This is a genomic window from Cellulomonas alba, assembly GCF_030362835.1.
Classification (GTDB): Bacteria; Actinomycetota; Actinomycetes; order Actinomycetales; family Cellulomonadaceae; genus Cellulomonas; species Cellulomonas alba.
Genome location: NZ_JAUCGQ010000001.1, coordinates 2,222,320 through 2,334,974, shown reverse-complemented (window position 1 = coordinate 2,334,974; position 112,655 = coordinate 2,222,320). Strand labels below are relative to the sequence as shown.

The window sequence follows — 112,655 nt, the reverse complement described above, 5'->3', positions numbered from 1 at the left end:
GATCGTCCCCCAGGCCTGCGTCGCGTTGTCGACCGCGAAGTAGGCGACGACCGCCACCGCGAGCACGAGCATCGGCCGCCACGGCAGCGCGACCTTCGCGCCGTCCGCGGCCACCTCCGGCCCGACGACCGCGCCGTGGTCGTTGCGGATGCCCATGCGCAGCGCGAGCACCGCGGCGGCCGCCGCGACCGGGGTCGCCGTCAGCAGCAGCACGTGCACCGGCTCGGTCTCGAGCCCGGCGAGCCGGGTGAACGACACCGCGAGCGTCGAGACGATCGCGCCGCAGGACCAGGCCGCGTAGAAGCCCGCGGTCAGCGGCCGCCCGGCGACCCGCTGCGTCGCGACGCCCTGCATGTTGGTCGAGGCGTCGACGGTGCCGAGCGCGACGCCGTAGACGACGAGCGCCGCGGCGGCGCCGAGGAAGGTCGGCGCGACGGCCACGACGGGCAGCACCACGGCGATCAGCGCGAGGCCCGCCGCGAGCGCGACGCGGCTGCCGCCCGGCCGGCGGCTCAGCCAGTCCGCCACGCCGCTGCCCACGGCCGCCGCGAGCAGCACGCCGAGCATCGCGGCGTCGATCGTGCCGTCGCCGACGTCGTACCGGTCCTTGAAGGCGTCGAGGTTGAGCAGCAGCAGCAGGAGCACGTAGCCCTGCGCGGCGAACCCTGCGCTCGTCGCGACGCGCGCCCGCGCGGCCTCACGCGGACCGGCCGCGGGCAGCAGCGTCACGCGGGCACGTCCGCCCCGACGGGCTCCTCGACGACCTCGCCGGGCACCGCCACGGAGGCGAGGTAGCGGCCGAACCCCTGGAGCGCGCTCAGCGCGGAGGCGTCGTCACCGTCGACCAGCCACGCGAGCGAGATGCCGTCCACCACCGCGATGACCGTGCGCGCGAGCGCCGCGCGTGGGACGGCCCACGTGATGCCAGACGCGTGCTCGACGAGCTGCAGCGCCTGCTCGGCCGCGGCCCACTGGCCCTCGTACTGCTCGATCGCGACCTGCGCGAGCTCCGGATGGCGCAGCGCGGTCGTCGTGAGCTCGTAGCTGAGCAGCTGCGCGCCGCGGTTGTCGCGGAGGCCGTGCCACAGCGCGTGGATCACGCCCTCGACCACCGCCTCGACCGGCGCGCCCTCGGGCAGCGCGCCGAGCGTGCTCGTCAGGTTCTGCTGCGTGATGGCGTGCGCCATGGCGCGCAGCAGCTCGTCCTTGTCCTGGAAGCAGTAGTGGACGACGCCGAGCGAGACCCCGGCCTCGGCGGCGACGGCGCGCACCGTGGCGGCCTCGATCCCGTCCCTGCTTGCCACCGTCAACGCGGCCTCGATGAGCTGCTCACGCCGCTCGGCCACGGGCAGTCGGTTCATGCCCTTCGTCCCTCCCTCAGACTCCGCGACACCTCGGATGCTGACGTCGCGTCGCCTCCCCTGGGCATATCCCACGTCGGGTCACGACGATAGTCAAGAATGTGACGCACTTGACTTGGACAAGTGACCAGGTGGACCCTTTCGCCTCATGGGACGACAGAGCACCGCCGCCCCGTGGCGCAACTGGGCGCGCACGGCAAGCGCCACCCCCGCACGCGTGGAACTGCCCCGTGACCAGGGAGAACTCGCCGAGGCCGTGCTCGGCGCGGCGCGCGACGGCCTGCGGGTCCGGGCGGTCGGCGGAGGCCACTCGTTCACCCCCGCGGCCGTCACGGACGGCGTCCAGCTGAGCCTCGACAGGATGAATGCCGTCGAGCGTGTCGTCCCCCAGACGGACGGCACGACCCACGTCACCGTCGGCGCCGGCATCCGGCTCGCGGCCCTCAACGCGACGCTCGCCGAGCGGGGCCTCGCGATGCGGAACCTCGGCGACATCGACAAGCAGTCGGTCGCCGGCGCGATCTCCACGGGAACCCACGGCACGGGCGCGCGGCTCGGCGGCCTCGCGACGCAGGTGGTCGGCGCGCGGCTCGTGACGGCGGCCGGCGAGGTCCGCGAGGTGTCCCCCACGCACGACCCCGAGCTGTTCGAGCTCGCGCGGCTCGGCCTCGGCAGCGTCGGCGTCCTCGCCGCCGTGACGCTCGAGGTGCTGCCGGCGTTCCGGCTCGAGGCGCGCGAGGAGCCCTGGCCGCTCGACGACGTGCTCGAGCAGCTCGACGGTCCCGACGGCCTCGTCGAGGCGAACGACCACTTCGAGTTCTACTGGTTCCCGCACACGCGCCGCGCCCTCACCAAGCGCAACAACCGGGTCCCGGACGCGGTCGACGTGCCGCTGCCGCGCATGCGCGCGTGGGTCGACGACGAGCTGCTCTCCAACGGCCTGTTCCAGGTCGTCAACGAGGTCGCGACGCTCGTGCCGCCCACGACGCGGCGCATCAACGCCATCAGCGCGCGCGCCCTCTCGTCCCGCCGCTACACCGCGCCGAGCGCGGAGGTGTTCATCTCGCCCCGCCGCGTGCGGTTCCGCGAGATGGAGTACGCCGTGCCCCGCGACGTGCTGCCCGCGGTCCTCGGCGAGATCGACCGCTGGATCGAGGCGTCCGGCGAGCACGTCCCGTTCCCCGTCGAGATCCGGTTCGCCGCGGCCGACGACCTGTGGCTCTCGACCGCGCACGGCCGCGAGAGCGCGTACGTCGCGGTGCACCAGTACCGGCGCCTGCCGTTCCGTCCGTACTTCGAGGCGGTCGAGCAGATCATGGCCGGGTTCGACGGCCGCCCCCACTGGGGCAAGATGCACTGGCTCGACGCCGACCGGTTCGGCAAGCTCTACCCGCGGTTCGCCGACGCCCAGCGCGTGCGCGCGGACGCCGACCCGAACCGCCTGTTCGCCAACTCCTACACTGACAGGGTGTTCGGGACGACGGCATGACCACCTCGGTGCTCGCCGCGGGCGCGCTGTGGTTCGCCGCGATCGCGGTGCTCGTCGTGGTCGCCGGAACGGTGGCGCGCCGCCGCGCGCGGGCGCGTCGCGAGGCGCTCGACGACGCGGCGCCGGTCGACCCCGAGGCCTGAGGCCCGGGCCCCGGCCCGAGCCTGCGCAGGGGCGCCGGGGGTCAGCGCTCGACGACCAGCGCCGTCGCGATCGCCGCGACACCCTCCCCGCGGCCCGTCAGCCCGAGCCCGTCCGTCGTCGTCGCCGTCACCGACACCGGCGCGCCGCACGCACCGGAGAGCGCCGCCTCGGCCTCCGCCCGCCGCGGCCCGAGCCGGGGCCGGTTGCCGATCACCTGCACCGCGACGTTCCCGATCTCGAACCCGGCCTCGCGCACGCGCCGCGCGGCCTCGCCGAGCAGCACGACCCCCGCGGCGCCGGCCCACCGCGGCTCGGCCGTGCCGAAGTGCTGGCCGAGGTCGCCGATGCCGGCCGCCGAGAGCAGCGCGTCCGCAGCCGCGTGCGCGGCGACGTCGGCGTCGCTGTGGCCGGCGAGCGGCCGCTCGCCGGGCCACGCGAGGCCGGCCAGGTGCAGCACGGCGCCGGGCGCGGGGTCCGGGTCGTAGGCGTGCACGTCGACGCCGACACCCGTGCGCGGCAGACCCGTCGTCATGCGTCCTCCTCGGCGAGAAGCGCCCTGCGGGACCGGCACGTCGTCATGCGTCCTCCTCGGCGAGCACCGCCCTGCGGGACCGGCGCGTCGTCATGCGTCCTCCTCGGCGAGCAGCAGCTCCGCGAGCGCGAGGTCGCGCGCGGTCGTGATCTTGGCGGCGCGGTCGTCGCCGCGCACCACCCACACCGGCCGGCCGAGCCGCTCGACCAGCCCGGCGTCGTCCGACACGGCCGTGCGCTCGTCCCGGCCGTGGTCGGCGCCCGCGGTGTGCGCCTCGACGAGCAGCGCGCGCTCGAAACCCTGCGGCGTCTGCACCGCGCGCAGGTCCGTGCGCGCGACCGTCTCGCGCACCCGTTCGGCCCCCGACCCGTCGGCGGGCCCGACGCGCTTGACCGTGTCGACCACCGGCAGGCCGGGCACGACCGCCGCATGGCCGGCGCGCACCGCCTCGACCACGCGGGCGGCGAGCGAGGGCGGCGCGAGGGGGCGGGCCGCGTCGTGCACGAGCACGACGTCGACGTCGTGCGGCAGCACGGCGATCGCCGCGGCGACCGACGCCTGCCGCGTGGCGCCGCCCAGCACCACCTCGACGCGCACGTCGGCCTCCCCGAGCACCCCGGCAAGCAGCGCCGCGACCTCGTCGACGCGGTCCGCGGGCGTCGTGACGACGAGGACCTCGACCCGCTCGCCCGCCGTGGTGCGGGCCGCCAGCAGGCCACGCGCCGCGTGCAGCAGAAGGCGCTCGCCCCGCAACGGGACGAGCGCCTTCGGGAGTGGATGGCCCAGCCGGGTGCCGCTGCCGGCGGCGGTCAGGATCGCGGCGACGGTCACCGGCGGGTCAGCAGGTTCGGCGGGGTCGATGCGTCAGGACGCGAGGACCTCGTCGAGGATCGCCTCGGCCTTGTCCTCCTCGGTGTGCTCCGCGAGCGCGAGCTCTGAGACGAGGATCTGGCGAGCCTTGGCGAGCATGCGCTTCTCGCCCGCGGACAGGCCGCGGTCGGCGTCGCGACGCGACAGGTCCCGCACCACCTCGGCGACCTTGATGACGTCACCCGACGCGAGCTTCTCGAGGTTCGCCTTGTAGCGGCGCGACCAGTTGGTGGGCTCCTCGGTGTACGGCGCGCGGAGCACCTCGAACACCCGGTCCAGCCCCTCCTGGCCGACGACGTCCCGAACGCCGACGAGGTCGACGTTCTCGGCGGGGACCTCGATCGTCAGATCGCCCTGCGCGACCTTGAGCTTGAGGTAGATCTTGTCCTCTCCGCGGATGGTCCGGGTCTTGATCTCTTCGATCTTCGCTGCACCGTGGTGCGGGTAGACAACGGTCTCCCCAACAGTGAAAGACATCTGCAGGTGTCCCCTTTCGCAGAGGTCCATCCTACCACGGCCACATCCGGCCCAATCCGGGCGCACGGCGACGTCGTCGCAGGTCAGAGGCCCAGGCTGTGCCGAACGGGTGGTGTGACCCCGGCCGGCCACCCGCGGCCGGCGGCGCGGCACGGGCACCCCTGTGGCCTGCGGGAACGCGCCCGACGGGCCAGTGGGGGCTGCACCCGCGCGGGCGTGACGCACGCCTCGCCCCGCGCGGCGCCCGGCAGGCGGCCACGCACCAGGTCCGCGGCCCGCGGACGGCTAGTCTTGCCCTGCGACCGAGCACCGCGCCCCGTGCGCCGCGCCCCGGTCGACGAGCACCCGTCGATCCACGCACGACCGCGGCGCCCAGGCGCCCGACGCCACGAGGAGTCACCGTGACCTCGCCCCGCCTCCGCACCCGCCGCAGCCCGCGCCGCGTCGTCGTCCTCGCCGCCGGCGCCGCCGTGGCCGCCGCGGCGCTCGCCGGGTGCTCGGCCACGAACCCCATGACCACCGAGAAGCCGTACAGCGCGTCCGACGGCGTGCGCGCGCAGATCGGCGACGTCCGGGCGTCGAACCTCATCCTCGTGTCCGAGGCGCACGGCAAGCCGGGCGTCCTCACGGGCGCGCTGACGAACGACGGCGACACGGACACCACGGTCTCGATCACCATCGGCGAGACGGCACCGACCAAGGTCGACGTGAAGTCCCACCAGACCGTGCTGCTGCTCGGCGAGGACGTCGAGGGCCAGGCGGACGTCCGGACGCCCGCCGCCGACACGCCTCCCGGCGGCATGACCACGGTGACGCTCGCGACGCCCGCCGACGGCAGCTACAGCCTCCGGGTGCCGGTGCTCGACGGGACGCTCGACGAGTACGCGGCGTTGCTGCCGACGGCGACGCCCTCGAGCTGACGAGCCGACGCACCCGCACGACTCACGAGAGGCCGGCCGCACGACGCGGCCGGCCTCTCGTCTGCAGCGAGTCCGGAAGAGGTCAGGGGCGCCCCTCCGCACCCCGCCGCCGCTCCCGGGCTCGGCTCACCCGAAGCGACCCGAGATGTAGTCCTCGGTCGCCTGCTCACGCGGCGAGGAGAAGATCGTCCCGGTGTCGTCGATCTCGACGAGCCGCCCCGGCTGCCCCACGCCCGCGAGGTTGAAGAAGGCCGTGCGGTCGGAGACGCGCGCCGCCTGCTGCATGTTGTGCGTGACGATCACGATCGTGTATGCGGACTTGAGCTCGCTGATGAGGTCCTCGATCGCGAGCGTCGAGATCGGGTCGAGCGCGGAGCACGGCTCGTCCATCAGCAGCACCTGAGGCTTCACGGCGATCGCGCGCGCGATGCACAGGCGCTGCTGCTGGCCGCCCGACAGGCCCGAGCCGGGCCGGTTGAGCCGGTCCTTGACCTCGGTCCACAGGTTCGCGCTGCGCAGCGACACCTCGACGAGGTCGGCGGCGTCCGACTTCGAGATGCGCTTGTTGTTGAGGCGCACGCCCGCCAGCACGTTCTCCTCGATCGACATCGTCGGGAACGGGTTGGGGCGCTGGAACACCATGCCGACCTGGCGGCGCACGGCCACCGGGTCGACGTCGGCGCCGTACAGGTCCACGCCGTCGACCGCGACGGTGCCCTCGACGTGCGCGCCGGGGATCACCTCGTGCATGCGGTTGAGCGTGCGGAGGAACGTCGACTTGCCACAGCCCGACGGCCCGATGAAGGCGGTGACCGAGCGGGGCTCGATCGCCATGCCGACGTCGGCGACGGCCTTGAAGTCGCCGTAGTAGATGTTCAGGTCCTTGACGTCGATGCGCTGTGCCATGGGTCGCAGTCCTTTTCCTCTTCAGTTCCGTCAGCCGAGGTTCTTCGGAGCGAAGAAGCGGGTGATCAGGCGGCCGATCAGGTTGAGCAGCATGACGAGGATGATCAGCGTCAGCGCCGCGGCCCAGGCCCGGTCGTAGTTGATGGTCGGGATGCAGTTCTGCTGTCCCGGCGTGCAGGGCACGAGGCCCTGCTGGTACTGCTGGTAGATGAAGACCGGCAGCGTCATCATGCGGCCGCTGAACAGGTTGGTGTTGATCGAGTCGATGGTGCCGACGGCGATCAGCAGCGGTGCGGTCTCGCCCATCACGCGCGCGACGGCGATCGTCACGCCCGTGCCGATGCCCGCGACGGCCGTGCGCAGCACCACCTTGATGACGACGAGCCACTTCGGGACGCCGAGTGCGAGCGCGGCCTCGCGCAGCTCGTTCGGCACGAGCCGCAGCATCTCCTCGCTCGAGCGGACGACCACGGGGATCATCAGCACGGACAGCGCCACCGAGCCGACCACGCCCATGCGGACCGCCGGCCCGAAGAACACCGCGAAGAGCGCGTAGGCGAACAGACCGGCGACGATCGACGGGATGCCCGTCATCACGTCGACGAAGAACGTGACGGCCCGCGCGAGCGACCCGCGCCCGTACTCGACGAGGTAGATCGCGGTGAGCAGGCCGATCGGCACCGAGATCAGCGTCGCGAACAGCGTGATCAGCAGCGTGCCGACGATCGCGTGGTAGATGCCGCCCGCGTCCGCGCCACCGAACACCCCGCGCATCGAGTGCGTGAGGAAGTCGAGGTCGAGCTTCTGCATGCCGTGCACGACGACGGTGAGCGAGACGGAGACGAGCGGGATCATCGCGAGCACGAACGCGCCCCAGATGAGCACGCGCATCGTGCGGTCCTTGCGGTGCCGACGCTTGTCGACCTGCGTGATCAGCGCGCGGAACTCGCTGCTCGTCGAGCTGAGGTCTGCGGTGGTCATCAGTTCGCCCCCGAGAAGTCCTTGCGGCGGGAGACGATCCAGCGCGCGGTCATGTTGACGAAGAGGGTGATGACGAACAGCGCGAGGCCGGTGGCGATCAGCGCCGAGACGCTCATCGGCGAGGCCTCGGCGAACTGCGCGGCGATGTTCGCCGCGATCGTCTGCTGCTGGCCCGCGACCAGGAGCTTGAACGAGTAGAGGAACCCGGGCGACAGGATCATCAGCACGGCCATCGTCTCGCCCAGCGCACGGCCGAGGCCGAGCATGGCGGCCGAGATGATGCCGGACCGTGCGAACGGGAGGACCGCGGTGCGGATCATCTCCCACCGGGTCGCGCCGAGCGCGAGCGCCGCCTCCTCGTGCAGCCGCGGCGTCTGGAGGAACACCTCGCGGCTCACGGCCGTGATGATCGGCAGGATCATGACGGCGAGCACGAGCCCCACCGTCAGCAGCACGCGGGCCGTCGGCGAGACGTCGCCGGAGAAGAACGGGATCCAGCCGAGCGTCTCGCCGAGCCAGGACCACACGGGCTGCACGAACGGTGCGAGCACCAGACCACCCCAGAGGCCGTAGACCACGGACGGGATCGCGGCGAGCAGGTCGACCACGTAGCCCAGACCCGCCGCGAGCCGGCGGGGAGCGTAGTGCGAGATGAAGAGCGCGATGCCCAGCGCGATCGGCGTCGCGATGAGCAGCGCGAGCGCCGCGGCGAGCACCGTGCCGAAGATCAGCGGCCCGACGAACGAGAGCAGCGAGCTCGCGCCGTGCAGCCACGGGACCTCGGCGACGAGCTGGTCGGTCGGCTCGGTGATGGCGGGCCACGCCTTGACGACGAGGAACACGGCGACCGCGGCGAGCACGACGAGGATCAGGGCGCCGGCCCCGGTGGCGAGCCAGCGGAACGCGCGGCTCATGCCGCGGTCGCGCACCCGGACCCGGCCGGGGCGACCGCGCCGCCGCGCGGGCGGGGCGAGAGGGGGAGGCCCGACCGGAGCGGCGTCCGGTGGGCTCTGCGTGCTGGTCACACGGGTCTCCTGCGGTGCTGCCTGGGGGGATGTGGGGGGAAGTCGCCCCGGTCACGTGGACCGGGGACGGGTGGCCGGCCCGTCTCCCCCCGGGGCCGGGCCGGCCACCCGCTGGCGATCGCAGCGGCTCGAGCGGCCGCGATCGCGTCTGGTCAGCCGGCGATCTTGTTGATCGCGGCCAGGGCCTTGGTGCGCAGGTCGTCCGTGATCGGCGCCGAGCCGGCGGCCGACGCGGCGGCCGTCTGCGCGTCAGCGCTGACGATGTAGGTGAGCAGCCCCTTGACGAGGTCCGCCTTCGCCGCCGAGTCGTACTTCTGGCAGGCGATCGCGTACGACACGAGGATGACCGGGTAGGCGCCGGCCGCCGTGGTGGTGCGGTTCACCTTGACGACCACGTCGTCCGCCGAGCGGCTGGTGTCGAGCGGCGAGTCGTCGAGCACCTTCGCGGCGCCGTCGGCCGAGGGGGCGACCCACGCGTCGCCGACCTTGATCTTCGCGGCCGACAGCGTCCCGACCGCCGACAGGTCGGCGTAGGCGATGGTGCCCTCACCGCTCTGCACGGTCTGCACGACACCGGACGTGCCCTGCGCCGACTCGCCGCCCTTGATCGGCCAGGTCTGGCTGGCCGGGTAGCTCCACGCACCGCCCGCGGCCTGCGAGAGGAAGTCCGTGAAGTTGTTCGTCGTGCCCGAGTCGTCGCTGCGGTGCACCGGCGTGATCGTGGTGGACGGCAGCGTCACGCCCGGGTTGTCGGCGGCGATCGCCGCGTCGTTCCAGGTGGTGATCTTGCCGTCGAAGATCTTCGCGACGGTGGCCGGCGCGAGGTTGAGGTCCTTGACGCCCTTGAGGTTGAACGTGACCGCGATGGGGCTCACGTACACCGGCACGTCGAACGCCTCGGTGTTCTGGCAGCGCGCCTGCGCCTGCGTGAGCTCCTCGGGCTTCATCGCCGAGTCGGACCCGGCCCAGTCGACCGCGCCGCTGATGAAGCTCGTGCGGCCCGCGCCCGAGCCGGTGCCGTCGTAGTTGACCGTCACGCCCGAGTTGGCCTGCTGGAAGGCGGCGCGCCAGGCGTCCATCGCCTTCTGCTGCGCGGTCGAGCCCGCGCCGTTGAGCTCGCCGCTCAGCGCCGAGCCGCCGCCCGAGCCGTCGGTCGAGGTCGAGCCGCTGGTCGAGCCGTTGCCGGAGCCGTTGTCGTCCGTCCCGCAAGCGGCCAGCGTGAGGGCCAGGACGCCGGTCAGGGCGAGCGCCGCGCCGGCACGGCCGTGGAGGGAGAGCTTCACTGTGTGTCCGTCCGTTCGATCCGGGGAGCGCGCACGGGGGGTGTGCGCGGCGGACCCGACGGTAGGAACCGTGGGTGACCGGTCGGGCGGCTTCGGGTGAACCTCGGGTGAACGGTGGCCGTCGAGTGCCGGACGCGAGCCTGTGACCAGGCAGTGCGCGTGACGGCCGTCACACGACGGCGGTCCGCGTGCGCGTCAGGCGGCCGTCACTCGCCGTCGTCGGCGAGCTTGTAGCCCAGGCCGCGCACCGTCAGGAGCAGCACGGGGTTGGCCGGGTCGGCCTCGATCTTGGCGCGGACGCGCTTGACGTGGACGTCGAGCGTCTTGGTGTCGCCGACGTAGTCCGAGCCCCAGATGCGGTCGATCAGCTGTCCGCGCGTGAGCACACGGCCCGCGTTGCGCAGCAGCAGCTCGAGCAGCTCGAACTCCTTGAGCGGGAAGCTGACGAGCTCGCCGCGGACCCGGACGGTGTGCCGCTCGACGTCCATCCGGACCGGGCCGGCCTGCAGCACGCCGTCCTCGTCGTCGAGAGGGTCGAACCCGTGCGTCGGCGCGGGCGCGCCCGCCGTGGCCGGCACCTTCTCGGCCCGGCGGAGCATGGCGCGCACGCGCGCGAGCAGCTCGCGCGACGAGTACGGCTTCGTCACGTAGTCGTCGGCGCCGAGCTCGAGGCCCACGACCTTGTCGATCTCGTCGTCCTTGGCGGTCAGCATGATGACCGGGACGTCGCTCGTCGCGCGCAGGCGGCGGCACACCTCGGTTCCGGGCATGCCGGGCAGCATGAGGTCGAGCAGCACGAGGTCGGCGCCGCCGTCCTCGAACCGCTCGATCGCCTCCGTGCCGGTCGCGGCGGTCACCACCTCGTAGCCCTCACGCTCGAGCTGGTACGTCAGGGGGTCGCGGTAGGACTCCTCGTCCTCGACCACGAGGATGCGGGTCATGACGCGCTCCGGTGCACAGGGGCTCCTTGGTCGGGCTCGAGGTGGTGGACGGGCTGGGCGGGGACGGCGAGGACCGCGCCGGACGGCGGCGTCGCGGTCGCTGCCGGGGCGGCCTGCTCGCGCGAGGCGGCGGGGAGGCGCAGGGTGAACGTCGAACCGCGGCCGGGCTCCGACCACACCGTGACGTCGCCGCCGTGGTCGGCCGCCACGTGCTTGACGATCGACAGGCCGAGGCCGGTGCCGCCGGTGTCGCGCGAGCGTGCCGGGTCGACGCGGTAGAACCGCTCGAAGACGCGCTCCTGGTCGGCGGCCGGGATGCCGATGCCCTCGTCGACGACCGCGATCTCGACGAGGCCCGCCTTGTCGCGGACGCCGATCCCGACGTGCGACGCCTCCGCGCTGTACGCCACGGCGTTGTCGACGAGGTTGCGCACCGCCGTGACGAGCAGGTCGTGGTTGCCGAACACGCGGGCGCCCTGCTGGCCGCCGACCTCGAGGCGCACGTGCTTGCCGTCCGCCGTGGTGCGGGCGCGGTCGACGGCCTCCGCCACCACGGCGTCGACGTCGACCAGGCTCGGCTCGCCCAGGGCACCCGCGACCTGGAGCCGCGAGAGCTCGATGATCTCCTGCACCAGTGCCGACAGGCGCGTGGCCTCGCTGCGCATGCGGCCCGCGAAGCGGCGCACCGCGGTCGGGTCGTCCGCGGCGTCCTCGACGGTCTCGGCAAGCAGCGTCAGCGCACCGACCGGGGTCTTGAGCTCGTGCGAGATGTTGACGACGAAGTCGCGGCGGATCGCCTCGAGCCGGCGCGCCTGCGTGAGGTCCTCCGCGAAGACCACCAGGTGCCGCGCGCTCACCTGCGCGACGCGGACCTGGACGAGCAGCACGCCGGGGCCGACCGGACCGCGCGGCACCTCGAGCTCCTCGTCGCGGATCACGCCGTCACGGCGGACGAGCGCGACGAGCTCGCGGATGGCGGCCGGCGCGATGCGGCCGTCGCGCACGATGCCGAGCGCATGGGCCGGCGCGCTCGCGCGGACCACCCGGTCGTCCTCGTCGAGCACGACCGCGGCGGAGCGCAGCACGGCGAGTGCCCGCACCAGCCCCTCGTCCAGCTCGGCGGGGGCCTGCTCGGGCACGGCGCGCTGCACGCGCTCGCTCCACCGGAACGCCAGCACGGAGGCGACACCCACCACCATGCCGACGATCCCGGCGGCGATGAGCGCGAAGCCGTCGAGTCCGTCCACGCCACCAGCGTAGGTCGAGCGCCGGGCCGTTCCGCGCGTGCGGCGCCGTCGGGCGCGTGCCCGACGTGCAGCATTCACGCGCGCGACGGCCGCCGTTCACGCACGGCGGCCGTCGCCGGCCAGGTCAGCCGCCGAACGTCTCCATCAGGAGCGACTTCTCGGCCGGCGTGAGGTTCGTCGCCACGAGCGTGCTGTGCAGCCCGTGGAGGCGCTCCCCGAGCCGGTCGAGGTCGCCCTCGTCGGTGACGGCGCAGAGCAGCGAGGTGCCGGGCGTGACCTGCTCGCGGATGGTGTCGAGCTGCGCCTCGTCGATGCCCAGCGCGGCGACCGCCTTGCTGATCGCACCGACCGCCGCGCCCGCCGCGACCCCGAGCACCGGCACGAAGAACAGCGCGCCGAAGAGCAGGCCCCAGAAGGCGCCCCAGCCCGTGCCGCGCCACTTGTCCTCGTGCGCGTGGTGCACGCTCGGCGTCTTGTCGCCCTGCGGCCACGAGACGACGGCGTGGTCGATGATCTTGACCAGCCGGTCGGTCTGCGCGTCGTGCAGGATGTCCGCCGCGCGGTCGGCGCCCTCGGCGGTGTCGAACTTCCAGGCCGTGAATGTCGTCATGTCGTCACCTCAGGCGAGCAGCTTGGCCTTGGCCGCAGCGAACTCCGCGTCGTCCAGGATGCCCTGGGCGTGCAGCTGGCCGAGCTGCTGGAGCTGGGCGATGAGCGGGTCGGGGTCCGCGGCGGCAGGCGCGGGCGCCGCGGCGGGGGCGGCCTGCTGCTGCGCGACGGCCTGCCGGGCCGCCTCCTCGAGCTGGCGCTGCTGCTCGGCGGCCGCGTACTGCTGCTGCTCGTAGCTCTCCTGCTGCTTGTTGTACTGGTGGCGGTTCACCGCGCCGACCGTGGCGCTCGCCGTGCCGGCGATGACCGCGGTGCGCGCGGCCGTGCCGATCAGGCCGGGCCTTCCCAGCCGTCGGATGGGGGGCATGTCTCCTCCTCGGATCAGTCGGTCAAGGGTGCGAGGTCGCCCGGCTCGTCGATCTCGGCGAGCGCGTTGACGACCTCGGCGGGGATGCGCTCGGCGGCGAGCACGATGCCGTCGGCGTCGCGGATCGCGCCGACGATGCCGCGCAGCCACACGTTCTCGATGACGAGCACGAGCGCCGAGCTCCCCGGCGGCAGGTCGGCGCTGATGGCGTCGATGTCCTCCTGGCCCGCGATGCCGGGAGCCGCGAGCCCGATGCCGACGAGCTCGAGCTGGTCCGCGACCTGCTCGATCTCGACCACCTCGACGCTCCCGTCGAGCGGCCTGCGGACCACGACGAGGTCGATGATTCGCACCTGCTCGGACTCGACGAGCTTGAGGAGCTCGGCCTTCACCGGGTCCGGGATGCGGTCGTCGGGGAACTCGAGCGCGTAGAGCTCGACCGGTCCGAACGACGTGGGCATGGGCGTCCTCCTTCGGATGGGCAGCGCCTCGGGCGAGGGTCGCTGCGGCGGCGCGCCGGGCTCAGCGCACGGCGTCCTCGACCTCGGCCCCGTGGACGATCAGCGCCCACAGCACGAACACGTCGAGCACGATCACGGCGATGGACCACCAGGGCGTGATCGGCAGCGACAGGAACTGCGTCATCAGGTTCAGCACCACGAGGATCGACGCGACGATCCGGGCCCACGGTCGCGCGGCGAACAGGAAGCACGCGACGATCACGAGCAGCGCGCCGAGCACGATGTGCACCCAGCCCCACGCCGACACGTCGACGAGCACGACCGAGTGCCCTGACCACGCGAGCACGTCCTTCGGCGAGAACGCCGCGACCAGGCCTCCGATGATGTTGAAGAGACCCACCGTGAGCAGCGTGAACGCCCCGAACCACACCCAGCCGACCCAGCCCGTCACCTGTCTCGCCATCGGTTCGCACCCTTCGCTCGAACGTCGCCGTCCCGGCCATCCTGGGGAGGCCGTCGCCCAAGGGGACCACCCGCGCCGGGTGACATCCGGACGAACCGGGCGGGGGCGGCCGGGGCGGCGGGTGGGCGGTCCGGCGGACGCCGCGGCCTCCATGCAACGGCCCCCGCGCGTTCACCCGCCAGGACCCGACCGTTCACCTGCCGATGCCAGCCTGACCCGAGCGCGGCGCCCCCGGCCGCACGGGCCGCGCGTGCCGCGGCAGGAGAGGAACCCATGCGCGAGATCTTCGAGGCCGAGCTCCACCAGCTCGGCGAGGACCTGGTCGCCCTGAGCGGCCGCGTCGAGCACGCAGTGACCCAGGCCGGCATCGCCCTGCTGACGGCCGACCTCGCCCTCGCGGAGTCGGTGATCGTCGAGGACCACGACATCGACGCCCTCGAGCGCGAGCTCGACGAGCGCTGCATCCTGCTGCTCGCCCAGCAGGCCCCGGTCGCGACCGACCTGCGGATCATCGTCACGACCCTGCGGATGATCGCCTCGCTCGAGCGGATGGGCGACCTCGCGCGGCACGTGGCGCAGATCGCGCGCGGCCGCTACCCGCGGCACGCCGTGCCGCACGCGCTGTCCGGGACGTTCGCCGAGATGCACGACGCGGCCGTCCGCGTCGCGCGCCGCACCACGACGCTCCTGACGAACCACGAGCTGCCGCTCGCCGAGAGCATCCAGCAGGACGACGACCTGCTCGACGAGCTGCACGAGGACGTGTTCACCGCGCTGCTCGGAGGTCAGTGGGCCGGCACCACGCAGGAGACCGTCGACGTGACGCTGCTCGGCCGCTTCTACGAGCGGTTCGGCGACCACGCGGTCTCGGTGTCGGAGCGCGTCGTGTACCTCGTCACCGGGGTGCTCGGCGAGCAGCTGGACCGGTCCGCCTGACGCGAGCGACGAGCTGCGCCTGAGCCGGGCCGACGGCGCACGACGCCGGCCCGGGAGGCGCGAGACGGCGGAGCGCCGGCCCTCGGGGGTCGGCGCTCCGCCGCGTCCGGGTGCGGCCGGCCGCGACGCTCGCGCGGCGTCGGGGCCTTCGGTTGCGCGCTCGGTCAGGTGTCGCGGGTCGTCAGGCGTCGCGGGTCGTCAGGCTTCGGGCTCCGTCAGGGCCGCCGCGTAGGCGCGCATCGAGCGCTGGTAGCGCGGGAGCGTGTCTGCGAGCGCCGTCAGTGCCTCGCGGAGCGCCGCGTCGGGCTCGCCGCGCGAGTGCAGCACGAGGGCGAGGACCGCCTGCCGGGCGCCGCCGAGCTCGGGGACGTCGGGCGCGGCACGCAGCAGGTCGACCGCCTCGTCGAGCTCGCCGACGTTGCGCAGCGTGCTCGCGAGCTGGATCGTCGCGCGGGCCGTGCGGTAGTCGTCGAGCCCGCCCGCGAGCGCGCGGCGGTAGAGCGGCACGGCCTGCTCCTCCAGGCCGAGCGAGTCGTGGATGCCGGCCCACTCGAACAGCGCGACCGGGTCGTCCGGGTCGCGCTCCTCGACGAGCGCGCGCATGCCGGCGAGTGCGGCCGCCTCGTCGTCGAGGTCGACCTCGGCCCAGAAGCGGTCGACACGGTCCTGCCAGGTATCGGTGTGCATGGGCCCAGGATCCCAGGCCGGGACAGCGAACGCGCCGGCCCCGTCGGGGGACCGGCGCGTTCGCGCGGCGTGCGGGGTCAGCGACCCTGGTTCGCGACCGCCTGGATCGCGGCGGCGGCAGCCTCGGGGTCGAGGTAGGTGCCGCCCTTCGTCACGGGCTTCAGCGTCTCCTCGTCGAGCTCGTACACCAGCGGGATGCCGGTCGGGATGTTGATGCCGGCGATGGTGTCGGCGTCGACGTCGTCGAGGAGCTTGACGAGAGCGCGGATCGAGTTGCCGTGCGCCGTGACGAGCACCGTCTTGCCCGCCTCGAGGTCGGGGACGATGTCGCTGTTCCAGTACGGGAGCGCGCGGTCGAGCACGTTGGCCAGGGCCTCGGTGCGCGGGATCGGCTCGCCGGCGTAGCGCGGGTCGGAGTCCTGCGAGAACTCGGAGCCGAGCTCGATCTCCGGCGGCGGGACGTCGTACGAGCGGCGCCAGAGCATGAACTGCTCCTCGCCGTACTCGTCGCGGATCTGCTTCTTGTCCTTGCCCTGGAGCGCGCCGTAGTGGCGCTCGTTGAGGCGCCAGCTGCGCTTGACGGGGATCCACAGGAGGTCCGCGACGTCGAGCGCGTAGTTCGCCGTGGTGATCGCGCGGCGCAGCAGCGAGGTGTGGAGCACGTCGGGCGTCACGCCCGCGTCCTTGAGCAGCTGACCGCCGCGCTTCGCCTCCTGGACGCCCTTCTCGGACAGGGCCACGTCGACCCAGCCGGTGAAGAGGTTCTTGGCATTCCACTCGCTCTCGCCGTGGCGGAGCAGCACCAGGGTGTAGGTCATGCGCCCATCCTGCCGCAGCCCCGAGCGCGCGTCGCCGGGACGTCCGTCCCCTGGTCGGCGGCGGCGTGCAGGGAGCGGGCGGCCCGTCAGCGGGGGTCGAGCGACTCGCGTGCGACCGCGTAGACCTTCAGCATCTGGTCGGCGGCCGCGTCCCAGCCGAAGCGCTCGGCGACGCCACGGGCGCCGGCCGCGAGGCGGGCGCGCTCGCCGTCGTCGGACAGCAGCGCGTCGACCACCTGCGCCCACCCCTCGGGCTGATGACCCGTGACGAGGTGCCCGGAGACGCCGTCCTCCACGACCGTGCGCAGGCCACCCACCGCCGCCGCGACCACCGGGACACCGCTCGCCTGCGCCTCGGCCGCGACCAGCCCGAACGACTCGCTGCGCGACGGCATCGCCACGAGGTCCGCCGCGTGGTACCAGCGCGCGAGCTCGTCGCGGTCCGCCGGCGGGCGGACCACCACGTCGGCGCGCACGCCGGCGAGCGTCGCGAGCGCCTCGAGCTCGCGGACCGCGGTCGGGCGGCCGCTCGGACCGCCCAGCACGACGAGCAGCGGGACCGGCCGGCCCGCGTCGCGCAGCACGCCGAGCGCGCGCACCAGCACGTCGGGTCCCTTGAGCGGCTGGACACGGCCCGCGAACAGGACGATCGGCCGGTCCGAGGGCAGGCCGAGCTCGCGTCGGGCGCGCGCCCGCGCCTCGGGGCCGCCCGGGCGGAACCGGTCGAGGTCGACCCCGGGCTCGACGACGTGCACGCGTGCGGGGTCGGCGTCGTAGAGCTCGACGAGCTCGCGGGCCTCGGCCGGGGTGCTCGCGACCAGCGCGTCCGCCTCCTGCACCACCTGCTCCTCGCCGAGCACGCGCGCGTGCGGCTCGGCGGCGTCGCCCGGCGCCAGGGACGCGTTCTTGACGCGCGCGAGCGTGTGGCTGGTGTGGACGAGCGGCACCTCCCAGCGGTCGGCCGCGATGCGGCCCACCTGCCCGGACAGCCAGTAGTGCGAGTGCACCACGTCGTACCAACCCGGCTCGCGGGCCGCCTCCCAGCGCAGGACGCCCGCCGCCATGCCGCACAGCACGCCCGGCAGGTCGTTCTTGTCGAGCCGCTCGAACGGGCCGGCAGGCACGTGGTGCACCAGGATCGCGGGCGTCACGCCCGGCTCGACGGCGTCGCCGCACAGCACGGCGCGGGACTCGTCGCGCGACATCGGCCGGCCGTCCGCGTCGGTGCCGGGGACCACCTGCGTCTCCGGCAGGTCCGAGGACGTCGCGCGCGTGAAGATCTCGACCCGGACGCCGCGCGCGGCCAGCGCGCGCGAGAGCTCGAGCACGTAGACGTTCATGCCGCCGGCGTCGCCCGTGCCGGGCTGGTCGAGCGGGGACGTGTGGACCGAGAGCATGGCGACGCGGGGGGCGCGCTCGGCGGTCACGGGGTCTCCTGTCAGGCGGGGCGGGTCTGCTCCCATTGTCGCCCAGCGTGGGCGGTGCCGCGGTGGGACCGACGGGCGCCGGCCCGCGAGGCGGTCCAGCGTGTCGCGACCGGGCGTCGGGCGGTGGCCGCCGGACCGGCGTCAGCGGACGGGCAGCACGCAGGCCGGGGACGGCAGGTCGAGGCGCGCCGCGACGCGACCGTCGCGGTCGACCGTGACGAGCTCGTGCCCGCGCTCGAGCGCGACCACCGTCCAGCCGCCCACGACCGCGAAGTGCCGCGGCCAGCCGCCGCCGAGCGGCGTCGACCGGCCGTCCGTCAGGCTGCCGTCCGGCGCGATGGCGTAGCGGGTCACGACGTCGGAGCCGCGGACCGTGACGACCACGTCGTCGCCGTCGACCGCGAGGTGCGACGGGAGGTCGTCGCCCTCGACGTCGACGCCGACGACCGCGGGCACCGCGCCGACCCACGCACCCGTGGCGGTCTGCTCGTCCCACGCGAGGACGTGCACGCGGACGTCGAGCTCGCCGGCGACGTACACGTGGCCCGCGGCGAAGTCCAGGTGGCGCGGGCCGGTGCCCGGCGGGAGCGTCGCGGCGACGCCGGCGGGCCGGAGGCCGTCGTCCGTGACGGCGTAGCGCCGGATCTCGTCCGTGCCGAGGTCGACGACGAGCACGTGGCGGCCGCCCGGCGCGACCGCGACGAAGTGCGCGTGCGGTCCCTCCTGCCGGTCCGCGCGCGGACCGTGGCCCGCGTGCCCGTGCACCTTGACGGGCTCCGCCGCGGAGCCGCCGTCGAGCGGGACGACCCCGAGGGCGCCCGAGCTGTAGTTCGCGACCGCGAGCGCCTCGCCGCCGGGCAGCGGCACGACGTGGCACGGGTGCACGCCGCCGGACGCGACGCGCGCGACCTCGTGGAGCCGCTCGCCGTCCGGTGCGAGCGTGGCGACGAGGCCGTCCTCCGCCTCGAGCACGGCGTGGACGCGGCCGTCCGTCGCGGCGAGGAAGCTCGGGGCGGGCAGCTCGGCGAGCAGGCGGGCGTCGCCCAGCGCGCCGGTCGCGTCGTCGAGCTCGACGCGCCAGACGCCCTCGCCGAGGCCCGCGGGGGTCCCGGCGCCGGCGGCGGGATAGGTGCCGATGAGGAGCGTGGTCACCCGGGGAGCCTAGGCGCCGCGCCCGGATCGCCGGGTGCTCGAGCCCGTGCGCCTCGTCCGCGTCAGTGAGTTGCACGCCGGACCGTGAGACGTGTCTCGCGGGCTCGACGTCGATCTCACGGTCTCGGCGCGGACTCGCCGACGCCCCGTGCGCGTCAGGCGTCGACCGGGTCCGGGAGCCAGGCGCTCGGGTCGGCGACGACGTCCGCGAGCACGGAGAGCGCGGCGCCCGTCATGGCGGGGATCTCGCCGGCGCGGGCCACGTCCACGCTCGGGGGCGCCCACGGCGCGGCGAGCACGTGACGCGCGAGGGAGGCGCGCACGGGCTCGGCGATCCACTCCGCGAGGCGCGCGTAGCTGCCGCCGAGCACAACGTCGCCGACGTCGACCAGGTTGACGAGGTTCGCGACCGCGCTGCCGAGCAGCGACCCGGCCTCGTGGAGCACGTCGCGAACGCGCTCGTCGCCCGCGCGCGCGGCCCGGACGAGCGAGTCGACGCCCGCGCGGGGGTCGAGGCCCGCGGCGCGCAGCAGCGCGTCCTGGCCGACGAGCCGCTCGAGCCGCTTGCCGTCGACGAGCGTCTGGCCGAGCTCGCCCGCCCAGCCGTGGCGGCCCGCGAAGATCTCGCCGTCGAGCACGAGCGCGCCACCGATGCCGATCTCGCCCGAGACGTAGACGAACGACGGGCGCGCTCGCTGGCCGTCTGCGGAGCCGTCCGTCGCGGAGGCGCGCGCCCCCTCCCGGCCGGGGGGCCCGTCCGACGCCGTGGCCGGCCGGCCGGGCCGCGCCCCACCGGTGCCGGCGGCGTGCGCGGCGGGTCGCAGCCGCGCCGCGGACTCGGCGCGCGCCGCGAGGTCCGCCTCGTTCGCGAGGCGAGGCGGGTGCGCGGCGAAGTTCCGCGAGGCGACGACGAGCGCCCCGACGACGTCGACGTCCTGCCACCCGAGGTTGGGCGCGACGCGCAGCGGGCCGGCGCCGCGGTCGACGATCCCCGGCAGCGCGAGCGCCGTCCCCGCGACGCGCAGCGGCGGCGGCTCGTCACCGGCCGCCGCGTCGCCGGTCTCGTCGAGGCCGTCGACCACGCCGTCCACCAGCGCGCCGAGGCGCGCCAGCACCGGCGCCGGGTCGCTGTCGCGGAAGTCCCCCGGCTCGACGCGCTCGGCGATCACGCCGCCCGTCAGGTCGAGCACGCGCACGCCGAGGTAGTCGACGTTCACCTCGGCGCCGACGGCGGCGAGGGTGCGCGCGGCGGGCCGCAGCGGGACCGCCGGGCGCCCGGCGCGGAGCGTCTGCGTCGGCGCGAGCTCGGCCACGAGACCGGCGCCGACCAACCGGTCGACCAGTGCCGAGACGGTCGCGCGCGCGAGTCCGGTCGCGGCGGCGACGTCGGCGCGGGACGGTGGTGCTGCGCCCGCCGCGGCTGCGTCGATCACCTCGGACAGCACGAGCCCGAGGTTGTGCTCGCGCAGGGTCGCCTGGCGGGCGGGGCTCGGCCTCATGGGCTTGACCCTAGCCCACTCGCGCAGATAAATTCAGTCGCACAACAAATCTCGACGAGGAGAGATCCATGGTTCGCAAGCCCACCCCCGAGGACAAGTTCTCCTTCGGTCTCTGGACCGTCGGCTGGAACGCGCAGGACACGTTCGGCAGCGCCACCCGTCCGTGGCTCGACCCGGTCCGCTCCGTGCACGAGCTCGCCGAGCTCGGCGCGTCGCACGTGACGTTCCACGACGACGACGTCGTGCCGTTCGGCTCGGACGACACCGAGCGCGAGCGCATCCTCGACGCCTTCCGCAAGGCGCTCTCCGACACGGGCGTGACGGTCGAGATGGTCACGACCAACACGTTCAGCCACCCGATCTTCAAGGACGGCGCGTTCACCTCGAACGACCGCCGCGTCCGCCGCTACGCGCTGCGCAAGATCCTGCGCAACGTCGACCTCGCCGCGTCGCTCGACGCGTCGACCTTCGTCATGTGGGGCGGCCGCGAGGGCTACGAGTACGACTCGGCCAAGGACCTCAAGGCCGCGCACGACCGCTACGCCGAGGGCATCGACACCGTCGCCGCGTACATCAAGGAGAAGGGCTACGGCCTGCGCATCGCGCTCGAGCCGAAGCCGAACGAGCCCCGCGGCGACATCCTCCTGCCGACGATCGGCCACGCGATCGCGCTCATCGACACGCTCGAGAACGGCGACATCGTCGGCCTCAACCCCGAGGTGGGCCACGAGCAGATGGCCGGCCTCAACTACACGTACGGCATCGCGCAGGCGCTGTGGGCGAACAAGCTGTTCCACATCGACCTGAACGGCCAGAAGTCGATCAAGTACGACCAGGACCTCGTGTTCGGCCACGGCGAGCTCTTCTCGGCGTTCGCCACGGTCGACCTCATCGAGAACGGCTTCCCGGGTGGCGGCCCGACGTACGACGGCCCGCGCCACTTCGACTACAAGCCGTCGCGCACCGAGGACGAGCAGGGCGTGTGGGACTCGGCCGCGGCCAACATGGCGACGTACATCCTGCTCAAGGAGCGTGCGGCCGCGTTCCGCGCGGACCCGGAGGTCCAGGCCGCGCTCGAGACGGCGGGCGTGCTGTCGCTCAGCCAGCCGACGCTGAACGAGGGCGAGTCGATCGCCGACTTCCTCGCCGACACCTCGGCCTACGAGGACGTCGACGTGGACGCGGTGGGCGCGCGCGGCTTCGGCTTCGTCAAGCTCAACCAGCTGGCGCTCGAGCACCTGCTCGGCGCGCGAGGCTGATCCATGGCGCTCGTCGCGGGGGTCGACTCGTCGACCCAGTCCTGCAAGGTCGTCATCCGCGACGCCGAGACGGGTGAGCTGGTCCGCGAAGGGCGGGCCAGCCACCCGGACGGCACCGAGGTCGCGCCCCGGCACTGGTGGGACGCGCTCCAGGTGGCGATCGAGACGGCAGGCGGTCTGGACGATGTCGACGCCGTCGCGGTCGGTGGTCAGCAGCACGGCATGGTCGCGCTCGACTCGTCGGGCGAGGTCGTGCGGGACGCGCTGCTGTGGAACGACACCCGCTCGGCGCAGGCGGCGCTCGACCTGATCGACGAGGCCGGCGGCCCCGCGGTGTGGGCCGAGGCCACCGGCTCGGTGCCGGTCGCGTCGTTCACCGCCACCAAGCTGCGCTGGCTGCGCGACGCGGAGCCGGAGAACGCGGCCAAGGTGGCGGCGGTCGCGCTGCCGCACGACTGGCTGACGTGGCGGCTCGCCGGGTACGACGCGGGCGACGGCGGTGCGGGTCTCGACGCACTCGTGACGGACCGCTCCGACGCGTCGGGCACGGGCTACTGGTCGCCGGTGACGAACGACTACCGGCCCGACCTGCTCGAGCTCGCGCTCGGCCACTCCGCGGAGCTTCCGCGCGTGCTCGGACCGTCGCAGGGCGGCCCGCAGTCCGCGGTCGGCGCGCGCCGTCCGGTGCTCGGCCCCGGTGCGGGGGACAACGCGGCCGCGGCGCTCGCGCTCGGGCTCCGGCCCGGCGACGTCGCGGTCTCGCTCGGCACGTCGGGCGTCGTCTCGGCCGTGTGCGCCGCTCCGACGGCGGACGCGTCCGGCCTCGTCACGGGCTTCGCGGACGCCACCGGCGCCTACCTGCCGCTCGCGTGCACGCTCAACGCGACGCGCGTGCTGGACGCGGCGACCCGGATGCTCGGCGTCGACTACACCGGCCTGTCGGCGCTCGCGCTGCAGGCGCCTGCCGGTGCGGACGGGCTCGTACTCGTGCCCTACCTCGAGGGCGAGCGGACGCCGAACAAGCCCGACGCCACGGGTGCGCTGCACGGGCTGCGGCTCGCCAACACCACGCCCGCGCACCTCGCGCGGGCCGCGGTCGAGGGGATGCTGTGCGCCCTCGCCGACGGCATCGACGCGCTGCGCGCGCAGGGCGTCGCGGTCGAGCGGCTGTTCCTGATCGGCGGCGGCGCCAAGTCCGAGGCCGTCCGGCGCATCGCGCCGAGCGTCTTCGGGGTCGACGTGCACGTGCCGCCGTCGGGCGAGTACGTCGCGGACGGCGCCGCGCGCCAGGCGGCGTGGGTGCTCTCGGGCGCCGAGCAGGCGCCCGACTGGACCGCGGCCGCGCAGGCCGAGGTCTTCCAGGCCGAGCCGGCTCCGCGCGTCCGCGAGCAGTACGCCGCGGTGCGCGAGCTGACGGCGACCCGGACGGCGCTCGGCGTGTCCTGACCACGCCACGCGCCGCCGACGTCGCGTCGGCCGGAACGACGAGAGGGCCGGACCCCGGGTGCATCGGGGTCCGGCCCTCTTGTCGTGCTCGCCGCGTGAGCCGCGGCGCGCTGCTCAGTGCGCGGCGTCGTACGCGGCCTTGACCTCGGCCGAGATGCGCCCGCGCTCGGAGACGTGGTAGCCGTTCTCCTTCGCCCACTCGCGGATGTCGCCCGCGGGGCCGGAACCGGCCGAGGAGCGGCGGCCGTTGGCCCGGCCCGCGCCTCGCCCACCCGCGGAGCGGCCGCCGACCTTGCGGGCGTGGCCGATCCACTGCGCGAGCGCCTCGCGCAGCTCGCCGGCGTGCGCCGACGTGAGATCGATCTCGTAGCTGACTCCGTCGAGGCCGAAAGACACCGTCTCGTCGGCGGTCCCGCCATCGAGGTCGTCGACCAGCAGGACCTGGACCTTCTGCGCCATTGCTTACTCCGGTGAGGGGGGGTCGGAATACCCTGACCGAATCACTATCGCATCGGCGGAATTGAGCCGTCAAACGTTTCGCTGCGCGTCTTTCGTCGAATCGGCGGCTCGCGCGGCGCGTTCTGCGGCGTCCATTCTCGCCAAAGCCTCTCGTTCCGTACGGTCCGCATTGACGACGGCGCGCATCGCGTACCAGAACAGCAGGCCCACTCCGATCGAAGGAATGAGCGCCGCAAGCGCCGTGAGCAGGCCGTTCATCGGGCCGACGGCTTCACGAGCGGGAAAAGGATCGTCTCGCGGATCCCGTATCCGGTCAGTGCCATGAGCAACCGGTCGACGCCCATGCCCATACCTCCTGCCGGCGGCAGCGCGTACTCGACCGCTGTGAGAAAGTCCTCATCCACGCGCATCGCCTCGTCGTCGCCCGCGGCGGCCAGCAACGCCTGCGCCTCGAAGCGCTTGCGCTGGATCACCGGGTCGACGAGCTCGGAATAAGCCGTCGCGAGCTCGAACCCGCGAACGTAGAGGTCCCACTTCTCGACGAGGCCGCGGATTTCCCGGTGGTCGCGGGTCAAAGGACTCGTCTCGACGGGGAAGTCGCGGACGAACGTCGGCGCGTGCAGGTGCTCGCCGACGCGGTCCTCCCACAGCTGCTCGACGAGCTTGCCGTGGCTGGCCCTCTTCGGGTCGACGGAGATCTCGAGGCGGTCGGCGATCTTCTCGAGCTCGTCGAGCGACGTCTCCGGCGTGATCTCCTCGCCGAGCGACTCGGACAGCGAGCCGTACATCGTGAGGGTCGCCCACTCGCCGCCGAGGTCGTACTCGGTGCCGTCCGGCAGCGTCACGACCGTCGTGCCGAAGACGTCGTCCGCCGCCGTCTGGACGAGGTCGCGCGTGAGGGTCGCCATCGTGTCGTAGTCGCCGTAGGCCTCGTACGCCTCGAGCATCGCGAACTCCGGCGAGTGCGAGCTGTCGGCGCCCTCGTTGCGGAAGTTGCGGTTGATCTCGAAGACGCGCTCGATGCCGCCGACCACCGCCTCCTTGAGGAACAGCTCGGGCGCGATGCGCAGGTAGAGGTCGATGTCGTACGCGTTCATGTGCGTGACGAACGGCCGGGCGGCCGCGCCACCCGGCTGCGTCTGGAGCATCGGCGTCTCGACCTCGAGGAAGTCGCGCCGGTGGAAGTTCTCGCGCAGCGAGCGGACCACGCCCGCGCGCCAGCGGACCATGTCGCGCGCCGCCGGGCGCACGATCAGGTCGATGTAGCGCTGGCGGACGCGCGCCTCCTCGGAGAGCTCGGTGCCGTCGTACAGGTTCGGCAGCGGGCGCAGCGCCTTCGCCGCGAGCTGCCACGCGTCGGCGAACACCGAGAGCTCGCCGCGCCTGCTCGCGATGACGCGGCCGTGCACGAACAGGTGGTCGCCGAGGTCGATGTCGGCCTTGAACGCGTCGAGGCGCTCCTCGCCGACCTCCGCGAGGCTGAGCATGGCCTGCAGGCGGTTGCCCTCGCCGTCCTGGAGCGTCGCGAAGCAGAGCTTGCCCGTGTTCCGCAGGAACACGACGCGGCCCGCGACGCCGACCACGTCGTCCGTCTCCTGGCCCGGCTCGAGGTCCGGGTGCGCCGCGCGCACCTGCGCGATCGTGTGGGTACGGGGGACGCCGACCGGGTACGCCTCGACACCCTGCTCGAGCAGGCGGTCGCGCTTCTCGCGGCGGATGCGCAGCTGCTCGGGGGTGTCGTCAGGCGTCGTCAGGGGCGTCTCGCTCACCGGGCGATCCTACCGGCGCGACCTGGACGCCCCGGTGGGCGGTTCGGCGCCGAGACCGTGAGATCGGACAGCGTCCGCGAGTCGCGACTCACGGATACTGGCGGAAGTCACGGGCTGCGGCGGAGGTCGCGGGCTGCTGCGGGAGTCGCGGGCTGCTGCGGAAGTCGCGGCCGGGCGTGGGAGTCGCGGTGCGCGTCAGGCGCGGAGGTCGAGGGCCAGGTCGAGGATCGGCGAGCTGTGCGTCAGCGCGCCCACCGAGAGGTAGTCGACCCCTGTCGCGGCGACCTCGCGCGCGCGGTCGAGGGTCAGGTTGCCGGTCGCCTCGAGCTCGACGCGGCCCGTCGTGGGCTCCCCCGCGCGCACCGCCGCGACGGTCGCGGACAGGACGTCCGTCGGCATGTTGTCGAGCAGCAGGAAGCGCGCGCCCGCGCCGACGGCCTCGAGCGCCTGCTCCGTGGTGTCGGCCTCGACCTGGATCGTCACGTCGGGGTACCGGGTGCGCACCGCCTCGATCGCCGCGGCGACCGAGCCCGCGGCCACCACGTGGTTGTCCTTGACCATCGCGACGTCGTACAGGCCCATGCGCTTGTTGGTGCCTCCGCCGCAGCGCACCGCGTACTTCTCGAGCGCGCGCAGGCCCGGCGTCGTCTTGCGGGTGTCGAGCACCTGGGCGCCCGTGCCCGCGAGCGCGTCGGCCCAGCGGCGGGTGTGCGTCGCGACGCCGGACGCGCGGCTCGTCAGGTTGAGCAGCGTGCGCTCCGCGACGAGGAGCACCTGCACCGGACCGGTCAGGGTCGCGAGCACGTCGCCGCGCGTGACCGCGGTGCCGTCGGCCACCCGCACCTCGACGCTCGGCGTCACGAGGGCGAGCCGGTCGGCGACCTGCCGCAGCACCTCGTCGACGACCACGAGGCCGGCCACGACGCCGTCGGCGCGCGCCACGAGGTCGGCGATGCCGGCCTCGTCGGCCGGGATGGTGGCCTGCGTGGTGACGTCGCGACCGGGGGCCGGGCCGAGGTCCTCGTCGAGCGCTGTGGCCACGATGCGGGCGAGGTCGGCGGGTGGCGGCGGGGTCGGCACGACGCCACGGTAGCCGGTCGCGCGGCTCGCTCGGGACCTCCGCCGGCTACCCCCTCGGGGTATCGCAGGGCGCCGACGTCAGACGATCGGCGCCCGGCGCGCGGTCAGCGCGCCGTCCGGGTCGACCGCGAGCTCGAGGCGCAGCCGCCATCGCTCGTCGTCCCGCTGCGGGAAGTCGGTCCGGACGTGGCCGCCGCGGCTCTCCTCGCGCGCGAGCGCCGCAGCCGTCAGCACGGTCGCGACCTGGTGGATGTTCGTCGTCTCCCACTCGGCGACCTGCGGCGCCGCGAGCCGGCGGCCGTCGTCGACCCGCAGGTGCGCGTCGGTCGGCACGGCGGCGAGCGCGGTGACGGCGCGCGACAACCCGTCGCCCGAGCGCAGCACGCCGGGCCCGTCGGTCGCGATCCGCTGCACGCGCGCGCGGGACGCCGCGGCCACGAGCGCCGCGTCGCCCGGCCGCTCCTCCGGATCGGTCGCGGGGAGCGCGCCCGACGCGACCGCGCCGGCGATGTGCCGCGCCGCGCGGTGCGCGAACACGAGGCCCTCGAGCAGCGAGTTCGACGCGAGCCGGTTGGCGCCGTGCACGCCGGTGCACGCCACCTCCCCCGCGGCGTAGAGGCCGGGGACGGTCGTGCGGCCGACGATGTCGGTCACCACGCCGCCCGAGTGGTAGTGCTGCGCGGGCGCGACCGGGATCAGCTCGGTCGTCATGTCGATGCCGTGGTCCGACAGGCGCTCGTGGATCGTCGGGAACCGGCGACGCAGGAAGTCGGCGCCGAGGTGCCGCGCGTCGAGCCAGACGTGGTCGGAGCCCGTCTCCGCCATGCGCTGCAGGATCGCCTTCGCCACGACGTCGCGCGGTGCGAGCTCGGCCATCGGGTGCACGTCGGGCATGAACCGCACGCCGTCGGTGTCGAGCAGCAGGGCGCCCTCGCCGCGCACGGCCTCGGACACCAGCGTGAGCTGACCCTTCACGCCCGAGCCGAGCCACAGCACGGTGGGGTGGAACTGCACGAACTCGACGTCGCCGAGCGTCGCCCCGGCCCGGAGCGCGGCCGCGATGCCGTCGCCGGTCGCCTGCACGGGGTTCGTCGACGACCGGTACACCTGGCCGATGCCGCCCGTCGCGAGCACGACCGCACGCCCGAGCGCCGCGCCGACGCCGTCGCGCGACCCCTCGCCGATCACGTGCAGGGTGACGCCGCACGCCCGGCCGGGTCTGCCGTCGGGCCCCGCGGGGCCGGTGAGGACGTCGAGCACCAGCGCGTGCTCGATCACCTCGATGCCCGGGTCGTCGCGCACCGCCTCGATCTGCGCGACGAGCGCGCGGCTGATCTCGGCGCCCGTCGCGTCGCCCCCCGCGTGCGCGATCCGGTCGGCGTGGTGGCCGCCCTCGCGCGTCAGCGACAGCTCGCCGTCCGAGCCGCGGTCGAACACCGCGCCCCGCGCGACGAGCTCGCGCACGCGCGCCGGCCCCTCGGTGACGAGCACCTCGACCGCCCGCGGGTCGCACAGGCCGACGCCCGCCACCAGCGTGTCCTGCAGGTGCGCCACCGGCGAGTCGGTCGGGTCGAGCGCCGCGGCGACGCCGCCCTGCGCCCACACCGTCGAGCCCGACGCCAGCGTGTCCTTGGTGACGAGCAGCACGCGCGGCACCCGGGTCCGGAGCTCGAGCGCGGCCGTCAGCCCCGCGATGCCCGAGCCGACGACGACCGCGTCGGCCTCGACGACCCAGCCCGGCTGAGGCGCCGCGAGCCGCGTCGCGAGCCGCGTCGGAGCGATCAGCGCGGGGTCCTCGGCGCGCGTGGAGCCGGCGGACCGGCGGAGGATGCGATCGCGTGCTCCGTCGGCCCGCGCGGGCTCCGTGGGCGCCACTGCCGGTGCGGCGGGCGCGGCGGCGCGGTGCGCGGTCACCGGTCGCCGACGTGCGGCGTCGAGTGCGCGACCAGGTCGCGGCCCCGCTCGAACGGCACCCCGCTCGACTCGAGCCCGGCCTGCGACGTCCACTCGGCGGGCACCTGGCCCGGGTCCTCGGACAGGTCGACGATCCGGTTCTGCGCGTCGACGAGCACCACGTGGGGCTCGTACGTGCGTGCCTCGGCGTCGGACATCAGGCCGTACGCGATGAGGATGACGACGTCGCCCGGGTGCACCAGGTGCGCCGCGGCGCCGTTGATGCACACCTGGCCCGAGCCGGCCTCGCCCGCGATCGCGTACGTCGTCAGCCGGTTGCCGTTCGTCACGTCGACGACGTCGACCTGCTGGCCGGGCAGCAGGTCCGCCGCCGCGAGCAGGTCGGCGTCCACCGTGATCGAGCCCACGTAGTGCAGGTCGGCCTGCGTGACGGTGGCGCGGTGGATCTTGCCGGTCATCATCGTGCGCTGGAGCGTCGTCATGCGTCCTCCCGAAGGCGCAGCGCGGTGTTGTCGATCAGGCGCGTCGTGCCGACGCGGGCCGCGAGGAGCAGGAGCGCGGCGCCGGTGGCGCCGTCCCCGACCTCGGTGAACGTCGTGGGGTCGACGAGCGCGACGTAGTCCACGTCGACGTCGCCGAGCTCGGCCGCGACCGCCGCGCGGACCGCTGCGGCTCCGTGCGGAGCGGCCGCGCGGCCCGCCTTGAGCGAGCGCGAGAGCGAGAGCGCCCGCGCGCGCTCGTCGGGCGAGAGGTAGGCGTTCCGGCTCGAGAGCGCGAGGCCGTCGGGGTCGCGCACGAGCGGTGCGCCCACCACCTCGACCGGCACGTCGAGGTCGCGCACCATGCGACGCACGGCCGCGAGCTGCTGCGCGTCCTTCTCGCCGAACAGCGCGACGTCGGGCTGCGTCAGGTGGATCAGCTTGAGCACGACCGTCAGGACGCCGTCGAGGTGCCCGGGCCGCGAGGCGCCCTCGAGCACGTCGCCGATCGCGCCCGCGCTCACGCGGACCACGGGGTCACCGTCGGGGTACATGACGTCGGGCGTCGGGGCGAACACCACGTCGCCGTCGCCCAGCAGGCCCGGGCCGGTGAGCTGCGCGAGGTCGCCCTCGAGATCGCGCGGGTAGCGCGACAGGTCCTCGGTCGGCGCGAACTGCAGCGGGTTGACGAAGATCGTGACGACCACCTGGTCCGCGAGCTCGCGCGCGCGGGCGACGAGCGACACGTGGCCCGCGTGCAGCGCGCCCATCGTCATGACGACGGCGCGCCGACCGCGACCCGCCGGCCCGCCGAGGGCCGTGGCCAGCTCCTCGCGCGTGCGTGCGAGCGTCGGGGTCACCGTGCTCGTCATGCGTCGCCCTCCTCGTCGTCGGTTCGACGACCTTCCGTGTCTCCCAACGCTGCCGGTCCCTCATCGATGCCCGCGACCGCATCCAGCAGCTGCTGGGCGGCGTCGGGGCCGATCAGGCCCGCGAGCAGGGCGCGTCGCGTCGCCGAGCGGGCCAGGGCACGGTATCCCGCGACGACGTCGACCGCCCCGCTGGCCGCCGCGAACGTGGTGAGCGCCACACCGTGCTCGCGGACCGTGCCCGCGTCCCCGCGCCGCACCGGACCCGTCAGGGCCGAGATCGCGCCGGGACCGCGCTGGCCCACCGTGTCGGGCGACTCGGCGCGCAGCGCGCCGTCGAGCGCCGCCTCGAGCAGCGGGCCGAGCATCCGCCCCGGGTCGGGCACGCCCGCCGCCGCGAGCGCCTGCGCCGCCTGCGCGACGAGCACGACGAGGTGGTTCGCGCCGTGCGCGAGGGCCGCGTGGTACAGCCCGCGCGCCTCCTCGCCGAGCACCACCGGCTCGCCGCCGATCTCGACGACGAGCGCCTGGCCGATCGGCAGCACCGGGTTCGGCGCGGTGACGGCGAACGAGCAGCCCTCGAGCCGCGCGAGGTCGAGCGACGTGCCCGTGAACGTCATCGCCGGGTGGATCGCGAGGGGGATCACGCCGGCCGCGCGCGCGGGTGCCAGCACGTCCGTGCCGAACCGGCCCGAGGTGTGCACCACGATCTGACCGACCTGCCACGCGCCGGTCTCCGCGAGGCCCGCCACGAGGTCCGCGAGCGCGTCGTCCGGCACCGTGAGCAGCACGAGCTCGGCGCGCCGCACCACCTCCGGCACGTCGACCACGGGGACGCCGGGCAGCAGCGCCTCCGCACGGTCGCGCGACTCCTGCGAGATGGCGCTGACGGCGACGACCGGGTGCCCCGCGGCGCGCAGCGCGTTGCCGAGCACCGCGCCGACCCGCCCCGCGCCCACCACGCCGACGCCGAGTCGGCCCGGCCGCTGCTCCGGGGCTGCGGCGCCGGCCGTCACGAGCCGCCGTCCGAGACGGCGCGCATCCACTGCTCGGGCGTCGCCACCGCGCGGGCCGTCCGGGCGCGCTCCGCCTGCTCGTCGAGGAGCGCCGCGGCGGCGTGCTCGTCGAGGTGCCAGACGCTGGGCCGCACCGGGCCGGGCGTCGAGTGCACGAGGAACGTCGCAAGGCGGAGCCGGCGCTGGATCGGGCCCTGCTGGAGGCCGAGCGACTGCGTGCGCTCGTGCGGCACGACCTCGACCTGCCGGCGCAGCCGCCCGGACCGCGTGAGCAGCGCGCGGTCCGTGACGAGCACGCCGCGGCGGCGCCAGCCGATCGGGTCGACCCAGCGCGCGCGGCGCGGCGCGGGCGTGAAGCCGCCGTCGCCGTCCCGGCCCGACAGCGCGGCGTCGACGACGGTCGCCGGGTCGCCGACGCCGAGGTCGGGCAGCACGAGCCAGAGCGCCGTCATGGCCTCGGCGCGCGTCGCGACGGGGTGCAGCACGGTCTCGCGCTGCACGTCGGCGCCCTGGCCGTAGCCCGCGACGTTCATCTCGACCCGCCACCAGTCCCGGCCGCGCCACCACAGGCCCTGCGTCAGCCGGATCGCCTGCACGCGGCCGGGCGGCACGGTCTGGGTGCGCGCCTCGGTGAGGCCGTGGCGCAGGCGGATGCCGTCGGGCGAGATGGCGGCGCGGAAGCTCGCACCCTGGTTGATGCGCGACCAGAACGCGCCGACGCCACCGAACAGCGCGGGCAGGAACGCGAACGCCGCGCCCACGTCGCGGCTCAGCACCGTCACGACGACCGCGACGACGAGGAACACGGCGATCATCACGGCGCCGGCCGAGCGCAGCGAGGCGCCGATGAGCCGCGGCATCGGCACCTCGTAGACCTCGCGCTCGGGCGCCTCCTCGAACGCGGGCCGGACGGGGTGGGCCGCTGCGGTGCCGGGCGTGGTCGAGCCGGAGACCGCTCCGCCGGGGACGACGGCGTGCGCCGGAGCCGGCGGGACGACCCCCGCGGGCTCGGGTGCGGCGGCCGGCGCGGCCGGGCGACGCAGACCCGCGGCGAGCGCGAGCAGCTCGGCCCGCAGCGCGAGCGCGTCGGACTCCCGCAGGTAGGACAGCGTGACGTTCGCGCCCGCGCCGCCGGCCACGTCGAGCTTGAGCTCCGCGAGGCCGACGAGCCGCGCGAGCAGCGGCTGCACCACGTCGACCGCCTGCAGCCGGTCGAGCCGCGCCTGCCGGTGCTGGCGGAACAGCACGCCCGTGTTGAGGTGCACCGCGTCGTCGGTCACCGCGAACCGCGTGACGCGCCACGCGAGCGTCGCGTACGCCGACGCCACGAGGACGATGGCGGCCACGGCTCCGACGGCGATCAGCCACCGGCCGCCCTGCACGAGCCCCTCGGCGTCGTGCAGGTGGTCGCCGAGCTGGTACCAGCCCACCGCCACCACGACCGCGAGCGTCTTCCACCCGCGCAGCGCGGGCGTGATCGGGTGCATGCGCCGCCAGTCGGCCGTCGCGAGGTCGACGTCCGTCGGCGCGGGGGCCGGACCCGGCGCGGTGTCGCGGCGCACGCCGGCGCCGTCACCCGCGCTCACAGGCCGGCCAGGCGCGCCTCGCCGCGCGACGCGAGCCGGTCGCGCAGGCGGGCCGCCTCCTCGGGGGGAAGGCCGTCGATCTCGGCCGTCGTCGCGGGCGAGGCCGTGTGCAGCTGGACCGACGCGATGCCGAACCGGCGCGCGAGCGGGCCGGCGTTCACGTCGACGTACTGCATCCGGCCGTACGGCACCACGACGAGGCGGCGGAACATGATGCCGCGCCGCACGAGCAGGTCGTCCGCCCGCTCGGCGTACGCCATCGCACGCACCTGGCGCGGCACGAGCCAGCAGAGCCACGCGGCGACGAGCGCGACGACCGCGGGCGCCGCCCACACGCCGGGCGCCGTGAGCGCAGCGACGACCACGAGCCCCACGAACAGCGGGCCGAGGACGCACGCGGCGACGGTCAGCCGCGCGCCGACGAGCCGGCGGGACACGGGCGTCCAGGTGACGTCGGTCGGGGTGAACGGTTCGGCCGTCATGCGGCCATCCTTCCATCGCGCGGCCGGGCGTTCCGCTGACGGATGTCAGCGGGTGCGGCTCAGCTCGCGCTCGGCGTGCCGTCGTGGGCGGCGGCGTGCTTCTCGTCCTCCGGCGGCGGGATGCGGCAGAACCACTCGACGACGAGGCCCGCGACCGCGAGCAGCAGCGCGCCGCCCGCCGCGATGGCCGCGGCACCCGCACGACCGCCGTTGCCGGGGCCGTCGAGGTTCGAGACGAACAGCAGCGCCTGGCCGCCGTACCAGCCGAGCAGCACCGCGCCGGTGTAGCAGGCGGCCTTGGCCAGCACGGCCGTGCGCGCGGCGCGGATCGGGTCGAGGGACGGCCGCTTGCCCTGCAGGTACTGGCGCACCGTCCAGCCCATCGTCAGCACCACGGCCGCGATGACGACCTCGACCGCCGCCACGGCCCACGACACCCGCGGCGGCAGCGTGCCGCGTCGGTAGAGCGAGTCGAGGACGATCCAGACGGCCGCCGCGAGCGCGGCGGCGATGACGAGGAGCGTCTGCCAGCGGGTCCGCGCCATCACACGTCCCGCGTGGGCGGGTGCTCACCCGCGGACGCCGGCGCGGACGGTCCCTGGGGCGCGGGCCCAGCGGGCGCGGGGGCCGCAGGGGCGGGCGCCGCGGGGACCGGGGACGGCGCCTCGAGCCAGTCGAGCGCCATCCAGCGCAGGCCCTCCCGGTCGGGCGCGGTCGCCGCGAGCTGCGCGACCGGGCCGCCGCCGAGACCCGGCAGCACCGCGTGCGGGTCGACCTCGGCCCAGGGCTGCAGGACGAACGCGCGCTCGTGCGCGCGCGGGTGCGGGAGCTCGAGGTCGTCCGTGACCGCCAGGACGCCGCCGTACACCACGAGGTCGACGTCGAGCGTGCGCGGCCCCCAGTGCTCGTGCCGCTCGCGCCCGTGGCCCTGCTCGATCCGCTGCGCGGCGTGGAGCAGCTCGCGCGGCGCGAGCGTCGTACGCGCGAGGACGACGGCATTGAGGAAGTCCGGCTGGTCCGGGCCGCCGACGGGCGCGGTCCGCGCGAGCGGCGACACCTGGACGATCTGCAGGCCGGGCGTCGCGGCGAGGTCGTGCACCGCCCGGCGCAGGGTCTCCTGCGCCGGGCCGAGGTTGGCGCCGAGCGCGATGACGACGTCGACGGGCACGGGTGGTGCCTCGTCGAGCGCGTCGGCGATGAGCTCGCCGTCGACCACGTCGACCGGGACGAGCTCACCGACCGGGGCGTGGTTCGCGGCGGAGGACGCCTCGGCCGTCGGGGTGGCGGTCCGGGTGGTGGTCGGGGTGGTGGTCGGCGCGGGTGGGACCGGGATCGTGGGCGGGACCAGGATCGCGGGCGGGGCGGGCATGGCCGGCCGGCCGGGCGTGGTCGGCGCGACGGGCGGGACCGGCACCGCCGCGGCGACGAGCGGTGCCGGTGGCACGAACGGTGCCGCCGGGGGGGCTGCGACGACCGGTGCGGCCGGCAAGACGGGCGGCAGGGGCGCGACCGGCGCCACGGTCTCCGAGCCGGCCGGCGCGACGGACGGGACCACGCCCGTCGGGAGCGCGTCGACCGGTGCGGGCGCGATGACGACCCGCTCGACGGGCTCCGGTGCGGTCGGCGCGCCCGAGACGCCGGGGATCGGCGCCCAGACCGGCGCGTCCGAGACGACCGGCTGCGCGTCGGCGCCCGCGGCGGGGGCGCCCGGCGCGGGCTGGTCCGGCGCGGTCTGGTCCGGCGCGGGCTGGTCCGGCGCAGGCAGGGCAGGCGCGTGCGGGTCCGGCGCGGTCTGGTCCGGCGGCTGCTGGTCCGGCGCGTGCTGGGCAGGCTCGCGCAGCGGGTGCGGCGTCCCGGACCCGACCGGTGCCGACGGCGCCGCACCGGCTCCCACGGCCGGCCCGCCCACCACCGGCATCGCCGCGGTCCGGACGGGCTCCGCGCGCGGCACGCGCTCGGCCGTCGTGCCGTCACCCAGCACCGGCTCGGCGGCGGGGAGCTTGTTGCGGTCGCGATGGATCTCGACGGTCACGTCGACGAACGGCACCGTGATGGGCGCCTGCGGCTTGTGCACCGTGACGTCGACCCCCTGCACCACGGCGTGCGAGAGCACCGTCGCGGCGATCCGCTCGGCGACGGTCTCGATGAGGTCGGCCGGATCTCCCGCCAGCACGGCCACGACCTGCTGCGCGAGCGTGCCGTAGTCGAGCGTGTGCGCGAGGTCGTCGCGCGCCGCGGCCCGGCGCGTGTCGACGTACGCCACGACGTCGGCCACGAACGTCTGGCCCTCGCGGCGCTCGTGCTCGAACACGCCGTGGTAGCCGGTCGCCGAGACGCCGGTCAGCCGGATGCGGTCCAGCGGCGCGGCCGATCGCTCGTCCTGGGTGCTCAACGGGTGCTCCCTCCGGTCCTCGCGTCCTCGTCGACCGCGAGCTCGTCGTCGTCCTGCGCGCCGCCGTCGCGCGTCGCTGCGGCCGTCCATGCGGCGGCCACCTTGACGGCGTCAACGGACGCGCTCACCTCGTGGACCCGCACGGCCCACGCACCCGCGACGGCGGCGAGCGCGGTGATCGCGGCGGTCGCGTCGTCGCGGCGCAGCGGCGGCGCGGGCTCGTGCGTCGGCCCGGCCAGCAGATGGCCCAGGAACCGCTTGCGGCTCGCGCCCACCAGCACCGGGAACCCGTCCGCGACCAGCTCGGGCAGCCGCGCGAGCAGCGGCCAGTTGCTCGCGCCCGGCTTGGCGAACCCTAGCCCCGGGTCGAGCACCACCTGGTCGTCCCGCACCCCGGCGGCCCGCAGATCCGCGACGCGCTCGGCGAGCTCGCGCCGGACGTCGGCGACGACGTCGTCGTAGCGGTCGAGGTCGTCCATGACGTCGGCGTGCCCGCGCCAGTGCATCGCGACGTACGCGGCCCCGGTCTGCGCGACGACGCCGTACATCGCGTCGTCGGCCAGGCCGCCGGAGACGTCGTTGACGAGCACCGCGCCCGCGTCGACGGCCTCGCGCGCGATCTGGGCACGCGTCGTGTCGACGCTCACGGCGAGGCCGCGCCGCGCGAGGTCCGCGATCACGGGGATCACACGCGCGCGCTCCTCCTCGACGGGCACGCGCCGAGCGCCGGGCCGCGTCGACTCGCCGCCGACGTCGAGCAGGTCGGCGCCGTCCTCGACCAGCGCGAGCGCGTGGGCCACCGCCGCGGACGGCGTGAACCAGCGGCCGCCGTCCGAGAAGGAGTCGGGCGTCACGTTCACGACACCCATGACGAGGCAGCGTCCGGCGCGGCGCAGCTCGGGCGGCAGCCCGGCGGGTCCCTCGACGCTCACGCCCCGAGCCTAGGGTGCGGCGCCTCGTGCTCCGAGCCCGCGGCGGGTGCAGGCTCGCGCGCCGGCGGGTCACGAGGCAGCGGGTACGTGACGCCGGGCCGGCGTCGCGCCGTCAGACGCCCGCGCCGCCGTCCTCCGCGCGCAGCCGCGGCTCTGTCCGGTTGCCAGGCCGGAAGCCCGCCTTGTCGGCGTAGAACGCGCGGATCACGTCCATGTCGGCGCGCACGTCGCCCGTGAGCTCGACGGTCGGCCCGAGGCCGGTCGTCATGGTCGTGCGGTCGACGTAGCCCAACGTCACGGGCCAGCCGGTCTCGCGCGCGACGCGGTAGAACCCCGACTTCCAGCCGGCGCCGCGCCGCGTGCCCTCGGGCGTCACCACCAGGTAGAACCGCTCTCCGCCGCGCACGCGGGCGACGAGCTCCTCGACGAGCCCCGCCGGGTCGCGCCGGTCGACGGGGATGCCGCCGAGCGCGCGCATCAGCGGCCCCGCCGGTCCCCGGAACAGCGTGTGCTTGCCGAGCCACCGGATCGGCAGGTCGAGCTCGCCCGCGAGCGCGAGCATCAGCACGAAGTCCCAGTTCGACGTGTGCGGGGCGCCGATCAGGATGCCGGCGCCGTCACGCGGCGGCCGCGTCGACACGAGGCGCCAGCGGCTGAGCCGCCAGAAGGTGCGGGCGATCGCCCGACCTGCCGTCATCGCGGTTCGGGGGCTCAGCGGCCGAGCACGAGGCTCATCGCCTCGGCGCGCGTGGCGACGTCGCGCATCTGGCCGCGCACGGCCGACGTCACGGTGCGCGAGCCCGGCTTGCGCACGCCGCGCATCGACATGCACAGGTGCTCGCACTCGACCACCACGAGCACACCCCGCGGCTTGAGGACGTTCACCATCGCGTCCGCGATCTGCGCCGTGAGCCGCTCCTGGACCTGAGGCCGCCGCGCGTAGACGTCGACGAGGCGCGCGAGCTTGGACAGGCCCGTGATGCGCCCGTCCGCGCCGGGGATGTACGCGACGTGCGCGACGCCGTGGAACGGCACGAGGTGGTGCTCGCAGGTCGAGTACACCTCGATGTCCTTGACCATCACCATCTCCTCGTGGCCGAGGTCGAAGGTCGTGGTCAGCACGTCCTCGGGGTCCTGCCGCAGGCCCGCGAAGATCTCGCGGTACGCGCGCGCCACGCGGTCCGGCGTGTCACGGAGTCCCTCGCGGTCCGGGTCCTCGCCGACGGCGACGAGGAGCTCGCGGATCGCCGCGCGCACGCGCGGCTCGTCGTACTCGCCGACCGCCCGGTCCTCGCTCGTCACCGGACCGATCGACGACACCACGCCGTCCGCGCTCATGCCGTCTCCGGCGCCGCGGCGGGCGGCACCTCGACGGCCTCGCTCGCGGGGTGCTCCTCGTGCGCTCCCGCGGCCTCGTCCTCGGGCACGATGGCGTGGCCGTTGTGCGACGCCTTCTCGGCGGCGGTCAGCACCGGCGGACGGTCGGAGACCGCGCGCTGGTCGGAGCTGAGCCACACCTGGCGCGGGGGTCGCTTGACGATCGGCTCGAAGACCTTGGCGAGCTGCTCGGCGTTCAGCGTCTCCTTCTCGAGCAGCTCGAGGACGAGGTGGTCGAGCACGTCGCGGTACTCGACGAGGATCTCCCACGCCTCGTCGTGCGCGCGCTCGATCAGCGCGCGGACCTCGAGGTCGATCGCGCCCGCGATGTCCTCGGAGTAGTCGCGCTGGTGGCCGACGTCGCGGCCGAGGAAGACCTCGCCCGAGTCCTGGCCCAGCCGGATCGCGCCCAGGCGGCTGCTCATGCCGAACTGGGTCACCATCTTGCGGGCCGTCGCGGTGGCCTTCTCGATGTCGTTGCTGGCGCCCGTCGTGGGGTCGTGGAACACGAGCTCCTCGGCGACGCGGCCGCCCATCGCGTACGCGAGCTGGTCGAGCAGCTCGTTGCGCGTCGTCGAGTACTTGTCCTCGAGCGGCATGACCATCGTGTAGCCGAGCGCGCGGCCGCGGGGCAGGATCGTCACCTTCGTCACCGGGTCGGTGTACCGGAGGGCCGCGGCCACCAGGGCGTGGCCGCCCTCGTGGTACGCGGTGATCTTCTGCTCCTTGGTGTTCATGACGCGCGTGCGCTTCTGCGGGCCGGCCACGACGCGGTCGATCGCCTCGTCGAGCGCGTGGTCGTCGATGACCTGGCCGTTCTGCCGCGCGGTGAGCAGCGCGGCCTCGTTCAGCACGTTCGCGAGGTCGGCACCCGTGAAGCCCGGCGTGCGCCGCGCGACCGCGGTGAGGTCGACGTGCGGCGCCATCGGCTTGCCCTTGGCGTGCACGGACAGGATGTGCTCGCGACCCTTGAGGTCCGGCGGCTCGACCGCGACCTGGCGGTCGAAGCGGCCGGGACGCAGCAGGGCGGGGTCGAGGATGTCGGGCCGGTTGGTGGCCGCGATCATGATGACGTTCGTCTTGACGTCGAAGCCGTCCATCTCGACGAGCATCTGGTTCAGCGTCTGCTCGCGCTCGTCGTGCCCGCCGCCGAGGCCGGCGCCGCGGTGACGGCCGACCGCGTCGATCTCGTCGACGAAGATGATGGCCGGCGCGTTCTGCTTCGCCTGCTCGAAGAGGTCGCGCACCCGGCTCGCGCCGACGCCGACGAACATCTCGACGAAGTCCGAGCCGGAGATCGAGTAGAACGGCACGCCCGCCTCGCCCGCGACGGCGCGCGCGAGGAGCGTCTTGCCGGTGCCGGGAGGCCCGTAGAGCAGCACGCCCTTGGGGATCTTGGCGCCCACGGCCTGGAACTTCGCCGGCTCGGACAGGAACTCCTTGATCTCCTGGAGCTCCTCGACCGCCTCGTCGACGCCCGCGACGTCCGCGAACGTGACCTGCGGCGACTCCTTGCTGACCAGCTTGGCGCGCGACTTGCCGAAGCTCATGACGCGCGAGCCGCCGCCCTGCATGTTCGCCATCAGGAACCAGAAGATGCCCAGGATGATGACGAACGGCAGCACGAGCTGGAGCAGGCTGCTCCACCACGACGTCTGCGGCACGACCGACGTGAAGCCCTTCGGCGGGTCGGACGCGACGATCGCGTCGGCCACGGTGTCGCCCAGCGGCTCCGTGTAGATGAAGTACACGGACTTGCCGTAGTCGGTGTCGCCCTGCTTGAGGTCCTCGGTCAGCGTGAGGTCGACGCGCTGCTGCCCGTCGGTCATCTTGGCCTGCTGGACCGCGCCGTCCTGCTTCAGCAGCGAGAGGCCGACCGACGTGTCGACCTTCTTCGCGCTCGGAGCGCCGAGGGTCGCGGCCGCGATCCACAGCAGGACGACGGCGAGGACGATCCACAGGATCGGGCCACGGACAAGGCGCTTGAGGTTCATGGGCGATCGGGGCGCGTGCCCCTCATCCTCCGCTCGCAGGGGTGCAGGTCATCGAACGTACACGGTCGACCTGGCGCGATCCGCCCCTGTTCGCCCAGGGCACATCAGCCCGTGGCGGACTGCACAGCACGTCCGTGCCGTGGTCACGCGCCGTACACGTGGGGGGCGAGCGTGCCGACGAACGGGAGGTTCCGGTAGCGCTCGGCGTAGTCGAGCCCGTAGCCGACGACGAACTCGTTCGGGATGTCGAACCCGACGTAGCGGACGTCGACCTCGACCTTGGCGGCCTCCGGCTTGCGCAGCATCGTGGCGATCTCGACGCTCTCCGGGCCGCGGCTGCGCAGGTTCGACAGCAGCCACGACAGGGTCAGCCCCGAGTCGATGATGTCCTCGACGATCAGCACGTGCCGACCGGTCAGGTCGGTGTCGAGGTCCTTGAGGATCCGCACGACGCCGCTCGACTTGGTGCCCGAGCCGTACGACGAGACCGCCATCCAGTCCATCTGCACGTCGGTGTGCAGCCGGCGCACGAGGTCCGCCATCACCATGACGGCACCCTTCAGCACGCCGACCAGCAGCAGCTGCTTGCCTGCGTAGTCGGCGTCGATCGCCGCAGCCAGCTCGTCGAGGCGCGCGTGCAGCTGCTCCTGCGAGAGCAGCACCTTCTCGAGGTCGTTCTCCACGTCGGCACGGTCCACCGGTGCTGCTCCTGTCAGTCGTGCTGCGCGTGATCGGCGGCCGCGGGCAGCTCGTCACGAGCCGGGGGCGCGCCGAGGAAGAGCCTGCCACACGCACGCCGCCCCACCAGCCCGCCGGGCAGCGCGACCGGTCCCTGCCCGCGCCACCGGGTGACGAGCGCGTCGAGCGCGTCGACGTGCTCCGCGCGCAGTGCACCCGGGGGCACGCCGGTCGCGAGCGCCGCGAGCCGCAGGGCGCGGACGCGGACCGCTCCGGGCGCCGCGGCGAGCGCCTCGGCGTCGATGCCCTCGTCGTCCGCGCCACCGGGCCGCCCGTCGTCGTGGCCGGGCGGGTCGACGACCGACGCGGCGACCACGCGGGCCTCGGCCAGCAACGCCACGGCCAGCGCGTCGAGCGCGTCGGCGTCGGCCCGGAGCTGCGCGGCCGACCGTGCGAGCGCCTCGGCGACGCCCGGCCCGAGCTCGCGCTCGAGCACCGGGAGCACCACACCCCGCACCCGGCTCCGCAGCGGTCCGCCGTCGGCCTCGTTCGTCGGGTCGTGCCACGGCTCGAGCCCGAGCGCGCCGCAGGCCGCGACCGTCGTGGCGCGCCGCAGCCCGAGCAGCGGTCGCCGGAACGGGACGCGCACGGCGGGCATCCCCGCGAGGGAGCGCGCCCCGGAGCCGCGGGCCAGCCCGAGCAGCACCGTCTCGGCCTGGTCGTCGAGCGTGTGGCCCAGGAGCACCGCCGCCGCGCCGCACTCGCGTGCCACGTCCTCGAGCGCCGCGTACCGCGCGTCACGCGCTGCCGCCTCCGGTCCGCCCGCGGCCCCGACCCGGACCGCCCGCACCACGACAGGCTCGAGCCCGAGCCGCCGGCACGCGCCCGCGGCCCGCTCGGCGACGGCCGCGGAGCCCGGCTGCAGCCCGTGGTCGACGACGACGGCCCCGGCGCGCAGGCCGGCCGGGCTCGCGGCCGACCCGCCGCGCTCGGGACCGGGCCTGGACCCCACGCGCGACGTCCGCCCCCCACGCTCCGCGACGAACGCGAGCGCCGCGGCGAGCGCGAGCGAGTCCGGGCCGCCCGAGCACGCGACGAGCACGAGCGAGCCCGGCGGCAGGCCCGCGACGCCGGCCGCGACCGCCGATCGGACGGCCGCGACCGCGGGGTCCGGCTGTGCCATGGTCCGTCGCCGCCCGCCGTCGTCCCTCGCGCCCGCCCGCGTCAGCCGTGCACCCGGCGCACCCACGCGCGCGGGTCCGACACCTCGCGCCGGCTCGGCAGGTTCTCGGGGGCCGCGAACACCGCGTTGAGGCCCGCGACGCCGACCTCCGCCTGCACGCCGCGGACGAACGCCGCGCCGTCGCGGTACTGCGCGAGCTTGGCGTCCATGCCGAGCAGGCGGCGCAGCAGGCGGTCCACACCACCGGCCCGCGCGTTCTCGTCCCGCCGCGCCTCGAACTTGCGGCGGATGTCCCGCACGCTCGGCACGACACCGGGCCCGACCTCGTCCATCGCGACGTCGGCGTGGCCCTCGAGCAGGGCCATGACGGCCGAGACCTCCTCGAACGCCTCGCGCTGCGCGGGCGGGAGCACGTCGAGCACCGACCCGCCCGGCTGCGTCAGCGCGCGCACGAGGCCCTCGACCAGCTCGGCCGCCGAGCTCGCGAGCCCGCGCGGGCCGGCGAGGTCCTCGAGCAGCTCGGCGGCCCGTGCGCGCAGGTGCACCGCGAGCCAGGGCGCGGCCGCGAACTGCAGGGCGTGCGTCTGCTCGTGCAGCGACACCCAGAGCCGGAAGTCGGACGGGTCGACGCCGATCTGGCGCTCGACCTGCAGGACGTTGGGCGCGACGAGCAGCAGCCGCCCTGGCTCACCGTCCGCGCCGCCGAACGGGTCGAACTGACCCAGCACCTTGCCCGCGAGCAGCGCGAGCACCCCACCGACCTGCACGGCACCGGCGGCGCGAGCAGCGGGCGGCACCGGACGCCCGCGGACCGTCACGGGGCCGACCATCGAGGCGAACACCTCGGTGTTCGCGGCGGCCCACCGGGCGCGGTCGACGACGAGCACGCGCGACGCCTGCGCGGGGGCGCTGCCGTCGGCGGGCGTCAGCTGCGTGATCCGCGACGCGTGCTCGGCGGCGCGGCCGGCAGCGGAGCGCAGCTCGGCGACGAGCGCGGTGAGCTCCTCGCGGCTCGCGCTCGGCCCGGGCGCCGCGAGCCGGCCCGCGATCCGGGCGGCGGTCGGCCAGTCGACGGGTCCTGCCTGCTCGAGCTCCACCGGCCCACGGTAACCGGCGGCGCGGGCGGCGCCTCTCGGGGCGGCCCGCCGCTGCGTCACCGGCACCCGCACCCGGCGAGCGACGTGACGAACGCGTCGATCGCGCGGCGCGGCGCGTCCTGGCCGCCGTCGGGCGTCTTGTCGGCCATGACGACGAACACCAGCTGCCGGCCGTCCGCGGTCTGCACCGTCCCGGCGAGCGACGTCACGTGCGACAGGCTCCCCGTCTTGGCCCGCACCAGCCCGCGCGCGGGTGACTGCGTGAAGCGGTCGTCGAGCGTGCCGGTCAGCCCGCCGATCGGCATGCCCACCGCGATGGGCCGCAGCGCGGGCTGGTCGGGGTCGGTGACGAGCCGCAGCAGCCCGGCCAGCAGGTCGGGCGGCAGCACCGAGCCGTCGGCGAGCCCCGACGCGTCGGCCAGCACGGCCGCCGTCGTGTCGAGCCCCAGCCCCTGGAGCACGAGCAGGTCCGCCTTCGCGCCGCCCTCGAACGTCGCGGGCAGCCCCTCGTGGACCGCGACGAGTCGCGCGAGCACCTCCGCGATCGTGTTGTCCGACGTCTCGAGCGTGTACTGCAGCACCTGGCCGAGCGGCGCCGAGCGCACCTCGCCGAGCACCTGCGCGCTGTCGGGGGCCGAGGTCCGCGTCGGGCTCCCCACGACCGTGATGCCGTTCTCGGCCAGCCGCGTGGCGAACGTGCGCGCGGCCTGCATCGAGGGGTCCGGCCACCGCGGCACGTACTCGCCCTCGCGCGTCTTGGCGATGTCCACCGCGACCGCCGTGACGGGTGCCGCGAAGCCGCCCGTCAGGTAGTCCGGGTGCCAGCCGGGGCTGACGGTCGGACCGGTGAACAGGGAGTCGTCCAGTCCGAGGTGCACGGTCGTCAGGCCCTGCAGCCTGAGCTTCTTGGCGGTCTGCCGGGCGAGGTCCGCGAGGCCGGCGTGCCCCACGACCGCGGCCGACGAGCCCTTGCCGGCCGCGAGCATCATGTCGCCGCCGCCCACGAGCACCACGCTGTCGCCGGCGCCGCGGACCGCCTGCGTCGGCAGCGTCGTGTCCGCGCCCAGGGCGGTCATCGACGCGACGGCCATCACGAGCTTGGCGGTCGACGCGGGGATGCGGCCCTGCGTCGGAAGGTGCGCCGCGACGGTGTCGCCCGTCAGCTGGTCGGCCACGAGCACGCCGACCGACGAGCCCATCCGGGTGTCGGCGACGAGCCCGTCGACCAGCTGCTGCACGCGCGCGTCGTCGGGCACGGGCGCCTGCGGGTCGAGCTCCTCGAGCGCCGGCGCGGCGTCGGCCGTCGGCATCAGGGCGCCCGGCGCGGTCGGGAACGGCGCCGCGGGCGACGGGACGGGCGCGAGCGTGACGACGCCCGGCACGAGGTCGTACGCGTCGGCCGTCACGTACGCGCCGCCTGCGAGCACGACGACGAGCGCGGCGGTCGCCGCCACGCGCCCCGCCTTCGCCATGGACCGTCCCGTCGTCTCGTGCTCGTCCGCGGTGCCCGTCCGCCGTGCCCGTCCGCCGTCTCTGGCGCTCCGAGCGCGGCCGTGACGAACCCGATACGGCGACCGGATCGCGGGTGCGTCAGACTACTGTCACCAGATCAGCGCGACGGACGACCCCGACGCGCCGGAACCGTTCGTCCACCGCCCCGGGATCGGGCGAGGACGCCGACCGAGGAGTGCTGTGGAGTTCGACGTCACCATCGAGATCCCCAAGGGCCAGCGCAACAAGTACGAGGTGGACCACGCGACGGGCCGCATCCGCCTCGACCGCATGCTCTTCACCTCGACGCGCTACCCCGACGACTACGGCTTCATCGAGGGCACCCTGGGCGAGGACGGCGACCCGCTCGACGCGCTCGTGCTGCTCGAGGAGCCCACGTTCCCCGGCTGCCTGATCCGCTGCCGCGCGCTCGGCATGTTCCGCATGCGCGACGAGGCCGGCGGCGACGACAAGGTGCTGTGCGTGCCGACCGGCGACCAGCGCGCCGCGTGGCGCCAGGACATCGACGACGTCTCCGACTTCCACCGCCTCGAGATCCAGCACTTCTTCGAGGTCTACAAGGACCTCGAGCCCGGCAAGTCCGTCGAGGGCGCCCACTGGGTGGGTCGCGCCGAGGCCGAGGCCGAGATCGAGAAGTCCCGGCAGCGCGCGATCGACGCGGGCTACAACCACTGACGCCAGGCGTCAGCCTCGCAGGGGCGGGTCACCGGACAGGTGGCCCGCCCCTCGTGCGTCCGGAGCGCCGGGCACTGGGGCATGTCGGTGGTTCGTCCTAGCGTGGAGGGGTCCACCGACGAGCACCTTTCGAGAGCACGCGGGAGCAGACATGCCACACGGCGACATCACGCACATCGACATCCCGGTCGACGACATGGAGCGCGCGACCGGCTTCTACGGGGCCGTCTTCGGCTGGTCGATCTCGGCACCGCCGGGCTTCGACGACTACCCGATGTGGTCGGCGCCCAACAAGATCAGCGGCGGCGGCTTCGGAGCTCGTGACGAGAAGCTCCAGCAGCCACGCAGCTACGTGGAGGTCGACTCGATCGACGACACGCTCGCACGGGTGGTCGAGCTCGGCGGCGAGGTCCTCGTGCCGAAGGCGCAGATCAGCGAGACGAGCTGGTGGGCGGCCTTCGTCGACACCGAGGGCAACCGCATGGGGCTGTACGAGGGCCACACGGACTGAGCATCGGGTCGCCGTGCGCCGGTCGCCGTCCCGTGCGCGGCCGGCGTGCGGCGACGCCCGATCGGCGGGCGGTGTTCGCCGCGTCAGGGGCGACCGGCGTACGGCATCGTGCCCGACCAGCGCATCGCCGTGATGCGCACCGTGAGGCCGGGGCGCGGTGCCTCGATCATCTGGCCGCCGCCGATCCACATGGCGACGTGGTAGATCGAGCTGGGGTTGCTCGGGTCGGTCGCCCAGAACACGAGGTCGCCGGGCCGCAGGTCGTCGTAGCTGATCTTCTTGACCTGCTTGTACTGGTCGCGCGACGTGCGGTTGAGGTTGACGCCCGCCTTGCGCCAGGCCGTCATCGTCAGGCCGGAGCAGTCGAAAGACGACGGACCCGCACCGCCCCAGACGTACGGCGAGCCGAGCTCGGCGCGCGCCGCGTCGACGGCCGCCGCGCCCATGGCCGCGCTGCCGCGCGACGTGCCGGTGCCGAGGCCGTACGCGGAGCCACCCGGGGACGAGCCACCCGAGGACGATCCGCCCGAGGACGAGCCGCCGCTGGAGCCGGAGCCGGAGGAACCCGCGCCCGAACCGGAGGAGCCGGAGCCGGAGGAGCCCGAACCGGAGGAGCCGGAGCCCGACGAGCCGGAGCCGGACGACGACCCACCGCCCGACGACGAGCCGCCCGATGACGAGCCGGAGTCACCGTCCGAGTGCCCGGAGCCGCTCGAGCCCTGGTCAGATCCGCCCGACGACCCCGATCCCCCGCCGGATCCGGAGCCGGACCCCGACGACCCGGACGAACCCGACCCGGACGAACCCGCCCCGGACGAACCCGCGCCTGACGAACCAGAGCCCGACCCGGACGACGAACCGCCGGAGCCGCCCGACGAGCCGGCCTTCGAGCCGCCCGACGAGTGGTGCGCCTGCTCCTGCGCGTGCGCCGCCGCGAGGGCCTGCGCCTTGGCGCGGGCGTCTGCGCGCTCCCGCGCCTGCTGGTCGAGGAAGTCCTGGCGCTGTCGCTCGACCGCGACGCTCGTGTTCCGCGCCTGCGCGAGCCGACCGATCAGCTGGTCGCGCTCCGCCGACGCGTCGTCGACCTGCTGCTGCGCGTCCTTCTGGGTCTGCTCGGCGACGTCGAGCGCGTCGGCGGCGTCCTTCTTGGCGGCCGCGGCGGCGTCCGCGTCGTCCTGCGCGCGCGTCGCGAGCGTCGTGGACACGACCTGCGCGGCGCGGTAGTTCTGCACGGCCTGGTCGACCTTGCCCGTCACCTGGTCGAGGGCGACCGTGCGGCGCGCGACGTCCTGGAAGCCGTCGGCCGAGAGCACGGCCTGCAGCATGTCGGTCGACCCGCCCGAGCGCGCCATCTGGCGCATGAGCGCGACGAGCGTCTCGCGGGTCTCCTCGGCCGACGCCTCCGCGGTGTCCGCGCGCTGCTGGGCGGCGTCCGCGGTGGCCTGGGCGGCATCGGCGTCGGCGAGCGCCTGGGTGTAGCTCTCGCCCGCCTGCTGGACCTTGACGTCGGCCTCGTCCGCGACGGTCGCGAGCTGGGCGAGCCGGACCTCGATGTCGGCGACCGACTGCGCGGCGTCCGTGACGGCGTGCTGGGCGTCCGCGACGTCCTGCTGCGACGGCGGGGTCGGCGCGGCATTGGCAGAGGTGGCGCCGATCGTCCCCGCGAGGGCGAGGGCGCCGAGGGCTGCGACGAGGCGCGCGCGACCGCGACCGCGTCTGAGCCAGTTCCCGTCCGTCACGCCGTGCTGCCTCTCCCCGTCCGCCTCGAGGGCGGCCGTGCTGCCGCCCCTGGTCTGCCCTCGGCTGCGCGCGGCCCGATCTTGAGCTGCTGCCGGCCCGGCCCGCGCTACCTGCACGGCGGGCTGCGATGCCCGCGCCCCTCGGACGCTACCGGCGCTAATCCCAGAAGTGAACATCAGTCACACGAGTAACAGGAGTCACAGGAGTGTGCTTCGGGACGAATCGGGCGCGGCGGCGACAGCGTCACCCGTTCGCCACGCGGACCCCCGGCTGCGGTCGCGGTCGCGGACACACGCGCGACCGCATCGTGAGACGGCCGTTTCACGTACCGGATCGGTCTGTCTACTCTCGGCGCATGTTCCGTCGAATGTGTCGCTGACCAGCGCACGTTCGGCATGCCTGCGGGCAGGTCACCGTCCCTCGAGACGCGGCCCTGACCTCGCCGAGCCCGGCTCGACCGTGCGCCACTCCACCCCACTCCCCGCGGGACGGACGTCGGCTGCCCGAGCTCCCCGCGGACCAGCGATCTCTCGCCTGACGACTGATCACCGACCCGAACCGCGAAGGAGCCACCATGAGCAACGAGAGCTGGAACTTCGAGACCCGCCAGATCCACGCCGGCCAGTCCCCGGACCCGGCGACCGGCGCCCGCGCGCTGCCGATCTACCAGACCACGTCGTACGTCTTCGACAGCGCCCAGCAGGCCGCTGACCGGTTCGCGCTCAAGGAGCTCGGCCCGATCTACACGCGCATCGGCAACCCGACCCAGGAGGTCGTCGAGAACCGCATCGCGAGCCTCGAGGGCGGCGTCGGCGCCCTGCTCGTGGCCTCGGGCCAGGCGGCGGAGACGTTCGCGATCCTCAACGTCGCCGAGGCGGGCGACCACATCGTCGCGAGCCCGTCGCTCTACGGCGGCACGTACAACCTGCTGCACTACACGCTGCCGAAGCTCGGCATCGAGACGACGTTCGTCGAGGACCCGCACGACGCCGACTCGTGGCGCGCGGCGATCCGCCCGAACACCAAGGCGTTCTTCGCCGAGACGATCCCGAACCCCAAGTCCGACGTGCTCGACATCGAGCTCGTCGCGGGGGTCGCGCACGAGTACGGCGCGCCGCTCATCGTCGACAACACCGTCGCGACGCCGTACCTCATCAACCCGCTGCAGTGGGGCGCCGACGTCGTCGTGCACTCGGCCACCAAGTACCTCGGTGGGCACGGCTCGGCGATCGGCGGCGTCATCGTCGACGGCGGCACGTTCGACTACCAGCAGTACCCGGACCGGTTCCCCGGCTTCAACCAGGCCGACCCGTCGTACCACGGGCTCGTCATCGGCGAGACGCTCGGCGTGAACGGCATCTTCGGCGTCAACCTCTCCTACATCCTCAAGGCGCGCATCCAGCTGCTGCGCGACCTGGGCTCGGCGGTGTCGCCGTTCAACGCGTTCCTGATCTCGCAGGGCATCGAGACGCTGTCGCTGCGCGTCGAGCGTCACGTCGCGAACGCGCAGAAGGTGGCCGAGTGGCTCGAGGCGCGCGAGGACGTCGTCAAGGTCCACTACTCGGGCCTCGAGTCGAGCCCGTGGCACGCCAACCAGGTCAAGTACGCCCCCCGGGGCGCGGGCGCGGTGCTCGCGTTCGAGCTCGAGGGCGGCTCGCCCGCCGGTCAGGCGTTCGTCAGCGCGCTCGAGCTCCACTCGAACGTCGCGAACATCGGTGACGTGCGCTCGCTCGTCATCCACCCGGCCTCGACCACGCACAGCCAGCTGACCCCCGAGGAGCAGGAGCTCTCCGGCGTGACGCCCGGCCTCGTGCGTCTCGCGGTCGGCATCGAGCACATCGACGACATCCTCGCCGACCTCGACGCGGGCTTCCGCGCGGCCAAGGGCGCCTGACGATGCCGGGCCGCGGGTCCGCGACACCGGTGGCACCCGCCGCCGCGCGTCGCGGACCCGCGGTGCCCGAGGGCTGCCGTGGCTGACGGCGACACCGACGACGACCGGGACGGCGGTGCCGTCCCGGAGGGTGGGCCGCTCGGCCCGCCACCGGACCAGTACGTAGATTGGGGCCTCGTGCAGGACGAGACGCTCACCTTCGGACGCGCCAAGGCGCGCCCGCGCACGGTCGCGAGCCGCGTGCCGCTGCCCGAGCGCCCGCCCGTGCCGGCGTCCGCGGCGTGGCGTGACGGCGACCCGGTGGGCCGCCGTCGGTTCGCGGACCTCGGGCCGTTCGCGCTCGAGTCGGGCGGCCGCCTGCCCGCGGTCCGGCTCGCCTACGAGACCTGGGGCGAGCTCAACGAGGACGGCACCAACGCGGTGCTCGTGCTGCACGCGCTGACGGGCGACTCGCACGTGACGGGTGAGCCCGCCGAGGGCCACCCGACCGCCGGGTGGTGGCAGTCGATGGTCGGGCCGGGCGCGCCCATCGACACCGACCGATACTTCGTGGTCGCGCCCAACGTGCTCGGCGGCTGCCAGGGCTCGACGGGTCCCGCGTCCACCGCGCCCGACGGCCGCCCGTGGGGTGGGCGATTCCCGCTGCTGACCGTGCGTGACCAGGTCGCGGCCGAGATCCGCCTCGCCGACCTGCTCGGCATCGACTCGTGGGCGCTCGTCATCGGTGCCTCGATGGGCGGCCAGCGCGTGCTCGAGTGGGCCGTCATGGCACCGGACCGGGTCGAGGCGATCGCGGCGATCGCGACCGCGGCGCAGACGTCGGGCGACCAGATCGCCGGCTTCCACACGCAGCTGTCCGCGATCCGCGCCGACCCCAGCTATCGCGACGGCGACTACTACGACGCCGCCGACGGCGACGGCCCGCACGTCGGCCTCGGCATCGCACGGCAGATCGCGCACCAGACCTACCGGTCGGCCTTCGAGCTCGACGAGCGGTTCGGCCGCATCCCGCAGGGGGCCGAGGACCCGCTCGACGGCGGGCGCTTCGCGGTCCAGAGCTACCTCGACCACCACGGCGACAAGCTCGCGCGCCGGTTCGACGCCAACACGTACGTGGTGCTGACGCGGACGATGATCACGCACGACCTCGGCCGCGACCGCGGCGGCGTCGAGGCGGCGCTCGCGCAGATCACGGCCCGCGCGCTCGTGATCGCCGTCGACTCCGACCGGCTCTTCCCGCCGGCGCAGTCCGAGCGGATCGCCGCGGGCATCCCCGGCTCGGGTCCCGTGCGGACCGTGCACTCCGACTACGGGCACGACGGGTTCCTGATCGAGGAGGACCTGGTCGGCGCGCTGGTCAGCGAGTTCCTCGAGGACGGCGTCCGCTCCCGCTGAGGCTGCCGCGGCTTGTCGCGGGCGTGTCGGGTGGCAGCAGCGGACTCAGCGCACCTCTCGACGCCCGTGCCCGTCCGCGGCCCGCGGCCCCGCTGTGCGTCGTGCGGGCCGTCCGACGCGGCGGGTCGCCGTCGCGTCGCGGCTGTGCCGGGGGACTGCTGGCACCATGACGCGCATGACGAGCGCCGACCTCGCTGCTGCCGACACCGCGCTGCGCGCCCAGTGGCGCCGCCTGCGCGGCTGGGTCGAGGAGGTCGTCGACGACTCCGTGGCCGGCGAGGCCTCGGTGCTGCCCGGCTGGACGGTCGCCGAGCTCGTGGCGCACCTCGGCCGGGCGATGGATGCGCTCGCCGTCTGCACGCCTGCGCCGCCGGGGACGATGCCGCTGACGCTCGGCGAGTACGTCAGCAGCTACCCGGACCGCGCGGCCGACATCGCGCAGAACACCCGCGACCTCGCCGCGGAGATCGCGCGCGACCCGCTGCCCGAGGTCGACCGGCGCGCCGCGGCGGCGTTCGCGCTGCTCGACGCGCACCGCGGTGACGACCTCGTGGTCCAGGCGCGGCGCGGACCGGTGCTGCTCTCGACCATGACGACGTCGCGCGTCGTCGAGCTCGTGGTGCACGCCGACGACCTGCTCCGCTCGGTGCGGCGCGTCGCCGGTTCCGGGCCCGGTGTCGACCCCGTGGACCCTGCGGCGCTGCGGTTCGTCGCGGACGCGCTGCTGGGCATCGTGCTGGCGCGCGGCGGGTGGGACCTCGCGGTCGCCGACCCGCGCGCGTGGATGCGGCTCGCGACCGGGCGGACCTCGTACGACGTCGACGTGCTCGCCGCCGCGCTCACGCCGGCCAGCTCCGCGGACGCGGTGCCGGACCTCGGTCGGATGCTCCCGCTGCTCTGACAGGTGAGACGGCGTCGGTAGCGTGGCGTCGTGCTCGCCGCCTACGCCGCCCGGTTCTCGCCCGACGACCCGCTCACGGGGCTCGAGGTCGGCGAACGGCCCGAGCCGGTGGCGGCCGAGCACTGGACCGTCGTCGACGTCCGCGCGTCGGCGCTGAACCATCACGACCTGTGGTCGCTGCGCGGCGTCGGCCTGCGCGCCGAGCAGCTGCCGATGGTGCTCGGCACCGACGCCGCCGGCGTCACGCCCGACGGCCGCGAGGTGCTGCTGCACGGCGTCATCGGTGGTGGGCTCGGCCACGGCGTCGGACCCGACGAGCCGCGCACCCTCCTGTCGGAGCGGTACCCGGGCACGCTCGCGGAGCGCGTCGCGGTGCCGACCTACAACCTCGTGGACAAGCCGGCCGAGCTGTCGTTCGTCGAGGCCGCGTGCCTGCCGACCGCATGGCTGACGGCGTACCGGATGCTGTTCGTCAACGGCGGCGCGACACCGGGCCAGCGGGTGCTGGTGCAGGGCGCGGGCGGCGGTGTCGCGACTGCGGCGGTCCTGCTCGGCGCGGCCGCGGGGCTCGAGGTCCTCGTCACGAGCCGCGACGAGGACCGCCGGGCCCAGGCGCTCGAGCTGGGCGCCGCGGGCGCGTTCGAGACGGGCGCCCGCGTGCCGCGCGCCGACGTCGTGCTCGAGACCGTGGGGCGCGCCACCTGGTCGCACAGCATCCGATCGGTCCGCCCCGGCGGCCGCGTCGTGGTCGCCGGCGCGACATCGGGCGACGCCGACGCGGCCGAGCTGCAGCGCATCTTCTTCCAGGAGATCACCGTCGTCGGCACCACGATGGGCTCGCGCGAGGACCTGCAGCACCTGGTCGCGTTCCTGGCGCGGACCGGTGTGCGGCCGCTCGTCGACTCCACGTTCCCGCTCGCGCGGGCGCGCGACGGACTGGCGCGGCTCGCCGCCGGGGCGCAGTTCGGGAAGGTCGTGCTCGAGGTCTGACGGCGCCGGGACGGCCGCACGTCAGGTCGCCGGCACTCCCGCGGCCTCCGCGAGGGTCGGGCCGCCGTCGCCCATGCGCCAGGAGCGCCAGCCGTCGATGCGCGCGAGGCTGCCGGCCGCCGCCGCGGCGGCGAGGTCCGGGTCGGCGTACGTCCGGCCGTCGGGCAGCTGGATGAGTCCGTCCTGCCGCAGCAGCGCGACGAGCCGCTGGTCGCGGCGCTCGCGGTACCAGACGAGCGTCGTGATCGCGCGGCGGCGCTTGGCGAGCGTCGCGAGCTCGGGCACCGGGAGCCCGTCGTTGCCCGTGGTCGACGACCGCTCGGGCGGCGCGCCGGGCGGGGCCGCGGCGGGCTCTGCGGCGGGGCGCACCTGCTCTGCCGCGGGGCGTTCGGGCTCGGCGCGCGCGGGCGCGGGCGGCAGCGGCAGCGGCAGCGACGTGGCCGACGTCCCGAGCGGCGCCGGGAACGACCCCGCGGGCGCGTCGAGCGCGGTCCACGCGACCGACGCCGGCGCGACGGGCACGTCCAGCGCGGTTGCGGCAGGCTGGGCCGCCGCGGCGGCCGGGGGCGCGGCTGCCGACGCCGTCTCGTCTGCCGACGTGGTGGCCGGCGCGGCGGGCGCCCCGGCGGTGGACCCGGTCGCCGCCCCGGCCGGCGACGGCGCGGCCGTGACCGGCGACCCGGCGGCCGCCTGCCCGGCTGCGGCCCGAGGCGCGGCCGAGAACGCGGACCCCGGAGCGGCGACCGGCGGCGCGCCGTGCGGCGGCGTGAGCGGGCGGGGTCCCCCGGAGACGGCGGGCAGGTGCTGGCCCGGCGGCTGGAGCGAGCCGTGCGGCGGCTGCGACGGCGCCGGCTGCTCGGGCCGGAACGGCGGCTCCAGCTCGGCCGGGTCGTGGGCGAGCGGGGCGTGCAGCGGCGCGGGGACGGGCGGCACGCCGGGCGCCGGCGTGTGGCCGTTGGTGGGCCGGGACGCCGCGCCGTCCGGCACGCGGACGCCCGTCACCGGCGTGATCGCCTCGGGCGACGAGACGCGGTGCGGCGGGTTGACGACGGCTCCGGGCATCGGCGGCCGCGACAGGTTGAGCCGCCCCGAGTCGTACGCCATCGCCGTGGCGAACGCCTCGCTCGAGCGCACGAGCCGCAGCGCCGTCGGCTCGACCGACCGCCGCACGGTCTCGTGCGTGGCGAGCGGCGAGACGTCGATCATCCGGCGGTCGTCGACGCCACGGACGACGCCGACCTGCAGCACGTCGACGTGCCGGCCGGGACCGCGCAGGAAGGCGAGCGTGTCGCCGGCGGCGGCCGCGACCTCGGAGCACAGCAGCACGAGGCGCACGCCCTCGCGGCGGCTCGTCGTCGCGCCGAACGCGACCTGCTCGCGGAACGCCGCGAAGTCGACCGGGAACCGGCTCGGGTCCGGGTGGTAGGCGCGCGCGAGGTCGGTCGTCGTCATGCGTGCCGCAGCCCCGGCGTGGCGCAGGGTGGCGACGACGGCGTCGTCGTCCACGACGGGCACGACCTCGACGATCACCGGGCGGCCCGTCGAGTCGAGTGCGAGCAGCTCGGGGACGTCCGCGTGCTCGGGTGCGGTGGAGCGCGCACGGACGACGAAGAGCGGTTCGCCGGCGACGGCCGCGAGATGGTGCGTCAGCAGCGCGGCACAGTCCTGGCCGAACGATCCCGGGAGCGGCTGCATCGGCTGAACGAGGCGCGGACGCCCTTCGTCCAGCTCGAAGATCGGCATCTCGGGACCTCTCCGGGGCGCGCGTGCACGGCGGTGACACCCATGGTTCTGACGCGCCGGGGCCGGCGCGCACCCAGGGTGCCACAGCGGACGCCGCGCCCGGCACGAGCGAACGGGTGGCGCGCCGGATCACTCGAACGCGTGGCCGCGCGACCGCGCCCCGGCACGCGCACGGCTCGCGCGCGGACGCGGACGGCGCCGCCCGTCAGGCGGTCTCGCCAGCCGCGAGCGCGGCCTCGACGCGCTCCACCTTGGCCGTCAGCTCGCCGGTGTGACCGGGCCGGATGTCGGCCTTCAGCACGAGGCTGACGCGGCCCGCGCCGCGCCCGGCGGCCTCGGTCGCGCGCCGGACGACGTCCATCACCTCGTCCCACTCGCCCTCGATCGTGGTGAACATCGCGTCGGTGCGGTTCGGCAGGCCGGACTCGCGGACCACGCGCACCGCCTCGGCGACGGCCAGCGACACGGACTCGCCGACACCCAGCGGCGACACGGAGAAGGCAACGAGCATGTCGCCACCCTCACGGCTCGTCCGCCGGTTGTCCACCGGCGTCCGCGGCGCGGTCGCCGGGCCTAGACGGTGAGCTCCTCCCCCGGCGCGAGGACGGTGAGCGGCACGTCGATCAGGGCGTCCGGGCTCAGGAAGCGCTCGACACCCGCCTGACCGGTCGGGCTGAGCATGATCTCGTGGACCTGGACCAGCCGGCGGGGCGCGACGGCGCGCACGAAGTCGACGGCGTCGCCGATGCGCGTCCACGGGCCGCTCGTCGGCAGCAGCAGCGTCTCGACCGTCGCGGGCGGGACGTCGTACGCGTCGCCGGGGTGGTAGACCCGGCCGTCGATCAGGTACCCGACGTTCGCGACGCTCGGCACGTCGCGGTGGATCACGGCGTGCGAGCCGCCGTGCACCGCCACGTCGAAGCCTGCGACCTCGAACCGGTCGCCCGGCGCGACCGCGCTGACCTGGCCGCCGGCCCCGCTCCACCGCGCGACGAGCGCCGCCGGTCCGTACACGCGCAGGTCCGGCCGGTCCCCGAGCGCGCGGCGGATCAGCCCCTCGTCCACGTGGTCGAAGTGCTCGTGCGTGACGAGCACGGCCTGGGCCGCCGCCACGGCCTCGGCCGCGTCGGGTGTGAACGTGCCGGGGTCGACGACGATCCGGCCGCCGCCCTTGACGAGCGACACGCACGAGTGGACGTGCTTGATGAGCTGCACCTGCGTCTCCTTGCGTCGAGTTCTACAGGAGTGACTGTACAGATAGCCCTGTAGACATCTAGCCTCGGACGGTGACCGACCACGAGCCGCCGCCCTCCGCCGCCGCGCTCGCCGCCCACCTCCGGTCGGCGATCAGCGGGCTCGTCCGGGCCACGCGCCCGACGGACCAGCTCGCGCCCAGCCCGGCCGCCGTGCTCGACCTGCTCGACACCCGCGGGCCGCTCACCACCGCGGAGCTCGCCGCAGCGCGCGGCGTGCGACACCAGACGATGGCCGCGACCGTGAAGGACCTGACCGACACGGGTCACCTGACCGCAGGACCGGACCCCGCGGACGCCCGCAAGAAGCTCCTCGCACTCACGCCCGCCGGGGGGTCGGCGATCAGGGCGGAGCGCCACCGCCGCGTCGCCCGGCTCGCGGATGCGGTCGACGTCGCGCTCGACGACGCCGACCGCCGGACGCTCGCGCGCGCCCTCGAGCTCGTCGACCGCATCACCGACGTGGTCGCGGAGCGGCGCCCCGCCGGACCCGACGGGCAGCCCCTGACCGGCGACTGGTGACGGGCCGCCGAGTCCGAGGTCAGCGTGCGACGCGCGCGAGATGCGCCGCGAGCAGCTCCGCGAGCGCGACGCCCTCGACGCCCGCCAGGTCGCCGGCCTGCGTGCGGCACGAGAAGCCGTCGGCGAGCAGCACGTGCTCGGACCCCGGCCGCGACGGCAGCTCGCGCAGCGCGGGCAGCAGCGACCGCTCGGCCACCGCGACCGACGTCTCGTAGTGCCCCTTCTCCATGCCCCAGTTGCCGGCGAGGCCGCAGCAGCCCGCGGCGACCTGGATGTCGGCGCCCGCGGCGCGCAGCAGGCGCTCGTCGGCCCGGAAGCCCATCACGGAGTAGTGGTGGCAGTGCGGCTGCACGACGGCCGTCACGCCCGCGAGATCCGGCGCCTGCCACGCGTCGCCCGGGCCGAGGGGCGCGGGGGCGGTCAGGAGCTCGGCCAGCGTGTGCGTGCCGGCGGCGACGGCCTTCGCGCGCGGGTCGTCCGGGAACAGCTCGAGCAGGTCGGACCGCAGCACCGCGGTGCACGACGGCTCGAGGCCGACGATCGGCACGCCGTTGACGGCGAACGGCCCGAGCACCGTCAGCAGCTGCTCGAGCCGCTTCCGCGCTCCGTCGAGCTGCCCGGTCGTGATCCACGTCAGCCCGCAGCACGCCTCGCCGTCCGGCACGACGACGCGGTACCCGGCGTCCTCGAGCACGGCCACCGCGGCCCGCCCGACCCCGGGCGCCAACGAGTCGGAGAACGAGTCGGCCCACAGCACGACGAACTTCTCACCGCGAACGGCGTCAGCACCCGAGCCACCGTCACGGGCAGGCGACACGGTCGCGTCGCCGGCGGACGCCACGCCGGAGGCGGCATCCGAAGCGAGGGGGCGGGAGTCGACGAGCCCCGCAGCCCGAGCCCAAGCCCGAAACGGCCGTCGCGCGAACGCCGGCACCCCGCGCCGAGGATCCATCCCGCCGCCCGCCAGCACCACCTTCCGCAGTGGCCCGAACGACAGCACGGCGTTGACGAGCGGCCCACCCCCGGGCACGGCCGTGATGGCCCGCGCCCACCGCGGCAGCCAGCCGAGCGCGTAGTGCGACACGGGCCGCACGCGCCGACGGTACGTCCGGTACAAAACCTCGGACTTGTACGCCGCCATGTCGACGCCCGCCGGGCAGTCGGACGAGCACGCCTTGCACGACAGGCACAGGTCCAGGACGTCGTGGACCTCGGGCGACGCGAACCCCCCGGTGACGAAGCCCCCGTTGACCATCTCCTGCAGCACGCGCGCGCGGCCGCGGGTCGAGTCCTTCTCGTCGCGCGTCGCGAGGTACGACGGGCACATGAACCCGCCGTTGGCGGTGTTGTCGGCGCGGCACTTGCCGACGCCCGTGCAGCGGTGCACCGCCGTGGTGAGGTCGCCGTGGTCGTGCGCGAACGCGAAGCCTCCCGAGCCGAGCACGGGTCGGGCGTGCGGCCGGCGGAGGTCGGCGTCGAGGGGCCCGGGGTCGACGAGCACGCCCGGGTTCAGGAGCCCGTCGGGGTCGAGCAGCGCCTTGAACGCCCCGAACAGCTCGATGACGCGCGAGGAGTACATGACCGGCAGCAGCTCGGAGCGCGCGCGGCCGTCACCGTGCTCGCCCGAGAGCGAGCCGCCGTGCGCCGCCACGAGCCCCGCGGCGTCCGTCATGAACTCGCGCAGCGGGTCGCCGGAGCGTTCGAGCGGGATGTCGAGCCGCAGGTGCACGCAGCCGTCGCCGAAGTGCCCGTATGCGAGGCCGTCGACGCCGTGGCGGGACATGAGCCCCTCGAGCTCGCGCAGGTACGCGCCGAGCCGCTCGGGCGGGACCGCGGAGTCCTCGAACCCGGGCCACGCCTGCTCGTTGCCGGGCGTGCGGCCGCCGAGGCCCGCGCCGTCCTCCCGGATGCGCCACATGGCGGACGCCTCGGGCCCGGGCGGGAACAGTCCGACCGCGCCGGTCCCGGCGTCCGCGGCGAGCGCCTGCGCGCGCGACATCGCCTCGTCGAGCGTGTCGCCGCCGACCTCGACCATCAGCCAGCCGTTGCCCGCGGGGAGCGTCGGCACCGCCCCGGGACCCTTGACGCGCCGCACGACGTCGACGAGCCGCGAGTCCATGCCCTCGATGGCGAGCGGCGCGTGCGCGAGCAGCGCCGGGACCGCGTCGGCGGCGGTCGGCATGTCGGGGTAGCCGAGCACGACGAGCACCGGCGCGGCCGCGATCGGCACGAGCCGCAGCGTCGCGCCGAGCAGCGTGCCGACCGTGCCCTCGGTGCCGACGAGCGCCTTGGCGAGGTCGCGGCCGTTCTCGGGGAGCAGGTGCTCGAGCGAGTAGCCGGACACCTGCCGCGTGAAGCGACCGAGCTCGGTGCGCAGGACGTCGAGGTTCGCGCTGACGAGCGCGTCGAGCCCGGGGACCGCGTCGAGGGAGCCCGCCCCGGCCGTGAACCGCCGCCCCGTGCCGTCGACGACGTCGAGTGCGAGCACGTTGTCGGCCGTGCGCCCGTACGCGACGGCCCGCGGCCCGCACGCGTTGTTGCCGATCATCCCGCCGAGGGTCGCGCGGGTCCACGTCGACGGGTCCGGCCCGAACCGCAGGCCGTGCGGCGCGGCGGCCTTCTGGAGGGTCGCCATGATCGTGCCCGGCTCGACGACCGCGGTGCGCGCGTCGGGGTCGAGCGACAGCACGCGGTTCACGTGGCGCGAGAAATCGAGCACGATGCCGGGCCCGATCGAGTTGCCGGCGACGGACGTCCCGGCGCCGCGGGCCGTCAGCGGCACGCCGAGCGTGCGCGAGACCTCGAGCGCGGCGAGCACGTCGTCGGTGTCGAGCGGGAACACGACCACGCGCGGCACGACGCGGTAGTTCGACGCGTCCGTGGAGTACTCCGCCCGGCGGCGCGAGGAGTCGTCCACCGAGCCCCTGACGGCCGCGCGCAGCGCGGCGACGACGTCGGTGCTCGTCAGGGTGGGAGTCGACACGGCTGCAGTCTCGCACCGCGCCACGCGCGCCCGTCATGGCCTTTCGCGGCGCGGACACCGGCCACCGGCGGTGGGACGACGACGCGCGCCGGACCCGTCCCGGTCCGGCGCGCGTCGCTTCGCCTCGGCGTCGCCGAGGGGCTCAGGAGAGTGCCGCGTCCAGCGTGATCGTGGTGCCGGCGAGCGCCTTGCTCACCGGGCAGGTCGCCTTGGCCTCCTCGGCCACCTGCTGGAACCGCTCCGCGTCGAGGCCGTCCACCTTGCCGCGGACGGTGAGCTTGATGCCGGGGATGTGGAACCCGCCGGCGGGGTCGGGCCCGAACCGGACGTCAGCGGTGATCTCGAGGGCCTGCGGGTTGCCGCCGGCCTGCGCCAGCAGCGCGGAGAACTGCATGGCGAAGCACGACGAGTGCGCCGCGGCGACGAGCTCCTCGGGGCTCGTCACGCCCTGGGCGTCGTCGGCGGCGCGGCGTGGGAACGAGACCTCGAACGAGCCCTGGCCCGAGCTGGCCAGCGTGACGGTGCCGCTCCCCTCCTCGAGCGTGCCGTGCCAGTCGGTGCGTGCGGTGCGCGTGGCCATGCCAGCTCCAATCGTCAGGGGACGGCGTCGCGGCCGTCACCCGCCACGCTAGGCGGCGCGGGCGCGCGCCGCTCGGCCAGCGGAGGGGTCAGCGCGCGCGCGCGAGGTGGTCGCTGACGACGTGGCTCGGCGCGCCCGCGCGGTCGAGCGCCCAGGCGGCCCGCGCGTGCAGGACGCGGCGCTGCTGCGCGTCGAGCCCGTGGTAGAGCGCGCCTCGGCAGAGGTCGTGCCCGAAGACCAGCCGGTCGCCGCGCGCGCGGACGACCCCGGCGGCGAGCGCGTGCCGCAACGTGCGCCAGCAGTCCGGCACGCTCGCGCCCGACATCGCGGCGAGGTCCAGCACCACGAACGACGTGCCGAGCACCGATGCCTGCTCGAGCAGCGCGAGCACCTCGACGCCGAGGTACTCGAGCCGCCCGCGCACCACCTCGTCGAGCGAGTCGAGCCACTGCGTGCCCACCACGTCGACCACGCCGTCGCGCTCCTCGAGCGCACCGTGCGCGCGGGCGGTGCGCACGACGTCGGATGCGAACCGCGGGTTGCCGCCGGTCGTCGCGAGCGCGCCGCGCAGCGCGGGGCCCACGGGCGAGCCGACCAGACGCTCGGCCACGTCGACCACGGCCCGCGGCGCGAGCGGGCGCAGCTCGACGTACCGCGCGCCGGCGCGCGTCCACGCCGCCACGGTCGTCGCGAGCTCGGTGCGGTGCGGCACCGGACGCATCGTCATGACGAGGAAGCCGCCCGGCACGGCGCCCTCGCGGGCGAGCCGGACGAGCGCCTCGAGCGAGCCCGTGTCCCCGTGGTGCAGGTCCTCGAGCACGAGGACCCACGGGCGCTTGTCGCTCTGCCGCCGCACGAGCGCGGCCGCGAGCTCGGCGGCGCGCGCGATCGCCTGCGGCTGCGCGTGCCCGTCGGTCAGAGCGGCCGTGAGGTCGACCAGCTCGGACTCGACCGGGCCGTGCGCCGCGGACGGGTCGATCAGCGCGTCGGTCAGCAGGCCGACCGGCCGACCGTCCGCCTGGGCCGCGCGCACCAGGCGGAAGTCGAGGCCGAGGATCGCGGCGCCCTGGCGGAGCGTGCCGACCAGGCTCGTCTTGCCGACGCCGGCCTCGCCCTCGATGAGCACCGTGGCGCCCGCGCCGTCGGCGACGTCGGACAGCAGGCCGTCGAGGTCGTCGAGCTCCGCGCCGCGGCCCACCAGCGAGCCCGGCCGCGGCCCCTCGGGCCGGGCATCCATGGGTACGGATACTACGTCCGGTTCGTGCCTGTCCGTGCCGCGCTCCGGAAGCCGGACCGGCGACCGCGCAGCGGCCCGGTCAGGCGGTGAACTCCCAGTGCCACGGCTCGGGCTTGGAGCCGCCCGGCTCGGCCCAGCCCGGGTGGTGCCAGCCGAACTTCGCGGCGTTCCGGTTCATCCAGCCGTGGGTCGACGTGCCGAACGACTGGATGCCCCCGCCGAGGTCGACCGCGACGCCCCACCCGTGGTTGGACGTGCCGGGCTCCGCGCAGAGGTAGCCCTTCGTGGCGCGGCACGCGACCTGCGCGCCGTACGACCGGTACGAGTCGCTGACCTCGAGGTGGTGGCCGAACGCGCGGGAGTACGCCTTGTCGAGAGCGGTGAGCGCCTGAGCGGCGTCGCACCGCAGCAGCACGCTCGAGTCGAACGGGACGCCGCAGAGCGCGCTCGCCGGGATGCGGCCGTTCGGGAAGCCCTGGAGCGAGCGCTTCCAGGCGGCACGCTGCGCCGCCTTGCGCTCGGCGGCCTTCTCGGCGGCGGCCTGGTCCGCCGCCTTCTTGTCCGCCGCCGTCTTCTGCGCCGCCGCCTTGTCGGCCGCGGACTTGTCGGCCGCGGACTTGTCGGCGGCCTGTCGGGCCGCCTCGTCGGCGACCTCGGCGCGGACCTCGGCGGCGATCGTCGCGAGGTGCGCGACGGCTGTGCGGAGGTCCTCGGTGGTCTGGTCCTCGGGGCCGGCGGTATCGGGGATCGTCGGGACCTTCGCGTCGAACGCGGTCGGCGAGGTGCCGGCGGGGGTCGTCCCGGTGGCGGTCGTCCCGGCGGCGGCCGTGGCGGTTCCCGTGGCCGACGGGGTGCCGGTGGTCGCGGTGCTCGACGGCGACGGGGTCTCGGCCGACGCGCTCGCGGGCGCGGGCGGAGCGGCCTTCGCGGCGCCGGCGACGGTCGCGCCCGGCACGGTCGCGCCCGCGGCGCGGCCCGCCGTCGATGTCGCCGCGGTCGAGGACGCGGCGGTCGAGGGCGCGACGGTCGGGGGCGCCACGGCCGCGGTGTCGGACGCAGGGTCGGCGTCAGCGGCGGACGGGCTCTCGTCCGAGCCGACCGGTGCGGCGGTCGGCGAGGCGGCCGGGTTCGCGGCGTCCGGCTCGGCGGCGTCGGCCGGCGCACCCGACGCGGTCGCCGACGGCGAGGACATCGCGGACGGCGTGCTCGCGGACGGCGAGGCCGTCGGCGCGGGCGCGTCCGCCGACGCGGACGGCGACGGGGTGCCACCCGCGTCCCGGGTGTCCGACGCGGTGCTGGTGTGCCCCTCGGCCTCGGTGATCAGTGCGTCGACCTGCGCGGCCGCGGTCCGCAGCTCGGCGAGCTTCGCGGCGCTGACACCCGTGGTGTGCGCGGCCTTCGTCTGGACCGCGTCGGCGACCACCAGCGCGTCGGCCGCGACGTCGACGGCCCCGTCGCGCGCCTCGGCCATGGCCGCCGTGCGGCCGCTGTCGGTCTCGGTGCCGGAGGCGGACGCCTGCGCGGTGATCGTGGTGCACAGCCCGGCGACGAGCACGGCGACGACACCGCCCTGCGCCAGACGCGCGGGCGTGAGGTCGTGCACGCGCGCCGCGAGGGGCGAGCGCACGGGCTCGGCGCGGTGGGCCGGCCGACGCTTTCTGTTACTCACCCGTGACACATTAGGTATATCGGACGGCCGTCCAGGAGGACTTGAGGGCCGAGAGGGCGAAGATCGTGTGTTGATTCCGTCACGCGTCCGTCACATATTTGGCGCTCCTGCCGCTACGCTGCCGCCGTGCCCGGCCCGAACGTCCCGTCCGCCTCGCCGAACCCGCCCCGTGCGGGGACCGACGCGACGGCCGAGCTGCCGTCCACGGGCCTCGACGACCTGTACGACATCGCGCGGCTCGCGGACCGCCTCGGAGTCGAGCACGCCACCGTGCGCGTGTGGCTCTCGCGCCGCGTGCCGTGGCTGCCTCAGCCCGACGGCCGGCTCAACGGCGGGGCCGTGTGGCGTGCGTCGACGCTCGAGGGGATCGAGGAACGACGCGCACCGGGCCGCCCCGGTCGTAAGCCGAAGTTCGTGCCCGACGTCGCGGCGGCCGACGTGCCGCGCACCAACCCCGTGCCGACCGCGCCGACCGCGGTCGTCGTGGCCGCGGCGCGCGCCGAGCGCGAGGCCGCGAGCCGCCGCGACTGACCGCGGCCGGCGACCTCAGCCGTCGCGGCGGACGACCGTCAGCCGCAGCGCCCCCGACGCGTGCGCGGGCACCACGGGCCGCCCGGGCGGGACCGGCGCGACGGGTCGGTACGGCTCCCCGACGCCCGGCCGCCGGTCCGCCTCGCCGCGGTTCGGCCACATCGCGAACGCCCGCTCGGCCTGCGCGGTGATCGTCAGCGACGGGTTCACGCCCAGGTTGGCCGAGACGGTCGAGCCGTCGACGACGTGCAGGCCCGGGTACCCGTACGCGCGGTGGTACGGGTCGACCACGCCGGTCGAGGGCGAGTCGCCGATGGTGCAGCCGCCGAGGAAGTGCGCGGTCATCGGCACGTCGACGATCTCGCCCAGGCTGCTCGCCGCGAACCCGTCGAGATGCGTCGCCATGCGCCGGTAGGCCTCGTTCGCGCGCGGGATCCACGTCGGGTTCGGCTCGCCCGCGTCGGGCGACGACGTCAGCCGCCACCCGCCGAGCCACGTGCGCCGCGGGCGCACCGTCAACGCGGCACCGCCCGTCTGCATCACGAGCCCGATGACGGTCCGCCGGGACCACGAGCCGATCCCGAGCAGCAGCGACGCCACGCGGCCGGGGTGCCGCAGCACCTGGCCGAGCCAGCGCACGGGCCGCGGGACGCGGCCGCCGCCGTCGGTCAGGACCGTCGAGAGCAGCCCCATCAGGTTCGACCCGCGCCCGTACCGGACCGGCTCGAGGTGCGTCCGCTCGTCGAGCCACACGGACGACGTGATGGCGACACCGCGCGTCAGGTCCGGGCGGGCGCGGTGCCCGCGCCACCGCATCGCCGCGCCCCCGAGCGACTCCGAGTTCGTCCGCGACAGAGCACCGAGCCGGTCGGAGAGCAGCGGCAGCGTCCCGTCGGCCTTCAGCCGGTGGAGCAGCTGCTGCGTCCCCCAGGCGCCGGCGGCGACCACGACCTGGCTCGCGACCGTGGTCCGCACGGGTCCCCGCCGCCCGGTGCGGGTCACGGTCACGTCCCACCGCCCGTCGGCACGCGGCCGCAGGCGCGTCACGGTCGCCTCGGGCACGACGAGCGCTCCCGCCCGCTCCGCGAGGTACAGGTAGTTCGTCACGAGCGTGTTCTTGGCGCCGTGGCGGCAGCCCGTCATGCACTCGCCGCACTGCAGGCACCCGCGCCGCTCCGGGCCGACACCGCCGAAGAACGGGTCCGGCACCGGCGTGCCGGGTTCGCCGAAGACGACGCCGACCGGCGCGAGCCGGAACGTGCCCTCGACGCCGAGGTCGCGTGCGGTGGCGCGCACCACCTCGTCGGCGGGCGTCATCGTGGGGTTGTCGACCACACCGAGCATGCGGCGTGCCTGGTCGTAGAACGGTGCGAGCTCGGTGCGCCAGTCGGCCAGGTGCGCCCACTGCGGGTCCGACCAGAACGCCGAGCCCGCCTCGGGCTCGTACAGCGTGTTCGCGTACACGAGCGACCCGCCGCCGACCCCCGCCCCGGCGAGCACCACGATGTCGCGCAGCACATGGATCCGCTGCAGCCCGAGCCACCCGAGCCGCGGCGCCCACAGGAAGCGGGAGACGTCCCACGACGTGCGCGGCAACGTCTCGGGCGCGAACCGGCGGCCGGCCTCGAGCACCGCGACGCGGTAGCCCTTCTCGACGAGCCGCAGGGCCGCGACCGACCCGCCGAACCCCGAGCCGACCACCGCGACGTCGACCTCGGCCGGCGGGCCGCCAGCGCCGCTCGCCCGCCCGGCCTGCGCTCCGCGCGTCGCCATCCGTCCTCCGAGCCGTCCGCCGCGGGTCCGCCGGGCCGGTCGCCGCGCACCGTCGCGCTCGACGGACGCATCGTAGGCTCGACGGATGGCCGGCCCGGCCGCCCCCAGCCCCGACCCGGACGCCGACGTCGCCCGCCGCGTGGCGGACGCGATGCGCGCCGTGCCGCGCGCCGCCTTCCTGCCGCGCGAGGTGCGCGGGCACGCCGGCGAGGACCGCGCCCTCCCCCTGTGGCACGGCCAGACGGGCTCGCAGCCGAGCACGGTCGCCGCGATGCTGCGCCTGCTCGACGTGCCGCCCGGTGCGCGCGTGCTCGACGTCGGCGCGGGCTCCGGCTGGACGACGGCGCTGCTCGCGCAGCTGGCCGGTCCGACGGGCGCGGTGCTGGGCCTCGAGCTGGACGAGTCGCTCGCCGCGTGGGGCGCGTCCAACGTCGCGGCGCGCGGGTTCGAGTGGGCCGTGGTCGAGCCCGCCGACCCGGGCGCGCTCGGCCGGCCGACGATCGGCGGGTGGGACCGCGTGCTGGTCTCCGCGAGCGCCGACCGGATGCCCGAGGCCCTCGTGGCGCAGCTCGCGGACGGCGGGCGGCTCGTGGTGCCGGTGCGGACGACGATGCACCTGGTGGTCCGGCGCGGAACGGCGGTGTCGGTGACGACGCACGGCGAGTACGTGTTCGTGCCGCTGCGCTGACCCGCGCCCGGGGCGAGGGCGTGCTGGACCGGTCGCCGCCCGCGCGGTCGCGCGGCCGCGCGGTCAGGCCGCCGCCGCCGCCACGAGCGCGTCGATCGTCGCCGTCACGGCCGGCACGCGCACCAGGTCGGGCGTCGTCACCGCGTGCACCCGCCGGGCCGACGTGCCGCGCGCTCGCCTGAGCACGACGCCGGGGTGCCGCCGCGCGGTCGGCAGCACGAGGTCGGGCAGCACCGCGACCCCGAGCCCGGCCTCGACCAGTCCGAGCACCGCGACGTAGTCGTCGGTCGCGAACGCGATGTCCGGCGCGAACCCGCTCGCCTCCGCGGAGGTCAGCAGGTGGCCGCGGCAGCGCGGGCAGCCCGCGATCCAGCGCTCGTCCGCGAGGTCCGCGAGCGCGAGGTCGGGGTCGTCGGCGCGCGGGTGCCCCGCGGGCAGCACCACGCGCGTCGCGTCGTCGAGCAGGTGCCGCGCGACGAGCCCGTCGAGCCCGTCGCCGCGCGCGTCGCCCGGGTAGGAGAACGCCAGCGCGACGTCGCACGCACCTGCCCGCAGCGCGCGCAGGGACTCGGGCGGCTCGGACTCGTCGAACGTCACGGTCAGCCCCGGGTGACGCGCCCGCAGGTCCGCGAGCGCGCGGGGCACGAGGGTCGCGGACGAGGACGGGAAGGCCACGAGCCGCACCCGGCCCGACTGGAGCCCGGTGAGCGCCGACACCTCGGCGGTCGCGGCGCGCAGCGCGGACGCGACGGTCGCGCCGTGCCGCGCGAGCGCCTCGCCGGCCTCGGTGAGCCGGACCGAGCGGCCCGACCGGTCGAGCAGCGCGGTGCCGAGCCGCCGTTCCAGGCGGCGGACGTGCTGGCTGACGGCCGGCTGGCTCAGGCCGAGCGTCGTGGCCGCTCCGGTGATGGTGCCGGCGTCCTCGACGGCCCGGAGCATCCGCAGCGACGCGACGTCGAGGTCCATCACGCCATGTTATGGGTCTTAGGCAAGATCGGTCGTTGTGTGATGGCGCGGCCCCGCCGGACCATCGAGCATGCGCACCCTCGACGCGTTCCGCGGCCTCTACGACCCGGTGCCGGGCTACCTCGACGCCGCGACGTGCGGCCTCCCGACGCGGGCGACCGCGGCGGCGGTCCGCGACGCCGTCGCCCGCTGGCAGGCCGGGACGCAGGACCTCGCGGCGTACGACGAGGCGGTCGCCCGCTCGCGCGCGGCGTTCGCGCGGCTCGTCGGCGTCGACCGCACGCGCGTCGCCGTCGGCGCCCAGGTCTCGCCGCTCGTCGGCACCGTCGCCGCGAGCCTGCCCGACGGCGCCGAGGTGCTGACGGCCGAGCAGGACTTCAGCTCCCTCACCTACCCGTTCGTCGCGCTCGCCGACCGGCTCACCGTGCGCGCCGTGCCGCTCGACCGCCTCGCGGACGAGGTCCGCCCGACGACGACGCTGGTCGCGTACTCGCTCGTGCAGTCGCGCGACGGGGCGATCGCGGACGCGGACGCGATCGGCACGGCGGCCGCCGCCGTCGGGGCGCGGACCCTCGTCGACCTCACGCAGGCGGCGGGGTGGCTGCCGGTCGACGCGGGCGCGTTCGACCTCACGGTGTGCGCCGCGTACAAGTGGCTCGGCGCTCCGCGCGGCACGGCGTTCCTCACGGTCCCGGCCGGCGGGCCGGGCGACCTGCGGCCGACGAGCGCGGGCTGGTACGCCGCACAGGACGTGTGGTCGTCCGTCTACGGCCACGACCTGCGGCTCGCGCCGGACGCCCGGCGGCTCGACATCTCGCCGGCCTGGATCTGCTGGGCCGGCACCGCGCCCGCGCTCGAGGCGTTCGACGGCGTCGACCTCACCGAGGTGCGCCGCTGGTCAGCCGGGCTGGCCGACCGGTTCCGCGCGGGGCTCGGGCTCGAGCCGACCGGGAGCGCGATCGTCCGGCTGCCCGACGACGCCGAAGGTTCGCTGCGCGCACGCCTCGCCAGGGCCGGCTGCCGGACGGCGGGGCGCGGCGGCGGGACGCGGCTCGCGTTCCACGTCTGGAACGACGACGCCGACGTGGAGCGGGCGCTCGAGGCGTGCCCGGCCGGTCGTGCCGGCGCCGGCGCGCGCACCGGGTAGCGTGCACGCGTTCGTCGGGAGGACTCGACGTCCGCCACGTTGACCGGGGGAAGTCCGATGGCACGTCGATCCGTCCTGTCCGCCGTGACCGCGCTCGCGCTCACGGCGGCCGCGTGCACCGCGGGCGTCTCCGGCGCCGCAGCCACCACCGACCCCGCCGGCGCCGCGGCGGCCGCGCACCGCGCCACGATCGACCCGCGCCTCGCGCACGCGAAGGGCCAGGTCACCGCCTTCGTCCGGCTCGACGCCCGCTCCGGCCGCTCCGTCGCTGCCGCGGGCGGCTCCGCCGCGGCCGTGCGCGCCGCGCGCGCCCACACCGCCGCCGTCGCCCAGGACGTCGTCCCCCACGCGCTGACGCGGCAGAACGCCCGCACGGCGGAGCCCAAGCGGCTCGGCACGACCACGAACCTCGTGCCGGGCACGCTCGTCACGGGCGACGCCTCCGACGTCCGCGCACTCGCCGGCGACCCGGACGTCGTCGGCATCTACCGCGTCACGCCGAAGAAGGTCGCGAACGCGCGCGAGGACGTCTTCACGGGCGCGGTCCAGGCGTGGTCCGACGCGCACGCGACGGGGCGCGGCGTCCGCATCGCCGTCGTCGACACCGGCGTGGACTACACGCACGCCGACTTCGGCGGCCCCGGCACGGCACCGGCGTACGCGCAGGCCGACGCGAACGACGGGAAGAACCCGCTCGACCCGTCGCTCTACGACGACAGCAAGCTGCTGGGCGGCTACGACTTCGCCGGCCACACGTACGACGCGGACGCGGGCGACGACGGCGTGGAGGGCACGTCGCTCACCCCCACGCCGGACCCGAACCCCATCGACTCGCCGTACCAGCTCGAGAACGGCAACGAGGGCCACGGCACGCACGTCGCGGGCATCGCCGCGGGCTACGGCGTGGACGCGGCGGGCCAGACGTTCACCGGCGACTACGCGACGCTCGGCGACATCTCCGGCTGGCAGATCGGCCCCGGCACCGCGCCCGAGGCGGGCATCTACGCGTTCAAGATCTTCGGCGACCTCGGCGGCAGCACGTCGCTCACCGCCCTCGCGCTCGACCGCGCCGCCGACCCGAACGCCGACGGCGACCTGTCGGACCACGTCGACGTCGTCAACCTGTCGCTGGGCAGCGACGGCGGCCCGGCCGACACCGCGGACGACCTGTTCGTCGACCAGCTCTCGGCGCTCGGCACTCTCGTCGTGACGGCCGCGGGCAACGCGGGCGACGTGCAGGACGTGGCGGGCGACCCGGGCAACGCGCAGAGCGCGCTCTCGGTGGCGAACTCCGTCGGCGGCCCGCAGGACTACGACGGCGTGCAGGTCACGGCACCGGCGTCGGTGGCGCGCACGTACCCGGCGCACAACTCGGCGGCCTACACCGGCACGGTGGGCGCGTCCGCCGACGTGGTGCTCCCCGACCCCGCGAACCTCGCGTTCGACGGGTGCTCGCCCGACGACTTCACGACCGCGGTCAGGAACCGCATCGCGCACCGCATCGTCTACCTCGCGTGGAGCGACGACGCGCAGCAGCGCGCGTGCAACTCGGCGACCCGCTTCGACAACGCGCAGGACGCGGGCGCGGTCGGCGTGCTGCTGCCCGGGACGCAGGACGTGCCCGACGGCGTGCTCGGCGGCAACGCCACGCTGCCGGGCGCCGAGCTCCTCCCGGCAGCGGCCGCGGCGCTCCAGCCGGCGCTCGTCGAGGCGAGCCAGGGCGGGCCGGCCGTCCACGCGCAGCTCGGCCCGCAGCTGGCCGGCGCCGTCGTCGAGGACCTCGCGGGCGACGTGCTCAACCCGTCGTCGTCGCGCGGTGACCACGGGTCGCTCGGGCGCTCCGGCCCCGACGTCGCCGCGCCCGGCACGGACGTCGTCTCGGCCGCCTCGGGCGCCGGCACGCGCGCGCAGTCGCTGACGGGCACCTCGATGGCCTCGCCGCACGTCGCCGGCATCGCGGCCGACGTGCTCCAGGCGCACCCGGGCTGGACGCCCGCGCAGGTCAAGGCCGCGATCGAGAACACCGCGACGCACGACGTGACCACCGCGAAGATCGGCGGCCTCGTATACGGCCCGCAGCGCACCGGCTCGGGCCGCGTGGACGCGCTCGCGGCGGTCACCGGCAGCGTCATCGCGTACGACAGCCAGCGCCCGGCGCAGGTGGGCGTCACGTTCGGCGTCGTGCCGGTCGGCGCGAGCGGGCTGACGACGAGCCGGACGGTCACGGTGACCAACCTCGGCGACACCGACGCGACCTACGACACCTCGTTCGCGCGCTCGACGACGGTGGGCGCCGCGTCGCTCACCGTGTCCCCCGGCCAGGTGGTGGTCGGCGCGCACCGGTCGGCGACCGTCACGCTCACCCTGCACGCGACCCCGTCGACGCTGACGCGCGACCTCGACCCGACGCAGCAGGCCACGCAGGGCGGCTACGCCGTCGACCACGTCGCCCAGCTGACGGGCCGCCTGGTGCTGACGCCGACCGGCGCCACGGCACCCGGCGAGCTGCGCGTGCCGGTGCAGGCCGCGCCCCGCCCCGTCAGCACCCTGACCACCTCGGCCGTGCACTACGCCAACGCGGCGTCGACCACGGCGACGCTCCCGGTGACGGGCGGCGGCTACTCGCTCGGTGGCGGCTGGCGCTCGCTCGTCACCCCGCTCGTGTTCGGCGCCACGAGCCCCAAGCTCGAGGACCAGGACCTCTCCAGCTCCTCGGCGTCGGCCGTGCGGTCGGGCGACCTCCGCGCGGTCGGCTGGGCGTCGAACGTCCCCGCGGTGGTCGCGGCGCACGGCCCGGCGTCCGCCGAGCAGCTCGCCATCGGCGTGCAGACGGACGGCGACTGGGCCTCGCTCGGCCAGGCCGTCAACGTGATCGCCGAGATCGACGTCGACCGCGACGGGCTGCCCGACCTCGAGCTGGTCGTCGAGAAGCTGCTGACGGCGAACGGCGCCGCCGACGTCACGCTCGCCGACACGTACGACTGGTCGACCGGCGAGCTGGTCGACTCCACACCGGTCAACGGCCTCACGGGCACCACCGACACCGGCGTCTTCGACGACGACGTGCTGGTCGCGACCGTCCACCTCGGCGCCGCCGGCATCCCGGTGAGCGCGCGGCCCGCCATCACGGTCTGGACCTACTCGCCGCTCGCACCGGACGGCACGCAGGTCGTCGACGTCGCTCCGACGTTCGTCGCGAACGTGGGCGCGCCGCCCTACTGGTTCGACCGCGGCGTGTCCGGCTCGTTCTCGTTCGACGGCCCGAGGTCGCTCACCGTCCACCGCACGGCGGGCGCCACGTCGGGCCGGCTGCTCGTGCTCGCGCCGGGCAACGCCCCGAGCACGCGCGCGCAGGTCGTCAGCCTGACCGTGCCCCCGCCGACGGCGACGACCACGCGCCTCACCGTCGGGACGCCCCGCACCGCCGGGGTCGCGCTGCCGCTGACGGCAACGGTCTCCCCCACCACCGCGACCGGAACCGTCGCGTTCTACGACGGCACCCGCAAGCTCGCGTCGGCGACGGTCCACAGCGGCAAGGCGACGGCCGGACCGAAGCTCGCCGCCGGGAGGCACACCCTGCGCGCGGCCTTCACTCCCTCGTCGGCCGCCTGGAGGGCGTCGTCGGGCACTGCGTCGGTGACGGTGGCGAAGGCCGCCTCGACCACGACGGCGTCGCTCACCCACCGCACGGCCCGCTACGGCACCCGCACCTCGGTGGTCGTCAAGGTCGCGGGCCACTCGGTCGCGCCGTCCGGCACCGTGCAGGTCCGCCAGGGCAGCACCGTGGTGGCGAGCGGCAAGGTGACGGTGTCGGGGACGACCGGCAGGGTCACGATCGCGCTGCCGCGCACGCTCACCGTCGGGCGGCACTCCCTGACGGTCCTCTACCGCGGCAGCTCGAACGCCGCGTCGTCCCGCACGACGGTCGTCTACACCGTGACCCGCGGCTGAGGGATCAGGGCTTGACCAGGCCCGCCGCCTTCAGCGGGTCGACCTCGCCGACGCCGAACGACGGGCACAGCCGTGCGACCGGGCACGCGCCGCACGCCGCCTTGCGCGCGTGGCAGGTGCGCCGTCCGTGGAAGATCAGCCGGTGCGACGCCATGGTCCAGTCGCGCCGCGGCAGCACGGCCTGCAGGTCCTTCTCCACGACGAGCGGGTCGTCGCTCGCGGTGTAGCCCAGCCGCTTGGACAGCCGCAGCACGTGCGTGTCGGTGGTGATGCCCGGGATGCCGAACGCGTTGCCGAGCACGACGTTCGCGGTCTTGCGCCCGACGCCCGGCAGCGTCACGAGGTCCGCGAGCCGCGCCGGGACCTCGCCGCCGAACCGCTCCACGAGCGCGACCGACAGCCCCTGCACCGACCTCGCCTTGGCGCGGAAGAACCCCGTCGGCCGCAGGATCTCCTCGAGCACGGTCGGGTCCGCGGCCGCGAGCGCCTCCGCGTCCGGGTAGCGCGAGAACAGCTCGGGTGTCGTCAGGTTCACGCGCACGTCCGTCGTCTGCGCCGAGAGCACGGTCGCCACCAGGAGCTCGAACGCGTTCCGGAAGTCAAGCTCGCACCGCGCGTCGGGGTACCGCTCGCCGAGCAGCCGGTCGACCCTCCGAGCCCGCCGCGTCCGGGCGAGCGGGCTCTCCGCCTCCACCTGCACCATGGCGGCCACCCTAGGCGGCGGCACCGACACACGCCGCGCGTTGCTCCGCTGGGGTGATCCCGGGCCCGTCACCTGCACGGACGCTCAAGAACCCGCCCGAGTTGCCCGAACCACCTCTCGGACACCCGAGGAGGAACGCGCGTGATGACGCCCCCGGTCGGCGCCCCGATCCTGGACCTGCACCTCCACCGCCGTGCGCTCCGCGCCGAGCGGGCGCGGGTCGGCTGGTGGCGTCGGCTGCTCCGTGCGCGGATGGACCTCGCGGTCGCCCAGGCCGCGGGCCCGCAGCCGCTCGGCGAGGGCGTCGCGTTCCAGCTGCCGATCGAGGTCAGCGTCGAGGTGCCGCGTCCGGCCGAGCTCGGCGCCCTCCTGGCGGGCCCGGGCGCGAGCGACGTCGGACGGCTGTCCGAGCTGCGCGAGCTCGACGAGCGGCTCGCGCGCTACGAGGCGGGCGTCGACGACGCGCTCGACCGCGCGACCGAGCGGCTCGTGTCGTGCCTCACCGACGACGTCGCCGCGAGCGCGGTCCGTGCGCCGGGACCGCGGGACCACTCCTGACCCCTGCTGATGGGGCAGACTGAGTACCGGGGCCGCCGTGACCTGCGGTTGCCCGCGCGCCCTGCGCCCGGGGCGAAGCTGGGGCCGGACCACCGGCCGGGAAGGTGAGGCAACCGTGGTCGACGACATCGTGCTGACGGCTCCGCTCTTCGCGGGGCTGGACGACGAGACCGCCACTGCGCTCGCCGAGGCGATGAAGCCCGTCGAGGCGCTGCGTGGGGACGTCCTGTTCCACGAGGGCGACCCGGGCGACCGGCTCTACGTCATCCGCGAGGGCAAGATCAAGCTCGGCCGCCGCTCGAACGACGGGCGCGAGAACCTGCTCGCGATCCTCGGTCCGGGCGAGATGTTCGGCGAGCTCTCGCTCTTCGACCCCGGCCCGCGCACCGCGACCGCGTCGGTCGTCGCGGACGCCGTCGTCATGGAGCTCGCGCACGCGGAGCTCGTCGCGTGGCTCAAGGACACCCCGTCGGTGGCCGGCCACCTGCTGCAGGCGCTCGCGCGCCGGCTCCGCCGCACCAACGAGGCGCTCGCCGACCTGGTGTTCTCCGACGTCCCGGGCCGCGTCGCGAAGGCGCTCCTCGACCTGTCCACGCGCTTCGGCGAGCCGGTCGACGAGGGCGTGCGCGTCGCGCACGACCTGACGCAGGAGGAGCTCGCCCAGCTCGTCGGCGCGAGCCGCGAGACGGTGAACAAGGCGCTCGCCGACTTCGCCGCGCGCGGCTGGGTGCGCCGCGAGGGCCGCGCGGTCGTGCTCCTCGACCTCGACCGCCTGGAGCGCCGCGCCCGCTGACGCGGCACCGCACCCAGCACCGCACGACCACGAAGGCCGCGCCCCGGCGAACGGGTGCGCGGCCTTCGTCGTCAGCCTCCGGGCGCGGCGCGGGTCAGCCGACCTCGGCGACCAGCTCGACCTCGACGGGCGAGTCGAGCGGCAGCGCCGCGACCCCCACGGCCGCGCGCGCGTGGATGCCGGCCCCGCCGAGCACGTCGTGCAGCAGCGTGCTGGCACCGTTGACGACGCCCGGGATCGCGGTGAACGACGGGTCGACCGCGACGAAGCCGCCGACGCGCACCACGCGCACGACCCGGTCGAGGGCGTCGGCGCCCGCGGGTCCGCCCTCGTCCTCGACGAGCGCCGCGATGGCCGCCAGCGCGTTGAGCGCGCAGATCCGTGCGTACCCGGCGGCGTCCTCGGCGTCGACCTCCGCACCGACCTTGCCGGTGGCCGGCAGCGCGCCCGCGACGAACGGCAGCTGGCCGCTGACGTAGACCATCGAGCCCGAGCGCACGGCGGGCACGTACGCCGCGACGGGTGCGGCCACGGTCGGGAGCGCCAGGCCGAGCTCCGCGAGGCGGTCGGCCGCGCCCATCAGGACTCCTTGGGCCGCTTGAGGTACGCCACGAGCTGCGTCGCGTCCTGGCCCTGCACCACCTGCACGAGCTCCCACCCGTCGGCGCCCCACTGGTCGAGGATCGCCTTGGTGGCGTGGATGATGAGCGGAACGGTCGCATACTCCCACTGGGTCGCCATGGCGCCACCCTAACGACGGCGCGCGACGCGGCCCACCGCGCGACCGAGGACCGGCCGGTCAGCCGCCGACGAGCTCCGCAGGGGCGACGAGCTCCTCGCGCCAGGACTGCACCTCGGGCCGCCGGCGACGCAACGCACGGCGCTCCCGCTCCGTCATGCCGCCCCACACGCCGAAGTCCAGCCGGTTGTCGAGAGCCTCGGCGAGGCACTCGAGCCGCACCGGGCACGCCGTGCAGACCGCACGAGCCTCGCGTTGCGCCGATCCCTCGACGAACATCGCCTCGGGCGACACGTTCTGCTTGCCGCCCTTGCCGCACGCCGCGGACGCGGTCCAGTGCGCTCCCCGCACAGACGTGGTCAACGTTGATCCTCCTGTACCACTGCCCCCTGCTGTGCCGCCGCCGGGAGGCCGCGTCACCCTGGCCCCGGACGCTATCCGGTCACGATCACCCGTGACGAGCCTCCGATCGGGTCATATCGGCAGGTGGAACCGGGTGCGCGGCCACCCGTACGGGCCCTGGCGCCCCCGCGGGTCCCGCGGGGGCGGGACGTGGCGTCGCGTCGTTGTGCAGGTCCGGTGCAGACCGGCGCACCGGACCGCGCTCGCCCGGGCGCCTCAAGGTGGCGCGACTACCCTGGCGGCCATGCCGAACCCTGCGCCCAGGCCGCCCGTCCGGCGGGGCCGTCAGGTCAACGCCGCCCAGGCGCTGGCCCTCCTCCTGTCCTTCGCGCTCGTCGCGGGTCTCGGTGGCGTCCTCGCCGCCGGTCTCGCCCTGCCCGCCGTCGCCGTCGCGAACACCGCGACCGACACGGCCGTCGAGGCGTTCGACGCGCTGCCGACGGAGCTGGACTACGCCAAGACGCTGCCGCAGAAGTCGACCATCCTCGCGGCCGACGGGTCGGTGCTCGCGACGTTCTACGACCAGAACCGCATCGTCGTCCCGCTCTCGGACATCGCGCCGATCCTGCAGCACGCGGTGATCGCGACCGAGGACAAGCGGTTCTACGAGCACGGCGGGGTCGACCCCACGGGCATGCTCCGCGCGATGGTCAAGAACCAGCTGTCGAGCGACTCGACGCAGGGTGCGTCGACGCTGACGCAGCAGTACGTCAAGAACGTGCTGATCGAGCAGGCGCTCGAGCTGCCGACCAAGGCCGAGCAGCAGAAGGCGATCCAGGAGGCGCGCGGCGCCACCTACGAGCGCAAGCTCCGCGAGGCGAAGCTCGCCATCGCGCTCGAGAAGGACCTGACGAAGGACCAGATCCTCGAGCGCTACCTGAACATCGCCCAGTTCGGCCCCTCGGAGTACGGCGTCGAGACGGCGGCCGAGTACTACTTCGGCAAGCACGCGAAGGACGTCAGCTACCTCGAGGCCGCGACCATCGCGGGCATCACGCAGAGCCCCACCAAGTGGGACCCGGTCCAGAACCCGAAGGACTCGGAGAACCGGCGCAACACGGTCCTCGCGCTGATGCACCAGCAGGGGTACATCACCGACGCGCAGTACACCGCCGGCGTGGCGACGCCGCTGGCCAAGACGCTGCACCTCACCAAGGTGTCGCAGGGCTGCATGGCGGCCGGGAGCGTCGTGGCGGGGTCCGGGTACTTCTGCGACTACGTCACCAAGGTGATCGCCAACGACCCGGCGTTCGGCAAGACGAAGCAGGCGCGCACCAACCTCCTCTACCGCGGCGGCCTCACGATCACCACGACGCTGGTGCCGTCGCAGCAGAAGGCCGCGGACAAGTCCGTGAAGAAGGGCATCCCCGTCAAGGACCCGTCGGGCGTCGCCAGCTCGATCGTCTCGGTCGAGCCCGGGACCGGCAAGATCACCGCGATGGCGCAGAACCGGAACTACGACGCCACCTCCAACGCCGGCCGGCGCGACACGTCGGTGAACTACAACACCGACTTCGCCTACGGCGGCTCGCGCGGCTTCCAGCCGGGTTCGACGTTCAAGCCGTTCACCCTGCTCGAGTGGCTCAAGTCCGGGCACAGCCTGTACGAGCGCGTCAACGGCACGGTGCGTCCGCTGAACAAGAACATGTTCACGGCGTGCGGCGCCCGGATGCCGTACGAGGTCTGGACCCCCGGCAACTCGGAGCCCGGCTCGGGCATGATGAGCGTGCTCCAGGCGACCGAGAACTCGGTCAACCTCGCGTACCTGTCGATGGCGATGGACCTCGACCTCTGCGACATCATGGACGACTCCGCCGACCTGGGCGTCCACCTCTCGACGCCCGGCGGCGGCAAGGTCCCGCCGCTCCCGTCGAACGTCATCGGCACCGCGAACGTCGCGCCGATGACGATGGCCGCGGCGTTCGCCACGTTCGCGTCGGGCGGCACGTACTGCACCCCGGTCGCCGTCACCAAGGTCGTGGACGCCAACGGCAAGTCGCTGCCCGTGCCGAAGGCGAACTGCCACGAGGCGATCGACAGCCGGTACGCGAACGCCGTGAACTTCGCGCTCAGCCACGTCTGGCAGGGCACCGCGAAGAACGTGCCGAACAAGCCGACGTTCACCTCGGCCGGCAAGACGGGAACCACGTCCAAGAACGAGGAGACCTGGTTCGTCGGCTACACGCCGCGGCTCGCGACCGCCGTGTGGGTCGGGTACCCGACCGGCTTCAAGCCGGTGCAGGGCAAGACGATCGCCGGCGTCTACCACCAGTACCTGTACGGCGCCGACATCGCCGCCCCGACGTGGGTCCGGTTCATGGAGTCCGCGCTGAAGAAGGGCACGAACCCCGACTTCGGGTCGGTCGGCAACCACGAGCTCTACGGCGACCAGGTGCAGATCCCGTACGTGGTGGGCCAGACCGTGGAGGCCGCGACGCAGACGCTCACCGACGCCGGGTTCTCCGTCCAGGTCGACCCCCAGACGATCGACTCCAACGTCCCCGGTGGGTCCGTCGCGCAGCAGAGCCCGTCCGGCCGCGGCGTGCGCGGGACGACCGTCACGCTCACGCTGTCGAACGGGAACTCGCCCGACAAGCAGAACAACGACAAGGGGAACCAGCCCGGCAACCACGACGGCGGCGGCAAGGGCGGCCCGACGAAGCCCGGGCCGGGCGGCGGCGGTCCCGGCACGGGCCACGGCGGGTGCCGCCCCCCGCGTCGGCCGCGCGCGCCACGGCGCGCGCGGCGGGTGGGCTCGCGCTCGCCGGGACCGCGGCACTCGCCTGGTCGCTCGTCGAGGCCCAGTGGTACACGCTGCGTGAGGTGACCGTCCCGGTGCTGCCCGCCGGGCAGGACCCGCTGCGCATCCTGCACCTGTCGGACCTCCACCTCGTCCCGACGCAGCGGCGCAAGGTCGACTGGGTGCGCGACCTGGCCTCGCTGGACCCGCACCTCGTGATCGACACGGGCGACAACTGGGCGCACCTGGACGCGATGCCGGCGCTGCTCGAGGCGCTCGAGCCGCACCTGGCCGTGCCGGGCGCGTTCGCGATGGGGTCGAACGACTACATCGCGCCGGTGGCCAAGAACCCGGCGCGCTACCTGAAGCCCCACCGTGGGCCGCGCCGGAACGACCGTCAGGTCGAGCTGCCGTGGCGCGAGCTCGCGAGCCGCATGCGCGGCGCCGGCTGGGTCGACCTCGACAACCACCGCGGCGTGCTCGACGTGGACGGCCGGCGCATCTCGCTCGTCGGCACCGACGACGCGCACCTCAACCTCGACCGCTTCCCCGCGGCCGGCGGCGCCGACGACGCGCGCACCGGCGACCGGACCGTCGACCTGCACCTCGGCGTCACGCACGCGCCCTACCGACGGGTGCTCGACGCGATGCTCGCGGACGACGCGGACCTGGTCCTGGCGGGCCACACGCACGGCGGCCAGCTCGCAGTGCCGCTGTACGGCGCGCTCGTCACGAACTGCGACCTCGACACCGGCCGCGCCAAGGGCCTGCACGGCTGGCCCGGCCCGCGACCCGACCGTCCGGGCGGTGCGGGGTCCACGTGGCTGCACGTCTCCGGGGGGCTCGGGACGTCGCCGTACACGCCCGTCCGGTTCGCGTGCCGGCCCGAGGCGACGCTCCTGACGCTCGTCGCGGCGCAGTGACGCACGCCGCCTGACGCGGTTTCGTCCCACCCCCAGGCGTCGGCTATCCTGAGCGGGCTCTCCGGGGTGTGGCGCAGCTTGGTAGCGCGCTTCGTTCGGGACGAAGAGGTCGTGGGTTCGAATCCCGCCACCCCGACCGGTGCAGCACGAAGGCCGTTCCTCTGGTTCAGAGGAACGGCCTTCGTCGTCCCCGGACCCCCTCCGGCCCGGGCCGTGCGCTCAGCCGCGCGGGCCGAGGAACGCCACGTCGCCGTCGGTGCTGTGGATCCGGACGTGGCGCGTCGCGAACGGGTCGGTCGGCGCCTGGACGGTCTGGCGGCCGTCGGACGTCGAGATGTCGAGCGCGACCGGCTCGCCCGTGCTGCGCACCGTCACGTCGCCGTCGGCCGACGACGCGTCGACGTCGCCCTCGACCGCCGCGACGTCGACGCGGCCGTCGGTGGAGTGCGCCGTGACGTCGCCCGTGACGCCGCTCACCAGCACCGAGCCGTCGGACGACCGGGCCGTGACGTCGCCCACCACCTCGCGCACGTCGACGTGCCCGTCGGCGCTGCGGACGTCCACGGCGCCGTGCACGCCGGTGATCGAGGCGGACCCGTCACCGAGCCGCGCGGTCACGGCGCCCTGGACGTCGCGGACCGCGACCTGGCCGTCGGACGCGTGCACGACGACCGCCGTGCCGGACGGGACGGTCACCGCCAGGCTCGCGGTGCACGAGCCGTCGACGAACTGCGGGCACCGGTGCTTGACGACGAGCCGGTCCGCCGAGTCGTCGACCGAGTAGCGGATGCTGCCGAGCGGCACGCGCCACGTGCGGTGGACGACGACCTGGTCACCGCCGGTCGCGACCGTCACGCCGCCGTCGGCGACGAGCTCCACCGTGGGCCGTGCGGCATACGTCGCCGTCGCGGTCTGCGTGTCCCGGCCGCCCCACAGGCTCGCGACCGTGCCGATCGAGGCCCACGCCCCGGCCAGCACGAGGAGGCCGGCGAACACGGCGCCGAACGTGCGCAGCATGCGCGAGCCAGGCGTCTGCGGGGGCCGGGCGGGCCGGGGGGCGGTCCGCGTCGGGGGCTGGATCGTGGTCGTCATGCGCGTTCTCCCGGGTTCTGGTCGAGCCAGCGGAGCACGGCCAGCACGCGGCGGTGGTCGTCCGCGTCCTGCGCGAGGCCGAGCTTGGTGAGGATGGACGTGACGTGCTTCTCGACGGCCGGCAGGCCGACGACCAGGCGGTCGGCGATCGCCGTGTTCGAGCGGCCCTCGGCCATGAGGCCGAGCACCTCGCGCTCGCGCGGCGTCAGCGTGTCGAGGTCGGTGCGGCGGCTGCGCGCGAGGATCTGCGCGACGACCTCCGGGTCGATCACGGTGCCGCCGGCCGCCACCCGGGCGAGCGCCTCGAGGAAGTCGTCGACGTCGGCCACGCGGTCCTTGAGCACGTAACCGAGGCCGCGCACGTCTCCCGCGAACAGCTCGCGTGCGTAGCGCTGCTCGACGTACTGCGAGAGCACGAGGATCGGCAGCGCCGGGTGCAGGCTCCGCAGGTGGATCGCGGCGCGCAGGCCCTCGTCGGTGTGGGTGGGCGGCATCCGGACGTCGGTGACGAGCACGTCGGGCAGCGCCGCCGACGAGCCGCGGCGGCCGAGGTTCGCGACGAGCTCGTCGGCCGTCTTGTAGCCCACGACGTCGTGGCCCTCAGCGGCGAGCAGCCGCGTGAGGCCGTCCAGGAGCAGCACCGAGTCCTCGGCGATCACGACGCGCACGGCACCTCCACTGTGAGACGAGTCCCGCGACCTGCGGGGCTGACCAGGTCGAACGATCCGTCGAGCGCCGCGACGCGGGCCCGGAGCCCGTCGAGGCCGCTGCCCGGTGCGCCGGCGGCGCCGCCACGGCCGTCGTCCGAGACGACGAGGCGCAGCCGCGGGTCGGCACCGTCGTCGAGGACCTGCACGGTGACGTGCGCGCGGGTGGCCTCGGCGTGCTTCGCGATGTTCGTCAGCGCCTCGGCGGTGACGAAGTAGGCGGCCGCCTGCGCGGTGGCCGACGCGCGGTCGAGGCCCTCGCCCGCGTCGACGGTGACCGGGACCGGGCTCCGCACCGCGAGCGCGGAGAGCGCCGCGTCGAGGCCGCGGTCCGTCAGCACCGCGGGGTGGATGCCGCGTACCAGGTCGCGCAGCTCGGCGAGCGTCTCCTTGACCTCGCGGTGCGCGTGGTCGAGCGCGGCGGCCGCGCCCTCCGGGTCCGTCTCGGCCGTCCGGCGGGCCACTCCGAGCTCGACGCCCAGCGCGACGAGCCGCTGCTGCGCGCCGTCGTGCAGGTCGCGCTCGATGCGTCGGCGCTCCTCGTCGGCGGCGCCGACCGCGGCCGTGCGCGTCTCGGTCAGGACGGCGGCCCGGTCCTCGGCGGCGCGGGCCCGCTCCTGCTCGGCGCGCACACGGGCCTCGTCGAGGTCGCGCCGCGACGGCCCGAGCAGCGGCCGCGCGAGCCGCACGTGCAGCAGCGTGAGCGCCTGCGACAGCACGGGCGCGAGCCACAGGGAGACCACGCCGATCAGCACCGGGAACCACAGCGGGACGTCGGGGTGGTCGAGCCCGGCGATGCCGGCGACGGCCGGGAAGGCGAGGAGCGCGAGCGCCCAGCCGGTACCGCCGATGCCGAGGCTCCAGGTGAGCGTCACCACCAGCCACGCGACGCCGGCGTAGCCGAGGTGCACCCACGACCGTGCGTCACGCAGCGGTGCGAACATCCGCGCCCACGCGCCGGTGCCGGTCGCGCGGCGGTACGTCGGGGTCGGGATGTCGGTGCCGAGCTGCGCGCGAAGCCGCGCCCGCTCGACCCGGGCGAACCAGCGGGCCGCGAGCAGCGTCACGATCAGGAGCAGCAGGCCGACGCCGAACAGGAACACCAGCCCGACGCCGAGCCAGAACGCCGTCACGGCGACCACGAACACCGTGAGGAGCCACGGGAAGCCGATCGCGGCCTGTCCGTAGCCGCGCCAGGTGGCCGGCGTGACCGGCGCGAGCAGCAACGCGCGCGGGTCGGCGAACGCGGGTGCCACGGTGGCGACGTCGTCGGCGAGCGGCACGTCCGGCGCCGGCGCGGGCGCGCCCTGCGGCCGGTCGGCGCCCGTGCCGGGCGGGGCGGTGGTCGGGGTCGTCATGACGACGACGCTAGGGCGCCGCGCGTGGCCGCGGACAGCCCGGCCACCCACGAGTGCGGGGTCGGGATGTCCCTACCGCCGGACGGGGTCGCAGTGCGAGCTCCGGTGCGAGCGGCGTCTAGCATTCGCGGCGTGGAACCCGCCCTCGAGCAGCCGTACACCGCCGCAGCCGTCGCGCCGGAGGCCCCGGGCGCGTTCCTCGACGTGCGGCTGCTGCCGTGGCGGCCGCGGCTGCGGCACATCGACCCGGACGCCGTGCGGGCGAACGCGGACGTCACCGCGTGGAGCGACGACCTCGCCGGCTTCGCATTGAGCGTGGTGGTGTCGGTCCTGATCTTCGTCGCGGCGCCGCTGGTCGCGGTCGTGCTGGCGGTGCTACTCCTGCCGGTCGAGGTGTGGCTCGTCCTGTCGCTCGGCGTGCTGGTCGTCGTCGCACGGTTCGCGGGCCTGATCCCGTGGGCCGTCGTGACGCCGGACGGGGTCGAGAGCTACCGGTTCCTGCCCGCCGCGCTCCGGCGGGTGCGCGAGCTCGACCCCACGCGCCGCGTGCGGGTGCGCTGGCACTGGGCCTGAGCCGTCACGCTCGCGCGGTTACGCGCATAGGAGGGGCATGGAAGACGACGCCCCCTCGGACGACGAGCTCCTGAGTCGCGTCCGGCTGCACCCGGGTGCCATGGCGCTGCTCTTCGAGCGTCATGCCCGCGCCGTGCACCGCTTCCTGGCGCGGCGGACCGGACCCGACGCCGCGGACGACCTCCTCTCGGAGGTGTTCGTCGCCGCGACGTCGGCGCGCGAGCGCGTCCACGCGCACGAGTCCGGCTCGGCGCTGCCGTGGCTGTACGGGATCGCCCGCAACGTCGTCCGCGCGCACCTGCGCACGCGCGCCGCACCGGTCGGCTGGCCCGCGCTCGACGACATGGACTGGCAGGCGGTCGACGCCCGCCTCGATGCGCTCGGCCGCCGCGAGGAGCTGCGCCGCGCCGTCCTCGCACTGACCACCGACGAACGCGACGTGCTGCTGCTCGTCGCGTGGGACGGGCTGACACCCGCGGAGGCGGCGGCGGTCCTCGGCATCACGCCGGAGGCCGCGCGTGCCCGGCTCTCGCGCGGCAGGCGCCGCGCGCAGACCGTCCTCGACACCTACTCGACCCGCTGAGGGAGACCGCCATGAACCTCGACACGCTTCTCGACGAGACCGCCCCGACCTACCGCCCCCCGAGCGACGCCGTGCTCGGCCGCGCCCGCGCCGCGCTCGACGCGCAGATCCGCGTGTCGGAGCAGCACGTGGCAGCGGTCGCGCGCCGCTCGCGTCGCCGCCGCCGCACCGTCGTCGCGATCGCGTCGGTCGCCGCCGCGGCCGCCCTCGTCGTCGCGCCGGTCGTCGGGCTCGGCGGCTCGCGCCCCGACTCGGCGCAGGCGGCCGCGGTGCTCACCGCAGCGGGCGCCGCGGCCGCCGAGCAGCCCGGCGGCTGGTCCGACGCCGCGTACTGGCACGTCGTCTCGGAGCAGCAGGACGGCGACGGGCCGGCGTACCACCGGGAGATCTGGCTCGGACGCCTCGTGCCGGGCGTGCTGGAGGACGCGCGCCTCGAGGACCACCGCGCCGGTGGGCCCGTCAGGACGATCCCGCTCGACGCCACGGTGTTCGACGCGGGCGCCGCCGTCGACTGGGCGGGCCTCTACGCGCTGCCGACCGACCCGGACGCGCTCGAGCGCGTGCTGCGCGCCGGGTCGGCGGGCGCCGGGCCGGACCCGGACACCGAGCTGTGGGTCGTCGTCGGGGACCTGCTGCGCGAGACGCCGGCGTCGCCGCAGCTGCGTGCCGCCCTGTGGGACGTGGCGGCACGCGTGCCGGGCGTCACGGTCGTGGGCACCGTCCAGGACCACGCCGGGCGCACCGGCAAGGCGGTCGAGCGCACGATGCCCGGCTCGGGACGCGAGCGCCTGATCCTCGACACGTCTGACGGCCGACTGCTCGAGCAGGTCGACTACGGCCCGTCGGGCGGCGCGCGGTACCGGCAGACGATCCTCAGCCAGGGTCCGGCCGCCACGGCGCCCGCCGCGGACCCGCAGCAGCCGAAGTCCGCCCAGCCGAGCGTGAGCCCGGACGGCGACACCGCGCCGGCCTGCGGTGGCACGCCGAAGGCCTGCTGACCGTCCCCTCGTTCGAGGTCGTCCGACCGCGCCACCGCGCCCGGTCAGACGACCTCGTCGAGCAGGCCTGTGGCGACGTCGAACACGAACCCGCGCACCTGATCGGTGTGCGGCACGAACGGGCTCGCCTTGATGCGCGCGATCGACTGCCGCACGTCCACCGCGAGGTCGGAGAACGCCTCGGCGGACCACGGCGGCTTGATGCCGGTCTCGTCCTGGATCGACTGCTTGAACGCGTCGTCCGTGAAGGTCAGCATCCCGCAGTCCGTGTGGTGGATCAGGATGATCTCCCTCGTGCCGAGCAGGCGCTGGCTGATGGCGAGCGAGCGGATCTCGTCGTCGGTGACGACGCCGCCCGCGTTCCGGATCACGTGCGCCTCGCCCTCGGCGAGCCCGAGGATGCCGTAGACGTTCAGCCGCGCGTCCATGCAGGCGACGACGGCCACGTGACGGGCGGGCGGCAGCGGCAGCGGGCCGTCGAACTGCTCGGCGTAGCGGCGGTTGTTGGCGAGGTACTCGTCGGTGACGGACATCGGTGGCCTCCGGGTCGGCGCTCGCGCCTGGTGCGCGCACGCACGGCTGCGACGCTAGACCGCATCCCGACCGGATCGCTCGGGTATGTCCGGATGGTGGGCGCGGTGGAGGCCGTTCGTGTCCGGCACTACGGGCAGGCGACCCCGACGCACTGCGGCTGGTTGCCGTTGTGCCGGGCGGTGTTGCCACCCAGGTCGGTGACGCCGGGTGCGTAGATGCCCCACCCGGTGTTGTTGCGGGCGTCGTTGCCTCCGACGCTGATGGAGCTGTCGGCGTTCTCCAGGCGCAGCCCGTCCCCGTTGCGGCGGAACGTGTTGTCGCTGATGACGATGATCGTCCCCGACACCGACGGGAGGAGCGTCACCGTGGTGCCGTTCTTGCGGAAGGTGTTCCCCGTGAGCCGGGCCCCGAACGGTCCGATCTCGACCGCCGTGGTGTTCTTGGCGAACGCCGTCCCCGAGACCCGGACCTCGGCGCCCTGGCCGTGGATGGCCACGTCGGAGCCGGTGATGCGGCTGTCCTGCACGACGATGCCTGCGACACTGCCGTCGCTGGAGATCGCCCGGCGGTTGTTCTTGAAGGTGGCGTGCGTGAGCGTGACGCTCGCTTCGACAGCGATCGCGCCCGTGTCGTTGCCGGTGAAGCGCGTGTTGGCCAGGGTGGCTTCGGAACCGGTGTCGCCCCAGTACCCGACGTTGTTGTTCACGAACGCGGTCCGGTCGAAGGTGTCCGAGGTGAACTCGGCGGTCACGCCGGCGAACGTGTTGTCCGCGAACGTCGACCCGGTGACCGTCAGGTTCTTCCCCCCGAACCCGTCGGAGACACCGTCGACGCCGACGGCGTTTCGCTTGAACGTCACGCCGTCGACCAGCAGGGGACCGTTGCCGGGGCCGTCGAAGATGAGGAGCGTGCGCACCCCAGCGTCCCAGCCGGTGATCATGCCGTGCTTGAGCGTGGCGGTGCCGGTGGAGACGATGGTCAGGCCGACGCCGCCGGCGGTGCTGCGCAGCGTGTGCCCGCCCAGGTCGAGGCTGACGCCAGCGGCGAGGGTCAGGCCGTTGCCGGCACAGACCAGGTTCGAGTGCAGCACGGTATCGGCGGTGAGGGTCGACCCGCAGGTCGGCTGACCGGGCGGTGCGGCGCTCGCGGGCGTCGCGACCAGTGCGGCCGCGCCAGCCAGTGAGAGCGCGGACAGAGCAGCGAAGACGCGCACGATTGCCCCCCATGGACGCGCGGGAGTCGGACCTTCCCCGTCAGCGGCGACCGGAGAGCAGCGCCCCACCGGTCTGCCTTGTCCACTATGACCCCGTTTGTACCGAATCGCTACATCCGCCGGGGCAAATCCGCCTGTTCCCGCCGTCCCGGATCGCAACGTCGGCGAGGGTGGCGATGCGCCGTCCGCGGCGAGCGCGGCATCCGCGGCGAGCGGGCCGAGCTGCGCACGACCGGGACGTGTGCACAGGGGTCTGCACCACGACGAAGGGCCGTGCCCCTGCGTCTCAGCGCAGGTGACACGGCCCTTGTTCGGCGGAGGATGGGGGATTCGAACCCCCGAGGGCTTGCACCCAACACGCTTTCCAAGCGTGCGCCATAGGCCACTAGGCGAATCCTCCAGGCCGCAGCCCGGGCCACGCGGGCACCGGGTTGCGCCGGAGAGTCTATCGGAGGTTCGGGCGGTGCCTCACCGGGCCGCCGACCGGCGCCGGCCGTCCCCGCGCGGGGACGGACCGGCACCCGCCGACGCGGCCTCGGCGCCCGATCCGCTGGGTTAGGCTTGGCGGCAGACCCCTCGTGCGGCGTCATCTCGCTGAACTCCCCCAGGGCCGGAAGGCAGCAAGGGCAGGTGAGCTCTGGCGGGTGTGCGGGGGGTCCTTGCATGCCTGGGGACGGGCAGTGCCCGGCGCGCCCGGAATCGCCGTCCTCGCCATTGGACGTGACCTCGAGCCGCCGCTCCCCCACGCTTGGCCGCGTGCACGCGCTGCTGCTGGGAGTCGTCGCGGGCCTGGCGGTCGCGATGCCGCTCGGCCCGGTCGGCGTGCTGCTGCTGCGCACCGGGCTGACGAGCCCGCGCCGGGTCGCCTTCGCTGCGGCGGCCGGGATCGCGACGGTCGACCTCGTGTACGCGGTGCTCGCGGTGCTGATCGGGTCGCGCGTCGCGGCGGTGGTCGGGGCGCACGATGTCGTGCTGCGGCGCGGCGCGGGCGCGGTGCTGCTCGTCGTCGGCCTGGTGGAGCTCGTGCGGTCGGTGCGACGGCTGGCCGCGCACCGCACGGCCACGGCTCTGGGTGAGCCCGACGCGGCCGCGCCCGACGCGGCATCCGGCGGCCGACGTGGCCCGGCCTCGCCCTGGCGCGCGTACGCGCGGTTCGTCGCGCTCACCGCCGTCAACCCGCTGACCGCGCTCACCTTTGCGACTGTCGCCGCAGGGCTCGCGACCCGGCTCCCGGCCGAAGGCCGCGCGCACACCGTCGCGCTGCTGGCCTTCGCGCTCGGCGCTGCTGCCGCGTCGCTGGCGTGGCAATGCGTGCTGGCCGGGGCGAGCGGCCTGATCGGGGTGCGGCTCTCGTCACGCGTGCGAGCCGGGACCGAAGTGGTCGCCGCCGGGCTCGTCGTCGCGCTGGCGGCGCTCGTCACCGCGTCATGACGCACGCGGCCTGAGTCGGCGACCTGCGGCGACGCGATCCCGGTCAACTCGCCGGTGCCCGAATGCTCACGTCCGGCCCGGAACGCGCCGATGATCGAAGCATGACGACGTACCACGAGGGCGATCTCTTCACCGAGACGTTCGCCGGGTTCGGCGACGCGGTCGAGACGCCGCAGCGCCGGGTCTGGCCCACGGTCGTCGCGCTCGCGGTCGCCGCGGCGCTGGTGATCGGCGGGCTCGTCTGGCTCAAGGAGTCCCCCCGCGCGGCCGCGGCGCAGGCAGTGAGCGCCACGACCCTGCTGAGCGCGTTCGACCGCCCGCAGCGGGGCGTCGACACGATCCCGGACAACGACCTCGACGGTCTGGGCGACAGCGTCCGGCCGGAGACGACGCGCCTGCTGCTCACCGACGCCGACGGCAAGCAGTTCGTGGCGGTCGGTCAGCACGGCCAGCTCTGCGCCGTCACCGTCCCCGTCGGCGACCTGGCCCGCATCTCGTGCGTCCCGTCCGTCGAGCACACGTCGATCGAGGTCGGCGACGACCTCGTGATCGCCACCAACGGCACCGACCCGAAGCTCGGCGACGGCTGGCAGAACGTCCAGCCGAACGTCTGGACGAAGGGCTGACGGGCTAGGCGACCGCCACGAGCGCGTCCACCACGCGCCGCACGCTCGACGCGAGGCCCCACCGCTCGGCGAGCGCGACGAGCCGTTCGGGGTCGGCGACCACGGCCGGCAGCCGGTCGTCGACGTCGCCCACCGGGGCGTCCGCCGCGACCCGCACGACCGCCGGCGCGACCTCGAGGTACGCAGCAGCGTCGAGCAGCCGGCGACGCTGCGTCGGGCTGAGCGTCGCATCGCCGTCCGCCACGGCCGCGAGCAGTCCGTCGAGCGAGCCGTACCGGCCGACGAGCTGCGCGGCCGTCTTCTCGCCGATGCCCGGCACGCCGGGCAGGCCGTCGCTCGGGTCGCCGCGCAGCACCGCCATGTCGGCGTACGCGGGGCCCGACGTCACGGCGTATCGCTCAGCCAGACGTGCCTGGTCGACGACCTCGAGGTCCTTGATGCCGCGCACGGTGTAGAGCACGCGCACCCGGCGCGCGTCGTCGACGAGCTGGAACAGGTCGCGGTCGCCCGTCACGACGTCGACCGGTGCGGGCTGCGCCGCGGCCGCCTCGCGCGCGACGAGCGTGCCGATCACGTCGTCGGCCTCGAACCCGGCCGCGCCGACCCGAGCGATGCCCAGCGCCGCCAGCACCTCGGCGATCACGGGCACCTGCGGGCTGAGCAGGTCCGGGACCTCCTCGTCGCCGTCCGCGGCCACCCGGTGCGCCTTGTACGACGGGATCGCCTCGACGCGGAACGCCGGCCGCCAGTCATCGTCCCAGCACGCCACGAGCCGCGTCGGGCGATGGTCGGTCACGAGCCGCGCGATCATGTCGAGCAGGCCGCGCACCGCGTTCACGGGGCTGCCGTCGGGCGCCGAGATCGACGTCGGAACGCCGAAGAACGCGCGGAAGTAGAGCGACGCGGAGTCGAGCAGCAGGAGCTTGCCGGGTGCATGGGCCACGGCAGGAGTCTGGCATCGCCGGGCATGGGCCATCCGGGTGAACCGTCGCCCGAGGCTTTCAAAGGCGTCACACGGTGACGAAGCCGATGTCACGATTCGGCTCACATCAGCGCGCCGCGCTCACGCGTGGCACCGGGAGTGCCGATCGTCAGCGCGACAGTCCAGCCAGGGGGCCGGCGGCCCCTACTCCCTTTGCACCAGGAAGCAGGCCCGCATGCGGCTCCTCTCCCGCGGCGCGACGACCCTTGTCGGTCTCGTCGCCGCGTCCATCGCCATGCCGGCGCTCGCGGCCCCCGCGTTCGCCGACGCACCGGCGCCGTTCACGTGCTCGGCGGTCAGCGACGCTCCTCTCGCGACCATCGCGGCGCCCTCCGGCTGGGCGCTCTCGGCCGCGAGCCAGTGGCGCGACGGCGGAGTGAGCGTCTCGACCGACGGGTCGGCGGCGCTGACGGCGACGCACACCGGCGACTTCGCCCTGGGCGAGGCAGCCGCGCTGGCCGCCGACTACGCCGCTGCGAGCCCGACGCCCACCGTGGCGCTCGCCGTCGACTTCAGCGGCACCGGCGCCGACGGCCAGTCGTCGGTGCTCACGGCGTCCGGCGCGACGGACGCGAGCACCGCGTGGACGCTGGACCCGTCCGCCGACGCGACCCTCGCGGCCGCCGCGCCGACCGACACCACCGCCGCCGGATGGGCCGCCGCGTTCCCTGGCGCTGTCGTGCACAGCGTCGGCTACGCGTTCGCCACGGGTGGCGACAGCGCCGAGGCGACCCTGACGTCCGTGACTGCCGACTGTGTCCGCTACACGTTCGGCCTCGCTGACGCCCAGGCTCCGACCGTGGCGCTCGACCACACCGCCAAGGTCGGCCAGACGCTCGGCGTCACGGCGACCGGCTGGAACCCGCAGCCCACGACGGTGACGACCTCGTGGCAGGTCGGCGCCGGCGCTCCGGTGACCGCTGCGACGTTCACGCCCGCCGCCGCCGACGCCGGCAAGCTGGTGACGGCGACCGTCACGGGCACCGCGGCCGGCTACCGTGACGCGACGAACCACGTCTCCGCGACGATCGCGACGGCCGACTTCGCCGGCTCGCCGAACCCGACGCTCTCCGGCACGGTCCGCGTCGGCTCCAAGGTGACCGCTGCGCTCGGCACCTGGGCGCCGAAGCCCACCGCGGTCGCCTACCAGTGGCGGATCGACGGCAAGGCCGTCACCGGCGCGACCGCGTCGTCGTTCGTCCCGCGCGCCGCCGACCGCGGCCACCAGCTCAGCGTCGTGGTCACCGCGACGCTGCCGGGCTACACGAAGGCCGTCCGCGCGAGCGGCTCGACCGTCGTCGGCTACGGCGTGTTCGGCGCCCCGAAGCCGACGATCAGCGGCTCGTCGCAGGTGGGCTCGACGCTGACGCTGCACCGCGGCACCTGGACGCCGGCGGCCAGCTCGTACTCGTACCGCTGGCTGCGCAACGGCTCGCCGATCTCGGGGGCGACCAAGTCGACGTACAAGGTCACCTCGACGGACCGCGGGAAGTACCTCTCGGTGCGCGTCACCGGCAAGGCGTCCGGCTACACGACCAAGGTCGTCACGAGCTCCTCGGTCAAGGCCACCGTGCCGTTCAAGGCCACGCACGCCCCGACGATCACGGGCACGCTGCGCGTCAGCTCGACGCTCACGGCGCACGTCAGCGCGTGGTCGCCGACCGCCACGTTCCACTACCAGTGGAAGCGCAACGGCCAGGCCATCAGCGGCGCCACGCACTCGACGTACAAGCTCGCCAAGGCGGACCACGGCGCCAAGATCACCGTCGCGGTGACCGGCACCCGGTCGGGCTACACGACCAAGACGCGCACGTCGGCGTCCACCACGACCATCGCGTGGCCCAAGGGCATGACCTCGCCGAAGATCACGAGGCAGCCGCAGTGGGCCGCGGCCGCGATGAACGGCAAGGCGACGTTCAGCGTCACGGCGACCGGTGGCGGCCTGCACTACCAGTGGCAGTACAGCTCGGACGGCGGCCACACCTGGAAGACGTACGCCGGCAAGACGTCGTCGACGCTCACGGTGACGGCGACGAGCGGCGTGAGCCTGTACCGCTACCGCGTGGTCGTCTCGAACGTCATCTCGAGCGTGACGAGCGGCAACGGCGCGCTGGCGATCCTGTCGGGCCAGGCGACCCCGTTCAACGCCGGGGACCCCTTCCTGCTCGACTCCTGGTCGTCCGTCGTCTTCGACACCGAGGACCTGGGCTGGTACGACGAGACGCGTGACGTCCTCTCCGCCGAGGCATACGTCTGCTACGGCGACGCGGGCCTTGCGAACCCGGCGAACGACCTCACGATCCGCCTGAAGGTCGGCGGCACGTACTACGACGCCTCGCTCATCGCGGGCGACGTCGAGGACGGCATCGACTCGGTGGGCAACCTCGCGAGCGGCCAGTGCCAGTACTTCTACGTGTACGCGGTGGTGCCGATCTCCGTCGTGAACGGCACGGCGTTCAGCCAGGCTGTCTGGGCCGTCACGGACAACACCAACGGCAACGCGTTCACGCAGTTCGTGAAGGTCAACCTGGTCGGCTGAGCCGACGAGGTGACGCGCGGCGCCGGTCGGGGAGCCTTCCCCGGCCGGCGCCGTCGTCTGTCCACGCCTCGCAGGGTGGAGACCGCCGGGCCGCAGCGCGTCCGCCGCTGGTGATCCGCCGGGGAGCGGAGGCCGTCACGCAGCCGGCGGCGCGGCGGGCGCCTTCGGCGGCAGCGGCGCGAGTCCCAGCTGCCGCCGGAACAACCGGCGCTGCACGTACCAGCCGCACGCGGACAGGGCGAGCCACGCGGCGAGCATCAGCCACTGCTGCCATCCGTCGTCGGGGTGCGCGAACGCGCCGAGGACGCTCGGCCACATGATGGCGAGCCCCGACAGGATGATCGACGCGCCGCCGAGCGCGGTCTCCCACAGGAGAGCGCGGCGGCGGAACCGGACCGCGAGCTCGGCGCCCAGCGCAGCGAGCGCGAGCACCACGACGACGCCGAGCAGCACGCTCGTCTGGTCGTTGCCGAGCGCCGACCAGAGCTTCGCCCCGACGACCGCGCCCGTCGCGAGCCCGACGAAGAACGTGGCGAGGCGGAACACCACCGAGACGAGCACCCACGCGATCACCGCGCCGCACAGGCCCCAGAGGAGCGCGGGTCCGACCGACTGGCCGGACGCGTCGCCGACGAGGAAGCCGATCGCGAACCCGGACCCGAGCACCGCGAGGTGCACCGACCGGATGCCGTAGAAGCAGAGCAGCGCCCCGACGAGCGCGACGACGAGCCCGCGGAGCATCACAGGCCGTCCGCGACCACCGACGTCACGTGCAGCCAGGCGTCCCGCGTCTCGGGCGCGAGCGCCCCGTAGTCGATCGGCCCGCCCGCGACGAGCGAGCGGTCGTAGGGCACCTCGATGACCGCGCGCGTGAGGGCGCCGAAGTGGCTGCGCAGCCGCTTGCGCAGGTCCTTGTCGACCTTGCGGTCGGGGGCCGACAGCACCGTGACGGCGCGACGCACCGCGTCCTCGTGGCCCATGGCGCGCAGGGCGTCGAGCGCCCAGGCCGCGGACTGCGACGTGTCCTCGCGGATCGTCGACACGACGACGATCTGGTCGGCCGCGTCGACGGCCGCCTGCCAGTTCGACGCCCTCATGTTGTTGCCGGTGTCGACGATGATCACCCGGTAGAACTGCGACAGGACGCCGTGCAGCGCCTTGTACGCGGTCGCGTCGACCGACGCCGCGGAGGCCGAGCTCTCGTCGGACGCGAGCACGTCGAACTGCTCGCTGGGCTGCGTGCGGACGTAGCCGTCGAGGTCGCCGATGCGGATCATGCCGCGGCGCTGGAGCGCGGGCAGCGCGTTGAGCAGGTCGACCGCGGTGCGTTCGTGGTCGCCGTGCGTCGAGCGCCAGCCGAGCGTGCCGCGCGTCTCGTTGTTGTCCCACGCCAGCGTGTAGCCGCCCCGCTGCAGGCCGAACGTCGAGGCCAGCAGCATCGTGGCCGTCGTCTTGTGCGCGCCGCCCTTGGGGTTGACGACGACCACGGTGCGCGGGCCGTCGAGGGTGCGGCGCACCGACGCGGACTCCGCGCGGCGCACCCGCTCCGCGCGGCCGGGTCCGGGCTTGACGGCGCCGAACGTGACGCGGCGGACGCCCGCGCGCCAGCCGTGCTCCGCGGGGCCCGCCGCACCCGCCGGGTGGCGCGCGGCGAGCAGGTCGTCGAGCGTCGGGAGGCCGGCGGAGCCGGTGCCGGGAACCGCCCCGGGTGCTGACTGCTTCGGAGCCGTGGGCGCGGTCGGCGCGCTCGTGGTGGGCGCGCTGGGCGCGGTCGGCGTGCGCGCGGCCGCGACGGCGGGCGCAGGACCGCTCTCCGTCTCGGAGGCGTCGGCGGCCGGCCGGGCGGCGCGCGGGCCGCGGGCGCTCGACGGAGGCTCGGCGGCCGCGTCGGGCTCGGCGCCCGGCGCAGCTCCGGCGGGTGCGTGGCCCTCGTCGGCGACCGGGATCGCACCGGAGACGGCCGGGACCTCGCCCGCTTCGGCGCCCTCGCCGGCCGCGGTGGGCGCCTCGTCCACCAGCCCGTCGGCGTGGATCAGCAACGACCAGAGTCCGTCGGGGTCACGGACCTCGACCGGCACCGGCTGGCCGAGCCGACCGGCGAGCTCGGCGATGCGCGTGGTGATCGCAGCGCCGGCCTCCTGCAGGTTGCCCGTCGTGACCCGCTCGAGCACGCCGTCGACGCTGATCTCGCCCGTGCCGTCGTCCCGCACCTCGGCCGTGACCACCGGGACGCGCGTGGTGGTCTGGTCGTCGCTCATCTCGTCTCCCCTGGACCGGGCGAACCTCGCATGGTGCGCAAACTACGCCCAGCGTGACGCAACCGCAGGCCACGGGCCTACTCGTCGACGCGCACCTCGAACCAGACGACCTTCCCCTCGCCGCGCGGACCACGCGGCTGCGTGCCCCACGTCTCGGAGAGCGCCTCGACCAGGGCGAGGCCTCGGCCGCTCGTCGCGGTGGGCTCCGGGTGGCGGACGCGCGGCGATCCGCCGCCCTCGTCGCCCACCTCGACGCGCACCGTCCCGTTCGAGACGCGGACGCCGACGCGGACGGCGCCACCGTCGGGTCCGTGCACCACGGCGTTGGACACGAGCTCGGCCGTGAGCAGCTCGACGACCTGGTTGACCGAGCCACCGACGCCCGCGTCGGCCACCGTCCGCATCACCCAGTGGCGCGCCGTCCGCGACGCGGTCCGCTCCGCGCGCAGCGTCAGCTCGTCGTCCAGAGCGCCCGCATCGCGCCGACGAACGCTCGCGGCGCTCCTCAGGTCTCTCACCTCACCCACAGAGCCAGGGTGCCCGACGCCGCGGCATCCCGCCGTGTGGATCGCGGAATCGATGGGGTGATAGGCGGACGACGTCCGGATCCGCGGGTTCTGAGGTACCTCAGGCCCGGATCCGCACGCAGGTGTGCCCGGGCTCCCCATCCCGGACCGCGCGGCTCACGACGAGCGTGGGCGGTGCCCGGCCAGGCCGGGGGTCGGCCCGGCAGGGGCGGCGCGGAGCGGTGAAGGAGGACGTCATGAGCATCTGGGGGCCCGCACTCGAGGCGGAGCTGGAGTTCCGGCGCACCGAGCTGTTGGCCGGCGTCGACCCGCGCCGGTCGCGCCGCGCGCGAGGTGCCGACCGCATCCGGTCGCCCCGTGGCCGCGGCCGTGCCGGAGGGGGCACGGCCGCGGGCGGCGGGGGCGGCACGGCCGGTCGCGCGGCGGGCGGGGCGAGCATGCCCGCGGCCGTCGGCGGCGGGTTCGCCTCCCGGACCGGGGACGCGGTCCGCGACGCGTGTGGGTGGCTGCTGCGACGATCGGGGACATGGCACGTGGCCCGATGAGCACGCCGTTCGTCGCACGCGAGGCTCAGGTCGCCCAGCTCGAGGCTGCACTGGCCCGAGCAGGCGGCGGCGAGCCGTCGGCGGTGCTGCTCGCGGGCGACGCCGGGGTCGGCAAGACGCGGCTGCTGCTCCATGTCGCGGAGACGGCGCGCACGCAGGGGGTGCGCGTCGTCGTCTCGCACTGCGTCGACCTCGGCGAGATCGGCGTGCCGTACCTGCCGTTCGCGGACGCCCTCGTGCAGCTGCGCGAGGTCGACCCGGAGGCGGTCGACGCGGTGGTCGCGGAGCGGCCGGCGCTCGCACGGCTGCTGCCCGGCGCCGCTGCCCCGCCGGCACCCGACGACCAGACGGGCCGCCTGCAGCTCTTCGACGGGTTCGTCGAGGCGGCCTGCATGGTCGGGCGGCCGGGCCGCCCGCTGCTGCTGGTGATCGAGGACCTGCACTGGGCCGACGCGTCGAGCCGCGACCTGCTGCGCTTCGCGGTCGCCCGGCTCCGCGACCAGCACGTCGTCGTGGTCGCGAGCTACCGCACCGACGACCTGCACCGCCGGCACCCGTGGCGACCGCTCGCGGCCGAGCTCGCCCGGCACCCGCGCGTCGAGCGCCTCGAGCTCGCGCCGTTCGCGCCCGACGAGCTCCGCGCGTTCGCGACCGCGGTGGCCGGCCGGCCGCTGGGCGAGGCGGCGCTGCGCGGCGTCGCGGAACGGTCGGAGGGCAACGCGTACTTCGCGGAGGAGCTCATCGAGGCCGGCCCCGAGCCCGCCCTGCCGTGGTCGCTCGCCGAGGTCGTGCGGGCGCGCGTGGACGGCCTGGACCCCGCGGTGCAGCACGTGGCGCGCATCGCGTCGACCGCGGGCCGCAGGGTCGCCGAGCCGCTGCTGCGCGCCGCGGTCGCGGCCGACGCGTCACCGCTGCTGGCCGAGCCGGGCGCCGTGGACGCCGCCCTGCGGGAGGCGGTCGCGCACCAGGTTCTCGTGGGCGAGCAGGGCGAGATCGCGTTCCGGCACGCGCTGCTCGCCGAGGCCGTGTACGGCGACCTGCTGCCGGGCGAGCAGTCGGCGCTGCACCGCGCTTACCTCGTGGCACTCACCGCCGAGCCGAGCCTGGGCCGGCCGTCGCAGCTCGCGGCCCACGCCCTGCGGGCACCGGACCTCCCCGTGGCGCTCGCCGCGTCGCGCTCGGCGGCCGAGGAGGCGCACCGGCTGCTCGCACCCGCCGAGGAGCTCCGCCACCTCGAGGTCGTGCTCCGGCTGTGGGACGCCGTCGCCGACGCCGGCGAGGACCGGATCGCGGTGCTGATGACGGCCGCGACGGCCGCGAGCGCCGCCGGCCAGGTGGACCGCGCGATGCAGCTGACCCGGGCTGCCGTCGACGCGACGGCCGACGACCCCGGACGGCAGGCGGCCCTACGGTGCGACCTCGCCCGCCGGCTGCTCGACGTCGAGCGCCCGCGTGACGCGCTGCGCGAGGCGCAGGCCGCCGTCGCTGGTCTCGTCGGGCCCTCTGCCGCGCGCGCCTGGGGCCTCGCCACGGTCGCTCGCTCGGCGCTGAACCTCGACCTCGACACCGAGGCGCGGGACGCGGCGGTCGAGGCGATCGCGGTCGCGCGCGAGGTCGACGCCGCCGACGCCGAGTCGGACGCCGTCACGACGCTCGCGGTGCTCGACGCCGAGGACCCCGAGAAGGCGTCGCGCCTGCTGCGCGAGGCGCTCGAGACGGTGCGGCGGGCACGCGACGTCGTCACCGAGATGCGCGTGCGGTTCAACCTCGTCACCGACCTGTTCGGCGCGGGCGACGTCGAGGGCGCGGGCGAGCTGGCGCGGGAGTCGGTCGAGCGCGCGCGCCGCACGGGCCTGACGTGGCAGGTGCACGCGGTCCAGCTCGCGATGTTCGTCGAGCTGGTGGCGTACACGCGCGGCGACCTGTCCCGGCGCGAGCCGGCACCGGACGCGCCGCCGGGCGTCGCCTCGATGCTCGAGGCGGTCGGCATGTACGCCGCCGTGGCGCGCGGCGACGCCGACGCGGTCGACCGGGGGCTCGCGCTCGAACCCGAGTGGCCGCGCGACGGGCTGGTCGCGCTGCACGCCGGCGGGACGACGATCGACGCACTGATGCGCGAGGAGCGGGTCGACGAGGCGCTGGCCCTCACGGACCACGTCGTCGACTTCCTCGGCCGCATCTGGTGGGAGCACTTCCTCGGTGCGATCTGGATCGCGGCCGTCGCACTCGGCGGGCTCGCCGACGAGGCCGAGCGCCGGCGCCTCGCCGGCCGCGACGTGTCGGACCTGCTGGAGCGCGGTGACGCGCTGCTCGAGCGCGCGCAGGACACGGCCGTGCACGGCAAGCCGCGCGGCGGGCGCCTCGGGCCGGAGGGACGAGCCTGGCTGGCGCGCGCCCGCGCCGAGCACGCCCGGCTGCACGGACGGGACGACGCGGCACTCTGGCGGACCGCGCTGGTCGAGTTCGACTACGGGTACGCGTACGAGGTCGCGCGGACGCGCGCCCGCCTCGCCGCCGCGCTCGTGGCGTCGGGCGAACGCGCGGAGGCGACCGCCGAGGCGGCGCAGGCGCTCGCGGCAGCGACCGCGATGGGCGCCCTCCCCCTCGCCGCGAGCGTGCGGGACCTCGCCCGCCGCGCGCGCCTCGACGTGCCCGGCGTGCGGCACGCGACGACCGACGTGCTGACGCCCCGCGAGGCCGAGGTGCTCTCGCTCGTGGCGCAGGGCCTGACGAACGGCCAGATCGGGGAGCGTCTCTTCATCTCGACGAAGACGGCGTCGGTGCACGTCTCGAACCTGCTGGCGAAGCTCGGCGCCTCCGGGCGGACCGAGGCCGTCTCGGTCGCGCACCAGCGCGGGCTGATGCGGCAGCCGTGACCGCCCGCCCCTGGGCGCGTGTCGGTGCTCCGCCCTAGGTTGGGCGCATGTCGCCGTCGAAGGTGCCCGCGGTCGAGCTCGACGTGCGCGGTCGCACCGTCCGTGTGTCCAACCCCGACAAGGTCTACTTCCCGGCTCGCGGCATCACCAAGCTGCAGGTCGTCGAGCACTTCGTGGCCATGGGTGACGGTGTGCTGGGCGCGCTGCTCGACCGCCCCACCACGCTCGAGCGGTGGCCCGCGGGGGTCTTCGAGGGCGCCAAGCTCGCGACGCGGCAGGACTCGAGCGGCGACGCGTTCTACCAGAAGCGCGTGCCGCAGGGCGCGCCCGACTACGTGCGCACGGCGCGGATCGGTTTCCCGTCGGGGCGCACCGCGGACGAGGTCGCCCCGAGCGAGCTCGCGGTCGTCGCGTGGGCCGCGAACCTCGGCACGATCACGTTCCACCCCTGGCCGGTGACCAGCGCGGACGTCGACGCGCCGGACCAGCTGCGCATCGACCTCGACCCGCAGCCCGGTACCGACTTCTCCGACGCGGCCCGCGTCGCGCCGCACGTGCGGGAGCTCCTGGGCGAGCACGGCCTGACGGGGTACCCGAAGACGTCGGGCGGTCGCGGCATCCACGTCTTCGTGCCGATCGAGCCGCGCTGGTCGTTCGTCGACGCGCGGCGCGCCACGATCGCGTTCGGCCGCGAGCTGGAACGCCGCCTGCCGGACCTCGTCACCATGAAGTGGTGGAAGGAGGAGCGCGGCCAGAAGATCTTTATCGACTACAACCAGATGGCCCGCGACCGCACCATCGCGTCCGCGTACTCGATCCGCGCCAACCCGCGCGCGACGGTGTCCGCCCCGCTCGCCTGGGACGAGATCGCCGACGTCCGCCCGGACGACTTCGACGTGCTCACCATGCCCGCGCGGGTGGCCGCGGTGGGCGACCCCTTCGCCCCGCTCGCCGCGCACGAGACGCCGCGGTTCTCGATCGAGTCGCTGCTGGAGCTCGCCGACCGGCAGGCGGCCGACGACGACGCCGGCGACCTGCCGTACCCGCCCGAGTACCCCAAGATGCCCGGCGAGCCGAAGCGCGTGCAGCCGAGCAAGGACCGTGACCGGCCCCGCTGACCCCGGGCGGGGCACACCACCACCCGCGGGACCCGTCGAGCCGCGCCCGGCGAGCGGCGGTGTGCGGGCTGCTGCCGAGCCTGTGACCTATCGCTCGGCGCGGGGCCGGCTCGTGCTGCTCGCGACGGTGCTCGGCTCGGCGCTGGTGTTCGTCGACAGCACCGTCGTCGTCATCGCGCTGCCGCACATCGCCGAGGACCTCGGCGCCACGACGGCCGACCTGCAGTGGACGGTCAACGGGTACGGGCTCACGCTCGCGGCGTTCCTGCTGCTCGGGGGCACGCTGGGCGACCGGCTCGGTCGTCGGCGCGTGTTCCTGGTCGGCACCGTGTGGTTCGCGCTGGCGTCGCTCGCGTGCACGCTGGCACCCGGCGTCGGCTGGCTGATCGCGGCACGCGCTCTCCAGGGCGTCGGTGGCGCGCTGCTCACGCCCGGGTCGCTCGCCATCCTCCAGTCGTCGTTCGGGCCCGACGACCGCGGGCGCGCCATCGGCGTCTGGTCGGGTATGTCCGGGCTCTCGGGCGCGCTCGCGCCGTTCATCGGCGGCTGGATCGTCGGGGTCGCGAGCTGGCGGTGGGTGTTCGCGATCAACCTGCCGCTCGCGGTCGCGGTGCTCGTCGTCACCCTCCGCGCCGTGCCCGAGACCCGCGACCCGGATGCCGCGCGCCAGCTCGACGTCACGGGCACCGTCCTCGGCGCGGTCGGGCTCGCCGGGCTGACGTACGGCTTCACGGCGCTCGGCTCCGACCCCGGCCCGGCGGTCGCGGCCCTCGCCGTCGGCGTCGTCGCGCTGGTCGCGTTCGTGGTGGTCGAGGCGCACGCGAAGGCACCCGTGCTCCCGCCCGCTCTGTTCCGGTGGCGGCCGTTCGCCGGCGCGAACGGCGCGACGCTGCTCGTCTACGCCGCACTCTCGGGCACATTCTTCTTCCTCGTCGTGACGCTCCAGGTGGTCGCCGGCTACTCGCCGCTCGCGGCCGGTGTCGCGCCGCTGCCGGTGACGCTGCTGTTGCTCGGCCTCTCGCCCACCGCGGGATCGCTCGGGGCGCGGCTCGGCCCACGGCTGCCGATGACCGCCGGGCCGCTGATCGGCTCGGTCGGCGTCGCGCTCCTCGCGGGGATCGGCCCGCACGCGCCCTACGTGACGCGGGTGCTGCCCGGCGTCGTGCTCGTCGGGCTCGGGCTGGCGGCGACGGTCGCGCCGCTGACCACCACCGCGCTCGGCGCGGCGCCCGACCACCTCGTCGGGGCCGCGAGCGGTGTGAACAACGCTGTCGCGCGCGTCGCCGGCCTCCTCGCGGTCGCCGTGCTGCCTGTCGCGGCCGGCGTGGGCGACTCGATGACGGACGCCGCGACGCTCGAGCCCGCGCACCGGATCGCGATGCTCGCGTGCGCCGGGCTGATGGCGGGGGGCGGAATCGTCGCGCTGATGACGATCCCGACCCGGGCCGCGGACGTGCGACCGCCCGTCTGACGGCGACGACCGGGCGCGGCGGTCGACCGTCCGTCCGACGGCTCGGCCGCGGGTCACGACGCGCCCCCGGGGGTGCGTCCGTCCGTCTCGCGCCGGCGCGTCAGCCGACGTACTCGAAGTGCCAGTACTCGGCGTCTGTCGACTTCGCCATGCCCCACGGCGACGACCATCCGTACGCCGGGCCGTTCGTGACGAGCCACGCGCGCTGCGTCGTCCCCCAGCCGTACTCGCAGGGCCACTCCGGCACGTCGATCGCGAGCCCCGTGCCGTGCTTCGACGTGCCCGGCTTCGCGGCGACCGACGGCCCGAGCGCCTGGTACATCGCCTTCTGCGTGGCGAGGTCGCGGTACGCGAGGTCGATGTCGAGGTGGTGGCCGAAGCGGTCCTCGAACGCGGTGTCGAGCCGGACGAGCGCCCGCTCGGCCTTCGTCAGCAGCCAGAACCCGGTGCCGTGCGAGTCCACGGCCCACGGGACGGCGGTCATCATGCGTGCGGGGATGTCGCCGTTGGAGCCGTCGCCGCCGGCGGTCGGCGACGACGTGAAGAACGGCGGCCCGTGGTACGTCGTCTCGCACTTGTCGGTCGTGGGCGACGGGGTCGGCGTGTGGTGCGGCTTCGTCGCCGGCGTGCCCGTGGGGCGCGGACGGGGCTTCGCGGCCGCCGTGGGGCGCGGCTCCGGGGCGGGGACCGTGGCCGGCGTCACCGTCCGGGGCGCCGGTGCGGTCGGCATCGGCGGCGCCGTCTTGGGGCGCGCCGCGTCGGCGACGACCGTCGCCGTCGGCCGCAGCGGGACGCCCGAGGCCGGGCCCGCGCACGCCGACGCCGCGAGCGCGGCGACCACCAGGAGCGCGGCACCGAGGCCGCGCGACCGTCCGCCGGTCGACCGCCGCCGGAGCGCTCGAGCTGGAGGCTGCATCGCGCGCCAGAGTACGCACGCGGCCCACGGAAGGGCGCGGGCGCGGCGGCGCGCGGGGATCGGAGACGCGGGCGGACGCCCGAGCCGAGAGGTTCGTCGGCATCGTCCAGACGCACGTGCACCCGTCCGGCGGAACCCGACCGCCGCGGGCTCAAGCGCGCCCGGCGCGCCGCCGATGCCGCACGCGTGAGCATCACCGCGTCGTCGTCCGCTGCCCTCGCCGCAGGACTGCGACCGCTGACGGCCGCCGAGCTCACGCGGCTCGACTGGCTCCGCACCCAGCTCCGGTCGAGCGGGGCCGACGTCGACGACGCCGCCGCGCTGGAGGCGCTCGTGGACGCGTCGCGCGCAGGCTGGGCGCGCTCGGGGTCCGCGACTGTCCCCGACGGGATGGTGGCGGCGCTCGCGGTCGGGCTCGGCGACGCGCTCGTGGCGCGCGCCCCGGGCTCGTCGTGGGTGCTGCGAACCGTCGAGGGCTCGAGCGGGCCCGCGGTCGTCGACGCGACCGGGCAGGCCGTGGTCCTGCCCTTCGAGGACCTGCGCGCGCGCTGGGTCGAGGGCCGCGCCGCGTGGGTCACGGGCTACGTCCGCGCGGCCGCAGTGCACCTCGGCGGCGCGCCGCACGTGGTGCCCCAGCCCCATCCGCAGCCGGCCGGCGAGGCGATCGACGCCGACCCCGCGACTTCCGAGAGCGCATCGACCGCTCCCCCCGCGACGCCGGCACCGGCTGCAGCCGTGGAGGCGCTCCACGCACCGGGCCAGCCCACCGCGCCCTGGACCGGTCCGACCACCGTCGCCGGCGCGACCCGGCTGCCGAGCCGAGCCGGCGGATCCGCCGGCTCCCCGGTCCCGGGCGCCGCGCCCGCGCCGGCCCCCGGCCTGGCACCCGCGCCCACGCCGACGCCGACCGCAGTCCCCGCGCGCCGCCCGACGCGCCCTGACGACCTTCCCGAGCCACCGTCCGCGGCGGTCCAGGACCTCGTCCTGCGCGCTCTCGAGCACGGACTCGAGGCGGTGGTCGAGGGCGGGCAGTCGCTGCCGCTCGCCGTCGTGCCGCGTGCGGGCCGCTGGCACGTCGAGCGGTTCCCCGGCGGCGCGCTCGACGACGCGCGCGGCTGGCTCGCCGGCTCGGGTGCCCCCTGCGCGGCGCTCGCGTGGGTCGGGGAGCTCGACGGCGACGCCGCGGTGCTGGCCGAGGCGTCGGACGCGGGCCGCGCCGGGCTGGTCGTCGGGCACCGCTTCGTGCGGCCCGACGCGCCCGGGCCCGAGGCCGCCAGGCGGCACGCGCACGACCAGGCCGCCGAGCCTGTCGGCGACCTCGTGCTGCTCGGGCAGTCCGCGCCGGTCGTCTGACCGTCGCTCAGCGCAGCGGGTACCAGCGGCTGCCGAACCGCCGCGTCACGGCGCGGTCGTGGATCTCGGCGAGCTCGTCGAGCCGCGCGAGCACGGCCCAGCCGGCGCGCCGCGCGGCGGCGTCGTCACCGGCCTCGAACCGGACGGTGACGCGCGCCTCGCCGCGGACGACCGCGACGTCGAACGCCTCGACGGTCACGAGCTCGCGCGCGGTCGCGACCGCCTCGGGCAGCACGTCGGCCGCGGCCGTCCCCGGCCGGAGCAGCCCGACGGCGGCGCTCACGCGGTAGGACGGCACGCGCGCACGCTACCCGGAGCGCAGCCCGCGCCCTGCGGTCACGCGTGGTGCACGCCCCCGATCGGCAGCCAGGCGAGCACGTCCCGGATCCGCGCGTCCCAGTACGCCCAGTCGTGGTCGCCGGGCCGGTCCAGGTCGGAGTGCACCGCCACCCCCGCGCGCACGGCGTTCCCGACGAACCGGCGGTTCACGTCGATCAGCTCGTCACCCGTCCCGCACGCCACGTACAGCGCCGGCAGTTCCGCGAGGTCCGCGCGCTCGAGAAGCGCCAGCAGGTCGTCGTCGGAGCCCGGTCGCGGCGGGCCGCCCCACACGTGCGGGACGTGCGCCGCGACGCCGGTGTCACCCACGACGTCGAGCGTGCCCGAGAGCGACGCGGCCGCGGCAAACCGGTCCGGGTGCCGCAGCGCCCACTTCACCGCGCCGTACCCGCCCATCGACAGGCCCGCGACGAACGTGTCGGAGCGCTGCTGCGAGACGCGGAAGAACGACGCGACGGCGCGCGGCAGCTCCTCGGTGAGGAACGTCCAGTAGGCCGCGCCGTACCGTTCGTCGGCGTAGAACGAGCGCCCCGCGCGGGGCATCACGACCGCGAGGCCCTTCTCGGTCGCGTACCGCTCGATCGAGGTGCGGCGCGTCCAGATGGTCTCGTCGTCGGAGAGGCCGTGGAGCAGGTAGAGCACGGGAGGCGGATCGGCGGGTGCGACGCCCGTGAGCCCGATCTGCTCGTGCGTGGTCTGCGGCAGGAGCACCGTCATCGCGGTGCTGACCTCCAGCGCGTCGGAGAAGAAGTGGCAGGTCAGCAGCGCCACGCGCCAGCCTCCGTCCGTCGGGCGACCTCGTCGTCGAGGCTCGTTGCCGACGTTACGTCAGGTCCACCAGGTCCAGCACGACGTGCACCGCGTCGCCCACCGCGACGCCCTCGGCCGTGCGTACCGCCTTCTTGACCGGGAGCACGTAGCAGGCGGCGCCGGGGAAGATCGAGGTCCGCCACCGCGTGGTGCCGATCGCGACGTCGACGCGCACCGACCCGAACCCGCGCGTCCGGCCCTCGACCAGGTCAGCGATCTCGTCGGACGTCGGCTCGGGCAGGTCGACGAACACCCAGCTGTCGTGCCGCCGGACGTCCCACGGCCGCAGCGTCGCGTCGAACTCGAAGGCCACGCGCCCAGCCTGACGTACACCACCGACACGCCGGTATCCCGCGGCGTCGCGCGCGCTCCTCCTCGTCAACAGCCGGCACCGACGATGCCGCCGGTGCCGCCCCCAGCAGGGAGGCGAGACCCGTGACCGACCAGAACGACCCCACCACCGTCCCCGCCCCGACGGTCCCGCCGGCGGACGGCCCGGGCATCGACGAGCTCGGCATCGACGCACCCGGAACGGGTGATCCCGGCATCGTCCCGCCCGACCTCGACGAGCCCGCGCCCGACCCGACCGCCGACACCGACGACGACTTCATGCTCGCGTCCGTGCTCGCGGAGCCCGACGAGGCCGAGGCGCCTCCCGGCGGCGACGAGCAGGAGGACCAGGACGCCGACGACGACGTCGTCGCGCCGGACCTGCCCACGTTCCTGCCGTTCCCGGGCCGCGACGAGATCCCCGGCCCCGGCTTCCCGGGCGTCGGCGCACCCGGCGACGAGGGTTTCCCCGGAGACGGCTTCCCGGGCGACGGCTTCCCGGGCGACGAAGGCGCGTTCCCGCCGCCGCCGATGCCCGCCGACCCCGGCCAGCCGCACCACCACGACTCACCACCGCGGACGATGATGATCGCCGCGATGCTCGCCCTGAAGAAGGGCTTCGCGGGCCTCTGCCTGGGCTACACCCGCCGCGTGTTCGGCTGCCCGGCCAAGTTCGGCACGGCGTTCAAGGCGTGGAAGGGCGCGGAGCTCAAGGTGACCCGCAAGTCCCACCCGCCGGCCGGCGTCCCCGCGTTCTTCACGCCGTCGAAGAACGGCTTCGGTCACATCGCGCCGTCGCTGGGCAACGGCATCGTCCGCTCGACGAACAGCGGCACGGGCAAGATCTCGAACGTGCCCGTCGACACGATCACCTCCGTGTGGCACCAGCCGTACCTGGGCTACTCGCTGGACCTCAACGGCAAGCTCATCGCGCCGTTGCTGACGGCGGACCTCGACCCCGGTGACGAGGGCGACGCCGTCGTCTTCCTGCAGGGTCGGCTCAGCTGGGCGGGCCACAAGCTCGCGCTCGACGGGGTGTTTGGCAAGGAGACCACGAAGGCCGTCAAGGCGTTCCAGAAGGAGCACGGCCTGCCGCAGGTCGGCCGGATGGGCCCGCTGACCCGCGCGAAGATCAACGCGGTGCACTGATTTTCCACGGCAGACGCTTGCGTCGCCGGGGGGCCGCCTCACTACGGTCGGAGGCATGGACGATGCGGTCCCTCGGCTCGACGGTCCAGCCTCCGACGCGTTGCTGCGCACAGGTCGGTTCTTCACGCGGTGGGACGAGACGGCCGACGGCCGCGCGGTGTTCCGCGAGGGCGGCCGTCAGGGGGACGTGTTCTATCGGGACCGCTGGCGGCACGACAAGGTCGTCCGCTCGACGCACGGCGTGAACTGCACGGGCTCGTGCTCATGGAAGGTGTACGTCAAGGACGGCATCATCACGTGGGAGGCCCAGCAGACGGACTACCCGTCGCCAGGGCCGGACCGCCCCGACTACGAGCCCCGCGGCTGCCCGCGCGGCGCGGCGTTCAGCTGGTACACGTACTCGCCGACGCGCGTGCGCTACCCCTACGCGCGCGGCGTGCTGCTCGAGCTGTACCGCGAGGCCAAGGGCCGCCTGAAGGACCCGGTGCTGGCCTGGGCGGACGTCGTCGGTGACCCCGCCAAGCGCCGGCGGTTCCAGCAGGCGCGCGGCAAGGGCGGGCTCGTCCGCGTCAGCTGGGACGAGGCCACCGAGATCGTCGCCGCGGCGCACGTGCACACGATCAAGACCTACGGGCCGGACCGCTGCGCGGGATTCTCGCCGATCCCGGCGATGTCGATCGTGTCGCACGCCGTCGGCACGCGGTTCATGCAGCTCATCGGCGGCGTCATGACGTCGTTCTACGACTGGTACGCGGACCTGCCCGTCGCGAGCCCGCAGATGTTCGGCGACCAGACGGACGTCCCCGAGTCGGGCGACTGGTGGGACGCGACGTACCTCGTCATGTGGGGCTCGAACGTGCCCGTGACGCGCACGCCCGACGCGCACTGGATGGCCGAGGTCCGCTACCGGGGGACGAAGGTCGTCACGGTGTCGCCCGACTACGCCGACAACACGAAGTTCGCCGACGAGTGGCTGCCCGCGCAGGCCGGCACGGACGCCGCGCTCGCGATGGCGATGGGCCACGTGATCCTCAAGGAGTACTTCGTCGACCGCGAGGTGCCGTTCTTCCGGGACTACGTCCGGCAGTACACGGACCTGCCGTTCCTCGTGCGCCTCAAGGAGCGGGACGGCGCGTACGTGCCGGGCCGGTTCCTGCGCGCGTCCGACCTCGGGCCGACGCCGGGTGCCGCCGACGCGGTCCGCGGCGCGGAGTCGGAGGGCGCGCAGTGGAAGACCGTGCTGCTCGACGAGGCCACGGGCGCGCCGGTCGTGCCGAACGGGTCGCTCGGCTTCCGGTACACGGACTCGGGCGAGGGCCTGTGGAACCTCGACCTCGACGGCGTGACGCCGGCGCTGTCGGTGCGCGACGCCGTCGGCGCCCGGGGCGCCGAGAGCACGGACTCCGCCACGGTGCTGCTGCCGAGCTTCGACTCCCCCGACGGCGAGGGTCGCGTCCTGCGCCGCGGCGTGCCGGTCCGCCGCCTCGGCGACCACCTCGTCACGACGGTCTACGACCTGACGCTCGCGCAGTACGGCGTCGAGCGCGACGGCCTGCTGGGCGAGTGGCCCGCGGGCTACGACGACGCCGAGACCCCGTACACGCCCGCGTGGCAGGAGGCGATCACATCGGTCCCGGCGGCGGCCGCCACCCGCATCGCGCGCGAGTTCGCGACCAACGCCGAGCAGAGCAACGGCCGCTCGATGGTCATCATGGGCGCGGGCATCTGCCAGTGGTTCCACGGCGACGCCACGTACCGCGCGATCCTCGCGCTGCTCGCCTTCACCGGGTGCTTCGGCCGCAACGGCGGCGGCTGGGCGCACTACGTCGGCCAGGAGAAGTGCCGCCCGCTGACGGGCTGGATCTCGCTCGCGAACGCGCTCGACTGGTCGCGCCCGCCGCGCACGCAGCCGGGCACGTCGTACTGGTACATGCACACCGACCAATGGCGGTTCGACGGCTACCGCGCCGACGCGCTCGCGTCCCCGCTCGCCGAGGGCCACCTCGCGGGGATGCACACCGCGGACACGATCGCCGAGTCGGCCAAGCGCGGCTGGATGCCGTTCTACCCGCAGTTCGACCGCAACCCCCTGGACCTCGCGGACGAGGCACTGGCCGCGAGCGCGGCGGGTGACGCCGCCGACGCCGCCGCGCACATCCGCGGCAGGCTCGCCGACGGCGACCTCAGGTTCGCCGTCGACGACGTCGACGCCCCGGAGAACTGGCCGCGCACGCTCGTCCTGTGGCGCGCGAACCTGCTGGGCTCGTCCGCCAAGGGCGACGAGTACTTCCTCAAGTACCTGCTGGGCACGCACTCGAACGTCACGGCCGAGGAGCCGGACATCGAGACCTCGCAGGTCCGTCGGCGGGACGAGGTCCCCGAGGGCAAGCTCGACCTGCTCGTCTCGGCGGACTTCCGCATGACGAGCACGACGATGCTGTCCGACGTCGTGCTGCCGGCGGCCACCTGGTACGAGAAGCACGACCTCTCGTCGACCGACATGCACCCGTTCGTGCACGCGTTCTCGCCGGCGATCGACCCGCCGTGGGAGGCCCGCTCGGACTTCGACGCGTTCCACGCCGTCGCGCGGAAGTTCTCCGACCAGGCGCGCACGCACCTCGGCGTGCGGCACGACCTCGTCAGCGTCGCGCTCTCGCACGACACCCCGGGCGAGGCGCCGGCCGACCCGGATCGCACCGGGCCCGTCTACCAGGTCGTCGAGCGCGACTACACGGCGATCGCCGACAAGCTCGCGACCATCGGCCCGCTGGCCGACAAGCTGGGCTTCACGGTCAAGGGCCTGACGTTCGACGTCCGGCACGAGGTCGACCGGCTCGCGAGGCTCAACGGCGTCATGCTCGGCGGCGCGGGCGACGGCCGTCCCGCGATCGACACCGACGTCAAGCTCGCCGAGGCGATCCTGACGCTGTCCGGCACGACGAACGGCGAGCTCGCGGTCCAGGGCTTCGAGACGCTCGAGCGTCGCGTCGGCAAGAAGCTCTCCGACCTGGCCGAGGGGTCGGAGGAGAAGCGGATCACCTTCGCCGACACCCAGGCCCGGCCGGTCCCGGTCATCACGTCGCCGGAGTGGTCGGGCTCGGAGACGGGCGGCCGGCGGTACGCGCCGTTCACCGTCAACGTCGAGCGTCTCAAGCCGTGGCACACGCTCACGGGCCGCATGCACGTGTTCCTCGACCAGGACTGGCTGCAGGACCTCGGCGAGGCGCTGCCGATCTACCGGCCGCCGCTCGACCTGCACCGCCTGCTGGGCGAGCCGCAGCTGGGTCCGGACGGCGCGAAGCAGGTGACGGTCCGCTACCTGACGCCGCACTCCAAGTGGTCGATCCACTCGGAGTACCAGGACAACCTGCTGATGCTCTCGCTGTCGCGCGGCGGCCCGGTCTGCTGGATGAGCCCGCAGGACGCGGACGCCATCGGCGCCCGGGACAACGACTGGATCGAGTGCTCCAACGCGAACGGCATCATCGTCGTCCGCGCGTGCGTGAGCCACCGCATGCCCGAGGGCGTCGTGTTCGTCTACCACGCGCAGGAACGCACGATCGACGTGCCGAAGACCGAGCGCACGGGCCGCCGCGGCGGCATCCACAACTCGGTGACGCGCCTGCTCGTCAAGCCCACGCACCTCGTCGGCGGGTACGCGCAGCTCTCGTACACCTTCAACTACCTCGGTCCGACCGGGAACCAGCGGGACATGGTGACGACGATCCGTCGGCGTTCGCAGGAGGTCGAGTACTGATGCGCGTGATGGCTCAGGTCGCGATGGTCATGAACCTCGACAAGTGCATCGGGTGCCACACCTGCTCGGTGACGTGCAAGCAGGCGTGGACGAACCGCGCGGGCGTCGAGTACGTCTGGTTCAACAACGTCGAGACGCGCCCCGGCCAGGGGTACCCGCGCCGGTACGAGGACCAGGAGCAGTGGCGCGGCGGCTGGCACCTGAACAAGCGCGGCCGGCTCGAGCTCCGCACGGGCTCGCGCGCGAAGCGGCTCATGACGATCTTCGCGAGCCCGGTCCAGCCGAAGCTCGAGGACTACTACGAGCCGTGGACGTACGACTACGAGAAGCTCGTCGACGCCCCGCTGGGTGACGACTTCCCCGTCGCGCGGCCCAAGTCCCTCATCACGGGCGAGGACACGAAGATCTCGTGGTCGGCCAACTGGGACGACGACCTCGGCGGCGCGCACGAGCTCGGCCACCTCGACCCGATCGTGGAGAAGGTCCGCCGCGAGAGCGAGGACAAGATCCGGTTCGAGCTCGAGAAGACCTTCATGTTCTACCTGCCGCGGATCTGCGAGCACTGCCTGAACCCGTCGTGCATGGCGTCCTGCCCGTCGGGGGCGATCTACAAGCGCGCCGAGGACGGCATCGTGCTGGTCGACCAGGACCGGTGCCGCGGCTGGCGGCAGTGCATCACGGGCTGCCCATACAAGAAGGTCTACTTCAACCACAAGACCGGCAAGGCCGAGAAGTGCACGTTCTGCTACCCGCGCATCGAGGTCGGGCTGCCGACGATCTGCGCGGAGACGTGCGTCGGCCGGCTGCGCTACATCGGCGTGTTCCTCTACGACGCGGACCGCGTCACCGAAGCGGCCTCCGTCGCGGACGAGAAGGACCTCTACGAGGCCCAGCTCGACCTCATGCTCGACCCGGAGGACCCCGCGGTCGTCGCGGCGGCGCGCGAGCAGGACGTGCCGCAGGACTGGATCGACGCGGCCCGCCGGTCGCCGGTGTACGCGCTGGCCAAGACGTACCGCGTCGCGCTGCCGCTGCACCCCGAGTACCGCACGATGCCGATGGTCTGGTACGTGCCGCCGCTCTCGCCGGTCGTGGACCTGCTGCGCGAGCAGGGGCACGACGCCGAGGACCACGGGAACCTGTTCGGCGCGATCGACGCGCTGCGCATCCCGGTCGAGTACCTCGCCGAGCTGTTCACGGCGGGCGACACGGCCCTCGTCACGGGCGTGCTCAAGAAGCTCGCGGCGATGCGGTCGTACATGCGCGGCATCACGATGGGCGACGGCGCGCGCGAGGAGGTCGCGGCCTCGGTCGGGATGACGGGCCAGGCGATGTACGCGATGTACCGGCTGCTCGCGATCGCGAAGTACGACGACCGGTACGTGATCCCGAAGGCGCACGAAGAGCGCGGGCACGAGCTCGAAGAGCTGGGCTGCTCGCTGAACTTCGACGAGGGCCCGGGCATGTACGAGTCCGGCGCGTTCGGCGAGGCGTCGGGCCGGCCGGTGCCGGTCGCGGTCGAGACGTTCCATGCGCTGAGGCAACGGCAGACGTCGGACGGCATCGCGCCCGCCGACTCGATGCGCGGCCGAGTCAACCTGCTCAACTGGGACGGCAACGGCACCCCGCCCGGCCTGTTCCCGGACCATCGCGACCAGCCGACGAGCACCGTTCCCGGCCCGGACGGCCAGGTGCCGGGCGACGCGCTGCCGGAGGGGTCGTCGTGAGGCTGCGACAAGCTCGTCGCCCCGCGGACCGCGACGCGACCGCCGTCGACAGCGACCGCGGTGCGGCGCGCGTCGTCCACCAGGTCGCGTCGTGGTGCCTCGCGTACCCGGACGCCGAGCTGGTCGAGCGGCTCCCACTGCTGGCCGACGCGGTCGACGAGCTGCCGCCGGGCCGCGCGCGCGAGGGGCTGCGCGCGTTCCTCGACCACGCGTCGGCGACGCCGCTCGACGAGCTGGAGCGGACCTACGTCCACGTCTTCGACCTGTCGCGCCACCAGTCGCTGTACCTCTCGTACTGGACGGACGGCGACACACGGCGCCGCGGCGAGGTGCTCGCGGCGTTCAAGGAGCGCTACCGCGCCAGCGGGTTCCTGGTCGACACGCGCGGCGAGCTGCCCGACCACCTGCCGCTCGTGCTCGAGTACGCGGCGGTCGCCGACCCCGTCGACGGCCCCGCGTTGCTGCAGGAGTACCGGCCGAGCCTCGAGCTCATCCGGTTCGCGCTCCTGGAGCAGGGCTCCCCGTACGCGGGTGTGCTCGAGGCCGTGTGCGCGACGCTGCCGGGCGCGTCGCCCGCCGACAAGGCCGCCGTGCACGCCATGGCCGCCGCCGGCCCGCCGCGCGAGACCGTCGGGCTCGACCCCACCGACCCCCGGCTCCTGCCGCTCAACGAGACCGCCCACCCCGTCGGAGGCCCGTCGTGAACGTCGTCCTGTGGGGCGTGTTCCCCTACCTCGCGATCGCCACGCTCGTCGGCGGCACCATCTGGCGGTACCGCTACGACCAGTTCGGCTGGACGACGCGTTCGTCGCAGCTGTACGAGTCGCGGCTGCTGCGGATCGGCAGCCCGCTGTTCCACATCGGCCTGCTGTTCGTCATCGGCGGGCACATCGGCGGGCTCGTGATCCCCGAGTCGTGGACCGACACGGCGGGCATCACCGAGACGCAGTACCACGTGGTCGCACTGACGCTCGGCATCCTCGCGGGCATCTGCACGCTCGGCGGCATCGCGATCCTGATCTACCGGCGCCGGCGCACCGGCCCGGTGTTCATGGCGACGACCAAGAACGACAAGCTCATGTACGTCGTGCTCACGCTCGCGATCGTGCTCGGCCTGTGGGTCTCGGTGTACTCGGCGTTCCAGGGCCCGGACGGCCACAACTACCGCGAGACCGTGTCGCCGTGGTTCCGGTCGCTGTTCGTCCTGCACCCGGACGTCGACGCGATGGCGGCGGCACCCACCGAGTTCCACATCCACGTGCTCACGGGGCTCGTGCTGTTCGCGATCTTCCCGTTCACGCGGCTCGTCCACGCGTTCACGGCGCCCGTGCACTACCTGTTCCGCCCGTACGTCGTGTACCGCAGCCGCGACGCCCGGCCGACGCCGGGCGCCAGCGCGCCGCGCCGCGGGTGGGACCCGGTCGGCACGCGCGACCGGCAGACCACCCGCCGCTGACGGCGACCCGCCCTCCCCCACCGACGCTCTCGCATCCTCGGAGAACCGATGTCCGCCACCGTGCCGACGACCCGGCCCCCCGGTCAGACCCTCAACCTGGTGCTCGCCACCTGGACGTTCGCCATCACGTTCTGGGCGTGGAACCTGGTCGGCCCGCTCGCCGCGCGGTACACCACGGACCTCGGCCTCTCGGCCAACCAGAAGGCGCTGCTCATCGCGACGCCGGTGCTCGTGGGCGCCGTGGGCCGCATCCCCGTCGGCGCGCTCACGGACCGGTTCGGTGGGCGGACCATGCTCGCGACGCTCAGCTTCGTCTCGATCATCCCCGTGCTGCTCGTCATGATCGCGGGGAACGCCGGCTCGTACGCGCTGCTGCTCGTGTTCGGGTTCCTGCTCGGCATCCCGGGCACGTCGTTCGCCGCCGGCATCCCGTTCGTCAACGGCTGGTATCCACCGACCCGTCGCGGCTTCGCGACCGGCGTGTTCGGCGCCGGCATGGGCGGCACCGCGCTCTCGTCGTTCTTCACGCCGCGGTTCGTCAACTGGTTCGGGTACACCGCGGCCCACCTGATCATCGCGGCCGCGCTCGCCGCGACCGGCGTCGTCCTGATCCTCCTGATGCGGAACGCGCCCGCCTGGAAGCCGAACACCGAGGCGGTCGTGCCGAAGCTGCGCGCCGCGAGCAGGCTGCCGGTCACGTGGCAGATGGCGTTCCTGTACGCCGTGACGTTCGGCGGCTTCGTCGCGTTCTCGACCTACCTGCCGACCTACCTCAAGGACGTCTACGGGTTCGACCTCGCGGGCGCCGGCACGCGCACCGCCGGCTTCGCCATCGCCGCCGTCATCGCCCGCCCGCTCGGCGGCATCCTGTCCGACCGCTGGCACCCGAAGCCGATCGTCCTCGTCTCGCTCGCGGGCGCCGCCGTGGTGGCCGTGCTGCTGGCGCTCAAGCCCGTCCCCGAGGTCCCGGCGGGCACCGAGTTCGTCGCGATGGCGTTCTTCCTCGGCCTCGGCGCGGGCGGCGTGTTCGCGTGGGTCGCGCGGCGCTCGCCGGCCGAGCGGGTCGGCGCCGTGACGGGCATCGTCGGCGCGGCGGGCGGCCTCGGCGGCTACTTCCCGCCGCTCGTCATGGGCGCGACCTACGACGAGCAGGACCACTCGTACACGATCGGCCTGATCCTCCTGTGCCTGACGGCGACCGGCGCGTTCCTGTTCGCGCTGCTGGGCCTCAAGCGCGAGGACCGGAACGCGGCTGCACCCG

104 protein-coding genes, 2 tRNA genes and 1 other RNA gene (2 of these 107 only partly in view) are annotated in these 112,655 nt (G+C 74.8%); 39 read left to right on the top strand and 68 right to left on the bottom strand.

The window, feature by feature from the left end; all coding sequences use genetic code 11:
• Together QRT04_RS10685 and QRT04_RS10680 are read right to left on the bottom strand one after the other, a co-directional pair.
• Nucleotides 1–729, bottom strand: the 5' portion of a protein-coding gene (locus tag QRT04_RS10685) for an MFS transporter (protein ID WP_289455213.1). The gene continues 507 nt to the left of window position 1, outside the view; the window shows 729 of its 1,236 coding nt (coding positions 1–729); its start codon is at nt 727–729; the stop codon falls past the left edge of the window.
• Complete coding sequence (locus QRT04_RS10680; protein ID WP_289455212.1) at nt 726–1,361, bottom strand: TetR/AcrR family transcriptional regulator; 636 nt, start codon at nt 1,359–1,361, stop codon at nt 726–728. Before QRT04_RS10680 ends, QRT04_RS10685 begins: the two co-directional genes overlap by 4 nt.
• A gap of 148 nt (nt 1,362–1,509) precedes the next feature.
• Between QRT04_RS10680 and QRT04_RS10675 the strand changes: the two genes are divergently transcribed.
• Both QRT04_RS10675 and QRT04_RS10670 read left to right on the top strand, forming a co-directional pair.
• Nucleotides 1,510–2,850, top strand: a complete 1,341-nt coding sequence (locus tag QRT04_RS10675; RefSeq protein ID WP_289455210.1) for a D-arabinono-1,4-lactone oxidase — start codon at nt 1,510–1,512, stop codon at nt 2,848–2,850.
• Entirely contained in the window at nt 2,847–2,993 is a 147-nt protein-coding gene (locus QRT04_RS10670) for a hypothetical protein (protein WP_289455209.1), read from the top strand. Before QRT04_RS10675 ends, QRT04_RS10670 begins: the two co-directional genes overlap by 4 nt.
• Before the next feature lie 41 nt (nt 2,994–3,034).
• Here the strand turns inward: QRT04_RS10670 and ispF are convergent, their stop codons facing one another.
• From ispF to QRT04_RS10655, 3 genes are all read right to left on the bottom strand, one after another.
• Nucleotides 3,035–3,526, bottom strand: coding sequence for a 2-C-methyl-D-erythritol 2,4-cyclodiphosphate synthase (ispF, locus tag QRT04_RS10665; protein ID WP_289455208.1), 492 nt, complete (start codon nt 3,524–3,526; stop codon nt 3,035–3,037).
• Nucleotides 3,527–3,616: 90 nt separating this feature from the next.
• Nucleotides 3,617–4,357 (bottom strand): 2-C-methyl-D-erythritol 4-phosphate cytidylyltransferase, encoded by a 741-nt coding sequence (gene ispD, locus QRT04_RS10660; protein WP_289455207.1) that lies wholly within the window; start codon nt 4,355–4,357, stop codon nt 3,617–3,619.
• Nucleotides 4,358–4,390: 33 nt separating this feature from the next.
• Nucleotides 4,391–4,873 (bottom strand): CarD family transcriptional regulator, encoded by a 483-nt coding sequence (locus QRT04_RS10655; RefSeq protein ID WP_289455205.1) that lies wholly within the window; start codon nt 4,871–4,873, stop codon nt 4,391–4,393.
• A 401-nt stretch (nt 4,874–5,274) separates the two neighbouring features.
• Between QRT04_RS10655 and QRT04_RS10650 the strand changes: the two genes are divergently transcribed.
• On the top strand, nt 5,275–5,793 hold the full coding sequence (locus QRT04_RS10650; RefSeq protein ID WP_289455203.1) for a hypothetical protein: 519 nt from the start codon (nt 5,275–5,277) through the stop codon (nt 5,791–5,793).
• Between the two features lie 126 nt (nt 5,794–5,919).
• On the opposite strand, the gene pstB is transcribed toward QRT04_RS10650, so the two are convergent.
• The 10 genes from pstB to QRT04_RS10600 all read right to left on the bottom strand — a co-directional run bounded on the left by pstB (nt 5,920) and on the right by QRT04_RS10600 (nt 14,076).
• Nucleotides 5,920–6,699, bottom strand: a complete 780-nt coding sequence (gene pstB / locus QRT04_RS10645; RefSeq protein WP_289455202.1) for a phosphate ABC transporter ATP-binding protein PstB — start codon at nt 6,697–6,699, stop codon at nt 5,920–5,922.
• A 30-nt stretch (nt 6,700–6,729) separates the two neighbouring features.
• Nucleotides 6,730–7,680 (bottom strand): phosphate ABC transporter permease PstA, encoded by a 951-nt coding sequence (gene pstA, locus QRT04_RS10640; protein ID WP_289455201.1) that lies wholly within the window; start codon nt 7,678–7,680, stop codon nt 6,730–6,732.
• Entirely contained in the window at nt 7,680–8,705 is a 1,026-nt protein-coding gene (gene pstC / locus QRT04_RS10635; protein ID WP_407653591.1) for a phosphate ABC transporter permease subunit PstC, read from the bottom strand. The genes pstA and pstC overlap by 1 nt, the downstream gene beginning before the upstream one ends.
• 152 nt (nt 8,706–8,857) lie before the next feature.
• Nucleotides 8,858–9,988 (bottom strand): phosphate ABC transporter substrate-binding protein PstS, encoded by a 1,131-nt coding sequence (pstS, locus tag QRT04_RS10630; protein ID WP_289455198.1) that lies wholly within the window; start codon nt 9,986–9,988, stop codon nt 8,858–8,860.
• 206 nt (nt 9,989–10,194) lie between these two features.
• Entirely contained in the window at nt 10,195–10,929 is a 735-nt protein-coding gene (locus tag QRT04_RS10625; protein ID WP_289455197.1) for a response regulator transcription factor, read from the bottom strand.
• The gene (locus QRT04_RS10620) at nt 10,926–12,176 is read right to left on the bottom strand and encodes a sensor histidine kinase (protein ID WP_289455196.1); all 1,251 of its coding nucleotides are present in this window, start codon (nt 12,174–12,176) and stop codon (nt 10,926–10,928) included. The genes QRT04_RS10625 and QRT04_RS10620 overlap by 4 nt, the downstream gene beginning before the upstream one ends.
• A 124-nt stretch (nt 12,177–12,300) precedes the next feature.
• Nucleotides 12,301–12,786 (bottom strand): DUF1269 domain-containing protein, encoded by a 486-nt coding sequence (locus tag QRT04_RS10615; RefSeq protein ID WP_289455195.1) that lies wholly within the window; start codon nt 12,784–12,786, stop codon nt 12,301–12,303.
• 9 nt (nt 12,787–12,795) lie between these two features.
• The gene (locus tag QRT04_RS10610) at nt 12,796–13,152 is read right to left on the bottom strand and encodes an SHOCT domain-containing protein (RefSeq protein ID WP_289455194.1); all 357 of its coding nucleotides are present in this window, start codon (nt 13,150–13,152) and stop codon (nt 12,796–12,798) included.
• A 14-nt stretch (nt 13,153–13,166) separates the two neighbouring features.
• Nucleotides 13,167–13,613, bottom strand: a complete 447-nt coding sequence (locus QRT04_RS10605) for a DUF6325 family protein (RefSeq protein ID WP_289455193.1) — start codon at nt 13,611–13,613, stop codon at nt 13,167–13,169.
• A 61-nt stretch (nt 13,614–13,674) separates the two neighbouring features.
• Nucleotides 13,675–14,076 (bottom strand): DUF7144 family membrane protein, encoded by a 402-nt coding sequence (locus QRT04_RS10600; protein WP_289455192.1) that lies wholly within the window; start codon nt 14,074–14,076, stop codon nt 13,675–13,677.
• Nucleotides 14,077–14,349: 273 nt separating this feature from the next.
• Between QRT04_RS10600 and phoU the strand changes: the two genes are divergently transcribed.
• Nucleotides 14,350–15,012 (top strand): phosphate signaling complex protein PhoU, encoded by a 663-nt coding sequence (gene phoU, locus QRT04_RS10595; RefSeq protein WP_289455191.1) that lies wholly within the window; start codon nt 14,350–14,352, stop codon nt 15,010–15,012.
• A gap of 198 nt (nt 15,013–15,210) precedes the next feature.
• Here phoU and QRT04_RS10590 read toward each other — a convergent pair whose 3' ends face one another.
• From QRT04_RS10590 to QRT04_RS10570, 5 genes are all read right to left on the bottom strand, one after another.
• Nucleotides 15,211–15,699 carry a tetratricopeptide repeat protein gene (locus tag QRT04_RS10590; protein ID WP_289455190.1) on the bottom strand — a complete coding sequence of 163 codons (489 nt, stop codon included), beginning with the start codon at nt 15,697–15,699 and terminating at the stop codon, nt 15,211–15,213.
• A 77-nt stretch (nt 15,700–15,776) separates the two neighbouring features.
• Entirely contained in the window at nt 15,777–16,517 is a 741-nt protein-coding gene (locus QRT04_RS10585) for a phosphoglyceromutase (RefSeq protein ID WP_289455189.1), read from the bottom strand.
• Nucleotides 16,518–16,603: 86 nt separating this feature from the next.
• Nucleotides 16,604–17,944, bottom strand: a complete 1,341-nt coding sequence (locus QRT04_RS10580; RefSeq protein WP_289455188.1) for a glycosyltransferase — start codon at nt 17,942–17,944, stop codon at nt 16,604–16,606.
• A gap of 141 nt (nt 17,945–18,085) precedes the next feature.
• The gene (locus QRT04_RS10575) at nt 18,086–19,096 is read right to left on the bottom strand and encodes a lactonase family protein (protein ID WP_289455187.1); all 1,011 of its coding nucleotides are present in this window, start codon (nt 19,094–19,096) and stop codon (nt 18,086–18,088) included.
• Between the two features lie 155 nt (nt 19,097–19,251).
• Entirely contained in the window at nt 19,252–20,595 is a 1,344-nt protein-coding gene (locus QRT04_RS10570; protein ID WP_289455186.1) for an ROK family transcriptional regulator, read from the bottom strand.
• A 68-nt stretch (nt 20,596–20,663) separates the two neighbouring features.
• Between QRT04_RS10570 and xylA the strand changes: the two genes are divergently transcribed.
• A complete protein-coding gene (gene xylA, locus QRT04_RS10565; protein ID WP_289455185.1) occupies nt 20,664–21,854 on the top strand; it encodes a xylose isomerase in 1,191 nt (396 codons plus the stop codon).
• A gap of 3 nt (nt 21,855–21,857) precedes the next feature.
• Nucleotides 21,858–23,300 (top strand): xylulokinase, encoded by a 1,443-nt coding sequence (gene xylB, locus QRT04_RS10560; protein ID WP_289455184.1) that lies wholly within the window; start codon nt 21,858–21,860, stop codon nt 23,298–23,300.
• A 114-nt stretch (nt 23,301–23,414) separates the two neighbouring features.
• Here the strand turns inward: xylB and QRT04_RS10555 are convergent, their stop codons facing one another.
• From QRT04_RS10555 to dacB, 20 genes are all read right to left on the bottom strand, one after another.
• Nucleotides 23,415–23,759: a histone-like nucleoid-structuring protein Lsr2 gene (locus QRT04_RS10555; RefSeq protein WP_289455183.1), complete on the bottom strand. Its 345-nt coding sequence runs from the start codon at nt 23,757–23,759 to the stop codon at nt 23,415–23,417.
• 69 nt (nt 23,760–23,828) lie between these two features.
• The gene (locus tag QRT04_RS10550; protein WP_289455181.1) at nt 23,829–24,017 is read right to left on the bottom strand and encodes a hypothetical protein; all 189 of its coding nucleotides are present in this window, start codon (nt 24,015–24,017) and stop codon (nt 23,829–23,831) included.
• The gene (lysS, locus tag QRT04_RS10545) at nt 24,014–25,528 is read right to left on the bottom strand and encodes a lysine--tRNA ligase (RefSeq protein ID WP_289455180.1); all 1,515 of its coding nucleotides are present in this window, start codon (nt 25,526–25,528) and stop codon (nt 24,014–24,016) included. The genes QRT04_RS10550 and lysS overlap by 4 nt, the downstream gene beginning before the upstream one ends.
• 195 nt (nt 25,529–25,723) lie before the next feature.
• Nucleotides 25,724–26,608 (bottom strand): carboxylating nicotinate-nucleotide diphosphorylase, encoded by an 885-nt coding sequence (gene nadC / locus QRT04_RS10540; RefSeq protein WP_289455179.1) that lies wholly within the window; start codon nt 26,606–26,608, stop codon nt 25,724–25,726.
• Between the two features lie 78 nt (nt 26,609–26,686).
• Entirely contained in the window at nt 26,687–28,390 is a 1,704-nt protein-coding gene (locus tag QRT04_RS10535; RefSeq protein WP_289455765.1) for an L-aspartate oxidase, read from the bottom strand.
• 128 nt (nt 28,391–28,518) lie between these two features.
• Complete coding sequence (gene panD, locus QRT04_RS10530; protein WP_289455178.1) at nt 28,519–29,004, bottom strand: aspartate 1-decarboxylase; 486 nt, start codon at nt 29,002–29,004, stop codon at nt 28,519–28,521.
• Entirely contained in the window at nt 29,001–29,873 is an 873-nt protein-coding gene (panC, locus tag QRT04_RS10525) for a pantoate--beta-alanine ligase (protein WP_289455177.1), read from the bottom strand. Before panC ends, panD begins: the two co-directional genes overlap by 4 nt.
• A complete protein-coding gene (locus tag QRT04_RS10520) occupies nt 29,870–30,916 on the bottom strand; it encodes a Rossmann-like and DUF2520 domain-containing protein (RefSeq protein ID WP_289455176.1) in 1,047 nt (348 codons plus the stop codon). The genes panC and QRT04_RS10520 overlap by 4 nt, the downstream gene beginning before the upstream one ends.
• Nucleotides 30,883–32,448 carry a PH domain-containing protein gene (locus tag QRT04_RS10515; protein WP_289455175.1) on the bottom strand — a complete coding sequence of 522 codons (1,566 nt, stop codon included), beginning with the start codon at nt 32,446–32,448 and terminating at the stop codon, nt 30,883–30,885. Before QRT04_RS10515 ends, QRT04_RS10520 begins: the two co-directional genes overlap by 34 nt.
• A 20-nt stretch (nt 32,449–32,468) precedes the next feature.
• Nucleotides 32,469–32,954: a PH domain-containing protein gene (locus QRT04_RS10510; protein WP_289455171.1), complete on the bottom strand. Its 486-nt coding sequence runs from the start codon at nt 32,952–32,954 to the stop codon at nt 32,469–32,471.
• A 59-nt stretch (nt 32,955–33,013) separates the two neighbouring features.
• The gene (locus QRT04_RS10505; protein WP_289455170.1) at nt 33,014–33,499 is read right to left on the bottom strand and encodes a DUF3180 domain-containing protein; all 486 of its coding nucleotides are present in this window, start codon (nt 33,497–33,499) and stop codon (nt 33,014–33,016) included.
• Nucleotides 33,499–35,346 carry a 2-amino-4-hydroxy-6-hydroxymethyldihydropteridine diphosphokinase gene (gene folK, locus QRT04_RS10500; protein WP_289455169.1) on the bottom strand — a complete coding sequence of 616 codons (1,848 nt, stop codon included), beginning with the start codon at nt 35,344–35,346 and terminating at the stop codon, nt 33,499–33,501. The genes QRT04_RS10505 and folK overlap by 1 nt, the downstream gene beginning before the upstream one ends.
• Complete coding sequence (gene folP, locus QRT04_RS10495) at nt 35,343–36,278, bottom strand: dihydropteroate synthase (RefSeq protein WP_289455168.1); 936 nt, start codon at nt 36,276–36,278, stop codon at nt 35,343–35,345. Before folP ends, folK begins: the two co-directional genes overlap by 4 nt.
• 112 nt (nt 36,279–36,390) lie before the next feature.
• Nucleotides 36,391–36,975, bottom strand: a complete 585-nt coding sequence (locus tag QRT04_RS10490; RefSeq protein WP_289455167.1) for a 1-acyl-sn-glycerol-3-phosphate acyltransferase — start codon at nt 36,973–36,975, stop codon at nt 36,391–36,393.
• Between the two features lie 14 nt (nt 36,976–36,989).
• A complete protein-coding gene (gene folE, locus QRT04_RS10485) occupies nt 36,990–37,616 on the bottom strand; it encodes a GTP cyclohydrolase I FolE (protein WP_289455166.1) in 627 nt (208 codons plus the stop codon).
• The gene (gene ftsH, locus QRT04_RS10480) at nt 37,613–39,649 is read right to left on the bottom strand and encodes an ATP-dependent zinc metalloprotease FtsH (RefSeq protein WP_289455165.1); all 2,037 of its coding nucleotides are present in this window, start codon (nt 39,647–39,649) and stop codon (nt 37,613–37,615) included. The genes folE and ftsH overlap by 4 nt, the downstream gene beginning before the upstream one ends.
• A gap of 143 nt (nt 39,650–39,792) precedes the next feature.
• Nucleotides 39,793–40,347: a hypoxanthine phosphoribosyltransferase gene (gene hpt, locus QRT04_RS10475; protein ID WP_289455164.1), complete on the bottom strand. Its 555-nt coding sequence runs from the start codon at nt 40,345–40,347 to the stop codon at nt 39,793–39,795.
• Between the two features lie 14 nt (nt 40,348–40,361).
• The gene (gene tilS / locus QRT04_RS10470) at nt 40,362–41,510 is read right to left on the bottom strand and encodes a tRNA lysidine(34) synthetase TilS (RefSeq protein ID WP_289455163.1); all 1,149 of its coding nucleotides are present in this window, start codon (nt 41,508–41,510) and stop codon (nt 40,362–40,364) included.
• Nucleotides 41,511–41,551: 41 nt separating this feature from the next.
• Complete coding sequence (locus tag QRT04_RS10465) at nt 41,552–42,607, bottom strand: zinc-dependent metalloprotease (RefSeq protein ID WP_289455161.1); 1,056 nt, start codon at nt 42,605–42,607, stop codon at nt 41,552–41,554.
• 56 nt (nt 42,608–42,663) lie between these two features.
• Nucleotides 42,664–44,079, bottom strand: a complete 1,416-nt coding sequence (dacB, locus tag QRT04_RS10460) for a D-alanyl-D-alanine carboxypeptidase/D-alanyl-D-alanine endopeptidase (RefSeq protein WP_289455159.1) — start codon at nt 44,077–44,079, stop codon at nt 42,664–42,666.
• 220 nt (nt 44,080–44,299) lie between these two features.
• On the opposite strand from dacB, the gene QRT04_RS10455 reads away from it, so the two are divergent.
• Together QRT04_RS10455 and QRT04_RS10450 are read left to right on the top strand one after the other, a co-directional pair.
• Nucleotides 44,300–44,794, top strand: a complete 495-nt coding sequence (locus QRT04_RS10455) for an inorganic diphosphatase (protein ID WP_289455158.1) — start codon at nt 44,300–44,302, stop codon at nt 44,792–44,794.
• A gap of 151 nt (nt 44,795–44,945) precedes the next feature.
• On the top strand, nt 44,946–45,305 hold the full coding sequence (locus QRT04_RS10450) for a VOC family protein (protein ID WP_289455157.1): 360 nt from the start codon (nt 44,946–44,948) through the stop codon (nt 45,303–45,305).
• Nucleotides 45,306–45,388: 83 nt separating this feature from the next.
• On the opposite strand, the gene QRT04_RS10445 is transcribed toward QRT04_RS10450, so the two are convergent.
• Complete coding sequence (locus tag QRT04_RS10445; protein ID WP_289455156.1) at nt 45,389–47,044, bottom strand: C40 family peptidase; 1,656 nt, start codon at nt 47,042–47,044, stop codon at nt 45,389–45,391.
• A gap of 575 nt (nt 47,045–47,619) precedes the next feature.
• On the opposite strand from QRT04_RS10445, the gene QRT04_RS10440 reads away from it, so the two are divergent.
• From QRT04_RS10440 to QRT04_RS10425, 4 genes are all read left to right on the top strand, one after another.
• Nucleotides 47,620–48,939, top strand: a complete 1,320-nt coding sequence (locus QRT04_RS10440) for a bifunctional o-acetylhomoserine/o-acetylserine sulfhydrylase (RefSeq protein ID WP_289455155.1) — start codon at nt 47,620–47,622, stop codon at nt 48,937–48,939.
• 240 nt (nt 48,940–49,179) lie between these two features.
• On the top strand, nt 49,180–50,334 hold the full coding sequence (metX, locus tag QRT04_RS10435; protein WP_289455764.1) for a homoserine O-acetyltransferase MetX: 1,155 nt from the start codon (nt 49,180–49,182) through the stop codon (nt 50,332–50,334).
• 175 nt (nt 50,335–50,509) lie between these two features.
• A complete protein-coding gene (locus QRT04_RS10430) occupies nt 50,510–51,235 on the top strand; it encodes a maleylpyruvate isomerase N-terminal domain-containing protein (RefSeq protein ID WP_289455154.1) in 726 nt (241 codons plus the stop codon).
• A gap of 30 nt (nt 51,236–51,265) precedes the next feature.
• Nucleotides 51,266–52,225, top strand: a complete 960-nt coding sequence (locus QRT04_RS10425) for a zinc-binding dehydrogenase (protein WP_289455153.1) — start codon at nt 51,266–51,268, stop codon at nt 52,223–52,225.
• A 21-nt stretch (nt 52,226–52,246) separates the two neighbouring features.
• Here the strand turns inward: QRT04_RS10425 and QRT04_RS10420 are convergent, their stop codons facing one another.
• The 3 genes from QRT04_RS10420 to QRT04_RS10410 all read right to left on the bottom strand — a co-directional run bounded on the left by QRT04_RS10420 (nt 52,247) and on the right by QRT04_RS10410 (nt 55,183).
• The gene (locus QRT04_RS10420; protein ID WP_289455152.1) at nt 52,247–53,968 is read right to left on the bottom strand and encodes a restriction system modified-DNA reader domain-containing protein; all 1,722 of its coding nucleotides are present in this window, start codon (nt 53,966–53,968) and stop codon (nt 52,247–52,249) included.
• A 205-nt stretch (nt 53,969–54,173) separates the two neighbouring features.
• Complete coding sequence (locus QRT04_RS10415; protein ID WP_289455151.1) at nt 54,174–54,479, bottom strand: MTH1187 family thiamine-binding protein; 306 nt, start codon at nt 54,477–54,479, stop codon at nt 54,174–54,176.
• A 62-nt stretch (nt 54,480–54,541) separates the two neighbouring features.
• A complete protein-coding gene (locus tag QRT04_RS10410) occupies nt 54,542–55,183 on the bottom strand; it encodes an MBL fold metallo-hydrolase (protein ID WP_289455150.1) in 642 nt (213 codons plus the stop codon).
• Between the two features lie 71 nt (nt 55,184–55,254).
• On the opposite strand from QRT04_RS10410, the gene QRT04_RS10405 reads away from it, so the two are divergent.
• Nucleotides 55,255–55,743 (top strand): MarR family winged helix-turn-helix transcriptional regulator, encoded by a 489-nt coding sequence (locus tag QRT04_RS10405; RefSeq protein ID WP_289455149.1) that lies wholly within the window; start codon nt 55,255–55,257, stop codon nt 55,741–55,743.
• A gap of 19 nt (nt 55,744–55,762) precedes the next feature.
• On the opposite strand, the gene QRT04_RS10400 is transcribed toward QRT04_RS10405, so the two are convergent.
• From QRT04_RS10400 to QRT04_RS10385, 4 genes are all read right to left on the bottom strand, one after another.
• Nucleotides 55,763–58,726 carry an FAD-binding and (Fe-S)-binding domain-containing protein gene (locus QRT04_RS10400; protein WP_289455148.1) on the bottom strand — a complete coding sequence of 988 codons (2,964 nt, stop codon included), beginning with the start codon at nt 58,724–58,726 and terminating at the stop codon, nt 55,763–55,765.
• Nucleotides 58,727–58,868: 142 nt separating this feature from the next.
• Nucleotides 58,869–59,306 carry an OsmC family peroxiredoxin gene (locus QRT04_RS10395; protein ID WP_289455147.1) on the bottom strand — a complete coding sequence of 146 codons (438 nt, stop codon included), beginning with the start codon at nt 59,304–59,306 and terminating at the stop codon, nt 58,869–58,871.
• 88 nt (nt 59,307–59,394) lie between these two features.
• Complete coding sequence (locus tag QRT04_RS10390) at nt 59,395–60,543, bottom strand: AAA family ATPase (protein ID WP_289455146.1); 1,149 nt, start codon at nt 60,541–60,543, stop codon at nt 59,395–59,397.
• A gap of 79 nt (nt 60,544–60,622) precedes the next feature.
• Nucleotides 60,623–62,212, bottom strand: a complete 1,590-nt coding sequence (locus QRT04_RS10385; RefSeq protein WP_289455145.1) for a D-alanyl-D-alanine carboxypeptidase family protein — start codon at nt 62,210–62,212, stop codon at nt 60,623–60,625.
• A gap of 126 nt (nt 62,213–62,338) precedes the next feature.
• On the opposite strand from QRT04_RS10385, the gene QRT04_RS10380 reads away from it, so the two are divergent.
• Nucleotides 62,339–62,743 carry a hypothetical protein gene (locus QRT04_RS10380; protein ID WP_289455144.1) on the top strand — a complete coding sequence of 135 codons (405 nt, stop codon included), beginning with the start codon at nt 62,339–62,341 and terminating at the stop codon, nt 62,741–62,743.
• Between the two features lie 15 nt (nt 62,744–62,758).
• On the opposite strand, the gene QRT04_RS10375 is transcribed toward QRT04_RS10380, so the two are convergent.
• Entirely contained in the window at nt 62,759–64,516 is a 1,758-nt protein-coding gene (locus tag QRT04_RS10375; RefSeq protein WP_289455143.1) for an FAD-dependent oxidoreductase, read from the bottom strand.
• A gap of 85 nt (nt 64,517–64,601) precedes the next feature.
• On the opposite strand from QRT04_RS10375, the gene QRT04_RS10370 reads away from it, so the two are divergent.
• The gene (locus QRT04_RS10370) at nt 64,602–65,204 is read left to right on the top strand and encodes a protein-L-isoaspartate O-methyltransferase family protein (RefSeq protein ID WP_289455142.1); all 603 of its coding nucleotides are present in this window, start codon (nt 64,602–64,604) and stop codon (nt 65,202–65,204) included.
• Nucleotides 65,205–65,267: 63 nt separating this feature from the next.
• Here QRT04_RS10370 and QRT04_RS10365 read toward each other — a convergent pair whose 3' ends face one another.
• Nucleotides 65,268–66,170 (bottom strand): LysR family transcriptional regulator, encoded by a 903-nt coding sequence (locus QRT04_RS10365; RefSeq protein ID WP_289455141.1) that lies wholly within the window; start codon nt 66,168–66,170, stop codon nt 65,268–65,270.
• 70 nt (nt 66,171–66,240) lie between these two features.
• On the opposite strand from QRT04_RS10365, the gene QRT04_RS10360 reads away from it, so the two are divergent.
• Together QRT04_RS10360 and QRT04_RS10355 are read left to right on the top strand one after the other, a co-directional pair.
• The gene (locus QRT04_RS10360; RefSeq protein ID WP_289455140.1) at nt 66,241–67,317 is read left to right on the top strand and encodes an aminotransferase class V-fold PLP-dependent enzyme; all 1,077 of its coding nucleotides are present in this window, start codon (nt 66,241–66,243) and stop codon (nt 67,315–67,317) included.
• Between the two features lie 57 nt (nt 67,318–67,374).
• A complete protein-coding gene (locus QRT04_RS10355) occupies nt 67,375–71,268 on the top strand; it encodes a S8 family serine peptidase (RefSeq protein ID WP_289455139.1) in 3,894 nt (1,297 codons plus the stop codon).
• A gap of 4 nt (nt 71,269–71,272) precedes the next feature.
• Here the strand turns inward: QRT04_RS10355 and nth are convergent, their stop codons facing one another.
• Nucleotides 71,273–71,971, bottom strand: a complete 699-nt coding sequence (gene nth / locus QRT04_RS10350) for an endonuclease III (protein WP_289455137.1) — start codon at nt 71,969–71,971, stop codon at nt 71,273–71,275.
• A 144-nt stretch (nt 71,972–72,115) separates the two neighbouring features.
• Here nth and QRT04_RS10345 point away from each other — a divergent pair, with 144 nt between their 5' ends.
• Complete coding sequence (locus QRT04_RS10345; RefSeq protein WP_289455763.1) at nt 72,116–72,529, top strand: hypothetical protein; 414 nt, start codon at nt 72,116–72,118, stop codon at nt 72,527–72,529.
• Nucleotides 72,530–72,644: 115 nt separating this feature from the next.
• Nucleotides 72,645–73,322, top strand: coding sequence for a Crp/Fnr family transcriptional regulator (locus QRT04_RS10340; protein WP_289455135.1), 678 nt, complete (start codon nt 72,645–72,647; stop codon nt 73,320–73,322).
• 94 nt (nt 73,323–73,416) lie between these two features.
• On the opposite strand, the gene QRT04_RS10335 is transcribed toward QRT04_RS10340, so the two are convergent.
• From QRT04_RS10335 to QRT04_RS10325, 3 genes are read right to left on the bottom strand one after another with little or no spacing between them, the layout of a single operon-like run.
• Nucleotides 73,417–73,902: a RidA family protein gene (locus tag QRT04_RS10335; protein ID WP_289455134.1), complete on the bottom strand. Its 486-nt coding sequence runs from the start codon at nt 73,900–73,902 to the stop codon at nt 73,417–73,419.
• Complete coding sequence (locus QRT04_RS10330; protein ID WP_289455132.1) at nt 73,902–74,063, bottom strand: DUF4177 domain-containing protein; 162 nt, start codon at nt 74,061–74,063, stop codon at nt 73,902–73,904. The genes QRT04_RS10335 and QRT04_RS10330 overlap by 1 nt, the downstream gene beginning before the upstream one ends.
• Nucleotides 74,064–74,121: 58 nt before the next feature.
• A complete protein-coding gene (locus QRT04_RS10325; protein ID WP_289455130.1) occupies nt 74,122–74,424 on the bottom strand; it encodes a WhiB family transcriptional regulator in 303 nt (100 codons plus the stop codon).
• 283 nt (nt 74,425–74,707) lie between these two features.
• Here QRT04_RS10325 and QRT04_RS10320 point away from each other — a divergent pair, with 283 nt between their 5' ends.
• The 3 genes from QRT04_RS10320 (at nt 74,708) to QRT04_RS10310 (ending at nt 78,262) form a co-directional block, all read left to right on the top strand.
• Entirely contained in the window at nt 74,708–77,290 is a 2,583-nt protein-coding gene (locus QRT04_RS10320) for a penicillin-binding protein (protein WP_289455129.1), read from the top strand.
• Nucleotides 77,287–78,126, top strand: a complete 840-nt coding sequence (locus tag QRT04_RS10315; RefSeq protein WP_289455128.1) for a metallophosphoesterase — start codon at nt 77,287–77,289, stop codon at nt 78,124–78,126. The genes QRT04_RS10320 and QRT04_RS10315 overlap by 4 nt, the downstream gene beginning before the upstream one ends.
• 62 nt (nt 78,127–78,188) lie before the next feature.
• Nucleotides 78,189–78,262, top strand: a tRNA-Pro gene (locus QRT04_RS10310).
• A gap of 83 nt (nt 78,263–78,345) precedes the next feature.
• Here the strand turns inward: QRT04_RS10310 and QRT04_RS10305 are convergent.
• From QRT04_RS10305 to QRT04_RS10295, 3 genes are read right to left on the bottom strand one after another with little or no spacing between them, the layout of a single operon-like run.
• Nucleotides 78,346–79,218 carry a DUF4097 family beta strand repeat-containing protein gene (locus QRT04_RS10305; RefSeq protein WP_289455127.1) on the bottom strand — a complete coding sequence of 291 codons (873 nt, stop codon included), beginning with the start codon at nt 79,216–79,218 and terminating at the stop codon, nt 78,346–78,348.
• The gene (locus QRT04_RS10300) at nt 79,215–79,886 is read right to left on the bottom strand and encodes a LuxR C-terminal-related transcriptional regulator (protein WP_289455126.1); all 672 of its coding nucleotides are present in this window, start codon (nt 79,884–79,886) and stop codon (nt 79,215–79,217) included. Before QRT04_RS10300 ends, QRT04_RS10305 begins: the two co-directional genes overlap by 4 nt.
• Nucleotides 79,874–81,283 carry a sensor histidine kinase gene (locus tag QRT04_RS10295; protein ID WP_289455125.1) on the bottom strand — a complete coding sequence of 470 codons (1,410 nt, stop codon included), beginning with the start codon at nt 81,281–81,283 and terminating at the stop codon, nt 79,874–79,876. The genes QRT04_RS10300 and QRT04_RS10295 overlap by 13 nt, the downstream gene beginning before the upstream one ends.
• Before the next feature lie 132 nt (nt 81,284–81,415).
• Between QRT04_RS10295 and QRT04_RS10290 the strand changes: the two genes are divergently transcribed.
• From QRT04_RS10290 to QRT04_RS10280, 3 genes are read left to right on the top strand one after another with little or no spacing between them, the layout of a single operon-like run.
• A complete protein-coding gene (locus tag QRT04_RS10290) occupies nt 81,416–81,856 on the top strand; it encodes a hypothetical protein (protein ID WP_289455124.1) in 441 nt (146 codons plus the stop codon).
• 37 nt (nt 81,857–81,893) lie between these two features.
• Nucleotides 81,894–82,439 carry an RNA polymerase sigma factor gene (locus tag QRT04_RS10285; protein ID WP_289455123.1) on the top strand — a complete coding sequence of 182 codons (546 nt, stop codon included), beginning with the start codon at nt 81,894–81,896 and terminating at the stop codon, nt 82,437–82,439.
• 11 nt (nt 82,440–82,450) lie between these two features.
• Complete coding sequence (locus QRT04_RS10280) at nt 82,451–83,437, top strand: CU044_5270 family protein (protein WP_289455122.1); 987 nt, start codon at nt 82,451–82,453, stop codon at nt 83,435–83,437.
• Nucleotides 83,438–83,481: 44 nt separating this feature from the next.
• Here the strand turns inward: QRT04_RS10280 and QRT04_RS10275 are convergent, their stop codons facing one another.
• The 3 genes from QRT04_RS10275 to QRT04_RS10265 form a co-directional block, all read right to left on the bottom strand.
• Nucleotides 83,482–83,970 (bottom strand): beta-class carbonic anhydrase, encoded by a 489-nt coding sequence (locus tag QRT04_RS10275; protein WP_289455121.1) that lies wholly within the window; start codon nt 83,968–83,970, stop codon nt 83,482–83,484.
• 128 nt (nt 83,971–84,098) lie between these two features.
• Nucleotides 84,099–85,343 carry a NosD domain-containing protein gene (locus QRT04_RS10270; protein WP_289455119.1) on the bottom strand — a complete coding sequence of 415 codons (1,245 nt, stop codon included), beginning with the start codon at nt 85,341–85,343 and terminating at the stop codon, nt 84,099–84,101.
• A gap of 156 nt (nt 85,344–85,499) precedes the next feature.
• A tRNA-Ser gene (locus QRT04_RS10265) sits at nt 85,500–85,584 on the bottom strand.
• Nucleotides 85,585–85,751: 167 nt separating this feature from the next.
• Between QRT04_RS10265 and ffs the strand changes: the two genes are divergently transcribed.
• The 3 genes from ffs (at nt 85,752) to QRT04_RS10250 (ending at nt 87,241) form a co-directional block, all read left to right on the top strand.
• An RNA gene (gene ffs / locus QRT04_RS10260) (signal recognition particle sRNA small type) lies at nt 85,752–85,848 on the top strand.
• A 92-nt stretch (nt 85,849–85,940) separates the two neighbouring features.
• Entirely contained in the window at nt 85,941–86,615 is a 675-nt protein-coding gene (locus tag QRT04_RS10255; RefSeq protein ID WP_289455118.1) for a LysE family transporter, read from the top strand.
• A gap of 101 nt (nt 86,616–86,716) precedes the next feature.
• Nucleotides 86,717–87,241 (top strand): hypothetical protein, encoded by a 525-nt coding sequence (locus tag QRT04_RS10250; protein WP_289455117.1) that lies wholly within the window; start codon nt 86,717–86,719, stop codon nt 87,239–87,241.
• A gap of 4 nt (nt 87,242–87,245) precedes the next feature.
• Here the strand turns inward: QRT04_RS10250 and QRT04_RS10245 are convergent, their stop codons facing one another.
• Entirely contained in the window at nt 87,246–88,217 is a 972-nt protein-coding gene (locus QRT04_RS10245; RefSeq protein WP_407653586.1) for a 5'-3' exonuclease, read from the bottom strand.
• A 181-nt stretch (nt 88,218–88,398) separates the two neighbouring features.
• Between QRT04_RS10245 and QRT04_RS10240 the strand changes: the two genes are divergently transcribed.
• Complete coding sequence (locus tag QRT04_RS10240; RefSeq protein ID WP_289455115.1) at nt 88,399–90,762, top strand: hypothetical protein; 2,364 nt, start codon at nt 88,399–88,401, stop codon at nt 90,760–90,762.
• A gap of 135 nt (nt 90,763–90,897) precedes the next feature.
• Here QRT04_RS10240 and QRT04_RS10235 read toward each other — a convergent pair whose 3' ends face one another.
• The 3 genes from QRT04_RS10235 to QRT04_RS10225 all read right to left on the bottom strand — a co-directional run bounded on the left by QRT04_RS10235 (nt 90,898) and on the right by QRT04_RS10225 (nt 93,547).
• Nucleotides 90,898–91,503 (bottom strand): DUF4203 domain-containing protein, encoded by a 606-nt coding sequence (locus tag QRT04_RS10235; protein ID WP_289455760.1) that lies wholly within the window; start codon nt 91,501–91,503, stop codon nt 90,898–90,900.
• Nucleotides 91,503–93,020: a chromosome partitioning protein gene (locus QRT04_RS10230; protein WP_289455113.1), complete on the bottom strand. Its 1,518-nt coding sequence runs from the start codon at nt 93,018–93,020 to the stop codon at nt 91,503–91,505. The genes QRT04_RS10235 and QRT04_RS10230 overlap by 1 nt, the downstream gene beginning before the upstream one ends.
• A 77-nt stretch (nt 93,021–93,097) precedes the next feature.
• On the bottom strand, nt 93,098–93,547 hold the full coding sequence (locus QRT04_RS10225) for an ATP-binding protein (protein WP_289455112.1): 450 nt from the start codon (nt 93,545–93,547) through the stop codon (nt 93,098–93,100).
• A gap of 541 nt (nt 93,548–94,088) precedes the next feature.
• On the opposite strand from QRT04_RS10225, the gene QRT04_RS10220 reads away from it, so the two are divergent.
• The 3 genes from QRT04_RS10220 (at nt 94,089) to QRT04_RS10210 (ending at nt 99,557) form a co-directional block, all read left to right on the top strand.
• Entirely contained in the window at nt 94,089–96,968 is a 2,880-nt protein-coding gene (locus QRT04_RS10220) for a helix-turn-helix transcriptional regulator (protein WP_289455111.1), read from the top strand.
• Nucleotides 96,969–97,015: 47 nt separating this feature from the next.
• Nucleotides 97,016–98,086, top strand: a complete 1,071-nt coding sequence (gene ligD, locus QRT04_RS10215) for a non-homologous end-joining DNA ligase (protein ID WP_289455110.1) — start codon at nt 97,016–97,018, stop codon at nt 98,084–98,086.
• Nucleotides 98,087–98,168: 82 nt separating this feature from the next.
• Complete coding sequence (locus QRT04_RS10210) at nt 98,169–99,557, top strand: MFS transporter (RefSeq protein WP_289455109.1); 1,389 nt, start codon at nt 98,169–98,171, stop codon at nt 99,555–99,557.
• A gap of 100 nt (nt 99,558–99,657) precedes the next feature.
• Here the strand turns inward: QRT04_RS10210 and QRT04_RS10205 are convergent, their stop codons facing one another.
• Nucleotides 99,658–100,473: a M15 family metallopeptidase gene (locus QRT04_RS10205; protein ID WP_289455108.1), complete on the bottom strand. Its 816-nt coding sequence runs from the start codon at nt 100,471–100,473 to the stop codon at nt 99,658–99,660.
• A gap of 186 nt (nt 100,474–100,659) precedes the next feature.
• Between QRT04_RS10205 and QRT04_RS10200 the strand changes: the two genes are divergently transcribed.
• Nucleotides 100,660–101,826 (top strand): hypothetical protein, encoded by a 1,167-nt coding sequence (locus QRT04_RS10200; protein WP_289455107.1) that lies wholly within the window; start codon nt 100,660–100,662, stop codon nt 101,824–101,826.
• Between the two features lie 7 nt (nt 101,827–101,833).
• Here the strand turns inward: QRT04_RS10200 and QRT04_RS10195 are convergent, their stop codons facing one another.
• Genes QRT04_RS10195 through QRT04_RS10185 form a run of 3 tightly spaced genes read right to left on the bottom strand, consistent with a single transcriptional unit; the run spans nt 101,834 to nt 103,288 of the window.
• Nucleotides 101,834–102,124: a hypothetical protein gene (locus tag QRT04_RS10195; RefSeq protein ID WP_289455106.1), complete on the bottom strand. Its 291-nt coding sequence runs from the start codon at nt 102,122–102,124 to the stop codon at nt 101,834–101,836.
• Between the two features lie 38 nt (nt 102,125–102,162).
• Entirely contained in the window at nt 102,163–102,936 is a 774-nt protein-coding gene (locus QRT04_RS10190; RefSeq protein WP_289455105.1) for an alpha/beta hydrolase, read from the bottom strand.
• 52 nt (nt 102,937–102,988) lie between these two features.
• Complete coding sequence (locus tag QRT04_RS10185) at nt 102,989–103,288, bottom strand: DUF1905 domain-containing protein (protein ID WP_289455103.1); 300 nt, start codon at nt 103,286–103,288, stop codon at nt 102,989–102,991.
• A 122-nt stretch (nt 103,289–103,410) separates the two neighbouring features.
• Between QRT04_RS10185 and QRT04_RS10180 the strand changes: the two genes are divergently transcribed.
• The 6 genes in view from QRT04_RS10180 to QRT04_RS10155 are tightly spaced (at most 55 nt apart) and all read left to right on the top strand, a layout consistent with a single transcriptional unit that may run on beyond the window.
• Nucleotides 103,411–104,454, top strand: a complete 1,044-nt coding sequence (locus QRT04_RS10180; RefSeq protein WP_289455102.1) for a peptidoglycan-binding domain-containing protein — start codon at nt 103,411–103,413, stop codon at nt 104,452–104,454.
• Nucleotides 104,455–104,509: 55 nt separating this feature from the next.
• On the top strand, nt 104,510–108,211 hold the full coding sequence (locus QRT04_RS10175; RefSeq protein ID WP_289455101.1) for a nitrate reductase subunit alpha: 3,702 nt from the start codon (nt 104,510–104,512) through the stop codon (nt 108,209–108,211).
• Entirely contained in the window at nt 108,211–109,938 is a 1,728-nt protein-coding gene (gene narH, locus QRT04_RS10170) for a nitrate reductase subunit beta (RefSeq protein ID WP_289455100.1), read from the top strand. Before QRT04_RS10175 ends, narH begins: the two co-directional genes overlap by 1 nt.
• Nucleotides 109,935–110,642: a nitrate reductase molybdenum cofactor assembly chaperone gene (gene narJ / locus QRT04_RS10165; RefSeq protein ID WP_289455099.1), complete on the top strand. Its 708-nt coding sequence runs from the start codon at nt 109,935–109,937 to the stop codon at nt 110,640–110,642. The genes narH and narJ overlap by 4 nt, the downstream gene beginning before the upstream one ends.
• Nucleotides 110,639–111,394 carry a respiratory nitrate reductase subunit gamma gene (gene narI, locus QRT04_RS10160; RefSeq protein WP_289455098.1) on the top strand — a complete coding sequence of 252 codons (756 nt, stop codon included), beginning with the start codon at nt 110,639–110,641 and terminating at the stop codon, nt 111,392–111,394. Before narJ ends, narI begins: the two co-directional genes overlap by 4 nt.
• 48 nt (nt 111,395–111,442) lie before the next feature.
• Nucleotides 111,443–112,655: the 5' portion of an MFS transporter gene (locus QRT04_RS10155; RefSeq protein ID WP_289455097.1), read on the top strand. Its footprint extends 50 nt past the window's final position; 1,213 of the gene's 1,263 nt are visible here — the first part of the coding sequence; its start codon is at nt 111,443–111,445; its stop codon lies beyond the right edge, outside the window.

What these genes read in the sequence shown, in the direction of transcription:
- QRT04_RS10505 (WP_289455170.1), bottom strand. Translation starts at nt 33,499, where the DNA reads ATGGCGCGGACCCGCTGGCAGACGCTCCTCGTCATCGCCGCCGCGCTC.
- QRT04_RS10550 (WP_289455181.1), bottom strand. Translation starts at nt 24,017, where the DNA reads ATGAACGGCCTGCTCACGGCGCTTGCGGCGCTCATTCCTTCGATCGGA.
- pstB (WP_289455202.1), bottom strand. Translation starts at nt 6,699, where the DNA reads ATGGCACAGCGCATCGACGTCAAGGACCTGAACATCTACTACGGCGAC.
- folE (WP_289455166.1), bottom strand. Translation starts at nt 37,616, where the DNA reads ATGAGCGCGGACGGCGTGGTGTCGTCGATCGGTCCGGTGACGAGCGAG.
- QRT04_RS10175 (WP_289455101.1), top strand. Translation starts at nt 104,510, where the DNA reads ATGGACGATGCGGTCCCTCGGCTCGACGGTCCAGCCTCCGACGCGTTG.
- QRT04_RS10335 (WP_289455134.1), bottom strand. Translation starts at nt 73,902, where the DNA reads ATGGGCGCGGCCGACCGCCTCGCGGAGCTCGGCCTGGCGCTCCCGACC.
- QRT04_RS10420 (WP_289455152.1), bottom strand. Translation starts at nt 53,968, where the DNA reads ATGCCGATCTTCGAGCTGGACGAAGGGCGTCCGCGCCTCGTTCAGCCG.
- QRT04_RS10285 (WP_289455123.1), top strand. Translation starts at nt 81,894, where the DNA reads ATGGAAGACGACGCCCCCTCGGACGACGAGCTCCTGAGTCGCGTCCGG.
- QRT04_RS10305 (WP_289455127.1), bottom strand. Translation starts at nt 79,218, where the DNA reads ATGACGACCACGATCCAGCCCCCGACGCGGACCGCCCCCCGGCCCGCC.
- QRT04_RS10395 (WP_289455147.1), bottom strand. Translation starts at nt 59,306, where the DNA reads ATGGCCACGCGCACCGCACGCACCGACTGGCACGGCACGCTCGAGGAG.
- QRT04_RS10585 (WP_289455189.1), bottom strand. Translation starts at nt 16,517, where the DNA reads ATGACCTACACCCTGGTGCTGCTCCGCCACGGCGAGAGCGAGTGGAAT.
- QRT04_RS10605 (WP_289455193.1), bottom strand. Translation starts at nt 13,613, where the DNA reads ATGCCCACGTCGTTCGGACCGGTCGAGCTCTACGCGCTCGAGTTCCCC.
- pstA (WP_289455201.1), bottom strand. Translation starts at nt 7,680, where the DNA reads ATGACCACCGCAGACCTCAGCTCGACGAGCAGCGAGTTCCGCGCGCTG.
- tilS (WP_289455163.1), bottom strand. Translation starts at nt 41,510, where the DNA reads ATGGCACAGCCGGACCCCGCGGTCGCGGCCGTCCGATCGGCGGTCGCG.
- QRT04_RS10610 (WP_289455194.1), bottom strand. Translation starts at nt 13,152, where the DNA reads ATGCCCCCCATCCGACGGCTGGGAAGGCCCGGCCTGATCGGCACGGCC.
- QRT04_RS10615 (WP_289455195.1), bottom strand. Translation starts at nt 12,786, where the DNA reads ATGACGACATTCACGGCCTGGAAGTTCGACACCGCCGAGGGCGCCGAC.
- dacB (WP_289455159.1), bottom strand. Translation starts at nt 44,079, where the DNA reads ATGGCGAAGGCGGGGCGCGTGGCGGCGACCGCCGCGCTCGTCGTCGTG.
- QRT04_RS10280 (WP_289455122.1), top strand. Translation starts at nt 82,451, where the DNA reads ATGAACCTCGACACGCTTCTCGACGAGACCGCCCCGACCTACCGCCCC.
- QRT04_RS10430 (WP_289455154.1), top strand. Translation starts at nt 50,510, where the DNA reads ATGACGAGCGCCGACCTCGCTGCTGCCGACACCGCGCTGCGCGCCCAG.
- QRT04_RS10320 (WP_289455129.1), top strand. Translation starts at nt 74,708, where the DNA reads ATGCCGAACCCTGCGCCCAGGCCGCCCGTCCGGCGGGGCCGTCAGGTC.
- QRT04_RS10240 (WP_289455115.1), top strand. Translation starts at nt 88,399, where the DNA reads ATGCGGCTCCTCTCCCGCGGCGCGACGACCCTTGTCGGTCTCGTCGCC.
- ftsH (WP_289455165.1), bottom strand. Translation starts at nt 39,649, where the DNA reads ATGAACCTCAAGCGCCTTGTCCGTGGCCCGATCCTGTGGATCGTCCTC.
- nth (WP_289455137.1), bottom strand. Translation starts at nt 71,971, where the DNA reads ATGGTGCAGGTGGAGGCGGAGAGCCCGCTCGCCCGGACGCGGCGGGCT.
- xylB (WP_289455184.1), top strand. Translation starts at nt 21,858, where the DNA reads ATGGCGCTCGTCGCGGGGGTCGACTCGTCGACCCAGTCCTGCAAGGTC.
- QRT04_RS10670 (WP_289455209.1), top strand. Translation starts at nt 2,847, where the DNA reads ATGACCACCTCGGTGCTCGCCGCGGGCGCGCTGTGGTTCGCCGCGATC.
- QRT04_RS10345 (WP_289455763.1), top strand. Translation starts at nt 72,116, where the DNA reads ATGACGCCCCCGGTCGGCGCCCCGATCCTGGACCTGCACCTCCACCGC.
- ispF (WP_289455208.1), bottom strand. Translation starts at nt 3,526, where the DNA reads ATGACGACGGGTCTGCCGCGCACGGGTGTCGGCGTCGACGTGCACGCC.
- panD (WP_289455178.1), bottom strand. Translation starts at nt 29,004, where the DNA reads ATGACGACGCTCCAGCGCACGATGATGACCGGCAAGATCCACCGCGCC.
- QRT04_RS10360 (WP_289455140.1), top strand. Translation starts at nt 66,241, where the DNA reads ATGCGCACCCTCGACGCGTTCCGCGGCCTCTACGACCCGGTGCCGGGC.
- QRT04_RS10625 (WP_289455197.1), bottom strand. Translation starts at nt 10,929, where the DNA reads ATGACCCGCATCCTCGTGGTCGAGGACGAGGAGTCCTACCGCGACCCC.
- QRT04_RS10675 (WP_289455210.1), top strand. Translation starts at nt 1,510, where the DNA reads ATGGGACGACAGAGCACCGCCGCCCCGTGGCGCAACTGGGCGCGCACG.
- QRT04_RS10570 (WP_289455186.1), bottom strand. Translation starts at nt 20,595, where the DNA reads ATGAGGCCGAGCCCCGCCCGCCAGGCGACCCTGCGCGAGCACAACCTC.
- QRT04_RS10600 (WP_289455192.1), bottom strand. Translation starts at nt 14,076, where the DNA reads ATGGCGAGACAGGTGACGGGCTGGGTCGGCTGGGTGTGGTTCGGGGCG.
- QRT04_RS10220 (WP_289455111.1), top strand. Translation starts at nt 94,089, where the DNA reads ATGAGCACGCCGTTCGTCGCACGCGAGGCTCAGGTCGCCCAGCTCGAG.
- panC (WP_289455177.1), bottom strand. Translation starts at nt 29,873, where the DNA reads ATGACGAGCACGGTGACCCCGACGCTCGCACGCACGCGCGAGGAGCTG.
- QRT04_RS10230 (WP_289455113.1), bottom strand. Translation starts at nt 93,020, where the DNA reads ATGAGCGACGACCAGACCACCACGCGCGTCCCGGTGGTCACGGCCGAG.
- ligD (WP_289455110.1), top strand. Translation starts at nt 97,016, where the DNA reads ATGTCGCCGTCGAAGGTGCCCGCGGTCGAGCTCGACGTGCGCGGTCGC.
- phoU (WP_289455191.1), top strand. Translation starts at nt 14,350, where the DNA reads ATGCGCGAGATCTTCGAGGCCGAGCTCCACCAGCTCGGCGAGGACCTG.
- QRT04_RS10330 (WP_289455132.1), bottom strand. Translation starts at nt 74,063, where the DNA reads ATGGCGACCCAGTGGGAGTATGCGACCGTTCCGCTCATCATCCACGCC.
- QRT04_RS10440 (WP_289455155.1), top strand. Translation starts at nt 47,620, where the DNA reads ATGAGCAACGAGAGCTGGAACTTCGAGACCCGCCAGATCCACGCCGGC.
- QRT04_RS10375 (WP_289455143.1), bottom strand. Translation starts at nt 64,516, where the DNA reads ATGGCGACGCGCGGAGCGCAGGCCGGGCGGGCGAGCGGCGCTGGCGGC.
- QRT04_RS10365 (WP_289455141.1), bottom strand. Translation starts at nt 66,170, where the DNA reads ATGGACCTCGACGTCGCGTCGCTGCGGATGCTCCGGGCCGTCGAGGAC.
- QRT04_RS10655 (WP_289455205.1), bottom strand. Translation starts at nt 4,873, where the DNA reads ATGTCTTTCACTGTTGGGGAGACCGTTGTCTACCCGCACCACGGTGCA.
- QRT04_RS10450 (WP_289455157.1), top strand. Translation starts at nt 44,946, where the DNA reads ATGCCACACGGCGACATCACGCACATCGACATCCCGGTCGACGACATG.
- QRT04_RS10295 (WP_289455125.1), bottom strand. Translation starts at nt 81,283, where the DNA reads ATGACGACCCCGACCACCGCCCCGCCCGGCACGGGCGCCGACCGGCCG.
- QRT04_RS10415 (WP_289455151.1), bottom strand. Translation starts at nt 54,479, where the DNA reads ATGCTCGTTGCCTTCTCCGTGTCGCCGCTGGGTGTCGGCGAGTCCGTG.
- QRT04_RS10235 (WP_289455760.1), bottom strand. Translation starts at nt 91,503, where the DNA reads ATGCTCCGCGGGCTCGTCGTCGCGCTCGTCGGGGCGCTGCTCTGCTTC.
- QRT04_RS10275 (WP_289455121.1), bottom strand. Translation starts at nt 83,970, where the DNA reads ATGTCCGTCACCGACGAGTACCTCGCCAACAACCGCCGCTACGCCGAG.
- QRT04_RS10355 (WP_289455139.1), top strand. Translation starts at nt 67,375, where the DNA reads ATGGCACGTCGATCCGTCCTGTCCGCCGTGACCGCGCTCGCGCTCACG.
- QRT04_RS10205 (WP_289455108.1), bottom strand. Translation starts at nt 100,473, where the DNA reads ATGCAGCCTCCAGCTCGAGCGCTCCGGCGGCGGTCGACCGGCGGACGG.
- QRT04_RS10555 (WP_289455183.1), bottom strand. Translation starts at nt 23,759, where the DNA reads ATGGCGCAGAAGGTCCAGGTCCTGCTGGTCGACGACCTCGATGGCGGG.
- xylA (WP_289455185.1), top strand. Translation starts at nt 20,664, where the DNA reads ATGGTTCGCAAGCCCACCCCCGAGGACAAGTTCTCCTTCGGTCTCTGG.
- QRT04_RS10390 (WP_289455146.1), bottom strand. Translation starts at nt 60,543, where the DNA reads ATGGATGCCCGGCCCGAGGGGCCGCGGCCGGGCTCGCTGGTGGGCCGC.
- QRT04_RS10370 (WP_289455142.1), top strand. Translation starts at nt 64,602, where the DNA reads ATGGCCGGCCCGGCCGCCCCCAGCCCCGACCCGGACGCCGACGTCGCC.
- QRT04_RS10245 (WP_407653586.1), bottom strand. Translation starts at nt 88,217, where the DNA reads ATGGCCCATGCCCGGCGATGCCAGACTCCTGCCGTGGCCCATGCACCC.
- QRT04_RS10250 (WP_289455117.1), top strand. Translation starts at nt 86,717, where the DNA reads ATGACGACGTACCACGAGGGCGATCTCTTCACCGAGACGTTCGCCGGG.
- QRT04_RS10510 (WP_289455171.1), bottom strand. Translation starts at nt 32,954, where the DNA reads ATGACGGCCGAACCGTTCACCCCGACCGACGTCACCTGGACGCCCGTG.
- QRT04_RS10680 (WP_289455212.1), bottom strand. Translation starts at nt 1,361, where the DNA reads ATGAACCGACTGCCCGTGGCCGAGCGGCGTGAGCAGCTCATCGAGGCC.
- narH (WP_289455100.1), top strand. Translation starts at nt 108,211, where the DNA reads ATGCGCGTGATGGCTCAGGTCGCGATGGTCATGAACCTCGACAAGTGC.
- QRT04_RS10590 (WP_289455190.1), bottom strand. Translation starts at nt 15,699, where the DNA reads ATGCACACCGATACCTGGCAGGACCGTGTCGACCGCTTCTGGGCCGAG.
- QRT04_RS10490 (WP_289455167.1), bottom strand. Translation starts at nt 36,975, where the DNA reads ATGACGGCAGGTCGGGCGATCGCCCGCACCTTCTGGCGGCTCAGCCGC.